Source organism: Paenibacillus sp. J31P190, from assembly GCF_059692075.1.
The window spans coordinates 288356-403698 of the sequence record NZ_JCAUAS010000001.1 but is presented as its reverse complement, the minus strand read 5'-3'; the positions used below and the strand labels follow the sequence as shown (position 1 = coordinate 403698).

The 115343-nt window shown below is 46.4% G+C and carries 99 protein-coding genes, 1 pseudogene and 1 riboswitch (2 of these 101 running past the window's edge); of the genes and pseudogenes, 77 read left to right on the top strand and 23 right to left on the bottom strand.

Annotated features, from left to right (window positions below):
• Together AC58U0_RS01735 and AC58U0_RS01730 are read right to left on the bottom strand one after the other, a co-directional pair.
• Window positions 1–348, bottom strand: partial view of a hypothetical protein gene (locus AC58U0_RS01735; RefSeq protein WP_497377304.1) — the 5' portion only. The gene continues 294 nt to the left of window position 1, outside the view; the window shows 348 of its 642 coding nt (coding positions 1–348); the start codon lies at window positions 346–348; the stop codon falls past the left edge of the window.
• A gap of 366 nt (window positions 349–714) precedes the next feature.
• A complete protein-coding gene (locus AC58U0_RS01730; protein WP_497377303.1) occupies window positions 715–1698 on the bottom strand; it encodes a bile acid:sodium symporter family protein in 984 nt (327 codons plus the stop codon).
• Window positions 1699–1970: 272 nt separating this feature from the next.
• On the opposite strand from AC58U0_RS01730, the gene AC58U0_RS01725 reads away from it, so the two are divergent.
• The 18 genes and pseudogenes from AC58U0_RS01725 to AC58U0_RS01640 all read left to right on the top strand — a co-directional run bounded on the left by AC58U0_RS01725 (window position 1971) and on the right by AC58U0_RS01640 (window position 22261).
• Window positions 1971–2624: a TetR/AcrR family transcriptional regulator gene (locus tag AC58U0_RS01725; RefSeq protein WP_497377302.1), complete on the top strand. Its 654-nt coding sequence runs from the start codon at window positions 1971–1973 to the stop codon at window positions 2622–2624.
• A 36-nt stretch (window positions 2625–2660) separates the two neighbouring features.
• On the top strand, window positions 2661–4436 hold the full coding sequence (locus AC58U0_RS01720) for a sensor histidine kinase (RefSeq protein ID WP_497377301.1): 1776 nt from the start codon (window positions 2661–2663) through the stop codon (window positions 4434–4436).
• Complete coding sequence (locus tag AC58U0_RS01715; RefSeq protein ID WP_497377299.1) at window positions 4408–6030, top strand: response regulator transcription factor; 1623 nt, start codon at window positions 4408–4410, stop codon at window positions 6028–6030. Before AC58U0_RS01720 ends, AC58U0_RS01715 begins: the two co-directional genes overlap by 29 nt.
• A 275-nt stretch (window positions 6031–6305) precedes the next feature.
• Window positions 6306–7175: an ABC transporter permease gene (locus AC58U0_RS01710; protein ID WP_497377674.1), complete on the top strand. Its 870-nt coding sequence runs from the start codon at window positions 6306–6308 to the stop codon at window positions 7173–7175.
• Window positions 7176–7191: 16 nt separating this feature from the next.
• Window positions 7192–8082 (top strand): carbohydrate ABC transporter permease, encoded by an 891-nt coding sequence (locus AC58U0_RS01705; protein ID WP_307438450.1) that lies wholly within the window; start codon window positions 7192–7194, stop codon window positions 8080–8082.
• Window positions 8083–8140: 58 nt separating this feature from the next.
• Window positions 8141–9679, top strand: a complete 1539-nt coding sequence (locus AC58U0_RS01700) for an ABC transporter substrate-binding protein (RefSeq protein ID WP_497377298.1) — start codon at window positions 8141–8143, stop codon at window positions 9677–9679.
• A gap of 21 nt (window positions 9680–9700) precedes the next feature.
• Entirely contained in the window at window positions 9701–11206 is a 1506-nt protein-coding gene (locus AC58U0_RS01695) for an MDR family MFS transporter (RefSeq protein WP_497377296.1), read from the top strand.
• Window positions 11203–12060 carry a sugar phosphate isomerase/epimerase family protein gene (locus AC58U0_RS01690; RefSeq protein ID WP_497377295.1) on the top strand — a complete coding sequence of 286 codons (858 nt, stop codon included), beginning with the start codon at window positions 11203–11205 and terminating at the stop codon, window positions 12058–12060. The genes AC58U0_RS01695 and AC58U0_RS01690 overlap by 4 nt, the downstream gene beginning before the upstream one ends.
• Window positions 12061–12101: 41 nt before the next feature.
• Window positions 12102–13202, top strand: coding sequence for a Gfo/Idh/MocA family protein (locus AC58U0_RS01685; RefSeq protein ID WP_497377293.1), 1101 nt, complete (start codon window positions 12102–12104; stop codon window positions 13200–13202).
• 108 nt (window positions 13203–13310) lie between these two features.
• Window positions 13311–13409: riboswitch (TPP riboswitch) on the top strand.
• A gap of 307 nt (window positions 13410–13716) precedes the next feature.
• Window positions 13717–14337 (top strand): thiamine phosphate synthase, encoded by a 621-nt coding sequence (locus AC58U0_RS01680; protein ID WP_497377292.1) that lies wholly within the window; start codon window positions 13717–13719, stop codon window positions 14335–14337.
• A complete protein-coding gene (thiO, locus tag AC58U0_RS01675; RefSeq protein WP_497377291.1) occupies window positions 14338–15744 on the top strand; it encodes a glycine oxidase ThiO in 1407 nt (468 codons plus the stop codon).
• Window positions 15728–15931, top strand: coding sequence for a sulfur carrier protein ThiS (gene thiS / locus AC58U0_RS01670; protein WP_497377290.1), 204 nt, complete (start codon window positions 15728–15730; stop codon window positions 15929–15931). Before thiO ends, thiS begins: the two co-directional genes overlap by 17 nt.
• 5 nt (window positions 15932–15936) lie before the next feature.
• Entirely contained in the window at window positions 15937–16704 is a 768-nt protein-coding gene (locus AC58U0_RS01665) for a thiazole synthase (protein WP_497377289.1), read from the top strand.
• Between the two features lie 161 nt (window positions 16705–16865).
• Window positions 16866–17654 (top strand): annotated as a pseudogene (thiD, locus tag AC58U0_RS01660) (bifunctional hydroxymethylpyrimidine kinase/phosphomethylpyrimidine kinase); the annotation flags it as partial.
• A 161-nt stretch (window positions 17655–17815) separates the two neighbouring features.
• A complete protein-coding gene (thiE, locus tag AC58U0_RS01655; RefSeq protein ID WP_497377288.1) occupies window positions 17816–18460 on the top strand; it encodes a thiamine phosphate synthase in 645 nt (214 codons plus the stop codon).
• 13 nt (window positions 18461–18473) lie between these two features.
• Window positions 18474–20258 (top strand): phosphomethylpyrimidine synthase ThiC, encoded by a 1785-nt coding sequence (gene thiC / locus AC58U0_RS01650; RefSeq protein WP_497377287.1) that lies wholly within the window; start codon window positions 18474–18476, stop codon window positions 20256–20258.
• A 278-nt stretch (window positions 20259–20536) separates the two neighbouring features.
• A complete protein-coding gene (locus AC58U0_RS01645; RefSeq protein WP_497377286.1) occupies window positions 20537–21142 on the top strand; it encodes an ArsR/SmtB family transcription factor in 606 nt (201 codons plus the stop codon).
• A gap of 3 nt (window positions 21143–21145) precedes the next feature.
• On the top strand, window positions 21146–22261 hold the full coding sequence (locus AC58U0_RS01640; protein WP_497377284.1) for an aminopeptidase: 1116 nt from the start codon (window positions 21146–21148) through the stop codon (window positions 22259–22261).
• Between the two features lie 640 nt (window positions 22262–22901).
• Here the strand turns inward: AC58U0_RS01640 and AC58U0_RS01635 are convergent.
• A complete protein-coding gene (locus AC58U0_RS01635; RefSeq protein WP_497377282.1) occupies window positions 22902–23753 on the bottom strand; it encodes a helix-turn-helix domain-containing protein in 852 nt (283 codons plus the stop codon).
• Between the two features lie 263 nt (window positions 23754–24016).
• Between AC58U0_RS01635 and AC58U0_RS01630 the strand changes: the two genes are divergently transcribed.
• From AC58U0_RS01630 to AC58U0_RS01620, 3 genes are all read left to right on the top strand, one after another.
• Window positions 24017–24868, top strand: a complete 852-nt coding sequence (locus AC58U0_RS01630) for a sugar phosphate isomerase/epimerase family protein (protein ID WP_497377281.1) — start codon at window positions 24017–24019, stop codon at window positions 24866–24868.
• A gap of 150 nt (window positions 24869–25018) precedes the next feature.
• On the top strand, window positions 25019–25693 hold the full coding sequence (locus tag AC58U0_RS01625) for a TVP38/TMEM64 family protein (RefSeq protein ID WP_497377279.1): 675 nt from the start codon (window positions 25019–25021) through the stop codon (window positions 25691–25693).
• A gap of 27 nt (window positions 25694–25720) precedes the next feature.
• Complete coding sequence (locus AC58U0_RS01620; RefSeq protein WP_497377277.1) at window positions 25721–26404, top strand: phosphatase PAP2 family protein; 684 nt, start codon at window positions 25721–25723, stop codon at window positions 26402–26404.
• Window positions 26405–27014: 610 nt separating this feature from the next.
• Here AC58U0_RS01620 and AC58U0_RS01615 read toward each other — a convergent pair.
• Entirely contained in the window at window positions 27015–29015 is a 2001-nt protein-coding gene (locus AC58U0_RS01615) for an alpha-amylase family protein (protein ID WP_497377275.1), read from the bottom strand.
• Window positions 29016–29154: 139 nt separating this feature from the next.
• Window positions 29155–30039: an AraC family transcriptional regulator gene (locus AC58U0_RS01610; RefSeq protein WP_497377273.1), complete on the bottom strand. Its 885-nt coding sequence runs from the start codon at window positions 30037–30039 to the stop codon at window positions 29155–29157.
• 466 nt (window positions 30040–30505) lie between these two features.
• Between AC58U0_RS01610 and AC58U0_RS01605 the strand changes: the two genes are divergently transcribed.
• The 12 genes from AC58U0_RS01605 to AC58U0_RS01550 all read left to right on the top strand — a co-directional run bounded on the left by AC58U0_RS01605 (window position 30506) and on the right by AC58U0_RS01550 (window position 48080).
• Window positions 30506–31813 carry an ABC transporter substrate-binding protein gene (locus AC58U0_RS01605; RefSeq protein WP_497377272.1) on the top strand — a complete coding sequence of 436 codons (1308 nt, stop codon included), beginning with the start codon at window positions 30506–30508 and terminating at the stop codon, window positions 31811–31813.
• An 87-nt stretch (window positions 31814–31900) separates the two neighbouring features.
• Window positions 31901–32785, top strand: coding sequence for a carbohydrate ABC transporter permease (locus tag AC58U0_RS01600; protein ID WP_497377270.1), 885 nt, complete (start codon window positions 31901–31903; stop codon window positions 32783–32785).
• 18 nt (window positions 32786–32803) lie between these two features.
• The gene (locus AC58U0_RS01595; RefSeq protein WP_497377269.1) at window positions 32804–33631 is read left to right on the top strand and encodes a carbohydrate ABC transporter permease; all 828 of its coding nucleotides are present in this window, start codon (window positions 32804–32806) and stop codon (window positions 33629–33631) included.
• Window positions 33632–33679: 48 nt separating this feature from the next.
• A complete protein-coding gene (locus AC58U0_RS01590) occupies window positions 33680–34699 on the top strand; it encodes a LacI family DNA-binding transcriptional regulator (protein ID WP_497377267.1) in 1020 nt (339 codons plus the stop codon).
• Window positions 34700–34769: 70 nt separating this feature from the next.
• Window positions 34770–35723 (top strand): carbohydrate kinase family protein, encoded by a 954-nt coding sequence (locus AC58U0_RS01585; RefSeq protein ID WP_497377265.1) that lies wholly within the window; start codon window positions 34770–34772, stop codon window positions 35721–35723.
• A 2-nt stretch (window positions 35724–35725) separates the two neighbouring features.
• Window positions 35726–37093 (top strand): family 4 glycosyl hydrolase, encoded by a 1368-nt coding sequence (locus tag AC58U0_RS01580; protein ID WP_497377264.1) that lies wholly within the window; start codon window positions 35726–35728, stop codon window positions 37091–37093.
• Entirely contained in the window at window positions 37093–38373 is a 1281-nt protein-coding gene (locus AC58U0_RS01575) for a glycoside hydrolase family 125 protein (protein ID WP_497377262.1), read from the top strand. Before AC58U0_RS01580 ends, AC58U0_RS01575 begins: the two co-directional genes overlap by 1 nt.
• Window positions 38374–38396: 23 nt before the next feature.
• Window positions 38397–41435 carry a glycoside hydrolase family 2 TIM barrel-domain containing protein gene (locus tag AC58U0_RS01570; protein WP_497377260.1) on the top strand — a complete coding sequence of 1013 codons (3039 nt, stop codon included), beginning with the start codon at window positions 38397–38399 and terminating at the stop codon, window positions 41433–41435.
• Between the two features lie 56 nt (window positions 41436–41491).
• A complete protein-coding gene (locus tag AC58U0_RS01565) occupies window positions 41492–42433 on the top strand; it encodes an aldo/keto reductase (RefSeq protein WP_497377258.1) in 942 nt (313 codons plus the stop codon).
• Entirely contained in the window at window positions 42430–43185 is a 756-nt protein-coding gene (locus AC58U0_RS01560; RefSeq protein ID WP_497377256.1) for a sugar phosphate isomerase/epimerase family protein, read from the top strand. The genes AC58U0_RS01565 and AC58U0_RS01560 overlap by 4 nt, the downstream gene beginning before the upstream one ends.
• A 24-nt stretch (window positions 43186–43209) precedes the next feature.
• Complete coding sequence (locus tag AC58U0_RS01555) at window positions 43210–46341, top strand: alpha-mannosidase (RefSeq protein WP_497377255.1); 3132 nt, start codon at window positions 43210–43212, stop codon at window positions 46339–46341.
• 710 nt (window positions 46342–47051) lie between these two features.
• Window positions 47052–48080, top strand: coding sequence for an LLM class flavin-dependent oxidoreductase (locus AC58U0_RS01550; protein ID WP_497377253.1), 1029 nt, complete (start codon window positions 47052–47054; stop codon window positions 48078–48080).
• 8 nt (window positions 48081–48088) lie between these two features.
• Here the strand turns inward: AC58U0_RS01550 and yxiS are convergent, their stop codons facing one another.
• Window positions 48089–48397, bottom strand: a complete 309-nt coding sequence (yxiS, locus tag AC58U0_RS01545; protein ID WP_497377251.1) for a protein YxiS — start codon at window positions 48395–48397, stop codon at window positions 48089–48091.
• Between the two features lie 76 nt (window positions 48398–48473).
• On the opposite strand from yxiS, the gene infC reads away from it, so the two are divergent.
• Window positions 48474–48959 (top strand): translation initiation factor IF-3, encoded by a 486-nt coding sequence (infC, locus tag AC58U0_RS01540; RefSeq protein WP_057304202.1) that lies wholly within the window; start codon window positions 48474–48476, stop codon window positions 48957–48959.
• Between the two features lie 108 nt (window positions 48960–49067).
• Here the strand turns inward: infC and AC58U0_RS01535 are convergent, their stop codons facing one another.
• Window positions 49068–49850, bottom strand: a complete 783-nt coding sequence (locus AC58U0_RS01535; protein ID WP_497377249.1) for a C39 family peptidase — start codon at window positions 49848–49850, stop codon at window positions 49068–49070.
• 266 nt (window positions 49851–50116) lie between these two features.
• Between AC58U0_RS01535 and AC58U0_RS01530 the strand changes: the two genes are divergently transcribed.
• Window positions 50117–50623 (top strand): hypothetical protein, encoded by a 507-nt coding sequence (locus AC58U0_RS01530; RefSeq protein ID WP_497377248.1) that lies wholly within the window; start codon window positions 50117–50119, stop codon window positions 50621–50623.
• Window positions 50620–51870, top strand: coding sequence for a M48 family metallopeptidase (locus tag AC58U0_RS01525; protein ID WP_497377246.1), 1251 nt, complete (start codon window positions 50620–50622; stop codon window positions 51868–51870). The genes AC58U0_RS01530 and AC58U0_RS01525 overlap by 4 nt, the downstream gene beginning before the upstream one ends.
• A gap of 538 nt (window positions 51871–52408) precedes the next feature.
• On the opposite strand, the gene AC58U0_RS01520 is transcribed toward AC58U0_RS01525, so the two are convergent.
• The 4 genes from AC58U0_RS01520 to AC58U0_RS01505 form a co-directional block, all read right to left on the bottom strand.
• Window positions 52409–53557 carry a conserved virulence factor C family protein gene (locus AC58U0_RS01520; protein WP_497377245.1) on the bottom strand — a complete coding sequence of 383 codons (1149 nt, stop codon included), beginning with the start codon at window positions 53555–53557 and terminating at the stop codon, window positions 52409–52411.
• 91 nt (window positions 53558–53648) lie between these two features.
• A complete protein-coding gene (locus AC58U0_RS01515) occupies window positions 53649–54236 on the bottom strand; it encodes a guanylate kinase (protein WP_057304207.1) in 588 nt (195 codons plus the stop codon).
• 157 nt (window positions 54237–54393) lie between these two features.
• A complete protein-coding gene (locus AC58U0_RS01510) occupies window positions 54394–56469 on the bottom strand; it encodes a DEAD/DEAH box helicase (RefSeq protein WP_497377243.1) in 2076 nt (691 codons plus the stop codon).
• A 237-nt stretch (window positions 56470–56706) separates the two neighbouring features.
• The gene (locus AC58U0_RS01505) at window positions 56707–57393 is read right to left on the bottom strand and encodes a YhcN/YlaJ family sporulation lipoprotein (protein ID WP_497377242.1); all 687 of its coding nucleotides are present in this window, start codon (window positions 57391–57393) and stop codon (window positions 56707–56709) included.
• 278 nt (window positions 57394–57671) lie between these two features.
• Between AC58U0_RS01505 and coxB the strand changes: the two genes are divergently transcribed.
• The 8 genes from coxB to AC58U0_RS01465 all read left to right on the top strand — a co-directional run bounded on the left by coxB (window position 57672) and on the right by AC58U0_RS01465 (window position 65233).
• Complete coding sequence (gene coxB, locus AC58U0_RS01500) at window positions 57672–58688, top strand: cytochrome c oxidase subunit II (protein ID WP_497377241.1); 1017 nt, start codon at window positions 57672–57674, stop codon at window positions 58686–58688.
• A gap of 27 nt (window positions 58689–58715) precedes the next feature.
• Window positions 58716–60587, top strand: coding sequence for a cytochrome c oxidase subunit I (gene ctaD / locus AC58U0_RS01495; RefSeq protein WP_171649499.1), 1872 nt, complete (start codon window positions 58716–58718; stop codon window positions 60585–60587).
• A complete protein-coding gene (locus AC58U0_RS01490; protein WP_497315648.1) occupies window positions 60584–61198 on the top strand; it encodes a cytochrome (ubi)quinol oxidase subunit III in 615 nt (204 codons plus the stop codon). The genes ctaD and AC58U0_RS01490 overlap by 4 nt, the downstream gene beginning before the upstream one ends.
• 1 nt (window position 61199) lies before the next feature.
• Window positions 61200–61517: a cytochrome C oxidase subunit IV family protein gene (locus tag AC58U0_RS01485; protein WP_497377239.1), complete on the top strand. Its 318-nt coding sequence runs from the start codon at window positions 61200–61202 to the stop codon at window positions 61515–61517.
• Window positions 61518–61592: 75 nt separating this feature from the next.
• Complete coding sequence (locus tag AC58U0_RS01480) at window positions 61593–62450, top strand: cytochrome c oxidase assembly protein (protein WP_497377238.1); 858 nt, start codon at window positions 61593–61595, stop codon at window positions 62448–62450.
• A gap of 15 nt (window positions 62451–62465) precedes the next feature.
• The gene (locus tag AC58U0_RS01475; RefSeq protein ID WP_029198483.1) at window positions 62466–62921 is read left to right on the top strand and encodes a DUF420 domain-containing protein; all 456 of its coding nucleotides are present in this window, start codon (window positions 62466–62468) and stop codon (window positions 62919–62921) included.
• 127 nt (window positions 62922–63048) lie between these two features.
• Entirely contained in the window at window positions 63049–63954 is a 906-nt protein-coding gene (locus AC58U0_RS01470) for an ABC transporter ATP-binding protein (RefSeq protein ID WP_497377237.1), read from the top strand.
• Window positions 63947–65233 carry an ABC transporter permease gene (locus AC58U0_RS01465; RefSeq protein ID WP_497377236.1) on the top strand — a complete coding sequence of 429 codons (1287 nt, stop codon included), beginning with the start codon at window positions 63947–63949 and terminating at the stop codon, window positions 65231–65233. The genes AC58U0_RS01470 and AC58U0_RS01465 overlap by 8 nt, the downstream gene beginning before the upstream one ends.
• A 96-nt stretch (window positions 65234–65329) precedes the next feature.
• Here the strand turns inward: AC58U0_RS01465 and AC58U0_RS01460 are convergent, their stop codons facing one another.
• Window positions 65330–67933, bottom strand: coding sequence for a PAS domain S-box protein (locus tag AC58U0_RS01460; RefSeq protein ID WP_497377234.1), 2604 nt, complete (start codon window positions 67931–67933; stop codon window positions 65330–65332).
• Window positions 67934–68108: 175 nt separating this feature from the next.
• Window positions 68109–68999: a LysR family transcriptional regulator gene (locus tag AC58U0_RS01455; RefSeq protein ID WP_497377232.1), complete on the bottom strand. Its 891-nt coding sequence runs from the start codon at window positions 68997–68999 to the stop codon at window positions 68109–68111.
• Window positions 69000–69173: 174 nt separating this feature from the next.
• Here AC58U0_RS01455 and AC58U0_RS01450 point away from each other — a divergent pair, with 174 nt between their 5' ends.
• Genes AC58U0_RS01450 through AC58U0_RS01430 form a run of 5 tightly spaced genes read left to right on the top strand, consistent with a single transcriptional unit; the run spans window position 69174 to window position 73966 of the window.
• Window positions 69174–70553, top strand: coding sequence for a GntP family permease (locus tag AC58U0_RS01450; RefSeq protein WP_057302477.1), 1380 nt, complete (start codon window positions 69174–69176; stop codon window positions 70551–70553).
• A 24-nt stretch (window positions 70554–70577) separates the two neighbouring features.
• Complete coding sequence (locus tag AC58U0_RS01445; protein ID WP_497377231.1) at window positions 70578–71363, top strand: 3-hydroxybutyrate dehydrogenase; 786 nt, start codon at window positions 70578–70580, stop codon at window positions 71361–71363.
• 41 nt (window positions 71364–71404) lie between these two features.
• Window positions 71405–72112 carry a CoA transferase subunit A gene (locus AC58U0_RS01440; RefSeq protein WP_060645863.1) on the top strand — a complete coding sequence of 236 codons (708 nt, stop codon included), beginning with the start codon at window positions 71405–71407 and terminating at the stop codon, window positions 72110–72112.
• Complete coding sequence (locus tag AC58U0_RS01435; protein WP_497377229.1) at window positions 72109–72789, top strand: 3-oxoacid CoA-transferase subunit B; 681 nt, start codon at window positions 72109–72111, stop codon at window positions 72787–72789. The genes AC58U0_RS01440 and AC58U0_RS01435 overlap by 4 nt, the downstream gene beginning before the upstream one ends.
• Window positions 72782–73966, top strand: a complete 1185-nt coding sequence (locus tag AC58U0_RS01430; protein WP_497377228.1) for an acetyl-CoA C-acetyltransferase — start codon at window positions 72782–72784, stop codon at window positions 73964–73966. The genes AC58U0_RS01435 and AC58U0_RS01430 overlap by 8 nt, the downstream gene beginning before the upstream one ends.
• 84 nt (window positions 73967–74050) lie before the next feature.
• On the opposite strand, the gene AC58U0_RS01425 is transcribed toward AC58U0_RS01430, so the two are convergent.
• The 7 genes from AC58U0_RS01425 to AC58U0_RS01395 all read right to left on the bottom strand — a co-directional run bounded on the left by AC58U0_RS01425 (window position 74051) and on the right by AC58U0_RS01395 (window position 80714).
• On the bottom strand, window positions 74051–74950 hold the full coding sequence (locus AC58U0_RS01425) for a fumarylacetoacetate hydrolase family protein (RefSeq protein ID WP_497377227.1): 900 nt from the start codon (window positions 74948–74950) through the stop codon (window positions 74051–74053).
• A gap of 132 nt (window positions 74951–75082) precedes the next feature.
• On the bottom strand, window positions 75083–75856 hold the full coding sequence (locus AC58U0_RS01420) for an SDR family NAD(P)-dependent oxidoreductase (RefSeq protein ID WP_497377226.1): 774 nt from the start codon (window positions 75854–75856) through the stop codon (window positions 75083–75085).
• Window positions 75857–75870: 14 nt separating this feature from the next.
• Window positions 75871–76620 (bottom strand): IclR family transcriptional regulator, encoded by a 750-nt coding sequence (locus AC58U0_RS01415; RefSeq protein ID WP_497377225.1) that lies wholly within the window; start codon window positions 76618–76620, stop codon window positions 75871–75873.
• A gap of 880 nt (window positions 76621–77500) precedes the next feature.
• On the bottom strand, window positions 77501–78181 hold the full coding sequence (locus tag AC58U0_RS01410) for a TIGR00266 family protein (protein WP_171648161.1): 681 nt from the start codon (window positions 78179–78181) through the stop codon (window positions 77501–77503).
• A 34-nt stretch (window positions 78182–78215) separates the two neighbouring features.
• Entirely contained in the window at window positions 78216–79415 is a 1200-nt protein-coding gene (locus AC58U0_RS01405) for an MFS transporter (RefSeq protein ID WP_497377224.1), read from the bottom strand.
• A 97-nt stretch (window positions 79416–79512) separates the two neighbouring features.
• Complete coding sequence (locus tag AC58U0_RS01400) at window positions 79513–79755, bottom strand: hypothetical protein (RefSeq protein ID WP_497377223.1); 243 nt, start codon at window positions 79753–79755, stop codon at window positions 79513–79515.
• An 80-nt stretch (window positions 79756–79835) separates the two neighbouring features.
• A complete protein-coding gene (locus AC58U0_RS01395) occupies window positions 79836–80714 on the bottom strand; it encodes a helix-turn-helix transcriptional regulator (RefSeq protein WP_497377222.1) in 879 nt (292 codons plus the stop codon).
• Window positions 80715–80869: 155 nt separating this feature from the next.
• Here AC58U0_RS01395 and AC58U0_RS01390 point away from each other — a divergent pair, with 155 nt between their 5' ends.
• The 4 genes from AC58U0_RS01390 to AC58U0_RS01375 all read left to right on the top strand — a co-directional run bounded on the left by AC58U0_RS01390 (window position 80870) and on the right by AC58U0_RS01375 (window position 83756).
• Window positions 80870–82264: an MATE family efflux transporter gene (locus AC58U0_RS01390; RefSeq protein ID WP_497377220.1), complete on the top strand. Its 1395-nt coding sequence runs from the start codon at window positions 80870–80872 to the stop codon at window positions 82262–82264.
• The gene (locus tag AC58U0_RS01385; RefSeq protein ID WP_497377219.1) at window positions 82257–82715 is read left to right on the top strand and encodes an ArsR/SmtB family transcription factor; all 459 of its coding nucleotides are present in this window, start codon (window positions 82257–82259) and stop codon (window positions 82713–82715) included. The genes AC58U0_RS01390 and AC58U0_RS01385 overlap by 8 nt, the downstream gene beginning before the upstream one ends.
• Window positions 82716–82829: 114 nt before the next feature.
• Window positions 82830–83285: an SRPBCC family protein gene (locus AC58U0_RS01380; RefSeq protein WP_497377217.1), complete on the top strand. Its 456-nt coding sequence runs from the start codon at window positions 82830–82832 to the stop codon at window positions 83283–83285.
• Window positions 83286–83321: 36 nt separating this feature from the next.
• Window positions 83322–83756, top strand: coding sequence for an SRPBCC family protein (locus AC58U0_RS01375; RefSeq protein WP_497377216.1), 435 nt, complete (start codon window positions 83322–83324; stop codon window positions 83754–83756).
• Window positions 83757–84143: 387 nt separating this feature from the next.
• On the opposite strand, the gene AC58U0_RS01370 is transcribed toward AC58U0_RS01375, so the two are convergent.
• Window positions 84144–85049 carry an ArsR/SmtB family transcription factor gene (locus AC58U0_RS01370; protein WP_497377214.1) on the bottom strand — a complete coding sequence of 302 codons (906 nt, stop codon included), beginning with the start codon at window positions 85047–85049 and terminating at the stop codon, window positions 84144–84146.
• A gap of 166 nt (window positions 85050–85215) precedes the next feature.
• On the opposite strand from AC58U0_RS01370, the gene arfA reads away from it, so the two are divergent.
• The 7 genes from arfA (at window position 85216) to helD (ending at window position 94562) form a co-directional block, all read left to right on the top strand.
• Window positions 85216–86727, top strand: a complete 1512-nt coding sequence (gene arfA / locus AC58U0_RS01365; protein WP_497377213.1) for an arabinosylfuranosidase ArfA — start codon at window positions 85216–85218, stop codon at window positions 86725–86727.
• Window positions 86728–86965: 238 nt separating this feature from the next.
• Complete coding sequence (locus AC58U0_RS01360) at window positions 86966–87280, top strand: c-type cytochrome (RefSeq protein WP_057302493.1); 315 nt, start codon at window positions 86966–86968, stop codon at window positions 87278–87280.
• A 97-nt stretch (window positions 87281–87377) separates the two neighbouring features.
• Complete coding sequence (locus AC58U0_RS01355) at window positions 87378–89396, top strand: LTA synthase family protein (protein WP_497377212.1); 2019 nt, start codon at window positions 87378–87380, stop codon at window positions 89394–89396.
• 274 nt (window positions 89397–89670) lie between these two features.
• Window positions 89671–90447: an ABC transporter permease gene (locus tag AC58U0_RS01350; protein WP_171689677.1), complete on the top strand. Its 777-nt coding sequence runs from the start codon at window positions 89671–89673 to the stop codon at window positions 90445–90447.
• Window positions 90444–91235, top strand: coding sequence for an ABC transporter permease (locus tag AC58U0_RS01345; protein ID WP_497377210.1), 792 nt, complete (start codon window positions 90444–90446; stop codon window positions 91233–91235). Before AC58U0_RS01350 ends, AC58U0_RS01345 begins: the two co-directional genes overlap by 4 nt.
• 36 nt (window positions 91236–91271) lie before the next feature.
• Complete coding sequence (locus tag AC58U0_RS01340; RefSeq protein ID WP_497377208.1) at window positions 91272–92243, top strand: ABC transporter ATP-binding protein; 972 nt, start codon at window positions 91272–91274, stop codon at window positions 92241–92243.
• Between the two features lie 21 nt (window positions 92244–92264).
• Window positions 92265–94562, top strand: coding sequence for an RNA polymerase recycling motor HelD (helD, locus tag AC58U0_RS01335; protein ID WP_497377207.1), 2298 nt, complete (start codon window positions 92265–92267; stop codon window positions 94560–94562).
• Window positions 94563–94808: 246 nt separating this feature from the next.
• Here the strand turns inward: helD and bluB are convergent, their stop codons facing one another.
• The gene (bluB, locus tag AC58U0_RS01330) at window positions 94809–95456 is read right to left on the bottom strand and encodes a 5,6-dimethylbenzimidazole synthase (protein WP_497377205.1); all 648 of its coding nucleotides are present in this window, start codon (window positions 95454–95456) and stop codon (window positions 94809–94811) included.
• Window positions 95457–95659: 203 nt separating this feature from the next.
• On the opposite strand from bluB, the gene AC58U0_RS01325 reads away from it, so the two are divergent.
• The 11 genes from AC58U0_RS01325 (at window position 95660) to AC58U0_RS01275 (ending at window position 107310) form a co-directional block, all read left to right on the top strand.
• Window positions 95660–96751, top strand: a complete 1092-nt coding sequence (locus AC58U0_RS01325) for a GerAB/ArcD/ProY family transporter (RefSeq protein ID WP_497377204.1) — start codon at window positions 95660–95662, stop codon at window positions 96749–96751.
• Window positions 96751–98202 carry a spore germination protein gene (locus AC58U0_RS01320; protein ID WP_497377203.1) on the top strand — a complete coding sequence of 484 codons (1452 nt, stop codon included), beginning with the start codon at window positions 96751–96753 and terminating at the stop codon, window positions 98200–98202. The genes AC58U0_RS01325 and AC58U0_RS01320 overlap by 1 nt, the downstream gene beginning before the upstream one ends.
• Window positions 98199–99362, top strand: a complete 1164-nt coding sequence (locus AC58U0_RS01315; protein ID WP_497377201.1) for a Ger(x)C family spore germination protein — start codon at window positions 98199–98201, stop codon at window positions 99360–99362. Before AC58U0_RS01320 ends, AC58U0_RS01315 begins: the two co-directional genes overlap by 4 nt.
• 201 nt (window positions 99363–99563) lie before the next feature.
• Window positions 99564–100496 (top strand): hypothetical protein, encoded by a 933-nt coding sequence (locus AC58U0_RS01310; protein ID WP_497377200.1) that lies wholly within the window; start codon window positions 99564–99566, stop codon window positions 100494–100496.
• A gap of 67 nt (window positions 100497–100563) precedes the next feature.
• Window positions 100564–101301: an ABC transporter ATP-binding protein gene (locus AC58U0_RS01305; RefSeq protein WP_497377198.1), complete on the top strand. Its 738-nt coding sequence runs from the start codon at window positions 100564–100566 to the stop codon at window positions 101299–101301.
• On the top strand, window positions 101294–102043 hold the full coding sequence (locus AC58U0_RS01300; protein WP_497377197.1) for a DUF2705 family protein: 750 nt from the start codon (window positions 101294–101296) through the stop codon (window positions 102041–102043). The genes AC58U0_RS01305 and AC58U0_RS01300 overlap by 8 nt, the downstream gene beginning before the upstream one ends.
• A 5-nt stretch (window positions 102044–102048) precedes the next feature.
• A complete protein-coding gene (locus AC58U0_RS01295) occupies window positions 102049–103524 on the top strand; it encodes a sensor histidine kinase (protein WP_497377196.1) in 1476 nt (491 codons plus the stop codon).
• Complete coding sequence (locus AC58U0_RS01290) at window positions 103521–104210, top strand: response regulator transcription factor (protein ID WP_497377195.1); 690 nt, start codon at window positions 103521–103523, stop codon at window positions 104208–104210. Before AC58U0_RS01295 ends, AC58U0_RS01290 begins: the two co-directional genes overlap by 4 nt.
• Window positions 104211–104871: 661 nt before the next feature.
• The gene (locus AC58U0_RS01285) at window positions 104872–105558 is read left to right on the top strand and encodes an MgtC/SapB family protein (RefSeq protein WP_497377194.1); all 687 of its coding nucleotides are present in this window, start codon (window positions 104872–104874) and stop codon (window positions 105556–105558) included.
• Window positions 105559–105748: 190 nt separating this feature from the next.
• Window positions 105749–106642: a TrmB family transcriptional regulator gene (locus AC58U0_RS01280; RefSeq protein WP_497377673.1), complete on the top strand. Its 894-nt coding sequence runs from the start codon at window positions 105749–105751 to the stop codon at window positions 106640–106642.
• Entirely contained in the window at window positions 106639–107310 is a 672-nt protein-coding gene (locus tag AC58U0_RS01275; protein WP_497377193.1) for an HD domain-containing protein, read from the top strand. The genes AC58U0_RS01280 and AC58U0_RS01275 overlap by 4 nt, the downstream gene beginning before the upstream one ends.
• 331 nt (window positions 107311–107641) lie before the next feature.
• On the opposite strand, the gene AC58U0_RS01270 is transcribed toward AC58U0_RS01275, so the two are convergent.
• Window positions 107642–108469: a DUF2935 domain-containing protein gene (locus AC58U0_RS01270; RefSeq protein ID WP_497377192.1), complete on the bottom strand. Its 828-nt coding sequence runs from the start codon at window positions 108467–108469 to the stop codon at window positions 107642–107644.
• 164 nt (window positions 108470–108633) lie between these two features.
• Here AC58U0_RS01270 and AC58U0_RS01265 point away from each other — a divergent pair, with 164 nt between their 5' ends.
• The 6 genes from AC58U0_RS01265 to AC58U0_RS01240 all read left to right on the top strand — a co-directional run.
• On the top strand, window positions 108634–109887 hold the full coding sequence (locus AC58U0_RS01265; protein ID WP_497377191.1) for a DUF445 domain-containing protein: 1254 nt from the start codon (window positions 108634–108636) through the stop codon (window positions 109885–109887).
• A 40-nt stretch (window positions 109888–109927) separates the two neighbouring features.
• Window positions 109928–110767 carry an ABC transporter ATP-binding protein gene (locus tag AC58U0_RS01260; RefSeq protein ID WP_057302509.1) on the top strand — a complete coding sequence of 280 codons (840 nt, stop codon included), beginning with the start codon at window positions 109928–109930 and terminating at the stop codon, window positions 110765–110767.
• On the top strand, window positions 110700–111464 hold the full coding sequence (locus AC58U0_RS01255; protein WP_060645840.1) for an ABC transporter permease: 765 nt from the start codon (window positions 110700–110702) through the stop codon (window positions 111462–111464). Before AC58U0_RS01260 ends, AC58U0_RS01255 begins: the two co-directional genes overlap by 68 nt.
• Before the next feature lie 16 nt (window positions 111465–111480).
• Entirely contained in the window at window positions 111481–112506 is a 1026-nt protein-coding gene (locus tag AC58U0_RS01250) for an ABC transporter substrate-binding protein (RefSeq protein ID WP_497377189.1), read from the top strand.
• A gap of 324 nt (window positions 112507–112830) precedes the next feature.
• Complete coding sequence (locus AC58U0_RS01245) at window positions 112831–113790, top strand: ABC transporter permease (RefSeq protein WP_307438608.1); 960 nt, start codon at window positions 112831–112833, stop codon at window positions 113788–113790.
• Window positions 113791–113874: 84 nt separating this feature from the next.
• Window positions 113875–115343, top strand: the 5' portion of a protein-coding gene (locus tag AC58U0_RS01240) for an extracellular solute-binding protein (RefSeq protein ID WP_497377187.1). Its footprint extends 262 nt past the window's final position; the window shows 1469 of its 1731 coding nt (coding positions 1–1469); the start codon lies at window positions 113875–113877; its stop codon lies off the right edge, out of view.

The window sequence follows — 115343 nt, the reverse complement described above, 5'->3', positions numbered from 1 at the left end:
TTCAAACAGCTTGGTCTTGTTTTCATCGCTAAGTTCAGCTTTTGTGACGATTTCTTGAGCAACAGGCAGCATGGCTTGAGCCTGTTCTTTCGTAATAGTAAGTCCATCTGTTTTGTCTAGCATGAGCAGGGTCTGAAACGTACTGAACATTTGTCTTTGCGCAGCATTCATGACAGGTCGGTCTTGAGCATTTTGCTTGCCGTCTGCCTGGGATTGTCCATTTTGTTGTTGCTGCTGCGGTTGTGCGGAGCTTGCTGCAGCTGGTTGTGAGGATGACGCATTCCCACAACCGCTTAATAATACGGGGATAAGGATGCATAAGCCCGCTATTTTTGTCATTTTCATCATGCTATGTATCACTCCTATCAATCATCTTCTTCACAATCGTACACGACAATTATGAAAAATCTGAGAAGAGAAGCTGAATGATACATAAAAGTTAGCTTAAAATTTGCTGATAAGGGCATCCAGCAAATGGATACCCTTAAGTTAAAAAAGCATGTAACACAAAGTGTACAACCGCGGAGGTACTATCTATGCAGGAGCTTGTTGGGGAGTGCAAGGCATGCGAAAAGCCAATTTTCTGCAATGATGGATTTATTACCGGCGTAGTGTTAGACGATAACACTTTAATATGCTTTGAGTGTTTCAAAGGAGAGAGCGAAATCAGCAGCTAGAAGAATAAAAAAAGAAGCTGCTCAGGCAGCTCCGCAACTAAACTTGTTTCACACTTTTGACGGTTAAGTTGGGAATATCACTCTTCAAAGCGTACCGCCTGTTCAGCAGATAGCCGAAAAGGGAGGCCAGAGATTGCTGGAACAGCATTCCTAGTACAACGGGGACAGCGACAGGAGGCGGGAAGTAGGCAACTGCGATTACCGCGCCAGCACTAATATTACGCATCCCGCTGTTAAACGTAAGTGCTACGACGACGTCTTGTTCCCATCGCATGAGCTTGGCGGCCAGCCACCCTAGGATGTAACCAAGTGAAGCTATGAATAGAACAAATCCGGCTAAACCTAGTAATTTAGCATTAAAATCACGCAAATAAGGGGCGATTACGGAGCTGTTGATAGCGACAACGATGCCCATGGTTATTTTCGAAAAAGGACCTAGACGTCCACTCCATTGTTCTTTAATTTTGCCGCGTGTCCATTGATTCATCAGCATGCCAAGGATAGAAGGTAGAACGATCATCAGGAATAGACCTTTCATCATACCGAAGGTATCCAAATGTATTTTGGTGCCAATTAACGCAGAAAGTGTGTAGGGAACGACAAAGGGTGAAAGAATGGTGTCCATGAGTATAATCGATAACGTGAGCACGATATTTCCGCGATAAATGGCTACCCAAACGAAGCTTGAAATGCCAGTAGGTATGGCTGCTGCTAAGATGAGGCCAGTTATAGTCATGGGCTCATGACTATATACGACATGCCCGAAACCCATCGCAATCAGCGGCATCGCTACATGTAGAATCAACAATGTAGTTATGAGCGGAAGAGGCTGAACGACCACTTTGACGAATTCTTTGAAGCTGGAGCTTATGCTGCCTGCGAAAGTCATAAAGGCAAACAACCAAGGGGATAAATAGGTGAATCCGGATAAATGACTGCCTAGTAAAACACCGATAAGAACGCTGACAGGTGTGATCAGCGGTAAGATTTTTTCTAATTGACGATTCAATTGAGACAGCATTTAGGTGTACATCCTTCCATTAAACCTCATAGGCAGCTTAGTCTCCCTATTATAAGAGTTGAAAGGGGTAGTGACTAGACCCTCATTGTTATGGATGGAAATTGGGCGAGCCTTTTTAGACCTCTGGAGAAATGGTTAAAAGGGTGCTTAGAAATAAATGAAAACGTTTGCAATGAATTTGGCTATTGGATATAATTGGCGTACAAGCAAGGTGTTTACACTGTGTAAATAGGTTGTTTTTACGGATAGCTTCTGTATCGAGGAGTGTTTGCATGACAAGCAGATGGGAACAGGAATTAGAGGAGCAAAGAAATAAACGGCGGCAGGAAATTATTCTAGCTGCTCAGGAGCTTTTTTTGGAAAAAGATTTGTCAGGTGTAACGATGAAAGACATCGGACATCAATTGGGGATCAGCCGTGTGACACTTTACAAATATTATAACTCGATTGATGAGCTGGCGTTTGAGGTTCAGATGAAGGTTTTAGACGAATTATTTAGATATGTTGATTCTCACATAATCGGTGAACGAGCCGAAGAGAAAATGCGGAATTTGTTATTAGCTTGGCAGAACTTTACCCAGACTAGACCTAGCCATTTGCGTTTTATTGGACTGTTTGATCACTATTACCGGGAAAAGTATCCAACCCGCGAATTGGAAGAGAAGTACAGAATATTCATCAAAAATGTCTTTCCATCGCCTGTTCAGCTTATTCAGGAAGGCATTCAAGATGGTTCGATCCGTCCTGATCTTGATCCAGCCAAATCTTCAGCTATGATTGCAAACACGATGATGAGCATGACGCAACGAATGGCATCAAGGGGGAATATCCTTCGTGAAGAACAAGAGATCGATCCAGGCGAAATGATGCAGCAGTTAATTGACATGATTATGGCCTATCTGAAACCCGAAGCGACTTCAATCTGATCAAGTAAGTATTCATGAGAGGGGAGGTTATTAGTCGTGCAATTTCGTACGTTGCCTCTGTTCAAGTCACTGCGTTTTAAGCTGATATTTGGTTTGCTTATTATTGTCATCCCCATCGTGGCTTTCATGATCTATAACAACTTGTACGCAATCAAAGTTGTTCGGAATCAAGTGGCCCAATCGAACAAAAATTTAATCAGCTTATATATGGGACAGATCGACCGTAATTTGGATGAGGTAGATAAGTATTTATTCAACTTCGCTGCGCAAGACACGGGACTGCTGGTACTTGATGTGCTGCGAGATCAAAATGCGGATCGGTACTCTTTTACGAAAATTCAAATAAATAATAAGTTATTAAAAGACCTCCCTAGTTATAAATCAATGGATATGTTCTTTGTTTACTCGGAGCCGAATCAAGATTTATTGACAGTTATGAGTGATCAAGTCACCTACACCAGACAGGAAGCTGTTGAAAATAGCATTAAGACCATTTTTCAAGACCAACGCGATGGTTCAAATCAGACAAGTCTGAGAGAATGGTTCATGCTAAAGCTCGGAGATCAATACTTTTTGACCCGTGTGATCAAATATGGGAATGTCTATATCGGGGCATGGACGGATGCGAGTAAATTAATGGTGCCGCTGAACCTGGTCGATTTGGGCAACAACGGCAGGGCACTGCTGGTTACGGACCAGTTCGAGACCATGTCTAACCAAGCTTTTGTACAAGAAAATCAAATTAATTTGAACGATGTTGGAACGGATTATAAACTCACTGGAAAAAATGAAAAATTCCTAGTCGTTGGCGAAAAATCCGCGAAAGGCCGTTTCAGATTAATCGCTGCCATACCAGACAGCATCATTCTGGAGAATCTTCCTTTTCTTCGCCGAATAGTATCGTTCATTTTGTTGGGATCACTTATTCTGCTGCCTTTCATTTTGTTTCTTTTAAGGAAAATCATCTTGGTTCCGATAAATAGGATCATGATGGCTATGAGGAGAATCGAAGACGGGAATTTGGACGTCCGTATAACCTACAGCCCTTCTGTCATTGAATTCGACAAGATGAACCAATCCTTCAATCGCATGATATCACAAATACAGGAATTGAAAATCAACGTTTTGGAAGAACAATTAAATCATCAGAAGGCCGAACTCAAACATTTGCAGCTTCAAATTAATCCGCACTTTTTTTTGAATTCGTTAAACATTATTTATAATTTGGCGCAGGTGAAAGACTTTGCACTGATTCAGGAAATGGTTCTATGTCTCGTAGAATATTTCCGCTTTATGTTTCGGAGCAACATGGCATTCGTCGCTTTAAGGGATGAGGTCCAGCATACTCTTAATTACTTTCGTATCCAGGAGATGCGGTTTCCCAAAAATTTGACTTATGATCTTTCCGTACCGGACAGCCTGATGGACGTAGTAGTTCCTCCGCTTGTTATTCAGACCTTTGTGGAAAATACAATCAAACACGCAGTTAGCATGGATAAACAGGTTCATATTGGTATAACCATCGAAGCCATAGAGGTTAATAGAATTTGTATACGGGTGCAGGATACCGGAAAAGGATTTCCTGAAGATGTTTTGGCTCGGCTGCAGATGGAAATGGATATCGGTAACGGAGAAGGTCATCATATCGGGATATGGAATGTGCAGCGCCGATTGCGCCTGCTGTATCAAGATCAAGCCCAGATCACGTTTTCAAATGGTGCTGGTCATGGCGCAGTGATTGAAATTCTTATCCCATTTCATGAGAAGGAAAGAGGAGAAGTCTATGCTTCAATTGCTGGTCGTGGACGATGAAATTCATGCCGTACGAGGGATAAAAGCGGGGGTAGAGTGGGACCAACTTGGATTTTCAAGGGTTCATGAAGCTTTTAACATACGGCAGGCGAAGGAAATCTTTTTAACCCAAAAAATTGATATTCTTCTTTGCGACATTGAAATGCCGGAAGGTGATGGATTTCAACTGTTATCCTGGGTCAAAGAACACTCTCCGGATACCGAGTCCCTCTTCTTAACCTGTCATGCTGATTTCGAATTCGCGCAAAAAGCGATTCAATTGGGAAGTCTGGATTATATGCTCAAACCTGTCCGCTTTCCGGAATTGGAGAAAGCCGTTCGCAAAGCGATCGAACAATTGGAAAAGAAAAGAGGATTGGTCCAATTTAATGAAACCTATAAGCACTACTATCAGTTATGGGAATCGTACCAACCGATGGTTGTTGAGCGCTTCTGGCAGGATTTAATCCATAGGTCGATCCCTTCGAATAAGGTTCAAATCAAAGAAATTATGGCGAAGCAAAGTATACCTTATAGTGATACAGCCTTATTTGTGCCGATATGGGTCAGTATACAGCGTTGGCATAAAAAGCTGACGCTTCGTGAAGAAAAAATAATGGAATACGCCTTGCGAAACTCATTGGAAGAATTGGCTGTACGGAAAGAGGCAAACGGCCAAATCGTTCAGGTCAAAAGCGGAGGGTTACTGGCCATCCTCTCGGTCGACCCGGGCAGCAAGATCGATAAAGTGAAGCTAAAGAGCGAATTACAGGGTTATATCGATGCTTGTAACCATTACTTTTTCTGTGATCTTTGTTGTTATATCGGTACTCCCGTATATACGGAGGGAATGCTCGAGATGTTCGAATCCTTAGTCACGTTGGAGTCCAACAATGTTACACAAACGAATAAAATCTTCTTCTTCTTGAGTGAACAACGATGCAGCTGCTACGATACATTTCCAGTCCCTAAAATGAACGGATGGGCGGAATTGCTCAAGTGTGGATGCAAAGGGAAGCTGCTGAAAGAAATCGATCAAAGTTTGGACGCAATGAAGCAAATGGAAAGACTCGATGCCAAATTGCTGCGCGGATTTTATGAGGACTTTCTCCAAATGATTCACCACGTATTGCATTATAAAGGCTTGAGGGCGCATCAGGTTTTTTCGGAAGAACTCCTGTCTATGCAAGCATCGTCCGTTTCCCGTTCCATAGCTGATCTTAGACAATGGATAAACACGATGATCGAAGAAGCTGCGGGTCGCATTCATTCTGTGGCTGAAAGCCAAACCGTTATTGAAAAAGCGAAACAATATATCGCTCAGCGCGTCAATGAAGATGTTTCGCGGGAGGATATCGCCAGCCATGTGAATATGAATCCAGACTACCTGACAAGAATCTTTAAGAAAGAAACCGGCTTAACGATTTCTGATTATGTTCTTCAGGAACGGGTAGAATTGGCCAAAGAGATGCTGGTAAAGACGGATCTTCCGATTGGAAGCATCGCCGCCTCGGTAGGCTATAATAATTTTTCCCATTTCTCAAAAATGTTCAAGAAAGCGACGGCCATTAATCCACAGGATTACCGCAAATTGTATGAAACTTACCAGACATAAGGTTCCTTAAACATGAGATCGTTCCCTTCTCGGGTTCGGTCTTTTTTGTTCATAAAGAAGTCGGAAATGCGATAACAGGAAGTCGGGAAACAGGTAGAGTGCAAAGTGGCAGTTATATATGATGAGAGTATAACGGATGAGGGGGGAACGATGTGGGGACAACGACAACAACTAGGGCAAATTCAGCGACCACAACAGCTGCTGGGATAACGGCAACGACATCAATAACCAGAAAAAAACTGAGAAAGCTATGGAGGTATGCCCCACTGTTTGTGATGGTCATACCCGAAATCATTTATCTAATCATCAACAACTATTTGCCGATGTTTGGCTTGGTTATCGCATTCAAAGACGTTAACTTTACGAAAGGAATTTGGGCCAGTGATTGGGTCGGATTAAAAAATTTCGAGTACCTGTTCAAAACCTCCGACGCCATGCTGATTACCCGAAATACGATTCTATATAATTCGGCTTTTATTATCATTAATTTGATCATCGCCGTCGGCGTAGCGATTTTGCTGAATGAAGTGAAGAAGAAATTATTTGCCCGGTTTTACCAAAGCGTCATTCTCATCCCCTATTTGATTTCGATGGTTATTGTCGGTTATTTGGTGCTTGCCATGCTAAGTGGAGAAACCGGTTACATTAATAAACAAGTCCTGCCTATGCTTGGAATGGATCCAATCTCATGGTATAGCGAAGCCAAATATTGGCCGTATATTTTGACCTTTGTGAACATTTGGAAGCATGTTGGATACTTATGTGTCATCTATTTAGCGGCGATTATCGGAATTGATCCTGAATATTACGAGGCTGCTAGGATCGACGGAGCGAGTAAATGGCAGCAAATTACGAATATTACCATACCACTAATCACTCCGGTTATTGTGATTATGACCTTACTGCAAATCGGCCGCATTTTTTACTCCGAATTTGGTTTGTTCTATCAAGTTCCGCTTGATACGGGGGCACTCTTTCCGACAACGAACGTCATCGATACATATGTCTATCGGGCTTTGTTGAGATTAGGCGACATCGGAATGTCTTCGGCAGCGGGCCTATATCAATCCGTTGTGGGATTCATTCTCGTACTCATCTCGAATTACGTGGTGAGCAAGCGAAACAGCGATAACGCTTTGTTTTAATAAGGAGGGAATCCCATTGAAAGTAAAAAGCCAACTGTACCAAGCGATCATTCATGTTTTCTTTATTGGCATTGTTTGTCTCTGTCTTCTTCCGTTTTTTCTGCTCGTGATTACTTCTTTTACCGATGAAATGACCATTGTATCAGAAGGGTATTCCTTCCTACCGAGTAAATTCAGCTTGGCGGCGTACGAATTTTTGTGGAATGATTCCTCCAACATATTTCGGGCATACGGTATTACCATTCTGGTAACTTTAGTTGGTACGTTTGTGGGGCTGTCCATTACTGCCCTATGTGCCTATCCATTATCTAGAAAGGATATGCTGATTCGCAAGCCGCTCTCGTTTATCGTGTTTTTCACACTGCTGTTTAATGGAGGCTTGGTCCCCACCTACCTGGTATATACACAAGTGTTCGATATGAAAAACACACTGTTGGCCTTAATCATTCCCGGTTTGTTATCCAACGGATTTTACGTGCTGATTATGCGAACCTTTTTCATGACTTCAATCCCAACCCCGGTTATTGAATCAGCATCGATTGACGGGGCGGGGGAATTTAAAATCTTTTTCCAGATCGTGCTTCCGCTCTCTCTTCCCATCCTGGCTACAGTTGGATTGATGCAAACAATCGGCTATTGGAACGACTGGTTCAACGGATTAATCTATGTGACCGACAGCAAGCTGTTCAGCTTGCAAAACTTGTTAAACCGGATTTTGTTAAACGCGCAATTTTTGTCAAGCAACGCGAGCAGCAGCACAACGGAACTTGCTGCAAGCAGTAACATTCCTATGGAATCGGTCCGGATGGCTATGGCGGTTATTGGGACTATTCCACTATTGATCGCATACCCTTTTTTCCAAAAATATTTCGTCAAAGGTCTCGTCATTGGAGCAGTCAAAGGCTAGGCTATACTCGGCATCAGCCGGTTAGCATAAATGGAAGTTAAAACAGGGAGGCTACGAAATGAGAGGGAATAGAAAAAGCGTCCAAACAGCGTTAGCGGGAATGATAGCCGTTTCTCTTCTATTGACGGCATGCAGCAGCGGTAGCGGTGGCTCTACGGCTACATCCGCACCAAGTGCGGCAGGAGAAACAGTAAAGGCGAAGTCGGACTTAAAACCTTATGAACTAACAGTGGCCTACTATAAAATTGGCAACAACAAGGATCTGCAAGAGGTCCAGGATGCCGTTAACAAACTGACCAAAGAGAAAATTAATGCAACGGTTAAATTTGTGCCAATTGACCCCGCTGCGTATCAGCAACAAGTCAATTTGATGCTTGCTAGCAATGAAAATTTGGACTTGCTAGTCACTTTGACAGCACTCGGCTACGGTACGCAAGCGGCAAAAGGACAGCTTGTTCCTTTAGAGGATCTGCTTAAGAAATATGGACAGGATATTGCCAAGGTCGTCACACCGGAGATTCAAAAAGCGACGATGGCCAGCGGTAAACTATATGGCATACCTAGTGTACGCGACTGGGCAGCCGACTACGGCATCCTGATGCGCAAAGATATTGTTGATAAATACAAGATTGATCTGAGCAAGATCAAAACCTTTGATGATTTGGATGCCGTATTCAAGGTCGTCAAGGATAACGAGCCGAATATGGCGGCTATTGTTCCGGAAGGCGGGGGTACGTCCTATATCGCGTCCATTGCACCTGGCTTTATGGACCCATTGAATGATGATAACGGAGTGCTGCCGGACCATGATAATAACCTGAAGGTAGTCAATTGGTTTGAATCGAAGCAATATTCTGATCTTTTGAAAATGGTCAGAAGATGGTATTTGGACGGATATATCCCGAAAGATATCGCTACAAACAAAATCCGCCCTGAAGACCTTGTGAAGGCCGGCAAAGCTTTTTCCTTTACAGTGCATATGAAGCCTGGCTATGAAACGAAGGAAGCCATCTTGACGGGCACACCGATGGTTGCAGCTCGCATTATCCCACCTGTCACTTCTACGTCGTCGATTGCAAACGTCATGTTCAGTATCGCCAAAAACTCGAAGGATCCGGAGAGAGCCATGATGTTCCTCAACTTGCTTTACTCCGACAAAGAGTTGATCAACTTGATCGACTATGGCATTGAAGGAAAGCACTACGTCAAGAAGGGTGACTTGATCGCCTTCCCGAATGGAATAGATACGCAGAATGCCACCTATAGCCCGAACCATGGATGGGAGTGGGGCAATCAATTCCTTTCCTACATCTGGGAAACAGATCCTGTTAGCCTTTGGAAAGATCAGGCTGATTTCAACAAATCGTCCAAAAAATCAAAAGCGCTCGGCTTCAGCTTCACAGTCGATCCAGTTAAAACGGAAGTGGCCGCCGTTCAAAGCGTGAAGGACCAGTTTAAATTAGGCTTGGAAACCGGTACGCTGGATCCGGATAAAAACTTGCCTGAATTTATTAGCAAAATGAAGGCTTCCGGCATGGACAAAATTATAGCTGAGAAGCAAAAGCAGCTTGATGAATGGGCGAAAACCAATAAGTAGTTTTTTGCGAGGAGCAGCTGCATGTCCCCTACAGAGATACAGGAGAGAAACATACCGTTTGTACCGGTAATGATCGCGATTTTTTTCGGGTCGGTCCTGGCGACACTTGGAATGAGTTCGATAAGTGTAGCGTTCCCCGTGTTGATGGGTCAATTTCATACCGATTTGACGACTATGCAGTGGACGATGACGGGCTACTTACTGGCAACCGGAGTGGTAGCGCCAGTCACCGGCTATCTTGGGGAAAAGATCAGCACCAAGTACCTTTATATCACTGCGCTTATTGGCTATACGCTGATTTCAGGACTTAGCGCTTTCGCATGGAATATTGAATCGTTAATTGCGTTTCGAATTGCACAGGGTATATTTGGCGGGATGATCTTGCCAGCTACGATGACGATCCTTTATCAGGTGATTCCCCGAACCAAGCAGGCGTTTGCGCTCAGCATGTGGACCTTGTCAACGATGCTTTCGCCCGCGTTCGGACCTCTACTCGCGGGATGGCTGATTGGAAAGTTCGATTGGAAATGGCTGTTCCTCATGGACATTCCGTTCGGCATAGCGGCAGTTGCAGTCGCTTGGCGGCTTGTTCCCTATTACAAACTGAATACACCGAAAACGTTTGATTTGCCCGGTTTGATCACCGTAATTCTGAGCAGCGGCTCCCTCCTGATCGCCTTCAGCGAAGCACATGCATGGGGATGGAGCTCGTGGAGAACGCTATCGCTGCTCGCTTTCGGCTTCCTGATGCTCGGGTGCTTCATTCGGAGAGAATTGACGGTCCCCGAGCCACTCTTGAATTTGAAGGTATTTGTCAATGTGAAATATACCGTTAGCCTAGCCGTGCTGGCCATTATTACACTCAACTTGTATTCAGGCGCCTATTTGATACCGGTGTTCCTGCAGAACGTTCAGGGGGCCTCCGCGCTGGAGGTCGGTTTGATCTTACTTCCGGCTACACTTGCGATGGCAGGTGTGATGCCGCTCGTCGGCAAGTTGTATATGAGAATAGCCCCGCAATGGCTGATCGTTTCCGGAATTCTATTGATTGCGGTTGGAACGTTAGCTATAGGCCATCTGGATGTGAACGTATCGCAATGGTACATCACTCTGTGGCTAACCATACGCTACATTGGGCTTTCACTAACGATCATGCCGCTTACCAATGTCGGTATGGAGGCCATCCCGCGCGAACTGTCCGGTCACGCTTCATCGGTGAATAACTGGATCCGCCAAGTCTTCGGTTCCTTCTCCATCGCGTTGTTTACTTCACTTATGGCATCGAGGTTGTCCGTACACAACCAAGCGCTTGGTCTAGATGGGGCTGCGGAAGCCCAACGAAAGTTGCTGAAGGCGGAAGCCTTCACGATGAGCTCCAATGACGTGTATATTGTGGCGACGTTGATCGTATTAGTTGGCCTTCCTCTCGTATGGACGCTGTTTAGAAGCAAGCCTTGGCAAGAAAGGCTCACGAACCATAAGCTTAGGCACATCCAAAATTTAACACAAAAGGAGCAGTTAAAATGAGCATTTCAATTGGCGTGAATTTATTTTCAGTCTTTCAAGCACTAAACAACGACTACTTTGGTACCCTTGAAAAGGTAGCTGCTGCAGGCTATACCAATGTGGAGTTAATCACCACCAATTTTATGACAGGCGTCCGATACAGTGATTCATTCCCTTTGCAAACCATCAAAAATAAGCTGGATGAACTAGGGCTTAAGCCCATAGCTGCCCATGAACGACTGGATCAAGATGCCCAGAATTGGGATCAGTTAATTAAAGAAAATGTTGAAATTGGTTGTAAAGCAATTGTATTGCCGTCTGCTTGGATCAAAAATCGTGAAGATACACTTAAAACCGCAGAACAATTGAATGCAATCGGAAAGAAATGCAAGGAAAACGGGTTGCAATTTTACTTTCATAATCACTTCCATGAATTCAAAAGATGGGGAGATACGACCTTATACGATATTTTAGTTGAAAATACGGACCCGTCCTATGTCAAATTTGAGTTGGATTTGGTCTGGGTTATGCGCGCAGGACTTGATCCGATGGCCATTCTTGAGAAACTAGGCAGCCGATGCGATATCGTCCATCAGAAAGATTTAAATAAAGATATCGTCATTCTAAACGTATTTGACGCGCTTCAGCCAGGTGATGAAGATTTGGATATGATGCAGCTATATCGCGGGAAGGGATACATACAAGCAGGTGACTTTGTGGATCTAGGAACAGGTTCAATCGATTTTAAATCCATCTACGACAAAATCAAAGAATTGGGCACTATCCAATATGCCTTTGTTGAAAATGAGGGTATAAGCGACGATAAATTTACAAGTATAGAGAATGATTTAAAAGTTTTGCAAAAGTATGTATAGAGCCGCTAAATGGCGAATTTGATCATAGGGAGTGTTCGATCATGTCATCTGCTAAATTAAAAATCGGAATTATAGGCTGCGGCGGTATTGCCAACCAAAAGCATATGCCTTCATTAGCGAAACTTACCCATCTAGGCGAAATGGTCGCTTTCTGTGATATCGTTGAAGAGCGGGCCGTGAAAGCTTCAAAGGAATTTGGGACGGAACAGGCGAAAGTTTATTTGGACTATAAGGAATTATTGCAAGATAAGTCTATCGACGTTATTCATGTGTTGACTCCCAATCTCCAACATTCCTTCATAACGGTAGCTGCGTTGGAGGCGGGCAAGCATGTCATGTGCGAAAAGCCGATGGCTATCAATTCTATTGAAGCTAAAAAGATGTTAGAGGCAAGCAAGAAGACAGGAAGAAAATTAACGATTGGTTACCAAAATAGGTTCCGAGACGATTCACAGGTATTGTACAAAGCATGCCGCCATGGTGAGTTCGGTGATATTTATATGGCCAAAGCCCATGCCCTTCGCAGACGCGGTGTTCCGACCTGGGGCGTTTTTACGGACAAAGAACAGCAAGGTGGCGGACCGTTGATCGATATTGGTACACACGCGCTGGATCTATCTCTCTGGTTCATGGACAACTACAAGCCAAAATCGGTGACAGGTTCGGTATTTCATAAATTAGGGGATAAGTTTGAAGGCAACCTGTTCGGTCCTTGGGATCCGGAAACCTATGAAGTAGAAGATTCTGCCTTCGGATTTATTAAAATGGAGAATGGTGCAACGATATTCCTTGAATGCGCATGGGCGCTGAATATAACAGATACCAGAGAAGCCATGACTACCCTGTGCGGAACAGAGGGTGGAGCGGAAATGAAAGGCAGTCCTGCTATGGGCAAAGGTGAGCTGGTGTTTAACAGCGCTAAGTTTGGAAAGCTAGTCGAAACAAAGGCAACAACAGGCGGAGGCATCGCTTATTTCGACGCAGGTGCCGAAGAGCCAGGTGTGAAAGAGGCCAGACAATGGCTGGAAAGCATTCTCAATGACACGGAGCCTCTTGTCAAACCTGAGCAAGCCTATGTTGTTACCCAGATTTTGGAGGCCATTTATGAGTCGGCAAAAACGGGGAAAACGATTGAATTTTGATGAATGCTGATAGATCTGTTGAATAGAAAAAGGAGTAAAAATTTTCAATAAAAATTTTTATTTCCAAGTGATGGATGACGTGCTATGATATTTAACAATTGCATACGAATGAATCCCTAGGGGCGCCGCAAGGCTGAGACAGAGCAATCTGAACCCTTTGAACCTGAACTGGGTCATACCAGCGGAGGAAAGTGGAACGATCATTGAGGCCATCTTTGTATGTTTATTAGGCGGCAACCTACAACCACTTTTCTTTGGAAAAGTGGTTTTTTTCGTACCTGAAATTAAGTTCTTTGGTGAAATTGTTTGTTTAACCCCATTCCATACCGTGTGTGGTACAGAAAGTAGCTGGGCCCTAAATTGCGATTCTATCTGGATTCCTGCACTTGTAGTGATGTTTTTCATCGCTAAAGTTGGTGTGAAGGGGAAATGTGTCTGCGTAACGATGAAAAACCTGCTTATAACCCGGAAGTTAAGCTGAATAAGTAGCGCAAGAAAGGAGTTGAGACTCTTCATGACTGGGTATGAACTTCATGTCATTTCCAATGGCAAGCTAGCGTGGACGGAGCTGGCGGCGATTGCAGCTGAGATTCACCCTTATGTTACGGCCATTCATATCCGTGAAAAGACGAAATCATTAGACGAGATCTTCCTAGGTGTACAGTTTCTGCTTGAAACAGGTGTTCCAGCGAAAAGCCTTTATATCAATGGTTTCCCGTCCATTGTCACGGCTGCAGCTTTAGGCGGATTACAGCTCCAAGGCAGCACCCCGCCGCTTTCAACCCTAAGAGAATTCTGTCAGGGAGTGCAGAGGATCGGCGTATCGATACATAGTGCGGAGGAAGCTAAGCAGCGAGAGCGGGAGGGGGCGGATTATGTGATGTTCGGTCATATTTTTCCTACGAATTCTAAGCTGGGCAGCCCACCTCGGGGGTTGGAGTCGCTCAGTGATGTAGCAGCCCAAGTAACAATTCCGATTATTGCGATCGGAGGTATGACTTATGAGCGGGTGAGGCCAGTTCTGGAAGCGGGAGCCTCCGGTATAGCTGTGATGAGTGGGATTTGGGAAGCGGAAGACCCGTTGGAAGCAGTGAAAGCTTACACCAGAGAGCTTGAGCGAAAGGAGGTGGGATAAATGAAACATATGAACGATGTGATCATCGTAGGCGGCGGAGTTATCGGCTCCTCGATTGCCTATAACTTGGCAAAGCGAGGCCAGTCCGTCCTGCTCCTCGAGCGCGGCAGACTTGGTAGGGAAGCCTCGGCGGCGGCGGCGGGCATGCTCGGAGCACAATCCGAGATGGAGGATACGGGACCGCTTTTCCAGTGGGCCCGGCAAAGCCGAGCGATGTTCCCCCAGCTGAGCGAGGAACTGAAAGCTCTCACGGGCATCGACATCGGTCTAGTCCGTGAAGGTCTGCTGAACGTGGCGCTCAGCGACGTTCAAGAGCAAGAGCTGCGCGCGAGGGAGAAGCTCCAACGCGCAGCGGGCGAGCAGGCGGAGTGGCTGAGCGCAGCTGCAGCCGCTAAGCTCGAGCCCGCCTTGAGCGGCGCGACGCGCGGAGCCTTATACCTGCCGGGCGATGGGCAGGTGGAGGCGCCGCTGCTAGCTGCGGCGTTCGCGCAGGCAGCCCGGGTACTGGGGGCGAAGGTGCAAGAATTCGCCCAGGTCCAAGGGCTGCTGACGGAGCGAGGCAGAGCCGTCGGTGTTATGACGAGCGAAGGTCCGCTCTACAGCGACCACGTCGTCGTGGCGGCAGGCACGTGGAGCGGACAGCTAATGGCAGGTATCGGCGTCGACCTGCCGGTGTATCCCGTCAAGGGCGAGTGCTTCTCTGTTCTTACGACGAAGCCGTTGCCCAGAAAGACCCTGTTCACGACAGGGTGTTACATCGTCCCGAAAGCCGGAGGACGATTGCTGGTCGGCGCGACCGTAGTACCGAACAGCTACGACCGCAAGGTGTCGTTGGCTGGGCTGGCTGAGCTGATGGATCGCGCGAGGCTGCTCATGCCCGCGCTAGGCGAAGCCGAGTGGGAGAAAGCTTGGTCGGGTCTGCGACCGCAGACGGCAGACGGGCTGCCGTACATCGGCGAAGTGCCGGTGTACGAGGGTTTATATGCCGCCTGCGGGCATTACCGCAATGGGATTTTGCTCAGTCCGATCACCGGTAAGGTGATCGCGGATTTCGTTTTGGGCGGGGGAGAGGAGAACTTTCAGCCGGAGCTTGAGCTAGGGTTTGAGATTGGATTTGAGAAAGGATCAGGATCAGAGATAAGGTCAGAGACAAGATCAGGGACAAGATCAGGGACAGGATCGGAGATAAGATCAGGGACAGGTACGGAGATAGGATCAGTGACAGGACCAGGGACAGGATCCGAGGCAGAATCAGAGACAGGAGCACAGACCTTTTCGGCTTTGCGATCGTTGCTCGATGCTTTTAGTCCTGATCTTTCTGGGCAAACGAAGCGGATGGGGCGGGGTGAAGGGAAACTATTGTCAGCCGCAGGAAAGGAGCTGCACAGCATTGAAGCTGCACATTAATGGGCAAAGCGTAGACATTGCAGATTCGATCCGAACCATTGAGGAGCTGCTCGCGCATTTTGATTTGAGTGAGAAAATGCTCGTCGTGGAACATAATGAAAACATTTTACAAAAAGAAGATCACGCGAAAGTTGAGCTTTCCGAAGGGCATAAAATCGAAATCGTTCATTTTGTTGGAGGAGGATAATTCTTATGTTAAAAATCGGTCCTTACGAGTTTCGTTCACGTCTATTGCTAGGCACGGGAAAGTTCCCCGATTTCAATATTCAAAAGCAGGCGGTTGAGGTTAGTGAATCTCAGATTTTGACGTTTGCGGTGCGACGTATGAATATTTTTGAAGCGAGTCAGCCTAATTTCTTGTCGATGCTGGATGTATCGAATTTCACTTTACTGCCGAATACAGCAGGCGCCAAAACAGCTGAAGAAGCTGTACGTATCGCAAGACTAGCGAAGGCTTCCGGACTATGCGACATGATCAAAGTCGAGGTTATTGGAGACGAGATGACGCTGCTGCCTGACCCGGTTGAAACGTTGAAAGCCTCGGAAATGCTGCTGGAGGAGGGCTTCATTGTGCTGCCGTACACATCAGATGATGTTCTTTTAGCCAAACGCTTGCAAGCCCTCGGAGTTCATGCCATTATGCCTGGCGCATCACCAATCGGAACAGGTCAAGGCATTATTAATCCGTTGAACCTGAGCTTCATTATTGAGCAAGCAACCGTACCTGTAATCGTCGATGCGGGCATTGGCGCTCCTTCGGACGCGGCGCTAGCTATGGAGATGGGAGCCGATGGTGTGCTGCTCAACACCGCTGTGTCGGGTGCCAAGGATCCAGTTAAAATGGCTTATGCCATGAAATTGGCGATTGAAGCCGGACGTACCGGCTTCGAAGCAGGGCGTATTCCGAAGAAGCGGTATGCATCGGCTAGCAGTCCGATGGAGGGCTTTAGTCGCGTTTAGTCGTATTCCGCGTTTATGGTGCTAGGAAAGCAATGAGCATATGCATATAGGCTTGGAAACGAGCTTACGTGCGTCATTGACTAAGATAGGCTCAGAAACCGAGCCTAAAGAAGCCGCTACTGTTGTGAAGCTGAGTTATTGTGTCTGAAAGGGGGAGTAGGATGTCTGTTTACAAAGCATTGACGATCGCGGGTTCGGATAGCGGAGGAGGTGCGGGGATTCAAGCAGATCTGAAGACGTTCCAAGAGTTGGGCGTTTATGGGATGTCGGTCATTACCGCGGTGACTGCGCAGAATACGCTGGGTGTTCAAGGAGTTTACCCAATGAGCGCTGAAGCGATCGAGCAGCAGTTGGCCTCTATTGGGGAGGATTTACCTCCCAATGCGCTCAAAACAGGGATGTTATTCAGTGGTGAAATTATACGAATCGTAGCGGCAGCGATACAAACCTATAAGTGGGATCGTATCGTGGTTGACCCCGTGATGATAGCTAAAGGCGGCGCCTCCTTACTTCAGCAAGAGGCTATTGATGCGATGATTCACTCGTTATTGCCGCTTGCCGATGTAGTTACACCGAACATACCTGAAGCTGAGGCGCTTAGCGGCTTGCAAATAACGGACAACGAGTCGCGTCAGCAGGCTGCGAAGCGGATTCATCTACACGGCTGCAAGAACGTGATGATTAAAGGCGGTCATGAAATGAATACAGAGCATGCAACTGATTTGTTGTATGACGGCAAGGCATTCACGGAGTTTTCGTCCAGGCGCTTGGTTACCAAGCATACACACGGCACAGGTTGCACGTTTGCTGCCGCGGTCACTTCGGGACTTGCGCAGGGCTTAACGACGAAAGAAGCCATCCAACTGGCAAAAAGATTCATCCAAGCTGCAATTGCGGAGCCATTACACATAGGCAGCGGTCATGGCCCCACGAACCATTGGGCATATCAACGTGGAGTTAGAGCGAGCAATGCACGCTCGGTGGCGAATGAGCTTGATAGCTCGTTAGCTAGCGGGCAGCTAAAGAGTGATAGGGCTGTGGATGCTGAAGCTAATGAGGCTAACTTAAATGACATTTTCGTCAACGAGGATGTTTTCACTCGAGGTGCACGATGAATAGCGAGCAGCTGCGCAAAGCGATGCGTCTGTATCTGGTCATGGGCAGTCCGAACTGTGGCGGGGCTGACCCGGCTGCTGTGCTAGAGGCCGCGATTGCCGGCGGCATCACGATGTTTCAGTTCCGCGAGAAGGGCGCCGGAGCCCTGCAGGGGGCGGCGAAGCTCGAGCTAGGCGCGCGGCTGCGCCGGCTGTGCGCGCAGCACGCGATCCCCTTCATCGTCAACGATGATGAAGGGCTCGCTCTAGAGCTTGCGGCCGATGGCATTCACATCGGCCAAGAAGACGCCCCAGCCGCCGCCGTGCGGCAGCGGCTGAAGAACATGATCGTGGGCGTCTCGGCTCACGATCTCGCAGAAGCCCAGGCGGCGCTCGCCGAAGGCGCCGACTATCTGGGCGTTGGCCCCCAATACGCCACGCGCACCAAGCTGGATGCGCGTGAGGTCCAGGGGCCTGCCGTCATCCGGCGGATTCGCGCAGGCGGCATCCGGCTGCCGCTCGTTGGCATCGGAGGCATCGATGCTGCGAATGCATCCCGCGTCATCCGCGCAGGGGCGGATGGCGTAGCTGTAGTCAGCGCGATTGCAAGCGCGCACTCCCCCCGTGAAGCAGCAGCTGAGCTGCTTAGAAACATCAAATAGAGGAGGAATTCGTATGACAACGACGAATAGTAGTTCCGTGAAAGACGTCCAAATTTCTACATTTCCAGGTAGCAAAAAGGTATATGTACAAGGCTCAAGACCAGATATTCAAGTGCCAATGAGGGAAATTTCTTTGGGAACCTCCACGAATATACACGGAGAGGAAGTAGCTAATGAGCCTGTGCAGGTGTATGACACAAGTGGTGTTTATACCGATACAGAACTGAAAACGAATATCCGTCAAGGTCTTCCCTCTAATCGTTTAACATGGATCAAAGAGCGCGGTGACGTTGAATCTTACGTTGGACGTGAAGTGAAGCCAGAAGATAATGGCCTTGCATCTCCTGATGCAAGAGGTGCCGCTGAAATATTCCCAGGCTTACATCGCAAACCGCTCCGAGCTAAGCAAGGTTGTAATGTGACACAGATGCATTATGCACGCCAAGGCATCGTGACACCGGAAATGGAGTACATTGCGATTCGAGAGAATCTCGATGCTGAATTCGTTCGTAAAGAGGTCGCTATTGGCCGCGCCATCATTCCTTCCAATATTAATCATCCCGAAAGCGAGCCGATGATCATCGGACGCAACTTCCTTGTGAAAATTAATGCCAATATCGGAAATTCCGCCGTCGCTTCTTCTATTGAGGAAGAGGTTGAGAAGATGACGTGGGCCACCCGTTGGGGCGCTGACACGATTATGGACTTATCCACGGGCAAAAACATACATACAACACGCGAATGGATCATCCGCAACTCCCCGGTTCCCGTTGGAACGGTGCCGCTATATCAAGCACTCGAAAAAGTGAACGGCAAAGCAGAGGACCTCACTTGGGAAGTGTACCGTGACACTCTGATTGAGCAAGCAGAACAGGGTGTTAGCTATTTCACGATCCATGCGGGCGTACTGCTTCGTTACATCCCTATGACAGCTAAGCGCGTAACGGGTATCGTCTCCCGCGGTGGATCCATCATGGCTGCATGGTGCCTAGCTCACCACCAAGAGAACTTTCTCTATACGCATTTTGAAGATATTTGCGAAATTATGAAAGCTTACGACGTCGCCTTCTCGCTTGGTGACGGACTACGCCCTGGTTCGATCGCGGACGCGAACGATGAAGCCCAATTCGCCGAACTGGAAACACTTGGCGAGCTGACGAAAATTGCTTGGAAGCACGACGTCCAAGTCATGGTTGAAGGACCAGGCCACGTGCCGATGCACCTGGTCAAAGAAAATATGGACCGTCAGCTGGAAGTTTGCCAAGAAGCGCCATTCTACACGCTTGGACCGCTGACGACCGACATTGCGCCAGGCTACGACCATATCACGTCTGCCATTGGAGCTGCGATGATCGGCTGGTTCGGCACGGCGATGCTGTGCTATGTGACGCCGAAGGAGCATCTCGGCCTGCCGAATAAAGAGGACGTACGCGTTGGGGTTATCACGTACAAGATCGCTGCGCACGCCGCCGATCTGGCTAAAGGCCATCCGGGAGCGCAAATTCGCGACAACGCGTTGTCGAAGGCGCGCTTCGAGTTCCGCTGGCGCGACCAGTTCAATCTCTCGCTTGATCCGGAACGTGCCATCGAGTACCACGATGAGACGCTGCCGGCCGAAGGCGCGAAGACGGCGCATTTCTGCTCCATGTGTGGACCGAAGTTTTGCAGTATGCGCATTACGCAGGATATAAGGCAGTACGCACACGCACAGGGGTTAGATGAAGAGTCCGCGCGAAACAGCGGCATGGAAGAGAAGTCCAAAGAATTCCGTGAAGCAGGAAGCCAAATTTATCGATAAATTGAGGGACGTTTCCACCATTAATGGGTGACAGAAACGTCCCTTTTTGCTACCATAGAGAAAAGCTTAACTTCGTTAATCCGTTAAAGCGTTGAAATGGTAAGAAATGAGGACATTCATGCTTGCCGAGACTGCAATTGACATGAAATCCTTTTCGCATTATGATACGGTTAAAAAGATTTGACCGTCGTTTAATTAATCTCATTAAGAGATTAAGAGTTGACCATGAGCGCATGTTTAAGGGCAAGATTGGTACAATAGAGGGAGGTCGAGTCCATATGAAGCTGCAACCGGTTTATATTATTGAAGAACTTGAGCAATTGAAAACGATAAGTGATCCACTTCGCGCTAAGGTGTTACTTTATCTAATAGAGAAAGCTTACACCGGTCAGCAATTGGCCAAACTGCTGGGAATGGCACGTGCGAAAGTGCATTATCATTTGAATGAGCTTGAGAAGCATGGCTTGATTTCGGTCGTTCGTACGGAACTGAAGAATGGTATTTTGCAAAAGTTTTATCGTGCAGTAGCCCGCGGCTTTGTCCCTAGTGAAAAACTGCTGCCATACGTCTCTGAGGTAGAGAATTACTATCGCGAGAGGACGCTTAGCGTACTTGGACGTGCCAGACGCAGAGCGATTAATGCCCCCGAAGAGGCGTTTCAAATTCCTTCTTCTGATCGTACACAATGGCCGATTATCATGACCCAGGTCGAAGTCAAAATGAGCAAAGAGAAATATGCAGAATGGCTGAGAAAGTTTCGCGCTCTTATTTTTGAGCTCGATGCGTCGCAGGAAGAAAATGGGGAGTGGTTCTATTTGACTACGGTCGGCTTTCAAACGAATGAGCCGTCTTTTGACCCTGTTGTAGAAGAAGAGGAGAGATAAAGTATGCTGGATCCAAGATTAACGAAACTCGCTGATGTGCTTGTGAATTATTCGGTTAAGGCGCAGCCTGGCGAAAATATTTTGATAGAAGCGTATGGCATTGATTCTGCTCTTGTCAAAGAGATCGTGAAAAAGGTTCACGCAGCTGGCGCGCACCCTTTCGTCAATGTAAGGGATCATGTGATTATGCGTCAGCTCATCATGAACGGTACTGAAGCTCAAATGCAAACATGGGCAGATGCCGATGCTTTCCAAATGAAACAAATGCAAGGCTACATAGGTGTACGCGGCGGAGCCAATATTTATGAACTGTCGGATATTCCGGCAGATCGGATGAAGCTGTACAATTCGATTTATTATCAACAGGTTCATTTTGATGTCCGCGTGAAGGATACGAGATGGGTCGTTCTTCGTTACCCGACATCCTCCATGGCGCAGCTTGCAAGCATGAGTACAGATGAGTTCGAGGAGTTCTACTTCAACGTATGTACGATGGATTATGGCAAAATGTCCAAAGCTATGGATGCTTTGAAAGAACTAATGGATCGCACGGATAAAGTGCGCCTCGTTGGTCCAGGCACGGATTTAACGTTCTCGATTAAAGGAATCGGCGGCGTTAAATGCGATGGGGAGCTCAACATCCCGGATGGCGAGGTTTACTCTGCACCCGTTCGTGAGTCGGTGAATGGTATCATTTCCTACAACACACCAACGCCTCATGACGGCTTCATTTTTGAGAATATCGTACTTGAATTCGAAAACGGTAAAATCATAAAAGCAACAGCTAACGATACAGATCGCATTAATGAAATTTTTGATATGGATGAAGGTGCGCGTTATGTAGGGGAGTTCGCGATTGGCGTGAATCCTTACATTCAAGAGCCGATGAAAGATACGCTTTTCGATGAGAAAATCGACGGCAGCTTCCACTTCACACCGGGAAATTGCTACGATGATGCCTACAACGGCAACAAATCCTCCCTGCACTGGGATATCGTGAATATCCAACGTCCGGAATATGGCGGCGGCGAAATTTGGTTTGACGATGTGCTGATTCGTAAGGACGGTATTTTCGTACTGCCTGAGCTTCTACAGCTGAATCCGGAAAACTTGAAGTAGGGTAGACAAGGCGTTGGGTAGTTAGGTGGCTGGCTTCTCGGAGTTGGAATGGCTTGGTTAATGGGCAGCTGGTTAGCGAAGTTTTAAGATTGCTTTGTAATGGGTTGTTGGAAGCTAGCTTTCAAGTGTTAAGATGCCCCGCACTATGGCTGCTAATTTACTAGGTATCTCCTCGAGTCAGTAGATGTATTTTGTGCAGCAAATTTGGCTCGAATGCTCCTAAATGCTTGATTTAACTGCAAAATGTGCAGCAAAATTCAGCGATCAGGCGGTCATTTGCTCAAAATCGGGAAATTAGATGCACTTTCTGCAGCAAGTCAACACGTATAGAGTGATTCCTCAGAAATTGATGCACTTTATGCAGTTACTTGGCATTGGCATTAGCGATCTCCTAATCACCGAAATTTCAACCTGTTCTGATTACTCCCTCCATAGTCCCAGCAAAAAAAGGTTGTCCTAAGTCACGAAGACTTGGGCAACCTTTTTCTGTTAAGCGACCTTTCCAATTTCTGTAAGTACCTTTATCAATTTCTGTTTGTCGATCTTTTCAATGGCACTTCTTCAATTGCTGTCTAGCAACCTTTTCAAATGCACCTTTTTCATTCGTTATCTAGCCGTCTGTTCAACCCGCAGTTCCCGATCAAACCCGCCGCTGCTGGGCCTGGTACTGCCGAGGAGGAAGGCCGACAGCCTTCTTAAACGTACGGATAAAGTTGGAGTAGTCGTTGAAGCCTGCTAGCTGGCACGTATCTGTGACGGTAGAGCCCTCGCGCAGCAGCTGTTTCGCTTTGGAGATGCGCTTGAACAAAATATGCTCATGAATGGTGCTGCCTGTGTGTTTTTTGAACAGCCTGCATAGGTAAGAACGATTCATGAATACGACGTGTTCCAGTACCTCGAGCGATAGATCTTGATCTAAATTTTCGTCAATATAGGTGAATAGAGAGGAGAGTTTGTCCGGAATCATGACCTGTTCCTCTTGTTTGCCTTGGTTTTGGAAAATTCGATTGATAAACACTAGCAGCTCGATAAAGGCTGAAACAAACAGGATTTCCGATCCTGGGAGCGCTTGAGGTCGCTTATGCATTTCCATACGCTCATAAAGCTTCATAATGTCATCAATTTGCTGAGGAGTCAGCCGCATCCGGTTTTGCTCACCAAATATCCGGTTATTGAAGCAATCGAGCAAGTTAAACTGCGGAGAATTAAACGTCTCCACCAGCCTAGGATTAAAATGGATCACGACGTTCTCATATCGCTGTTTTTTGGATTGGAAATTAGGTCTGTGCAATTCATTACTGTGCATGATCAGCAGATCCCCATACTGCAAAGGATAAACCTGTTTTTCGATGAAATAATGAACATCTCCAGTAAGGAAAAAATAAATTTCATATTGGTCTTGGTGTTGGTGAAAATCCAATGGAATCGGATCATGGGTCACGGCATGTCTGAAATTGATCATGCGATGTAGATTCTGGTAAAGTTCCTGCATGTGAGGCTCTCCTCTATTTAGCTGGAGTCAATATTAGCAAACTTTTGCCCAATTAATGCAATGAATACGTTTTTATTATACTGCAAAATAAAGAATAGATAAACAATCAACCTGCTCTGAAGTATATTCCGTCCGCATCGAGCTTTAGTTCGATCGGCGTCTAAACTTACCAAGTAAAGCGGTTATACATCACCGAATTGCTTCGATAAGAGTTTAGACAATACTTTGCGGGGGCCCCAAATGAAATTAGGAGGCATATTCAAATGAAATTATCCGTGTTTACTGTAGCGACACCTGACCTTACACCAGAAGAACTAGCAAAGGCGGCCATTGCTGCCGGGATTGAAGGCATTGAATGGCGTTTTAAAGATATTCCTGCTGACGCGGTAAATGAGAAGCCATCTTTCTGGAGAAATAATCTTTGTTCCATTGATCCGAATGGTTCGGATGAAGAATTGGAACGTTTCCGACTCGCTGCTGTTAACAATAACTTAGTGAACTTGAGTATCACCCCTTACTTAAACGCCTGTAATGTTGCAGAGACCGAGCATGTTTTCAAAACGGCTCAGAAAATAGGAGCTTCCTTCATTCGTGTTGGTGTTCCTGGCTATGATAAGAGCAAGAATTATAATGACTTGTATGCAACGGCTGTGGACTATTTACATCATGTGCAGGAATTTGCTCAGCAGTATGGCGTTAAAGCCTTAACTGAAATCCACCATAATACGATCACACCAAGTGCTGGATTGGCACATCGCTTGGTTGCCAACTTCAATTCAGATTACATTGGGGTTCTGCATGATGCAGGCAACATGGTGCATGAAGGATACGAGAATTTCCGCATGGGCCTTGAACTGCTCGGACCTTATCTAGCGCATGTTCATGTTAAAAATGCAAGATGGGTCCCAACAGGCGAAGAGCAAGATGGCATCAAGCTTTGGAAAAGCGAGTGGTCACCCTTAAGCGAAGGGATCGTCAATTGGAAGCAACTGCTGAATGACTTAAAAGCGGTCGGCTACGACGGTTACCTCGGCATTGAAGATTTCAGCGGTCAATATGGCTCGCAGGAGATGCTGAACAATTTTGCTTCGAAAGTGAAGCAATGGTTGGCATAAATAATCGTATGGTCTTAGGAGTCTCACTCGTCTTCAGCGGGTGGGGCTTTTTTTCAGTTCGTTTATCCTTGTTTGCATGCCCATGGTTGATATGTAGCCCATGCTTTGTGTAAGATGGAACTCAAGAATACAGGGTAAAGGAGGGGAGCCATGGCGCGCTCGAAATCGATCTGGTTACTATTGTTATGGTTTATAATCGCTGTCGCTGGTCTGCTCGTTTTGAAATGGACTGGTGTATGGGAGCGCTTGGATCTGGATTGGCTAACCGATTGGCTGCGTGACTTAGGTCCACTTGGTGGGCTGCTATATATTATTGTTTACACACTTCGTCCATTGGTGTTATTTCCGGCGACACCGTTGACCCTATATGGGGGCTATGTGTTTGGCGCTTTCTGGGGGACAATCTATGATATGATTGGGGCTGGCACCGGGGCGATGCTATCTTTCTATATAACGCGCAAATGGGGCCGCAGCAGCTTTCAGCGGATTTTGCGAAATAAGAAGCTGCAGTCTTTCGATCAAAAGGCCGAGGAAAAAGGTTTTATGGTCGTCCTGTATATGCGGCTAATGCCTTTCTTTCCTTTTGATGGCGTGAGTTATGGGGCAGGACTGTCCAAAATTCGCTTTTGGGACTATACGTGGGGAACGCTGATTGGAATAATTCCAGGCGCTGTTGTTTATAACGTTTTTGGCGCATCACTGCAAGATATTGGGTCGGGTAAGTTTTATGCCGCAGTGGGGATGTACATTGCTTTTGCGTTAATACCGCTGCTTCTGAAAAAGACACAGGCACTAAGGACACGCGACCGGGAAAATCGTACATAGAAGTTTAGTAGGGGGAGAACTTAAGTTATGCAGGGGAAATCGTTGTACAAAGATTTATTCTGGGGATTTGGAGCAGCCTGCGTGTTGTTAATAGGTTTCGTTCTATTGTCTCAAAGTTTGTCATCTAGCTGGTTAAAGGAATTTGATGAGAGTATTGGTAGTACTGTACGTTCAATGAGGAGTGACGCTGTAACACCGATTGCTTTATTTTTTACTACAATGGGAAAAGCGATAACAGAATTCATTGTATTCGTAGTTGTAGCCCTGATCCTACTGATCAAATTTAAGCACAAATGGGAGACTCTTGTACTGCTCATTGGTGTATTGACAGCGTGGGGGTTGAATCAACTGCTTAAAGCTCTATTTCAGCGTGACCGTCCTGTTGGAATGTGGTTAATAGAAGAAAATGGCTTCAGCTTTCCTAGTGGACATGCGATGGTGTCTAGCTTATTCTATGGATTGATCGGCTACTTATTGTGGGTCAATGTGCGTAGAATTTGGAAAGCTGCCTGGTTAATTCCGGTTGTTACTATCGTTGTGGTTGTATGTATCGGGTTAAGCCGCATTTATCTTGGCGTTCATTATCCAAGCGATGTACTGGCAGGGTTTGCCGCTGGCGGCGCCGGACTCATTGGATGTATCATGGCGATTCATCGTATAAGGACGAGAAAGATACGAAACATACATAGATCGGAACAGCTGCGAGGCTGAGTTTATAACATTAGTATTAAGTCTAGTTAGGTAAAATAGGAAAGGGGGGCTGTCCCAATAGTCAATTTATGATTTTGTGAGCCCCCACTTAGAATCAGATTCATATGTAAAAAGAACCTCCATCTCTCACTTTAGTAGTGTGGAATTGGAGGTTCTTTTGTTTGAATTTGGGACAGCCCCTTTTTTGGTGTTAGGGGGAAGGTGCAAACCCTATGGTAGCTTGCGATTTTGCTAGGCTAAGTCAGAAATGCATAAACATTCGGTCGAGACTATGTGTTCCTAGCGTTTTGCTCACTGGTTTTGGGAGAAATGGTTAGAAAGGCAAGTTGTTGTACAACGTACAACAATTTCCTTGATTTCTTTTTGAAATGCTAAGAATGTTGTATGCTGTACAACAATTTTGCCTTTTTAGGGGCTATAGAGCTAATTTTGGCTGGAATTTGTGTATTTTATGCAACAATTCGCGTGGAAACGCGGATTAGCTTGCCTATTGTTGTACAAAATACAACTTTACATAGATGAGCAGCGAATGTAAGTATTAGTCACAGCTTGCTTTGCATCAACCTTACATGCGCTCTCACTTTAGGAAGGTGAAGCCGTTTACTTTTGTTTAGGTTTCAAAAAGAACCATCTGGTGACCAGTTAGATTAACAGAAACAGAAGTATAACCATCATCGTCCGTCCTATGAGGTATCATCGTCATCTCAGGCAGCAGCATGACTTGTTTAACCTTCTCATCCAATTTGATCTGAACGGAGATATCCTTTAAAGTCAGCACATCTTCGATGACCTGGGTATCTCCCCGCAAGATAGGGACGGCATAGAGCAAATGCAGCACGTAATCAGTCCCATTGGATTGACGGGTCAAATTTACTTTCCCAGCCGAAGGCAGATCGGTTTTTACCGTTGGAGCCGAGATAAACTGTATGACACACGCAAGGAATAAATCCCTATACAGCTGCACGCCGTGCTTCCGATACAACCTAAATAGCGGTTGGGCGATATAGATGATATTGCCGTGTTTAATAACTGCCGGATAATCCGCTTCTTCTTTGGCCGGAGCGTGAAGATGCGAACAGAAATGCCCGTACCTCCGGTTGAAATAAGGCCTGTAGCTCTGGGCCAATACCTCAGCTCTATCGACCTGAACTTTATAACCCGATTCATAATTGAGAAAAGGGGATCTCACAAGCGAACCGGTTAGTTGATCAGTAACAAGGGTGTAATCCACATCCCACTCGGATTTCCCATTGAACTCCACGCCTAGATCCAAGGCAAATTCGGGGCGATCCGACCGAAGCCCGCTTTCTGCGCTCATAATCAGATTTCCGCCGCCAGCTATATAATCTTCAAGTTTGCGCTGTAAGGCATCAGATACTCGTATACAGTCGGGCAGTACGATAATTCGATAGACAGAGAAGTCCATGGAATCATCAATGATATCGAACAAATAGTGGCCCTCTTCAAGCATCATATAGGCACCCATATCGCTGGTTCGGCTATCTTCGGCATCCGTCAGTGCATTGGCTGAAAGGATGGCAATTTCGGCTATGCTGGTCGTATCCTTACACCATGGTTCTTTGGCCGCAATCCCATCGAAAGCTTCCCCAATAATCCGGTAAGTTTCTTCGTCCATTCGTCCATCGGGGTGAAGCTGATCCCCAATACAAATTCTTGCTCCGAAAGCTAACATTTGCTGGCATTCATACCTCAATGCGGCTGGATTTTTGAATCCGCCAAATTCTCCCCACGATTTGTGGAATTTCCCTGTCATTCCGAGATACTGGAAGTCTTGTTTGCGAATGTATCGAACCATGCTGGTGAAGTAATCATAACCCCATCCGCCTGTCGGCAGCGATTCGATGTCGTAATGCGAGTAGTAAGGGTAGTATTGTTTTTCACCCATTTTTTCCGTGCAGCAGTTATGATACAGTCTGGTTTCCTGATTAAGGGACCAGATTAATTCGGAAGTCTTCTGCAAGTAATTCAAGTACACTTTTTTGGCCAATTGCTTGCGGTGATCCGGGTTGTTTTCATCAAGACCCATTTCTTTCAGGCTGTCGCGGCAGTAAGAACATACGCAAGGATATTCTCCGACGATATCGTAAAAGATTCCAACTGGATTGAATCTCTCCATGACTTCCTTCGTGTAGTCCAGAAGATACTGTAAATACGGTGTATTCAAACACAGCATATGCCAACCGTCAAATCCGGTCGAACGAGGCGCTTCTGGATCTGCTGATTTCGGTGGACCGTAAGGGTCATCTCCTTCAGGGGCGATCGCCACCCAATCAGGGTGCTCGCGGGCAGAAAGCTCGTTAAATCCTACGGTAATATAGATCGGAGCCTCGATGTCATTTTTGCTGCAAGCATCTAACATGCGCGGCAATAAGTTCGTTTCCAAATGAGGGTGGAGCTTCCCGACTTTCGTGTCAAAATAACTCCAACCATGATGGCACATAGCGAAGACGTTGATGGTATCTACTTGAGCACTTTGCAAACAAGAGATGAATTGTTCTTCATCGAAATTTCTACCAACGCCGGTAATGTGCTCGGACGTATGAAAGTCCAGATGGACTTGGCGGTAACGAATAGATTTAAATGATTTCATAGATTCACATTCTTTCTAAGTGTATTGTTATTCCGTGTGAACCATCAATCTGGATGGAAACTCACATTTAGAATAACAAAAGCGCTATGAGCTGTCTTTGAAGGAATGTATTACATTTGTACAAAACTATCCTAATCTTTTAATATCCCTCCCTTAAACGTTTGCGATAAGCGGAGGGTGACTCACCAAAATTATGCGTAAATAATCTCGAAAAGTAGTGGATGGAACCAAAACCAAGGTCTGCCGTGATGTCAGTGATAGGCAGATTGGTCTCACGCAGAATCTTCTTGGCTCTCTCCAGCTTGCATTTAATGGCATAAGAGTGAGGGCTCATGCCTATTTCCTGGATAAATAGCTTATGCAAATAAGATGTGCTAATCCCAAGTTGCGAGGCCCATTGTTCTATGGAAATATTATGCTGAGGAAATTCCTTCATTTGCTTCATGATCGATTGCATTCTTCTGTCACTTTTAAGGGCAGGGTTTCGCCAAAGGTTCGCCATTTCTGAAACAAATTGCTCAAAGGCAGCCCTTCTGAAAAGTTTGGCATCTTGTTGTGTCTGCTCAATATTTTCGATGACATGAAGGTACAATTCCATCCATCTCATCTGCTTTGGAGCGTGCACTTTGGTAGGAATCGCAGGCATATCCTGAAATACGACGTTAGGTGAGCACTCGGAAGGATCACAGATCTGGTCTCCGAAATGAAACAAAGACATATCTCCCACTCGAGGTATCGTGTTGATCCAATCAAAGTAAACCGAAGCATGAACCATCGGATGCTGGTGATCCGCATGAAAAGAGTGAGACATGCCTGGTTGAATGTAAAATAGCTCTTCTCTGGCACAGGAATATACGGTTGTACCAATAGTTATTAATCCTTTGCCTTCATAGATGTATACGAACGAATGCACGAACGATTTACGCGGACCAATTCGCTCATTCGGACGAAACGGAAAATAATCGGCTCGATATATTTGCGGAACAATATCCGAAAGTTGTATCGTTTTAACTTCTATTTTCATATATTTTGTGTCACCTCGATCACCTTAATATTTGTATAATACAATACTTTATGAATGAATGAGATTCATAGAGTGAAAATTTTAACCCTTTGTAAATTTATGCCATTGTCAAAAGAAGATAATCGATTTATACTATGAACCAGAAGCACAGTAAACTTTCTGGTATCGATACCAGAAAACGCATTATTTATTCAGATACAATGAATTTGGATATTTAGCGCCAAATCTGGTATCGATACCAGATTGTTGTAATCTTACACAGGAAGGTGGTTAGCCCCTGCGAACAAATCATAACTGCCCATCATTCTGGAATCGATACCAGAAATAATTCTTAGAGAAATGTTTATGCTAATGGATAACGTGAAATAAGAGGGCGTCGTATGTGTTTGGGGAAAGCTGAAATGGGCCTTGAGTTACAAATGTCTAATATGATTATCAAATTTCATTTAATCGGAGGAACAAGACTATGAAAATTAAAGCATTGTCCAGTGTGCCACTAGCTCTTAGTTTGATTCTTGTCGTTTCTGCCTGTGGTGACCAAAATAATACGAGTACTTCGACGCAAAAACCAACTTCGACTAGTTCTAATCAAAATGAAAGCGCTTCTAACCAGAAAGTTTCGTTAACGATGTGGTATTGGAACGGTGCGATATCCGATTCAACGATTGAAGCCGCTAAGAAAAAATTCCCGAATATTGATTTGCAAGCACAGAAACTTCCGTCCGGGGGGGATTACGCAACCAAATTAAAAACAACAATCTCAGGCGGAGGAAGCGGGCCGGACATCGTAGCGATGGATAGCTGGGTTACTTCCATGCTGCCTTACAAAGAAAAATTCGTGAATTTATACGATCAAGGCGCTAAGGACATTCAACCCCAGTATTTGGATTGGAAATGGAAAATGGCCGCGTCAGCAGACAATAAATATTTGATCGGCTTGCCGATCGATGTCGCTCCTCTTGTTATGTACTACCGCAAAGATTTGTTTGAGAAAGCGGGAGTGCCGAGCACGCCGGAAGCTATTAAGAGCCAAGTGAAGACGTGGGGCGATTATTTCAATCTTCAGCAGAAAGTGAAAGACGCAACAGGATCACAATTACTATCCATTGTGGATGTTTTCAGAAACATCATCGGCCAAAATAGCCAAGGCTATTTTACGGAAGATGGGAAATATATTGGAGATCAAGCACATATCAAAGGTGCTTGGGATATGGCTGTGAAAGCCTACCAATCGGGGTTAACGTATCCAAATGTTAGTGATGCTGAGAAAAATGCCGCAACGAACAACAGCAAAGTTTCTTCTTTCATCGGGGCGTCTTGGGCTGTTGGTGATTTGATAGGCGCAGCTCCTGACACGAAGGGGAAATGGCAGATTGCCTACCCGCCTGGTGGTGTGGGTAATCAAGGAGGATCATTCTTCGGATTGTTGAAATCGACGAAAAATCCGAAAGAAGCTTATGAAGTTATTAAATTCCTTACGAGCCCTGACAATCTGGTTGCTGGATATAAGGAATTTGGTAACTATCCGTCTACGCCGGAAGTTTACACGAAACCCGATATGGTCAATAAAAATGAGTTCTTCGCAAACCAAGATCTGAGTCCGATATTCGCCGACGCGGCAAAAGATGTAAAAATCGCACCTGTCGATGCAAGAGACGATATGGTTGGTACTTCTTTGACCGATGAAATTGGTTTAATTGACACGCAGAAGAAAGACCCAGAAAAGGCTTGGAAAGATGCGCAGGAAAAAATTAAAAGGCAGCTTTCACGCTAAGCCGTATTTGGTAAGAAAATGAATGAAATAATGGATGTAGGTGAGGAAGCAGGCTTCCTCGCCGCATCCAATTAGCGGAGGAATAGCATGGGAGGTCTTTTTAAAGAAATTTATAAGAGCAGAACACTGTATCTATTTATTTCTCCATTTTATCTTTTGTTCCTGATCTTTTCGGTATTTCCCATTTTGTTCTCGATGTACTTAGCCGTACATAAATGGGATGGGATTGGGGAAATGAAATATGTTGGATTCAAGAATTTTGATTATATGCTCCATGATCCGACTTTTTGGAAGGTGTTAGTCAACAATATCGCACTTTGGATATTGGGGAACGCCCCGCAGCTTCTGTGCGCATTAGTTGTCGCCTATATCATCAATTTATCCATCGTAAGATTCAAAGGTTTTTATAGAATTGCCTATTTTCTTCCGAATGTAACAGCTATGGTGGCTGTCGTCATTATCTTTCAGTCCTTGTTCGGCAACGAGTACGGGCTAATTAACTATTTGATGGAAAAAATCGGCCTTCATAAGATCGCATGGTTAAATTCTGAATTTGGAGCCAGAGTCGTTATTGCAGCCATGATTTCATGGAGATATATGGGGTATAACGCCGTCATCTATTTATCGGGCTTGCAAAGGATTCCCAAAGATCTATACGAAGCAGCTGAGCTGGACGGCGCTACCTTATTTCAAACTTTCACCAAAATTACGATACCTATGCTCAGACCTATCATCTTGTTCTCAGTGATGATGTCAACAATCGGCGGGTTTCAAATTTTCACGGAACCTCAAGTATTAGCTGGAAATCAACCGCCATACCCGGGTACCGATACGATCGTTCTCTATATGTTCCGGGAAGGTTTTAATTATCAGAATTATGGTTATGCAGCTGCGGTATCATGGGTGTTATTCATCATCATCGGCTTATTATCCGTCCTCAATTGGAAGTTTTTCAACAGATCGGATGATTGATAAAAAGGAGAATACAAGATGACTGTTGAAGTGTTGACCAAAAAGATAATCGTAAATACGATTTTGATGATCGGTGTCGCGATCTCTATATTTCCATTTTACTGGCTTATCGTCATGTCCACGAATGAGACGAGTGCGATGTTTGCCTTTCCTCCGAAGTTAACGTTCGGAACTAATTTTATGAATAACTTTCATCATGTATTGGAGAAAAGCAATTTTGTTCGTGCATTCTTCAACACGGTTTTCATTGCATTGATTAGCTGCACGCTTCAACTGTTTTTCAATTCATTGACTGGATTTGCGTTTGCTAAGTTTAAGTTCCCAGGTTCTAAATTGCTGTTTTTTGCCATGATGGCCACGATGATGATTCCTGCGCAAATGCTGCTTGTTCCGCAATTCATTATCATTAAGGAGTTCGGGTGGCTGGGAAGCTATAAAGCCTTGATTATCCCGGGCATGGCAAGTGCATTCGGAATTTTCTGGATCAGGCAATATGCGCTAGCGATTCATGATGATTTGCTTGAGGCAGCGAGAATCGATGGCTGTAATAAGTTTGGACTTTATTGGCATGTTGCTTTGCCGATTCTTAGACCTGCGCTTGCCTTTCTCGCTATTACGACGTTTATGGGTGTATGGGAAGATTACTTGTGGCCTTTGATCGTATTGACGGACACATCCAAATTCACACTAATGTTGGCCTTACAGCAATTAAAATCGGCTCATACAGCAGACTATTCCATGGTCATGACTGGAGCTCTTATGGCTACCCTTCCATTGATTGTCTTCTTCCTCATTGTGAGCAGACAATTCATCGCTGGGATCACAGAGGGTGCAGTTAAAAGCTAAGGTATTCGTTGGAAGAGAACTAGTTTTAGAGAAGGTAGGGTGACAAGGTTGGCTCCGAAGATTAAGGATGTCGCCAAACAAGCGGGCGTTTCCGTGACTACGGTTTCGCGGGTGCTTAATGGAGAGAAGTATGTAAAGGACGATCTAAAAGCTAGAGTGAAGAGAGCTATTGACGAGCTCGGCTACGCGCCTAGTCATATCGCAAGGAGTCTGGTACGGAAAAAGACAAACCTCATCGGTGTCATTGTCCCAGACCTTACGTCAAGCTTTTACTCCACCATTCTAAGCAGTATTGAAGAGACAGCGAGTCTTAATGAGTACAATCTTCTGGTGTGTAACATTATTGAGGATACCGATAAAGAGTTCAAATATTTAAATGTATTTAATGAAATGCGTGTAGACGGCATTATCATTATGCATGAAAAATTGAATGATGAAATCCGGGCATTTTTGAATAAGCTGGATATTCCAATTATTTTCTCAAGTGTAAGGCCATCGGATCAAGCGTTCCTTTCTGTGATCATTGATGATTACGCGGCAGCCTTCGACGCAACCAATTATTTGATAGAGCTTGGACATCAACGAATTGGGTTTATTGGCGGCGACATGAGGGACGTGACCTCCGGCCAAAATCGCTACATCGGTTACCGCGGTGCTCTATCTGAGCGAAACATCCCAATCGTAGATGAATTCATTCGGTTCGGTGATTATAAAATACAAAGCGGATACAATCTCATGAAAGAGATTCTGGCTTGCGATACCCATCCAACCGCTATATTTGCAGTGAGTGATGATATGGCTGTAGGGGCTATGAATTGCGTTCATGACCATCAGTTGAAAGTTCCGGACGACATTTCGATCATTGGATTCGATGGAAGCCAACTGACGGAGTTGGTTCGTCCACAGTTATCCTCGATGGAGCAGCCTATTCAGGATATGGGGAAAGTTACGGTGGAAACGCTGCTTGCTTTGATTACAGGGGATGCGGAAACGCCGAAGGAAGATATCATTTTGAAACACAAGCTAGTTGTCCGTAATAGCTGTGTTCCTTATCAGGAAGACAAATAAGCATAGAAACATAGATATAGAGAAGCGTAAAAGCATAAATATTTATCTGGATTGAGAGAGGGAGAGTATATTGAAAAAATTTGATGCGGTGGTCATCGGTGACGCCAATATAGATCTCGTTGTGGCAGGACTTAATCAAATTCCTCAGCCTGGTCAGGAGATTTTCGTTGATAATATGACGATGCATGTTGGCGGGGGAGCGGCTTTGTTCGCGATTTCACTCGCTAAGCTCGGGCTTCATGTAGCTTTTAACGGTGTTCTGGGAGATGATGGCAACGGCCATTATGTTCGAGAGCAATTCGGCCAATATGGTATCGATACCAGCTTGATTGCAACGAGTAAAACGAGTAACACCGGTATCACGATCGCGATTAATCCCGAGACGGATCGGTCTTTTATCACTTATGGGGGATCCAATATGGAGCTTCAAATAAGGGATTTGGACTTGTCGCAAATCGCTCAAGGGAAACATGTCCACGTGACCGGATATAGAGGAAGACGCAACCACGAAGAATTCATAGCGATGGCCAAAGCATTGAAGGAGATGGGGCTAACCCTTTCTTGCGATGTAGGCTGGGATGATTCCGGCGAATGGTTTAAGGGCGTTTTCGATTTAATGGCTTATTTTGATGTATTTCTAATGAACGAAACGGAAGCTTTTCATTACACAGGCTTCGATCATATAGAAGAAAGCTTACGCTTTATGGCGAGCTATTCCAATCATATTGTAGTTAAACTCGGTCCAAAAGGGGCCGTAGCCATGAAGGAAGGCCGGATCACGTACCACTCGGCATTTCCAGCCGAGACTGTAGATACAACTGGCGCAGGGGACTCCTTTAACGCTGGTTATGTCTATGGACATTTGACAGGTCAAAATGTGGAAACATGCTTGCAGTACGGAAATGTTTGCGGAGCACTATCTGTCGGCGCTCACGGCGGCAGCACGGGTACACCGGACAAGGATGGGCTTGAGGCCTTTATCCTTCAATTCGGAGATCACATCAAAGAACGTATGGAGGCGTAATTATGAAATTGACCTTAATTGGAGGCGGCGGGGTTCGTGCCGTGTTATTTACTAAAAGCTTAACGTTAAAAGCCGAAGATGCCGGGATTACTAAGCTTGTTCTTCATGATACGGATGCGGAGCAGCTTACTGTTATTTCGAAATTATGCCAGATCGTAATCGATCGCAGCGGAATCAATCTTCAGTTGGAGACGACGACAGATAGCCGCGAAGCGATTAAGGGTGCGGACTATATTGTAACTACGGTACGTGTAGGTAAGGAATGGTCACGGTATATTGATGAGCAGATCGCTCTAAAGCATGGCGTGATAGGTCAAGAAACGACGGGACCAGCAGGCTTCTCGATGGCGATTCGGACGATTCCAGTTCTCATGGAATATTGCGAGATTGCTAAGGAGCTTGCGCCTCAGGCCTGGATCTTTAACTTCTCGAACCCGTCTGGACTCGTTACGGAAGCATTGCGAAATGCGGGATATGACCGGGTGATCGGAATCTGCGATTCGCCAAGCCATACGAAGCTGCGAATGGCGGAAGCGCTAGAGATCGATCCGAAGGAGCTTGAGGTTGAATTTTTCGGACTTAATCATTTGTCATGGATGACCAAAGTGATGTACCAAGGCAAAGACATTATGGCGGAGCTTAAGAATGATCCTGATTTTACAAGCCGGGTGGATGAATTCAAAATGTTCGACACCGATTTGCTGAAATCACTTCCTTTTCTGCCAAATGAATATTTGTACTATTATTACCACCGCGAAAAGGCCTTCGCCAATATCGTTAAATCAGGAATGACGCGCGGCCAGATGATCGCAGAGAATAATAAGGAAATGCTGGATATCTTACGTAAGATGGACATTGAAAGCAACCCGGACGAAGCCATTCAAACCTATTTGTACTATACGCAAAAAAGGGAAGCTTCTTATATGGCGATTGAAACCAACTCGGAGTCGAAGCCTGTTTTACCGACAGATAAGCTTGAGCTGCCTAACTCACTTGGCTATGCAGGTGTCATGCTGGATTTTGTGGAGTCGTTGCAAACGGGGGAGACCAATAACATCGTTCTATCTGTACCGAATGAAGGCAGTATTGAAGGATTCGCAGATGATGACGTGGTTGAAATTTCTTGCATAATCACGAAAGACGGGGCGAAGCCGGTTAAGATCGGTTCCGTGCCGGAGGAAATGAGCCTGCTGATGAAAAATGTGAAGCTGTTTGAGCGTCTGACCGTTGAGGCTGTCAAACATAAATCGCGTGATCTTGCCATTCAGGCACTCACTGTTCATCCGCTTGTTAATTCCTATTCCATTGCTAAGCTGCTTGTCGATGATTATTTGGAAGCCTATAAGGATATTCTGGGGGATTGGAAATAATGACCTTGCCTAATTCTGTCACTTCCTTGCTTGAAGAAGCGGAGATTAAGCTTGCTGGGCATCCGAAGCTGCTCGCCATGTTCAAGAACTGCTATCCGAATACACTTGAAACGACGACCAAAATAATGAGCGACAATACCGCATTTGTATTCACCGGGGATATCCCGGCGATGTGGTTAAGAGATTCCAGTGCGCAGGTGAGGCATTATCTACCGCTTACGGCCGGAGACAAAGAACTGCAGGAGATAGTGGCTGGTCTGATTCGCAGGCAAATCGCTTATATTGATATCGATCCTTATGCGAATGCGTTTAATGAGGAAGCGAACGATAACCGGTACGATCAGGATCTGACCGAGCTGAATCCGTGGATTTGGGAACGCAAATACGAAATCGATTCGCTCTGTTACCCGATCCAACTGTCTTATTTATTTTGGAAGGAGACCGGACGGACGGATATGTTCGATGATTCCTTCCGGTCAGCTGTTCGCACCATCATTTCACTATGGAAAACAGAACAAAGACATACCGAACAATCTCCCTACCGGTTCGCCCGTATTGATTGTCCGCCAAGTGATACACTTCGTAATAATCGGATGGGAATGCCCGTAAATTATACAGGGATGACTTGGTCCGGATTTCGGCCAAGCGATGATGCTTGTACGTTCGGTTATTTGATTCCCGCCAATATGTTTGCGGTAGTGGTACTCCGATACATCGAGGAAATTGCTCAGCTTGTATGGGACGATCAGGAGTGCGTACAGCTTGCGGCGGAGCTTCGAGAAGAGATAGACTTTGGCATTCAAACCTACGGCACTTATCTTCATCCCAAGTACGGGAAGATCTATGCCTATGAAACAGACGGATTCGGCAATTACAACCTGATGGATGACGCTAATGTTCCCAGTTTGCTGTCGATTCCTTATTTGGGTTACACGACCTCTAACGATCCAGTCTATCAGAATACGCGTAGATTTGTGCTAAGCAGTGATAACCCATACCACTTTGAGGGGAAATATGCCAAAGGGATTGGAAGCCCGCATACGCCAAAAGGGTATATCTGGCCGATTAGTCTGGCGATGCAGGCTCTTACCTCAGAAGATGAAACCGAAGTAAGAGAGCTTCTGGAGATGCTGCTGCGGACGGATGCGGATACGGGGTACATGCATGAAGGGTTCGATCCGAATTCCCCGACCGATTATACGCGCCCATGGTTTGCTTGGGCCAACAGTTTATTCGGCGAGTTGATCCACCGTCTGATGATAAAAGGTTACTTTAATTAAAAGATGTCTTTACGAAGGAGAGAGTGGTCACTTTGATTCACATCAATCGATATTGGGAAGACTTAAGCGTTTTGCAGGTGAATAGGGAGACTCCTAGGGCCCATTACATCCCTTATGCAGATGAGGGATCGGCGAAATCCGGAAAACGCACTCGTTCCCCTTTTTATCAGACATTGAACGGAAGTTGGAAGTTCCAATATCATCGCAGTGTTAGGGATGTAGAAGAAGCTTTCTACGAGGAATCGACCAATGTCAGCGCTTGGGATGAATTAATCCTTCCCTCTTGCTGGCAGGTGAATGGCTATGATCAGCTTCAATACACCAATATCAACTATCCTTTTCCTTGCGATCCTCCTTATGTACCGGATAACAATCCAGCCGGACTGTATGTGAGAGAGTTCAACGTTTCGGGTCACTGGGACAAAAAGGACAAATATATCGTCTTTGAAGGGGTTAATTCGTGCTTTTACCTATGGGTAAATGGCCAGTTCGCCGGTTACAGCCAAGGCAGCCGGGTACCTGCGGAATTCAACGTATCTTCCTTGCTCCGCCAAGGGAAAAACCGTATTGCCGTGATGGTGTTGAAATGGTGCGACGGTTCTTATCTGGAAGACCAAGATGCGTGGCGGTATACCGGAATCTTCCGGGATGTGTATTTGCTTGCGCGCGATGCTGTCCATGTCCGAGATGTGTTCAATAAACAAACGTTCGAAGACGGTTTCCGGAAGGCAACTCTTCTGACAGAGCTGCAGACGACGGGTTCTCTTACAGTCAGAGCTGAATTGAAAGACGCACAAGGTAACATAGTGGGTACGGACGAGGCTGCTGTCGACGGAAAAGGCACGCTCCGCTTCGAGGTGACGAATCCGGTCTTGTGGAATGCCGAGAAACCGAATCTGTACCAACTCTATGTTCACTGTGGTAATGAGGTGCTTCAATTTCCAGTCGGATTCAGACAAATTACAATTGCGGACGGCGTTTTCCAGATCAATGGACAGGCGGTCAAGCTAAAAGGCGTCAATCGCCACGATTCTCATCCTGAGCTCGGACAGACGATTCCGCTGAATCATATGATCAAAGACCTCGTTCTAATGAAGAAGCATAATATCAACACGATCCGTACTTCGCATTATCCGAACGATTCCCGATTTATGGATCTGTGCGACGAGTACGGTTTCTATGTTATTGATGAAGCTGACTTGGAATGCCATGGAATGGGGACGGCCAGCGAGGAATGGGATGATGCGAATATCCATCTGCTTTCTCAGAAACCTGAATGGAAAGCCTCGTTTCTAGATCGGGCTATTCGTATGGTAGAACGAGATAAAAATCATCCATCCATCGTGATGTGGTCCATGGGCAACGAGTCTGGTTACGATGTTAACCATATCGCGATGGCTGAATGGACCAAATCTCGTGATGCGTCCATCCCGGTTCATTATGAAGGTGCTGCTTCGAGTCAAGCTAATCCCGACGTGGAGAGTCTCGATATGGTAAGCCGGATGTATGCTTCGGTGCAAGAAATTGAAGCGTATGCCCAGGATGAGAAACAGAAGAAGCCGCTGTTCCTATGCGAGTATAGCCATGCAATGGGGAACGGTCCAGGCGATTTGAAGGACTACTGGGATGCCATTTACAAATATCCGAAGCTCATGGGCGGCTGCGTGTGGGAATGGTGCGATCATGGCATCAAGACGGAGACGAAAGATGGTACGCCTTTCTTTGCTTATGGAGGAGATTTTGGAGATAAGCCTAACGACGGGAATTTCTGTATCGATGGTCTGATTACGCCGGACCGGAAACCGCATACGGGGTTGCTGGAGCTTAAGAAGGTGATCGCGCCTATTCGCATCGAAGCACAAGATTTGCGAAAAGGTACGATCAAAGTGACGAACCTTTACGACTTCATCCATTTATCTCATTTGGGATTTCATTGGAAGGTAGAAATGGACGGACAGATAGTGGAGCAGGGACAGCTGGGGTCTATTGAAGCCGCACCGCATGGTCATCAAATGGTGACAATACCTTATGATTTGCCAGAATCATCAACCGGAACCTATATGCTGACCTTATCCTGTTGGTTGAAGGAACAGACGGGTTGGGCGGAAGCCGGCTACGAAATCACATTTGAACAGTTTGTATTACCTGTGCAGCAGGTGAAAGAATCAGGCGATAGCCAGTGGCAGATTCCTCCTCTTCAAGCTTATCAGGAGGGAGATATCCTGACGATCGAAGGCTTTGATTTCTGTCATTCCTTTGACTTGTACAACGGAACGATACAGAAGATTTCCAAGCAGGGAGTGAATATGCTCCAGGCTCCAGCTCGGCTTAATATTTGGCGCGCTCCAACAGATAATGACATGCATGTAAAGGAAAGATGGTTAAATGCAGGTTATGACCGCGTAGCAATGAAAACGTACCGTTGTGAATGGACGAAAATAGATGAGACATCTGTTGAAATCAAGAGCGATTTCTCCCTCGGCGGAGATAGTCGGTTTACAGTCCTTCATGGAGCAGCGATATGGAGAATAGATGGAACTGGAGAGATTTCAGTCAAGCTGCAAGTAAAAGTTGGAGAAAAGCAGGTCTATCTCCCGCGTTTTGGCCTTCAGCTTACGATGCCTCACGGTATGGAGGAAGTGGAATACTTAGGCTTCGGACCGCATGAGAGCTATATCGACAAGCGTCAAAGTGTGAAAAGAGGCAGATACCTGATGACCGTTGATGAGATGTTTGAAGATTACATCATGCCTCAGGAAAATGGGTCCAGGTATGGAACAGAGTGGGCTATTGTTTCTAATGAGCAAGGGATGGGGATCAAGTTTTCCTCCCCAGAGGATTTCTCCTTCAATGTAGCCCATTTTACACCAGAGGATTTGGCAAGAGCGACTCATAACTACGAGCTAACGAAAAGGAAGGAAACGATCGTCCATCTGGATTACAAGATGAGCGGGGTTGGATCCAATTCTTGTGGACCGCAGCTTCTTGAGCCGTATCGTCTTGACGAAAAAGAATTCACGTTTGAACTCCGTTTGATGCCGGTGTTTAAAGAGGACGAATAGAACGGCAACCGTACTCACTTTGATTGGTCGGTCAAATGTTTGAAGGAGGATTCAGGATGAGATATATGTATATCAAGGGCGTAGACAAACCCATTTCCCGGTTGTTCATGGGAACTGGAGATTTAAGAAAATTGGAAGAGCCAGAACGGATGATGCTGGATGCTTACATTCGCGCTGGCGGCAATGCCTTCGATACTGCTCATCAATATCGGGGAAAAGAACTGGTTCTTGGCCAATGGCTTGCGGAGCAGAAGAACCGGGAAAAAGTGGTCATTCTAACGAAGGGCGCTCATCATGATGACGGCAGTCCGGGTCCACGGGTAAATCCGGAAGCGATCCGCAAGGATTTAACGGAGAGTCTGGAAAGGCTAGGAACAGAGTATGTCGATCTATATGCGCTGCACCGGGATGATCCGGACGTAGCGGTCGGACCGATCATTGAAGAGCTGAATGTGCACCTTGAGGCCAAGCGAATTCGGGCTATTGGAGCATCTAACTGGTCGCATAAGCGAATCCAGGAAGCGAACGAGTACGCGGCTGCCCATAAACTCATAGGTTTTTCATTCAGCAGCCCGAATCTTAGTCTTGCTAAGCCTAATGAACCCCGCTGGGAGGGCTGCGTTTCGGCTGATGAGGAAACTTGCGATTGGCATTCGGTCAATCAGCTGCCATTATTGGCATGGTCCGCCCAGGCTGGTGGATTTTTCTCAGGCAATTTCACACCAGACAATCGTGCGGATGAGGAAATGGTGCGCGTGTACTATAGCGAAAATAACTGGGAACGTTATCGTCGTGCCGCGAAGCTGGCGGAAGAGAAACAAGTTACACCGATTCAAATTGCCTTATCATACGTTCTTAATCAGTCATTCCCGACATGTGCAATCATTGGGCCTCGAAACCCCGAGGAACTGGATTCCTCCATACAAGCTATGAATCTGCCCTTAACTGAGCAAGAGGTCGAATGGTTGGATTTGAAAAGGGAGGAGATTGCGGAATGATCAAACATAAATTGGCTGCGCAATTATATACCTTGAGAAACGAATTGAAAAAAGATTTCCCAAGTGTGCTGAGAGATCTCAAAAAGATGGGATGGGCGGCCGTCCAAATCGATGGATTACATGGAAACCCGGCGAAAGATATTGCTGCGGTAATGAAGGAAATCGGCTTGCAAACGGCTGGAATGCATGTCGGTTTGGAGCGATTGAAGAACGATATGGACGCCGTGTTGGAGGAGGCTCGCCTTTTCGATACGAAGGATCTGATCTGCCACTCACTACCCGATGGGCTGCAAAATCCAGAAGGGTATGCTAGTGTGCGTCGCGATTTGCAGCAGGCAGCTTCCAAAGTCAGTGGCATGGGATACCGCGTAGGTTATCATAACCACGATTTTGAATTTCATACGACAATGGATGGGAAATTTGCTTTGGAATATTTGCTTGAAGATCCGGCTATTTATGCGGAGATTGACACCTACTGGGTAAAAAAAGCGGATCAAGATCCGCTATCCTTTATCCAAAATTATGCTTTTCGTATGCCCATCCTCCATTTGAAGGATATTACTGCAGACGAAAGAAAATATTTCGCTGAAATCGGGACTGGAATGATTGATTTCGCACCTATCCTGAAGTGGGGATTGCAAAATGGGGTAAAATGGTTCGCTGTTGAGCAAGATTATTGCCCGGGAAACCCGATGGATAGTTTGGCGTTAAGTTATGCCAATTTGCTCAAGCTAGAGAAATTGATTCATTGAAATCGATAGGAGGAGAGACTCGATATGTTTTTTACAGAATCGAAGCTGGAAGCGAGACTGCGTGAATTAAGCGAAACCCGGTATCGCGACGCGGTACCTTTGGATCGATTTTCAGCTACGGAAGACGAGGATGGAACGATTGGAGCAAGGCCGCCAGTCGCGCAGCCAACGTTTGAACTGAAGACGGGTGAGACTTGGAAAGGGCGCGACCGCTACGTGTGGCTATCGCGCACGATTGATATTCCAAAGGAATGGGCAGACAAAACCATTTTGGGGCGCTTCGATTTCGGTGAAACGGGCGGGGGCAACAATGATGGCTTCGAATCCTTATTATATTGGAACGGTTCCCCTTTTCAGGGCGTCGATTCGAACCATCAAGAAGTATTTTTGCCAGAAGAAGCGGCAGGAACGAAGGGGCGAATGGATATCCGCCTGTGGTCAGGACTCGAAGGAGGCGGGAAACCGCGCGAGAAGAAGCATACGGTGAATCGTGCTGAAATCTGCTGGCTGGATGAGCGGGTTGACGATTTCTACTACACAGGACGCGCAGTACTGGAAACAATCCGCAGTTTGGATGCTAACCATCCTGAACGTACTCAGTTAGTTAAAGCACTCGATCGTTCCTTAAAGCTAGTTGATTGGTCGAATCCACTCTCGGACGCTTACTATGAATCCGTTTATAGTTCCCGGGAACTGCTGCTTGAGGAATTAAATCAAATGGAGAAGCATCATCCAGTTACGGTTACTGCTATTGGGCATACCCATATTGATGTGGCTTGGTTGTGGAGACTTAAGCATACTCGGGAGAAATGTGCACGCTCATTCTCAACCGTGCTGCGTCTAATGGAACGATTCCCTGACTATGTATTTTTGCAGACGCAGCCTCAATTGTACGCCTATATCAAGCAAGATTATCCAGACATTTACGAGCAAATTCTTGAACGTGTACGTGAGGGACGCTGGGAAGTTGGCGGAGGCATGTGGCTGGAAGCGGATTGCAACCTAACCTCTGGGGAATCGCTGGTGAGACAATTTTTGCACGGGACCCGATTTATTCGTGAAGAATTCGGAGTAGAAAGCACTTATTTATGGCTTCCTGATGTATTCGGGTACAGCTGGGCGCTGCCACAAATTTTGCGGAAATCCGGTTTCGATACGTTCATGACGACCAAAATCAGCTGGAACCAGTTTAATCGCATGCCGCACGATACCTTCAAATGGCGGGGAATAGATGGCACCGAAGTTTTGACGCATTTCATTACCACACCTGGCGATTGGGAAGAAGCTAACTCGTTCTTCTATACGTACAACGGCATGGTAACGCCAATGACGGTCAAAGGTACTTGGGACGCCTACCGAGATAAGGAAGTGAATCAAGAACTTCTGCTTTCCTATGGTTATGGGGATGGCGGCGGCGGTGTCAATCGAGAGATGCTGGAGATGCGCCGTCGTTTGGAAGACATGCCTGGCCTGCCACAAGTGAAAACAGGGCGCGCAGACGAATACTTTGAGCGGTTACACGAAACTGTACAGGCAACAGACCGTTACGTTCATACTTGGGACGGTGAGCTGTATCTCGAATATCACCGCGGGACTTATACAAGCCAAGCCTACATCAAACGGATGAATCGTAAGCTGGAGCTTCTATATCGTGAAACGGAATATGTCAGCGCTTTGGCTGCCTTGTTGAAATCCGATTGGAGCGTTTATCCACAGGAGATGCTTAACAAGGGTTGGACCATCATATTGCGTAATCAGTTCCATGATATTATTCCAGGTTCTTCGATTACAGAGGTCTACGAGGACAGTCGTGAGGAATATGCGGAAGCTATGTATATAGGGACATCCGCATGGAATGAAGCTGCAGCGCGAATTGGAACCCAACAGGAAAAAGGTGCGGTCACGGTTCTGAACAGCGCTACATGGGAGCGCAGCGATCTTGTTGTCATTCCTGGGGAAAAAGCTGCGATTGGCAGCGTTTGGACAGATCGGGAAGGCCGCCAATTGAAATCGCAATACACGGATGGCCGTTGGCTTGTCGACATGCCTCAGGTTCCGTCTTTAGGTATGACGACGATTCACTTTAATGATAAATCTCAAACAAATGCTGCTGAGGAGATGCCTTTCCAACTGGAAGGACGCTCGTTAAAAACGCCTCATTATGAAATCGAATGGAACGAATCCGGTCAATTGGTTCGCGTATTCGACCTAGATAATCGCCGGAACGTGCTTGCCGCAAGCTCACGAGGCAACGTTCTGCAGGTGTTTGAAGATAAGCCGATTGATTTCGACGCTTGGGATATCGATATTTTCTACCAAGAAAAAATGCGCGAAATCACCGATCTGGTATCAGTTGAGCTCGTTGAAGAGGGACCCTTAGCAGCAACCGTTGCATTCAAATGGAACTTTGCGAAGTCTACGATTTCACAGTCGATGACTGTTTATGCAGGCAGCCGACGCATTGATTTCCGCACCGATATCGACTGGCAGGAACGTCAGCAGCTGTTGAAGGTTGCATTCCCGGTAGACGTGCGTTCTACGGAGGCTACTTACGATATCCAGTTCGGGAACGTCAAACGTCCAACGCATTGGAATACAAGCTGGGATTGGGCGCGTTTTGAATCTGTCGGGCACCAATGGGCGGACTTGTCTGAACGTGGATACGGCGTAAGCTTACTGAATGATTGTAAGTACGGCTACGACATTAAGGATAACGTCATGCGCTTATCGCTAATTAAATCCGCGATTCATCCCGATCCTACAGCTGATCTCGGGGAACATTCCTTTGTGTATGCTCTTCTCCCGCATGCAGGGGATTGGTATGCAGGCGGTACGGTACAGGAAGCATGGTCGCTTAATAATCCGTTGACGAGTTACGATGGCGTTTCAACGAAAGGCGCGCTTTCGCTGTTCGAATTCTCTGCTCCAAACGTGATGGCGGATGCGATCAAAAAAGCAGAGGACGGAGAGAGACTGGTGCTGCGGATCCATGAGTTTGCAGGAGTCCGAACACATGTGGATATTAAGAGTGATTTTAAAATTCGATCGCTGCAGGAATGTGATTTGATGGAGCGTCCTATCGGAGATGTTGAGGCTTCCAATATTGAGCTTAAGCCTTATGAGATTAAAACATTTCTTGTTAGTCTTGAAGTTTAATTGTGAAGTCTAAATTCACACATACGCTTCAAAACAATGGACCTAGCGGTTTTCTGCTAGGTTCTTCGTTTACCTCCTATGATAGCATGGTTGGCTGTGGATATTGCTTCGACATGCGGAGCTTTTGGCATAAAATGGTGTAGTTTCGAGACTGTCGATTTATTCAGGTAAGCCCTCCTAATAACTGGTATTTACTCCCCTTCAGGGCTATCGTGGTTACCCAATGTTGTAATATCTACAACAATTCACACGCCCAAAGGCTATTTAGCAGATAGAAGTTGTAGTTTGTACAACAATTCGAACCCATTTGCTCCGAAATGGCCTGAATCGGACCAAATTGTTGTACATGATGCAACATCAAAGGGAGAGAGCCAGGATTTGGGCAGCAATTGTTGCACTTTCTACAACATCATTCAACTGCGAATGGGGAATCATTCATCCAACAGCCTCATGTGAGTCTATATGACGATGGATTCTGATTTTCTAGCACTCAATTAAAGATAAAAGTGTGTTGAAAAATTACTGTTTGGAAAAAAAGGACCTGCATAAAATTTTCCCGTAACCATACACTTTTAGTAAGTAAGAGGAAATGATTAATCAAAATTTAACAATTCGGGACAACGCCACTAGGGGTTTGTCCTTTTTCTTTTGTTGGTCGGACGTTGTATAATCAAGATCATCGGCAGATGACTCAGAAAGAAGGGATGACAATGCTGAAGCTTAGTATTCTTGATCAGTCACCGGTATCATCCGGGTTTACGCATAGCGAGGCGTTACAGCAAACAATTGGGTTGGCCCAGGTGGCCGACCGTTTAGGCTACACCCGATTCTGGGTGTCGGAGCATCACAACTCGGCTGGCCTTGCGGGCTCCTCGCCAGAGGTGCTTCTCTCCACGCTGGCTGCCCGCACTAACCGTATTCGGCTAGGCTCCGGCGGCGTGCTGCTGCCCCATTACAGCCCCTACAAGGTCGCTGAGAATTTCCGTATGCTCGAGGCGCTCTATCCGGGGCGCATCGACCTTGGCATCGGGCGTGCGCCCGGAGGCACGCCGCATACGGCCAAAGCGCTGCGAGGCATCAGCGCTGATATGTTTGAAGGACTTGAGCGGTTCCCAGCGCAAGTCACGGATCTACTCGGGTTCCTCGCCGACTCGGTGGAACCCGGGCATGTGTTCGAGGGCATCCGCGCCACCCCTTTGGTGGACTCGATGCCCCAGGTGTGGCTGCTCGGCTCCACCGGGCAGAGCGGGGTGTATGCCTCGCAAGCAGGCGCAGCGTTCTGCTTCGCGCACTTCATCAACGGAGCGGGAGGACAGCATGCGGTGCGCAGCTACCGCAGCTCGTTCCGACCGTCCGCGCTGAATGTCGTACCGCAGGCGACGGTGTGCATCTATGTGCTGTGCGCTGAGACGCAGGCGGAGGCCGAGGGGCTTGCGGCTTCGATTGATTTGCGCATCCTGCAAACGGAAAAGGGCGAATTCACAGGAGTGAAATCGCCCGAAGAAGCGGCTGACTATGTGTACTCAGACTGGGACCTTACAAGGGTAAGGGACAATCGATCCCGTATGATTATTGGTGATCCGAACCAAGTAAGGGAGCAACTACTCAACCTAGCCGAAAGCTACCAAGTCGATGAAGTGATGGTCGTGACCGGCGGCTACCGCTTTGAAACGAGGTTGCAGACGATTGAATTATTGGCAGAAGCTTTTAAACTTGAGATGAGGCAGCATGCTTTTTAAGGAAACGATTAACGGTTCTGACTCGGCCGCTTATCGATTTCTTGTGTGACGATGAAGGCTAGCTCCTCGTTGCCGAATAGAGATAGTACGCCTAGTACCGTGTCATCAGGGACTTCACCGGCTTCTTCTTTGGGTACCGTTAAATCAAGGGCTTGCTGCAGAGCTTCGTTATTAGGTTGGTCTGGGTATGCGCTATGATAAAGCGCAGCAGGATCCAAATCATGGTTGATACACCATTGTGCAAAAACGAGGATCATCATATGCTCTTCACGTTTGTAATTCTCGATCATTTGCTCTTCTAATTGTTTATTATTCATAATTGGTTAGACATCTCCTTAAACAACCTCTTCCTGTTGATGGGTTCATTATAGCGAAAGATTAGGTGTAATCACAATGATTAAGAATGAGAAAATTAAAGCATCCGAGGTCCATGTTACGGGACTACTTGGCGAAGATCTGGGCGTTATGTCCACGAAGGAAGCACTGCTGCTAGCGAAGCAGCTGAAAGTGGATTTAATCTGCACCTCGCTCATGAGCAGTCCACCTCCCTGTAAGCTCATTGGCGCTGGGCAAGCGAAGCAGGAAGCTCTGCAGGAAAAGCAGCAAGCCCGCAAACGGGAGCAAGCACCGAAAGTCAAGGAGCTCCGCTTAACGCCTCACATCGAAGATCATGACCTAGAGACGAAGAGGCTGCAAGCAGAGCGCATTCTTCAGGGCGGTGACGCTGTGCTGCTGGTCGTGAAGATTTCAGGCAAAGAAGGCGCGAAGGCCAAAGAATTGCTTGAGACGCTAACTAAAGATTTGAGTTCACATGGACGTAAGCACACAGGCATACAGCTTAGCGGTAAGCAAGCGGCTGTGCAATTGGATCCCTTATAAAAAAAGCATGGACTACTCGGGATAGACCGAGCAGTTCATGCTTTTTTACCATATAAGCAGGTTTCTCAAGGCGGACTATGTATAAATGCCACACAAAGCAAGAAAGGCCTATTGTGAGTTAACTGTAATCGCTTGAGACCCCATCTGCTCCCAGACTGTTTTGAAATCAGATATTGCATAGGATTCCTGTTTTCCGGTCATAGGATCGTTCATATAGGCATAATCATCGTCCCAGCCTGTTAAGAGTAAGGCATGCTCAGGTTGATACCACTCGACTAGCTGTCCCTCTTCATCCTGCCATTCCATCTCCAGATAAGGTGTATCCATATGTTCGGTTGCCCAGATCATGGCTGGTTTTCCTTGGACAATAGTCGTGAGCAAGTCTTCAAAGGCTATGCCTGACAAATCCTTAACTCGACCGGGTAACCATTGATCCAGCATGTCCGCGATTGGCTTATGATAAATACCATAACCTACCTCATAAGGGTTACCTACAAATACATCTTTGGGATTACTGCCAATAAATGCTCCGTCGTCATTCACATAGGGCAATTCGCCTAATGGAAGTGCAGCAGCGACTTCCTCTTTGGATACTGGGACTCCAGCCCAGTTTAGCAGCATCGTGGCAACGACGGCTTCACATCCGTTCGGCAGCTCGGGCAGCTGTGATAGGGCAGGAATATTTTGCAATTGAAAATGATCCTTCTTATTGGGTTGGCTGGATGGTGCAGGAGTAGGTATTGAAACTGATATTGGTTGTTCTGTACCAGCTACATGTGGTTTAGTGACGGATATTGGTAAACCCTGCTCCATGGCAGGAGATGTAGGCATAGCGATTGCCAAACAAAAGATGCCGAATAACACTAAAAAACAACAAGTTACTTTCTTCATTTCCCACGTCCTATCTGGGTTATCTTCTCATTACAACATGGGAAAATGGAAAAATCAAATAAAGGGACCGACGATCTATTTCTGCAAATTGAAAATGATCAAACCAATGCACATACAATGTTAACTCTGCCGCATAGTCTAGGAGAGCGGATTATTGACAAGGGTATTAATCAAAAGATGCTTGGCGTACGGGCTCGTGAGGTATAAGCTCATAGAATAGGGTAAAATGGGAGCAACGACTCGTTCATTGGATATAGGGGAGACATATGAATAAACACGAGGATCAGAAAAAGGCGATGGAACAAACCGCAATTGATATCTTTCTGGATTTATATAATGTGAATAATGAAGTTCCCCTGCGTATGGTTCAGCAGCAAGAGAAGCCGGACGCGCTGCTTGAGGATGCCAGAAATAATCGAGTAGGGTTAGAAGTCACCCATCTGTTCTACGATACCGAGGAAGCACGGCTTATGCTGTCGCGTTCCGAGCTGACTAAGCCTAGTGCCGAAGGAATAGATACGTTTATTCAGGTCATTAATGATCGCATTCAAAGCAAGGAACATAAATTAAAAGATTACTCACAGGATTATCCCTGCATGCTGCTTATTCGCAATCTATCCCTTTTGTTTGGGATGTCCGATATACTTGGCCGGAAGCGTAATCTGGTACTACCTCATGGCCATTTCACCCAGGTTTGGCTCCTGTCTAGAGATTTTACACCAGACTGGTTATTAATTAACTTGAACGAAGTTGGTCGCGGAGGTATCAAATGAAGCGTTTCTACATAGGACTTGTCGCAGCTTTTGGTGTATATGCGTTAGCCTTGATCGTATACTTCTTAAAAGGGGACTTGTTCCACATCCCATATGCACTAATTGGAACCATTGCAGACCCGCATACGTTCATGACGACACAAGAAATTACGAAGGCTGAGTCCTTGTCACGCATACGGTCGCTAGCTTATTTCCTGAGCTCTCCATTGCAAATGGGGGTCTTGCTGGCTCTGCTCGGTGCTGCGGTAAGGTTTCGCCGTTTGGCCGAAAAGTTATTCCGAGCTTCCTTTTTGCAGATGGTTACTTTCGTACTCTTCTTTACCTTGCTTATGGACGTGCTCTTCCTGCCGATTGATTATTTTCTGTTCAAAATCGATCAGGCTTATGGGTTATCGACGGAGACACTAGTCCTGTTCTGGAGTGATCATGGGAAAGATTTCCTCATTGACGTCTTGGGTACGATCGTTGTCGTATGGATTTTCAGAGGGGTGCTAAAATGGCGTCCTGACCGTTGGTGGCTCTGGTTCTGGCTGGTATCTATTCCGCTTATTTTGTTCGTCACTTTCATTCAGCCCGTTGTGCTGGATCCGCTGTATCACGATTTTCAACCGCTTCAAAATCAAGAGCTAAAGGCACAAATTCTCCAGCTTGCTGCGCAATCACAGATCCCTGCGGATCAAGTATATGAAGTCAATATGTCTGAGCGGACTCATACAATTAATGCCTATGTGAATGGCATTGGAGGGAACGCGCGCATCGTTCTTTGGGATACGATACTGAAGAAGCTGCAGCCTGATGAGATTTTGACCGTGATGGCTCACGAAATGGGACATTACGCCGAGCGGCATATCTATTTAGGGATTGCCTACGGGATCGTACTGAGTTTTATCGGTTTCTGGCTTGCCTTTCATGCATATCGTTTGTTTATTCGGCGCTGGGGTTCAATTTGGGGAATACGAGGGGAAAACGATTTAGCGGCTCTGCCGATCTTGCTGCTTATTGTGACCATCATGAGTTTCGCCTCGGCGCCAGCGCAAAATGCGTTTTCGAGAATCATCGAGCATCGTGCCGATGCCTATGCTATGAAAATGACCGGAGACGGCAGCGCCGCGATCCGCGCCTTTCAACACATTGCCAAAGAAAATCTTAGCCCCGTCACACAACCGAAGCTGGTCCAGTGGTTCCGCGGCTCGCATCCAACGATTTTGGAGCGGATTTTGTATTTTGAGCAGTTTGAAGCTAAATAAGCTCAGTTTTGTCTTTTTCTCCTTTCTTATATGAAAAAAAGCACGGAAGGCAGCCAGAATTTCTGGATACAGCTCCCGTGCTTTTTTTCGTGAATTCTTTAAATTTGCTCTTTACCTGCTGATCTTCCTACTCTTGTTTGGGTATGTGAAATTTTGTGGATATGCACAACATTCGATAAGTAACCAGTTTTCCTAGTGTTTAGTGTACTGGGTTGACCACCGCCATGCGGCGGCGCTATAAACGCGTGTCCAGGATTCGCGCACTATATTGAAGAAATAAGAATTAGAAAGGGAAGTTGTACGGCGTACAACAATTTCCTTGATTTCTTCATGGCAAGCTAAGAATGTTGTATTTACTACACCAATTAAGCTGTCTAATAGGCTATTTAGCTGCTTTTGGCTGGAATTATTGTATTTTTTACAATATTCTTGTGAAAAACGCCTATTATCCTGCCTGAAGTTGTATAAAGTACAACTTTTACACGGACAAGCGTATTTTTCAGCATTAGTGGGGGGGGGGGACTATTACTACCGAACACTATTCGTTTCTACGTGTCATTTGCTGCCATACGGAGCCTTCGGCGGCGTGCCCGCCTTCGATGCGCTCGAGTGCGATTTTCACCTGCATGCGCACCTCGAATTCAGGATCGTCGACTGCTTCGTGCAGGGCACTCAGCACGGTGTTGTCTCCGACTTCGTACAAGAAGCGCGCCGCGCGCCAGCGGACTAGCTTGTTGCGGTCTTTGAGCGCCTTCGCCATGGCCGGTATGGCGGCAGGGTCTCCGATGTCGGACAGCGTATCGCCTGCGGTCCGCCGAACGGAAGGTGTATCGTCCTCTAGGGCACGATACAGGAAGGGCAGTACCTCGGGTTCCTTGATATCCCCGAGGTAAACCGTCGCCAGTCGCCGAATCGACGTGTTCTCGTCCTGCAGGGCATGGACGAGAAGCGGCAGCGTCGTTAGCGACGGCTGGATCTTCTGAAGCGCGGCGTAGCGCAGCTTCCAGTCGCTGTGGCGCAGCTGCGCACTTGCTGCGCTAGCATCTTGAACCTCCGCGGATTCCTCCGCGAGGGCTGTTTCTGAAGTCTCCCGCATCGCAAGGGAGACCAAGCTTTCGACGCGGGCGTCGTCGTAAGAAGCGTCCAGCTCCTGGACGACTTCGCCCGCGATGTCCCCGAGCTCGCCGTAGCGTACGCCGAGCTCCTCGAGCTTCCGCTCCTTAATCAGGTTCGGCGATGCCGTACCTGCGCGAACGGCCGCCTCAGTGAAACGCTGCGGCATTCCTACGCGCACTTCCTCGGTACCAGCGCGTACCCTCACCTGGAGCGGGATGCCACGAAACATCTGCACGAGGACTTGTGCCTCACCGAATGCGGCTTCAGCCGTGGGCTGCTGTTCCGGAGGCAGGCCTCCGTCGGCAGATGGCTGCGCTTCGCCAAAAATCTCACGGGCTCTGGCCAGAATAAACTGCCAGTCCCCCTTAGAGGTACGGTCTACGGCAATAAAGTCCGCTGCGTGGAACACGCTAATCACGCCTTGGACAGCTAACAATTGCCCAATGTTATCAGGTGCTTGCTTGCTGTTTTCTTTTGTATAGGTTTTTCGCACACCAGTAGGAAGAGACTCATCCATATTGAGCTTCATCGAATTCGGGCTAGGTGTAGGTTCAATAGATATAATTTTCAAGTGGACAACTCCTTTTAAAAGGCATTGCAGCCGCATGTGAAAAGACCCGGACGAAGTTCCGTCCAGGCCTGTTATAGGCAGTTACTGCCGTTTAATCTAGATCAACTAAATTGCGATTTAAGTACTGATCCAACGTTTTCGTTAAATCAAACACCGTATGCGCTAAATCAACATTTTCAAACACATGATCACATTGGTCACGGAAAGCTAATTCATCTTCGTAATAAGAGAGATACTTCGAAATGACTTCTTCTGAGTCTCCGCTTTCTTTCATCCGTTGTTCAAGTTTATCCCGTCCGGCATGAATGAAGATAAGGACTACGTGATCTCCGTAAATCTTTTTGAGGGTTTCGGCGCCAAAGCGGTTCAAAATTAAATAAATGCTTCCGCTAAGCTCAAACATGTGTTCAATATCTGCACTTTTGATGCCATACAAATGGTCATTAACTGTACTAACCTCAATGAATTCACCGGCAGCTTGCGCTTTGACAAACTCGGCAGGAGAGATAAAGTGATAATCTTGACCATCTTCTTCGGTAGCTTTCGGAGGTCTGGTGGTGTAAGAGATGACCTGCTTCATGCCGAGCGTAGAGCCTGACATTTCCGCGACCGTCTTACGACCAGCACCGTGAGGACCGGTGAATACAAAAATCATTTCCTTGTCCTTTAATGCGTACATGGAACATACCTCCTTAATGGGAATTGTGGGGGGTAAATCCTACGTGCGTGCAACGGTATGAAACGATTTTTGATGAGTAGGATCACTTGCAGCCGTATTTATATTTTACAACGTTCGGGTTATTCGGTAAAGCCTTGCGTAGAAAGCGCTTTTTTTCCTAGCGCTTTCCGCCGCGGCCGCCACCGCGCGGTGCACTGCCGCGGGATCCGCTCGATTGCCCGCCGCGAGGCGAGCTGGATCTGTCGCCACGCGGCGCTCCGCCGCGTGCTCCGAAGCTATCACCGCGAGGTGCGCTGCCGCGTGCTCCACGCTCGGCACTGTCGCCGCGTCCGCGTGCCTGGCTGCTGCGTTCGCCGCCAGCTTGCCCGCCGCGAGGCGCGCTTGGTCTGTCGCCACGTGGCGCTCCGCCACGTGCTCCAAAACCTTCACCGCGTGGCGCTCCGCCACGTGCTCCAAAGCCTTCGCCACGCGGCGCTCCGCCGCGAGCCCCAAAGCCCTCACCGCGCGGTGCCGCTGCACCGCGAGCTCCGCGCTCCGCACTGTCGCCACGGCCTTTGCCGCCGCGAATCGTGCGTGACGCACTTGCAGCGTCGTCACGTCCCGTGCCGGCATACTTGTTATATGGCGAGTAAGACTTATCGCCATGAGGAGCAGAACGTCTGCGCTCCGTACCTTCAGAACGAGGCGCTCGTTCAGCTGCGTCTCCGCCACTCCATGATTTAGTGACGCGTGCTTTAGCAGCATTCATGTTGTCACCGCGACCTGTTCCTGCATTCGTTGCTGCTGGGCGTTCTTTATTCTCAGCGCGCCCCCATGTATTCGGATTGCGTTCCGAATTGACCTTCGCAGGACGTGGGCCAGTACGTGCACTTCCAGGTGCTGCCGAGCGAGAACCGAATTTATCGCCTCTAGAGGATGAACTTTTCGTTCCGTACTGAATGTTGTCTCGACCGCCACGGCTAGCTTCGCGAGCACCGGATCTTCCGCTGCGTCCGCTGCGCTGTTCCGTTGCGCCGTTTCTTTCATTACGGCCCCCGCGTGATTGACCGCCGCTGCTTCTGCGTGCGGAACCTCTGCCATCCGTGTCAACATACTCCTCAGAGTTGGAACGAACACGTCTTTGCTGTTGTTCCGGACTTCTCAAAGACATCCGAATCCCTTTTTCGATTAATTCAATGGTAGGCATATCTCGCTGCGTAGCAAAAGTCACAGCCACACCCGATTCCCCAGCACGGCCCGTTCGGCCAATACGGTGAATGTAGCTTTCTGCATCTTGCGGGACATCATAATTGAAAATATGGGTGACCCCTTCAACATCTAAGCCGCGAGCCGCGATATCCGTTGCAACCAAAAGTTCGATTCGCCCGTCTCTGAAGCGCTTCATGACTTGTTCGCGCTTCGCTTGTGACAAATCACCGTGAAGCTCATCCGACATTAAGCCGATTTCCTGCAAAACCTCATTGAGCGCAATAGCCTTTGCTTTCGTACGACAGAAAATCATAGCTAAATATGGCTTATATTCTTTAATCGCTGCTATCAAAGCATCTTGTTTGTCTCGATCTGTCGTTGGAACCAGGACTTGTTTAATTTCAGTTAAAGTGACTTGCTTACTTTGAATTTTAATTTCCTTAGCTTCTTTCATATAAGCTTTGGATAGGTTGACGACCTGCTCAGGCATCGTTGCAGAGAAGAGAAGCGTTTGACGATATGGAGATGTTTGGGCAATGATATCCTTCACTTCATGAAGGAAACCCATGTGCAGCATTTGATCGGCTTCATCTAATACAAGTATTTTCAATTTATAGAAGTTGATAGAACCGCGGCGAAGGTGATCGAGCAATCTTCCCGGTGTTCCTACTACTATATGTATGTTACCTTGTAGCTTTCTAAGCTGCTTTTCTACATCTTGCCCGCCATATGCGGCCAGAACCTTTGCTCCTGTAACAGGGACAAGGTTTTTCAGCTCGTTGCTAATTTGAATAGCTAATTCACGTGTCGGTGTCAATATAAGTGCTTGGACATCTGGGCTTTCTACATCTATTGTTTCTAATATAGGAAGTACAAAGGCAAGGGTTTTACCAGTACCAGTTTGTGCTTGTGCGATAACATCTGTACCTTTTAATAAAACAGGAATCGCTTCTTTTTGAATGGGTGTCGGTTCTACGACTCCTCCAGATTGTAATACGTGAACAAGACTTTCTCTAATTCCTAATGAGGCAAATCCGTTTGACATGGTAAATTGGCCAGCTCCCTTTTTCTTGCTTAATATAGGGATCTTTGGTCATAACCAAAGTCTCTCCTATTTTAAGGGACTTTGGTCTATAACCAAAGTCTCTCCTTGTTAAAGACGATTCCCTCATTGTACAGGAATGCCGGACAAATGAAAACAGGAGCCGACCAACAAGCAGTAATTACTTCTTTATATAGAAGGAATTTTCGTAAATTCATGTAGTTTGCTTTTACTTCTACATTAGTGTTCAGGTAATACTTGCGCTGTACCGAAAATGCGAGTAACCGTTTGATTGAAATCCGTTAATAAAGGCATCAGAGAATGGCCCTTCCAACTTTCTTGGGCGTAGTTGTTCATTTTATTAAGGAAATCACGGTTTGCAGAAATATAGACATCCATGATATTAGGCTGCAGTGTTCGAATTTTCTCGGCGATCGCTTGTTTGAATCGATGAGAAAGCATATCGTGGTGCACGGCAGTTTCATAACTATTGAAGCCATTGTTTAAATCATTGGAAGGCATGGTGTCATTGAATGGCGCGTGATCGTTATAAAAGCCTTTTGCAGTGCCCTGGTTATTCGTCTCTCTGGTGTAACCCTTGGTACCTATCGCACTGCTGTCAATCATAAGAGCGACGTAGGCATTCTGATCCGTAGTCATCACGATGGCTGTATTTACCCCATTCATAGCATGTAATTGATTGGATAGAAATTGGCTGTATTCAAGCTTTGAATTGTTGTGCGTAACTGGACCATAGAGCTGTTGGGTTTGATAAGCTCTTTCGGTTTCCTCTGTTTTTTCGACAGGGGCGCCAAAATTCGTGTGATCGGGACTCTTCCCATATTCTCTTCCATTCTCTGCACAACCGGATAATGTCAGCAGGAGGAATAACATTCCACTAATTGGAAAACCTAACTTCCTGAGCATCAAAAGAGACCTCCCATATACGTTGTAATGTTTATAGGATGGGATGTTTCTGCGCTTTTATTCGTGTTCACAAATAAAGGCTTTTATGCATAAAGAGGCGGATGTATGGAAATAACCATGGAGGGAAAATATATCGCTACAGAGCGGTTTAAGAACAATTTGTGAACTTCCCTCCAGCGATTGACAAAAACTTTTCACGAATTTATAGTTAATAAAGTGAATTGACATGGGCATGGCCTTCGTGGTAAAAATATTGTTTTAAAAGTGGGGTTGATACAATGAGTCGATTGAAAAAGTTATGGCGTCTGGTGCCCCTTCTAGCGGCAATGACGTTCTTGCTAACCGGGTGTGGAGACCCAACCTTGTCTGCTTTAGTGCCAAAAGGTCCTGTGGCAACCGAGCAGCTTAATTTAATGAAATTAAGTCTCTTTATCATGGTTTTTGTCGTAATTGTCGTATTTGCAATTTATGTGTATGTGTTAATTCGCTTTCGTAAGCGTGAAGGTGATAATAGCGTACCTAAGCAAGTTGAAGGTAGCCACGTGCTTGAGATTATCTGGACAGTCGTTCCGATTCTCCTTCTGTTAGTACTTGCGGTACCAACAGTGTCCTACACATTTAAGCATTCAACGAATTACAATAAGGACAAAGCTGCGGTTCATGTCAAAGTAACTGCGCATCAATTCTGGTGGCAGTTTGAATATCCCGATTTAGGCATCGCTACAGCTCAAGAGCTTGTCGTTCCTAAGGATAAAATTATTGCATTCGATCTTGTTTCAGCTGACGTCTCTCATGCCTTCTGGGTACCATCCCTTGGTGGTAAAGTGGATACAAATCCAGGTATCCATAATACGCTTTATCTTCAAGCTGACGAAATCGCAACCTTCCAAGGAAGATGTACAGAGCTTTGCGGAGCCTCTCATGCCTTGATGAACTTTACCGTTCAAGCGAAGTCAGAAGCCGATTTCAATGCTTGGGTAGCAAAAATGAAAGCGCCTGTTACTGTGCCGGCAACTGCGCAAAAAGGCGAAGAGCTTTTTAAAGAAAATTGCATGTCTTGTCACGCTGTTAATGCGAACGGTCCTGGTGTTGCTCCTAACCTCAAAGGTTTTGCAGATCGTAATACGCTTGCTGGTATTCTGGAACACACTCCTGAGAAGATGGCGCTGTGGATACATAATCCGCAAGAACAAAAACCAGGCAACAAAATGCCGGCTTTTGGTAAAGAAGCAGGCGGCAAGCTTGATGACGCTCAAATTAAAGATATTGTTCAGTACTTACAGACTTTGAAATAAACTTCTCAGGTAAAGGAGGTTAATACGTTGGCTCACTCTCATCCAGTAAAAAAATACAGCGGTTTGATGGATTGGCTCACTACAGTCGATCACAAGAAAATCGGTATCCTGTACTTAATAGCGGGCGGCTTCTTCTTCCTAGTAGGAGGACTTGAAGCCATCTTGATCCGGATTCAACTTGCTTATCCCGATCAACACATTTTTATCGGCGATTCATTTAACCAATTAACGACGATGCACGGAACAACGATGATTTTCTTTGCGGCTATGCCGGTTATCTTCGCATTCATGAATGCCATCGTTCCTCTACAAATTGGTGCAAGGGACGTTGCGTTCCCTTTTGTTAACTCACTTGGTCTCTGGTTGTTCATCGCAGGTGGCGTACTGATGAACACTAGTTGGTTCTTAGGCGGGGCACCTGATGGCGGTTGGACGGGGTATGCACCATTGTCCTCGATAACAGACAGTGCTTTGGGACAAACAATAGAAAACAACCTGCAAGGTATGGACTTCTACGTAATTGGATTACAAATTGCCGGTATTGGTACACTAATCGGGGGGATTAACTTCCTTGTTACCATTATCAACATGCGTGCACCAGGTCTTACGTATATGCGTATGCCAATGTTCACATGGTCTGCTTTCATTACTTCCGGTTTGATCGTGCTTGCCTTCCCGGCATTTACGGTTGCCCTTGTTGAACTTATGTTTGACCGTGTCTTCGGCGGTGCATTCTTCGATGCAGCCAGAGGCGGTAACAACGTACTATGGGAGCATTTATTCTGGATTTTCGGGCATCCCGAAGTTTACATCTTGATTCTTCCTGCTTTCGGTATCATTTCTGAGATCGTTTCAACTTTCTCGAAGAAACGTCTTTTCGGATACAGCTCCATGGTATTTGCAACAGTTTTGATTGGTTTCCTAGGTTTCATGGTTTGGGTTCACCATATGTTTACAGCTGGTTTAGGTCCAGTGGCCAATTCCATCTTCGCGATTGCTACTATGGCTATTGCAGTTCCAACTGGCGTGAAGATCTTTAACTGGTTATTCACACTTTGGGGCGGGCAAATTCGCTTCACAACAGCGAATATTTTCGCAACAGCTTTTATCCCAACATTCGTAATGGGTGGAACAACGGGGGTTATGCTTGCGATTCCAGCAGCAGACTTCCAGTATCATGATACGTATTTCGTTGTCGCACACTTTCACTACGTTATCGTTGGTGGTCTAGTGCTTGGTTTGTTCGCGGGTCTTTACTACTGGTGGCCAAAAATGTTTGGACGTATGTTAAACGAAGGAATGGGTAAACTGCATTTCTGGTTGTTCTTCATTGGCTTCCATTTAACATTCTTCCCTCAGCATTTCTTGGGACTTATGGGAATGCCGCGTCGTGTCTTTACGTACCAACCCGGACATGATCTCGAAGTAGGTAACTTGGTTTCAACCGTAGGGGCATTCTTGATGGGTATCGGTACATTAGTATTCATAATCAACATTATTACAACTGCAAGAAAACCAATTACGGCTCCCGCAGATCCTTGGGACGGTCGTACATTGGAGTGGGCGATTCCTTCTCCTGCACCTGAATATAACTTCAAACAAACGCCGCTTGTTCGCGGATTAGATGCACTTTGGAAAGAAAAAATGGCTGGTAATAAAGAGATGACTCCGGCAGAACCTGTAGGTTCGATTCATATGCCTTCAGCATCCATTTTACCGCTTGTTATGTCCGTTGGTTTGTTCATTGCAGGATTTGGTTTTATGTACAAAAACCATTATTTAGCTGCCGCGGGTATGATTGTTACATTTATTGCAATGTTCTTGCGTTCCGTATATGACGATCATGGTTGGCATATTGAAAAGGAAGAGCTTGAAGATGACAAGGGGGTAAAGGCATGAGTACTCATCATACGGGCGCACTGCCTGCTAATCCGGAAACGGCTACCCTCGAAGGGAAAAATAAAGTTCTCGGATTTTGGTTGTTCCTCGGTGCCGAGGTTGTGTTGTTCGGTTGTTTATTCGCAACCTACATCGCGCTTCGGAACTCTGTTCCAGACGGTCCTACAGCGGATGAACTTTTCAAGCTCAAAACAGTAGGCTGGTCTACGTTCATCCTCTTAACAAGTAGCTTAACGAGTGTATTCGCGATCATGGCGATGCACAAACAGAAGCTAGGACAATTGTTGTTTTGGCTTGCAATTACTGTATTGTTTGGTCTTTCGTTCTTGGGAATGGAGATTTACGAGTTCGTTGAATATGTGCACGAAGGTCACAAGTTCACAACAAGTGCTTTCTCAACCTCGTTCTATACCTTAGTCGGGTTCCATGGAGCTCACGTAGCGTTTGGTGTTTGCTGGATTACACTGTTGATTTTGCAAGGATTCAAAAAAGGTCTTACGGTTGTTACAGCTCCTAAGTTTTATGTAGCAGCTTTGTATTGGCACTTTATTGACTTAGTCTGGGTGTTTATCTTCACAGTCGTTTATCTGATGGGGAAGGTGGGTCACTAAGATGAGCAGCAATTCTCATGATACACACGCACCTAGCAAACGAGTTAAGCATGAATCACCACTGAACCACTACTTGTCATACATTATCTCGATTCTTCTCACAATGTTGGCATTCGCAGTTGTTCTTTACGGAGACTTAGATCGTTCCTTTATTTTAATCTTCATCGTAACTTTGGCGCTTGTGCAAGCTGTAATCCAGCTTTTGTTCTGGATGCATGCCAAAGAAAGAGGACATTTATTCCCGCTCATTTTCATCGGGGCAGGAGCGTTTGTAGCTCTAACTGGAGTTATTACAGCGGTATATTGGATGTGGTGGTAAGAAAGCAGGAAGAGGCAACTTTGTCTAGACAAAGTGCCTCCTCTTTTTTTAGTTGAAAGGAGATAGAGATTAGCTATGAGCCAAATTGGTGGATTTTTCGATTTGTGGAGTCCTGTTATTCTGTTGGTGGTCGTCGTTTTCGGATATGTCTATAGTCGATTTGTCGCTAAGGGGAATGGGAATTTCGCAGATGCCGAGCCAGTTACGGGTAAGCAGAAGCTATATTTCTATACGGGGCTTGCCCTATTCTACATTGGACAAGGGAGTCCGATTAACTACATCGGTCATCATTACTTGTTTAGTGTGCATATGCTGCAGCAAACCATTCTTTATTTAATTGTTCCTATATTTATATGGCTAGGTACGCCTGCTTGGGTGCTCCGTCTTTTTATGCAAAATCGAGTCTTCCGCGGCATATTTTCATTTTTTACACGTCCGCTGATCGCGCTGTTTTTGTTCAACATGCTCTTCTCCATCTATCACATGCCTTTTATTATGGACGGTTTGATGAAGAATGATGTGTTGCTTTTAAGTTATCATACGGTGCTTCTGATTACTGCGTTCATGATGTGGTTCCCTGTATTTTGTCCACTTCCGGAGCTGAATAGCCTGAATGACCTGAAGAAATTGGCCTATATTTTTGGCAATGGTATGTTGTTGACACCTGCCTGCGCGCTTATCATATTTGCTGATTCGATCATTTATGATATGTATTCGAACGTTACTGTGCCTTTCACTCATTTGTCTCCGCTCGATGATCAACAGCTCGGCGGTGTTCTTATGAAAATCGTCCAAGAAGTCGTATATGGAACTACACTTGCCTATATTTTCTTCCGATGGTACCGTAGAGAGCGTAAGGAAGATGACGATATGGATCTTCTTGAGACACAAGAGAGCTTGAATAACCAGGGCGGGAATTGGAATCGCGCTTAGAAAGGATTTATAGAGATGCACATTTTACCAACTATTTCTACGATGTTTATCGTTATCAGTGCTATATTTGTTGGTTTCGGCTGGTATCATATTGTAAGAGGGAATCGGGAAACGCATCAAAAGCTGATGGTTCTAGGAGCAATCTTCGCACTGGCGTTTTTCATCATCTACATGTCCCGTACCTTGTTTGAAGGAAACACGGCATTTGGCGGGCCTGAGAGTCTCAAGCTGCCGTATCATTTATTCTTGTTCTTCCATATTACGCTGGCAACGGTGGGTGGAGTGTTGGGTCTAATCACATTATGGTTTGCATACAAAAACAAATTTCTAAAACATAAAAAAATCGGACGAGTCGCCGCGATTGTATGGCTTCTTACGGCGCCTACAGGTGTCTTGGTATATGTTCTGCTATATTTGATGTATCCAGGTGGGACGACAAAGCCAGTGATTGATGCGATTTTTGGCTTGTAAAGAGAAGCTGAATGTGTGAGTTGTGCTCACAACATTCGGCTTTTTTTGTTTCCGTTTTTTTCCATATATTGTGGTAAACTAATTCATGAACAAATAAACACGTTATCTAAGGAAGGATGGTTAAAAGGTGACATATCCTTTGATCGTTGATCATGTTACGAAGCAATACGGGGAGAAGACTGCAGTGAATGACATCCAGCTTCGTGTTAAGCAGGGCGAGATATATGGGTTGCTTGGGGCTAATGGAGCTGGGAAGACAACGACGATGCGGATGGTATTAGGTCTCATTTATCCGGATCATGGAAGCATAAAGTGGAAGGGGCAAGGTTATCGGGAAGAGTTGAGGCAGCTAATGGGCTATTTGCCTGAAGAACGAGGTCTGTATCCGAAGGTCAAAGTTAGCGAGCAGATCATCTATTTAGCGGAGCTGCGCGGTCTTTCCCGTAAACAAGCTGATGCAAGTTTGAAGCTGTGGCTGGAGCGATTTGACGTCCCTGAATACTACAACAAGAAGGTGGAGGAGCTCTCCAAGGGAAACCAGCAGAAGATCCAATTCATCGCTGCGGTCATACATAACCCGGAAATACTAATTCTGGATGAAGCCTTTAGTGGACTCGACCCGGTGAATGTGGAGCTGCTGAAAACAACAGTGAAAAGCTTACGCGACGAGGGAAAAACGATTCTCTTTTCCAGCCATCGCATGGATCATGTGGAGGAGCTGTGCGAGCATATCTGCATTCTGCATCGTTCCAATACGCTTGTGCAAGGCAGTTTGAAGGATATTAAAGCAACGTTCCCTAAGGAGAGAATCATACTCGAGACCGAGAATCCGATTGAAGGTTTGGAGAGGCTACAAGGCGTTACTGGAGTAGAAAAGCATCTGACCGGGTATGAGATACGCATTAATGATGCTGCGGCGTCGCAGCATATTCTCAGATATGCCATGGGGCAGTCAAACGTATATCGGTTTCAGTTGATGGAGCCAACGTTAAATGAAATCTTTATTCAGAAGGTGGGGAGTGCCCATGAATAGGATCATGACCGTTATTCAATTCACTTTCATGACCCGTTTTCGATCCAAATCGTTTCGTGTGATGAGTGTGATTCTGATTTTGCTATTATCCATTATGATTCATTTGCCTGCACTCATTGATAAGCTTTCCTCTCATGAAGCGACGAAGATTGGTGTCTTTGCAGGCAAACAAACGGAGTTTGCTGCTAAGCTAGCGAACTTTTATAATAATCAGCCCAATCCGGATATTGTCATTATTCCACTTCGGGATGCGGGCAGTGCTGCAGCGAATGAAGCTTTAGGTAAGCTGCAGATCGCTGATAAGAAGATCAAGGGATATTTGGAATTTACAGATGCCGTTATAGCCGGTTTTCCGAAAATAGTGTATAAATCCGAAGGCACGATGGAATTTTCGTTAAAAGGCAAGCTTCAGACCGCTCTTCAGCTTATTAAAACTGACACGGCCTTACAAGGAGCAGGTCTCGCGGCCGAACAAAAGGCTAATATTCAAGCGCCAGTTTCCATAGAAACTGTGCAAATCTCAACGAATGACAAGGCTGCGTCTGGCAAAACGGAATCGCAAATGGTGATGTCCTACGCGCTTGTATACGTGATGCTGTTCATGCTTTACATGGGTGTTATCGGCTTTGGGAACATGGTCGCGATGGAAATCACAGCAGAGAAGAGCTCCCGAGTAATGGAGCTTCTTATCACCAGTGTGTCCCCGCTTAAGCAGATGTTTGGCAAAATCATCGGGATTTGTCTACTCGCTTTATCGCAAATAGCGCTGATAATTGTGGTGGGTGGAATCAATTTAAGCTTATCTGGCAGCAGCAAACTAATTTCGGAGCTGCACCTTAACTGGTCCGATTTACAAATATCACTTATCGTATATTTCTTAATATTCTACCTGTTAGGGTTCTTCATCTATGCAACGGTTTTTGCGGCTGTAGGTTCACTTGTGAGCCGTACAGAGGAGGTGGGGCAAGCGATCATGCCGGTAACCCTGCTCATCGTGGCAGCCTTCATGATTGCCATGTTTGGACTGAATAACCCGAATGCCGGATTCGTTGTTACGATGTCATTCATACCGTTCTTCTCGCCACTTATTATGTTCCTGCGCATAGGTATGAGTAGTCCGCCTATTTGGCAAATATGGCTCTCCATCGTCATTCAATTGGCATCTATCGGTGCTATGGCTTGGCTTGCTGCTAAGATCTATCGCACAGGGGTGTTAATGTACGGCAAACGTCCTTCGTGGCGAGAGCTGCGGAAGGCGATGCGGGCTTATAAGGTGTAGAGGGATCTCTCCTACAGTCGCCCAAGTATGAAAAGAGATCAACCGGAATGATCTAGTTGATCTCATCATACGACGGAGTCAAGCTAATGTGACGCTTTAATGCGCAGTAGGAAGACTTATCTCTATCGTTGTCCCTTTATTTTCTTCACTGAACACGGCGATTTCCCCATTGTGATTTTCTATAATCCTTTTACTGACCATGAAGCCTAGTCCGGTTCCCTTTTCTTTTGTTGTGTAGAAGGGCTCTCCTAACTTAGAAAGAATGTATGCAGGAATCCCGCACCCTTGATCAATAAAGCGAAGCATGATATGATTTGGATTTTCATTATTACTTTTTAATTGAATAACGATTATTCCGCCTTTTGGCATAGCTTCGATAGCGTTTTTAATAAAGTTAATGCACACTTGTTTCAGTTGATTTTCATCACACAGAATAAGGGGAATCTCCGGATCAAACTCCGTGATGATTTGAACATTGTTGATAATGGCTTGCGTATCTAATAGGGTGGTCACTTGTGCTAGGAGCTTCCGAATGTCTTTACGTTCCGTTTGAAAGATTTGGGGCTTTGCAAGAATTAATAGTTCACTTAGAATCATTTCAATTCGTTCGATTTCGGAGGCCATGATGTCCAGATACATTTTTTTCTCGACGATGCCAGATTTCATGAGCTGAACGAATCCTTTAATTGCAGTGATAGGATTGCGAATTTCATGAGCAATTCCTGCCGCTAATTGACCTGCAATGGATAATTTTTCTGACCTAATCAACAGCTCTTCCGCTTGCTTTTTGTCAGTGATATCCCTTAGGATCATAGCCCAACCAATAATATGTCCATTCTCACCCCGCATAGCGAAGCTCGAAATCATAACTGTAAGAATAACGCCATCTTTTCTTTTTCTAATGGTTTCGTGTCCTTCGAAGGCTTCAATCGATTTAATTCTTGCCAAATTATGAATGGCCTCTGGTTTGAGTTCAATGGGTATGTTGGGTAAATCAAGTAGATGGAGTCCAACAATTTCTGACTCTGTCCATCCATATGTTTTTTCAAAGGCATGATTGATTCGCGCTACTTTTTCTTCTAAATTAAGGATAAGAATCGGATCCACATTTCGATCAATAAAGGATTCAAGCTGGTCTTTCGCTGCATTCAGTTCTTGCTCCGCACGTTTTCTTTCACTAATATCTCTTCCCACAGCTAATACTTTAACAATTTCCCTGTCTTCATTACGTATGATTTTTGCCGTTGTTTCAAACCAGACATAGTGTCCTTGTTTATGACGAACTCGGCTAGTAAAAGTATCTACATCTGATTTTTGCAGAATATTTTCATCGATAAAGGAAGCAACATCATCCGGGTGCCAGAAGTCGATTGCGACTTTGCCCACATATTCATCAGGCTCATAACCAAGTAAAGTCTTAATGGCAGGGGAAGCATAACGAACTACGCCATCAGGCGTTGCAAACGTAATAATATCCTGCGCATTCTCTGAAATGAGTTGGTATAAATTTTGACTTTCTTCTAATCTTATCCACAATTCTTTCCGGTATGTGATATCACTAGCAAGTCCATAGACACCAATAACTTGCTGATTGACAAAGATCGGAACATTAGTCACATCGAAGGTCGTATGTCTCCCTGTCTTATTTATACCTGACGCCTCGTATCGTTGTGCAAAACCTTTGGTCGCTTGAATGAAATGATGCTCTACCTGTTCATAATCTGTAGGATCTACGACCGAACGAAAATTTATCGGTTTCTCTATCATTTCCTGTTTCGTATAACCCATCAGTTCTTCAAAAGATTGATTAATAGAGGTGTAGTTACCCTCCAAATCCATCGAATAAATTAAATCCGGATGATAGTCGAAAAGGGATTTATAACGCTGTTCGTTGTCCTGTAAGTTGCGCTCTTTCTTGATTCGTTCGGTAATATCTCTGGAAACGACAATAATTTCTTTCGTCTCACCAGTTTCGGAATCGAGAAGGGAGGTGCTGGTTGACTCGGTCCATATATAACTCCCATCCTTTTTTCGTATCCGAACGATCCTATTAGATTGCTTGTCTGTTTGAAGGATAGCTATATGATCTTGAATGGCCACTTGAATATCCTCAGGATGAAGAAATTCATAACCTGCTTTCCCGATCATTTCTTCAGGTGTATACCCAAGAACTTTATAACAAGAAGGAGAGGCGTAGAGATAGGTTCCGTCAGGGTTGTGCATAGTAATGAAATCAAAAGCGTGTTCCACAACGGATCGATAGCGTTGCTCTCTTTCTATTAAAAGGCGCTTTTTCTCCTGTATTTCGTTATAAGCGATCTTTTGATCGGTGATATTGATAACCTGAGAAATGAAAAAGAGGGGTTCTCCAGCTTTATTTTTCACTAAGGAGACCGTTATTTGTACCCATACAATCTCGCCCTCTTGCTTAATCAGACGTTTTTCCATTTGATATGATTCTCTCATACCGGCTATTAATTGGTCCCTAAGCGCAAGATCAAGGTCTAAATCAAGGGGATGTGTCATTTCCTGAACGGTCTTAAGGAGTAATTCTTCCTCAGACAAGCCTAAGATCGAGCAGACAGTTGAATTTGCTTTGAGTACGTTCCCATTAATGGCTACGAGAACGATACCAATTGGAGCATATTGAAAGGCCTGAAAAAATAAGGTTTGATGCTCTAGCTGTTGCTCATTCAGCATTTCGCAACCCTCCCGTGATAACTCGATGTAAGAATTGTTCTATGGAAGAGATCTTTTCTCCTTCTCGTTTTTCAAAACAAATATCGAGTTGCTCTTTTTTCGGATTCGATGATACACTAAGACGCGAAATCAGATTAAACGGGGGAGCGACTCATGCAGGCTATGCGAACGTACGTCAATTCTCTGTCTCTGACAACTCTTGACTAAACGAAATAAACTCACGCATCGCGTAAGAGACGTAATGATCCTTAGGCCAAATAATGACTAAATTCCAGGGAATAGATGGCTCTGTTAAAGGCAGCGTAAGTACTTCGGGACAAGTGATTTTACTGCAAATCGTCTCGGGTATGATAGAAATGCCTGCATTCGAAGCCACCATTTCAGCCAATAGGTCCCATTGTGAGCTTTCGTAGACAACGGAAGGATCGAATCCAACGGATCGACAGGCATGAATGACATGGTTTCGAACGGCATAGCCGCTAGGAAACAGGATAAAGGGTTCATTTCTAAGCTGCAAAAGAGATACGCTGGATTGTTCAGCTAGCGGATGGGAACGATGGATGATGAGCGCTAATTTTTGAAAGAGGAAAGGCAAGGTTTCAAAGTTAGACGTGTCTACTGGGCCAACCACCACACCGAGATCAAGCTTTCGGTTTTGCACAAGGCTTTCTACATTCTTAGCGCCTTCTTCGACAAGTTGGAAATGGATATTCGGATGTTTAATTTGGAACTTTGCGATTACTCTTGTAAAGAAAACGGAACCAACTACCGGGGGTAACCCTATGGTGATGGTTCCTTTTTTAAGGTTGGAGACATCATCTAATAAGTGTTGAAGATCTTGGACAGCCTGAACGATAACTTGAATCTGTTGAACGGCGATCTCTCCAGAGTCCGTCAATTGAACATATTTACCTGAACGATCAAATAAAGAAACGCCTAGTTCTTCTTCTATATTTTTCACCATTTTACTCAGTGTGGGTTGTGTGAGGTGAAGGGCTTCGGCCGCTTTGGTAAAATTCATGTGTTTTGCAATTTCAAGCAGATAAGTTAACTGGCGTAAATCCAAAGGATCATCCCTCCCCGACCTATAACATTTTTTCATGATTGTCATTCCAAATATGAATTTTACCTCTTGCGAATCTGCATGTAAACTGAAATTAATCCAAATGTAATGTAAACAGTTCATTCATACCAAACAAGTTGGAAGCGCTTTACAAATGATGATAAAGGAGAGCAAAACATGTTTATTGAGATTGTAGCGATTGTGTTATCCTTAGGCCTGCTGATGTTTTTTGCTTACAGAGGCTATCCTGTCATCGTGTTTGCACCTATTTTCACCTTGCTGGCTGTATTGATATCGGGAATCGCTTTAATGCCGAGCTATACAGAAGTGTATATGGTGAACGCAGCAAATTATGTGAAAAACTTTTTCCCGATTTTCCTATTGGGAGCTGTGTTCGGTAAAGTGATGGAATTGAACGGTGCGGCATCCTCCATTGCGCAATCGCTAGTGAAGGCATTGGGCTCCAAAAGGGCGATGCTTTCCGTTGTTCTTGCTTGCGGTATCTTAACGTACGGCGGTGTTTCTTTATTTGTGGTAGCGTTTGCAGTGTACCCTTTCGCTGTTTCGATCTTCCGAGAAGCGAATATTCCAAAGAGATTGATTCCCGGTACGATTGCTTTGGGAGCGTTTACGTTTACGATGGATGCGCTGCCAGGAACACCTCAAATTCAGAATATTATTCCTACAACTTATTTCGGAACGGATTCTTATGCGGCTCCAATCCTTGGTATTATCGGCGGTCTTATCGTATTTGGCTTAGGGCTGTTCTGGTTGGAACGCAGACGCAAACAAGCGGAAGCTGCTGGTGAAGGCTATGGTTTAGGACATAAGAACGAGCCTGAAGGGCTAGACAATCAGAAATATCCAAATCTCTGGGTGTCAATCATCCCATTGGTGCTGGTCCTGCTATTTAACTATTTGCTGAGCAGAGGTTTCTTAACGGTAAACAACTGGTATTCAGCTGAGCTTTTGAAAACGTTTAATATTGCCAACGTGAAAACGGTATCGTCCTCATGGGCATTGATCGTGGCCTTGCTCATCGGTATTCTGTCTGCGATCTGTATTAACGCGCGCGTTGTTCAAAGTAAATTGGCAGCGGGTTTGACGGCTGCAGCTATGGGAGCGCTGCTCGCTATTTTTAACACAGCATCTGAGGTAGGCTTCGGTAATGTTGTCAAAACCCTCCCAGGATTCAAAGCTATTCAAGGTTGGATTCTAGGCTTAAGTTCTCATCCGCTTATCTCGGAAGCCATTTCTGTCAATATATTGGCCGGTGTTACGGGCTCCGCATCAGGTGGGCTGTCCATCGCCTTGGAAGTCATGGGTAAGCAATATTTGGCCGCAGCAACTACAGCAGGGATTAGCCCGGAATTGCTGCACCGAATTGCTTCGATGGCATCAGGCGGTATGGATACGCTCCCTCATAATGGTGCAGTCATCACACTCCTTGCCATTACAGGACTCACACATCGACAATCGTATAAGGATATTTTCGCAATTACGGTTATCAAAACAGTAACGGTTCTCGTGCTCGCGATCATTTTATCGATTTTTTAACAGTTCAAGATGGAGGTATGCGCAATGACTAGGTTCTTGGAAAATAGAGTCGCTTTGATAACAGGGGCTGCAAGCGGTATTGGTCTTGAAATCGCTCGCACTTATGCACGGGAAGGGGCCAAAGTGGTCATTTCCGACATAAATGGTGAGCAAGCGAATCTGGCAGCGCAGCAGTTGCAGCAAGAAGGCTTTGAAGCCATAGGAGTCAAATGCGATGTAACACAGGAGCCGCAATTTGTAGAAGCTATTGAAACCGCGGTTCAAACCTATAAACGGCTGGACATTCTCGTCAATAACGCAGGACTGCAGCATGTTGCACCTATTGAGGATTTCCCTGTAGAAAAGTTTGAATTCATGCTGAAGGTGATGCTGACAGGTGCTTTTATCGGAATTAAACATGCTTTCCCAATCATGAAGGAACAAGGCTTTGGTCGGATCATTAATATGGCTTCGATCAACGGAGTGATTGGATTTGCAGGCAAAGCTGCCTATAACAGCGCAAAGCACGGGTTGATTGGCTTGACGAAGGTAGCAGCACTGGAAGGTGCTGCTCATGGCATTACGGTGAACGCGCTGTGTCCGGGATATGTAGATACACCTCTTGTTAGAGGACAGCTGCAGGACTTGGCGAAAACGCGCAATGTTCCTTTGGAAAGTGTCCTTGAAGAAGTTATTTACCCTTTGGTTCCACAAAGACGCCTTTTAGCGGTAGAGGAAATTGCTGACTATGCGATGTTAATTGCAAGCGATAAATTACGAGGGGTTACGGGAGCTTCACTATTAATCGACGGCGGTTACACGGCCCAGTAGAGATAGATCAACCTAGGGATAGGAATAGGAGATGGATCATCATGAATAAAATATGTTCTTCCATAGAGGAAGCTATAGCGGATATTCGTGACGGAGCCACGTTGATTGTTGGCGGTTTCGGGCTTTGCGGGATTCCAGAGAATTTAATTGCAGCGCTTAAAGCGCAAGGGACCAAAGATTTATGCGTAGTTAGCAATAACTGCGGTGTTGATGATTGCGGCCTTGGACAGCTGCTGGCTAACAAACAAATCAAGAAAATGATTTCCTCCTACGTGGGAGAAAACAAAACATTTGAGCAGCAGTTCTTAAGCGGGGAGCTCGAAGTGGAGCTGGTCCCTCAAGGAACGCTTGCCGAACGAATTCGTGCTGGCGGAGCCGGTATTCCAGGGTTTTATACAGCTTCGGGCGTAGGCACTTTAGTTGCAGAAGGCAAAGAGCACAAAACTTTTGAAGGACGCACCTATTTGTTGGAAAAAGGGATTGTTGGTGATTTTGCCTTGGTCAAAGCTTGGAAAGCAGACCCGATGGGCAATCTAGTTTTCCGTAAAACCTCGCGCAACTTTAATCCGCTGGCAGCAGCAGCAGGGAAAGTGACGATCGTTGAGGTGGAAGAAATTGTGCCGGTAGGTGAGCTGAACCCAGACGATATTCATACGCCAGGTATTTATGTGCAGCGGATTGTGAAGGGTGCGTCCTATGAAAAACGGATTGAGCGTCTCACCGTTCGAAGTAAGGAGGTATCGGTATGAAAAACGACCGTTTAACGATCATTAAGTGTGCCGTTGAGGAAATTAAAGAGGGTATGTATGTCAATTTAGGCATTGGCCTGCCTACGCTAGTCGCCAATTATATTCCTCCGGAAATGACGGTTATGCTGCAATCGGAAAATGGGCTTCTGGGCATCGGTGCCTACCCCTACGTAGGAGAAGAAGATCCGGATTTAATTAATGCAGGCAAAGAAACGGTAACCGCTGTAGCGGGCGCTTCTTTTTTTGACAGCGCAGAATCGTTCGCTATGATCCGAGGCGGTCATATTGACTTGGCCATTCTGGGCGGTATGGAGGTAGCGGAGAATGGCGACCTTGCCAACTGGATGATTCCAGGAAAAATGGTAAAAGGGATGGGCGGCGCGATGGATTTGGTCAACGGCGCCAAACGGATCATTGTCATCATGGAACATGTGAATAAAGCAGGTGAGTCAAAGGTTAAAAAGGCATGCACCTTGCCATTGACAGGTAAAGGCGTAGTGAATCGTCTGATCACGGATTTAGCCGTTTTTGATTTTACAGCTGAGGGCATGTTGTTATCGGGCATACAGCCAGGTGTAACGATGGATGAGGTTCTCGCCAACACAGAGGCGCGTTTTACCATTAGTCCTCTTCTTCAAAATGAACCTCAGATAAGCAAAGGAGATCGTTATGAGTAGAGACGTCGTCATCGTTAGCGCAGTTCGTACAGCCGTTGGCAGCTTTCAGGGAGCATTGGCGGACATATCCGCTCCGCAGCTGGGCAGTACGGTTATCCAAGAGGCTCTGAAGAGAGCTAATCTGGCTGACAGCCAAGTAGACGAAGTCATCATGGGTAACGTGCTTCAGGCTGGACTGGGACAAAACCCAGCCCGTCAAGCTTGGCTGAAGGCGGGGTATTCGCAATTCGTTCCAGCGATGACGATTAACAAGGTGTGCGGTTCGGGCCTGAAGTCCGTCATGCTGGCGGCACAGTCTATCAGCCTCGGAGATGCGGATATCGTGGTGGCAGGCGGTATGGAAAATATGACGCAGGCGCCCTATCTGCTGCCTGGGGCTCGTTCGGGCCTGCGGCTTGGTGACAGCGCCATGGTCGATTCGATGATTCGGGATGGACTATGGTGCGCGATGTGCGATATCCATATGGGCATCACAGCTGAGAATATAGCGGAGCATCATCGCGTTACACGTGCAGAGCAGGATGAGTTTGCGGCGTGGAGCCAGCTGAAAGCGGAACAGGCGATTGCATCCGGCAGATTCAAGGATGAGATCGTGCCTGTTGCCATCCCGCAAAGAAAAGGCGATCCAGTGTTATTCGCGCAGGATGAGTTTCCTCGTGCGGGTACAACAGCTGAAGAGCTGGGCAAGCTCCGTCCTGCTTTCAAAAAAGAGGGAACGGTTACGGCTGGCAACGCTTCTGGCATTAATGATGGAGCCGCTGCGCTGGTTGTTATGGCTGCGGATAAGGCTAAGGAGCTTGGGCTTAAGCCCTTGGCTCGGATCAAAGGCTATGCGAACGCAGCTTTAGATCCATCTATGATGGGCATGGGACCCGTTGATGCGGTTCGTAAGCTCATTAGCAAATCAGGCGTTTCCTTAGATAACGTGGATTTGTTTGAACTGAATGAAGCCTTTGCTTCGCAGTCTTTGGCCGTCGGCCGTGAGCTGGGCATTCCACGGGAGAAATTAAATGTCAATGGAGGATCGATTGCCATTGGACACCCGATTGGTGCAAGCGGAGCCCGCATTCTGGTTACGCTGCTGCATGAGCTGGAGAAAAGAGATGGCAAGCTGGGGATAGCTGCTTTATGTATTGGCGGCGGGCAAGGCGTAGCGGTGTTGGTCGAGCGCGGATAAAAGGAGAAAAAGAGCAAGCCGCTGCGGCTTGCTCTTTGCTGTATAGTGGAGCTTTTGGATTCCGATTAAAAAAACGAAGGCTAGTTACTCACTAACCATGCGATTAGTCAGACTACCTAATTTCTCTATAGAAATCGTCACGACATCACCGTCTTTTAAGTATACGCGTTTATCAACTGGATCGCCGAGCACAACACCTTCCGGTGTACCCGTTAGAATGATGTCCCCTGGATATAACGTCATATGCTGAGAAATATAGCTGACAATTTCATCACAGTGGAAAATCATATCCGCCGTGTTCGAGTTTTGACGCACTTTGCCGTTGACCGTGGTGCTGATCTTGAGGTCATTCGGATTACCGACTTCATCGGCGGTCACAAGATAAGGACCGAGTGGGCTGAAGTCATCACACGATTTGCCCAGTAGCCATTGCGGTGTCCGCATTTGCAAATCACGCGCAGAAAGGTCATTCACGCAGCAGTATCCGTACACGTGCTCCAAGGCTTCTTCCTTGGGCACATATTTGGCCTGCTTACCAATAACGATCACTAGCTCAGCTTCATAATCGACTTCCTTAGTTACACGAGGCAGTGCAATGTCATGCCCGTGTCCGGTAAGCGTATTACTAAATTTGTTGAAAAGAATCGGGTATTGCGGGATAGCGGCATTCGTTTCTTCGGCATGCTTGCGATAGTTCAGACCAACGCAAATGATTTTGTTAGGATGCGTAACGCAAGGGCCGTAATTCAGAGTCTCTTCGCTCAGCAGCAAGGACGCACGATCTTCGCGCTCAAGTACAAGATTAACAAGGTTAAGTAATGCATCGTTAGCTGATGCCCCGCCATTAATGGCTTCATGAACAGTGGTAGGGACTGTGAATGCTGGCGACAGCTGTTTGACAGCTTGAACGACATCCAGCACGCCAAACTCGGTTTGGACGCCAAGGTTGAACGTATCATTTTTCTTAAAAGTAAGCAGTTTCATTAGAAAAACCTCCTGTATGAATGGATGAATGAGTAATGATTGAGTGATTGAGTGATTGAGTGATTGAATGATTGAATGATTGAATGAGTAAATGAGTAAATAAATGAATAATGCAGAATAGGGGCTGACTACTTAAGCGTTCTTGCCGAAAGTCACGCCTCCGTCAATATATAACGGTGAACCCATCATGAATTTGGAGTCGTCTGAAGCGAGAAACAATGCCGCTTGTGCGACATCTTCCGGGCGACCCAATTCGTTGCTTAGCTGTCTAGTTTTTAATGAGGCGATGGCGGCTTCTGGGTCGTCATAGGAGGTGCGGAGATAATTTTCTACGAATGGTGTTAAAATGGTTCCCGGCAGCAGCGCATTCACCCGGATGCCATAGGCGGCATAATCCACCTGCATGGATTTGGTCAATGCAAGGACAGCGCCTTTGGTTGCTGCGTAAGACGCCCGGCGGGCCAGACCTATTTCAGCGATACAGGAAGACATGTTAATAATAGAACCGGATTTGCGTGCCATCATATGTGGCACCACATACTTAGAAGGTAAGAATACACCTTTGACATTAACGCTCATGATGCGGTCCCAGGCGTCAGGTTCTAGCTCATGAAGCGCGCCTACACCGCTAATTCCGGCATTGTTGAAAAGCACGTCAATACGTCCATGTGTCTGTATGATTTGCTCAACCATCTGACTGACGGACTCTGCTTGGGTAACGTCCGCTTGTATGTACGCAGCGGCTCCGCCAGCCTCAATAATTTCATCCGCCGTCTCCTGTCCTTTGACGACGTCGAGATCGTTCACGATGACTTGCGCACCTTCTTGTCCAAATAAGAGAGCGGTGCTTTTGCCGATTCCTGATCCTGCACCTGTGATGAGAATGACTTTGTCTTGTAATCGCATGTGAATTCTCCTTTTTATTCGGATAGTTTATGAGCGAGCTTGCAAATTTCTTCTATACAGGACTGCTTTTTCTGCTCCCATTGAGGCAGCATCATGGAGCAGCTGACAGCGGCGATGACTTGGCCTTGGGCATTACGGATCGGAGCCGCCGCGCAGCTAAAACCAAGTACGGCTTCCTCCAGATCAAGCGCATAACCTTGTTGTCGGATTTGCTCTAAACTTTGCTTTAATACTTGTAAAGAGGTAATGGAATTAACCGTTAAATGTGGAAATGGTTCTTGGTCAGAAGGATAAAGCAAACTAATTTCCTCATCGCTCAGATCTGCGAGCATAGCTTTACCGAGTGCGGTGGCATGAGCAGGTAATCGCATGCCTGGTTCGGAGGCTAGTCTAACAGGCGTAAGCGCTTCCTCTTTGGCGGTATAGAGAACTTCCTTGCCATCTAATTTGGCAAGTTGGAAAGATTCACCCAGCTTCAGCTTCGATAGGGCTGCTTCCTTATGGAAGGACTCATTCAAGTCTCGCTGCTGCATGAAGGCATGGCCGAAACGAGACAATTCTCTTCCTAACCGGTAGGTTTCTCCGGTCTCCTTTTCGATCCATCCCAAGTTCTCCATGGTTAATAACAACGAGTACATCGAACTCTTGTTAATGGCGAGCGTTCGAGACAAGTCGATGAGCTTCAATTCACCGGGATGCAGAGAGATTTCTTTGAGGATCAGGTGTGCGCGTTCGATAGCCGGAACGCGGTATTTATCATCCAAGTAAGGGCCTCCTTGTTCGTAAAGCGATCGTTCAAATACATTGCGTTTCTGTTTTGTGGTTTTGTATATAAAACTAAGTTTATATGATAGAACCATTTTATCATATCATCGTCAAAAAAACGAGAACCCCCCGTGAGGAATTCTCGTTTTTTTTCTGTTGATCCTGGATGTGCGCTGCAGCGCCGCAAGGCGGTGGTCAACTTGCATCGGCTCAACCTATATGCGCGTCGTCCTTATAGGACGACGGAGTTGTTTATCCATGGCCGAAAAGATTAGGACAATAATCCAACTAGCTTCGCCGTTAATCCTTCGTGGAAAGTGGAGAATAGGTTACCTGCACATACATGTTGTACAACGTACAACAATTTCCTTTATTTCTTCCCGCTAAACTGGAGATGTTGTATTTGGTACAACAATTTAGCGGGGTTTCATGCTATACGGTTACTTTTAGGCAGAATTGTTGTATGTTCTGCAACATTTGGGCGAGTTGGCACGGTTTTGCTTGTGTAAAGTTGTAGAAAATACAACATTTGCAAGTGTAGAATCCAAAAGAAGCTCTAAGAGAAAGCTCCAAAGAAAGCTCAAAAAGAAGCACTTAAAGAAAGTTCCAAAGAAAGCTCAAAAAGAAGCACTTAAAGAAAGTTCCAAAGAAAGCTCAAAAAGAAGCTCCGAAGTAGTTTTGTGAACAAATTTATACTATCGATGAAGTTACTCCATCTAATTTAGCTCGCAAGTTACTCTAAACACGGGGGCGGATACCATTGCACCTATCTGCTGCCCCGAATGAACTGCTTGGATGCCATAACATTTATCTAGCTGAACTGCTGGATACCATAGCACTTATCTACCACCTAGATTGACTGTTCGGGTTTCATTGCACCTATCTGCCACCCGGAATGAACTGCTTAATCCACCCGCCGAAACCCTGCGGGTTCCTCGTTTGAATAAGCACGACACCTTCGCCGCGGAATCGGCAGACAACGCCCTCGCCGCTCGTCAAACTGGATAACCAGCCTTTGGCCGCTTTTTCAATCGTATACTGCGTATAATCCGGCCAAGCGACGAGATGCCCGTTATCGATGATCACTTCTTGCCCTGGAGCTAGATTAATGGCATGAATAGCACCGTAGGAGGAAAGGAAGACGGTGCCTTTTCCGCTAATTTCAACAATGAAAAAGCCCTCGCCTGACATAAAGCCGCTCATCAGGTTTTGCATTTTCGTATTTACCTGAATGCCGGATGTTCCAGCAAGAAAGCCATCTTTTTGCACATACAGCTTGTAGGATCCGTCTAGCTCAACGGCTTCAATGTCGCCAATGACAGTAGGTGCCAGTAAAACCTCGCCCGATCCTCTGGTTGGAGTTAGTTCTTGGAAGAAGAATTTCTCGCCGCTCAGCATTCGGCCTAAACCGCGCATGAGACCGCCCTCTACGGTTCCCTTGAGTTCGATATTGGGTGACATAGAGACCATGGCTCCAGCTTCCGCCTTGATGTTCTCGCCTGCTTCAAGCTCTACCTTCAACATAGGAAATGCGCCTTTGTATAGAATTTCGTGTTTCATAGTGATCCTCCAATTTTATAAGTAGTGGTAAGTGTTAAGCTGGTTTCGAATGGGGATGATGTTCTAAACTGCGATTCGTATAGACGAATCCAGCACAGAGCAGTAAAATGCCCATCGTGACATAGAAGACGGATGTGAAACCATACGCTGCCGCAAGATGGCTGCCAATTAAGGGGCCAATCAGATTGCCTAGGAACAGCGATGAGGTATTAAAGCCGTAAGCGGTCCCTTGAATCTGAGTAGGCGCTAGCTTCATGACCAACGCGTTCAGAGAGGGAATCATGCCGCCGATGAACAGCCCGAGCAGGAACCTGCCGACTAGGAGCATAGTGATGCTAGTGGCAAAAGCCTGCGGGATGAAGGCAAGTGCCGCCATTGATAAGGCGATAACAAGCGTTTTGCGCTGACCGATTCGGTCGCCGAGTCTCCCTAAGGATGGGGCGCCGAACAAGTTAGCGATGCCGGTAATCGCAACGATTAGACCAGCGAACAGCTCCAAGTGGCTGCCCGAATATAAGGTCTTCGCGTACACTGTCACAATCGGCTCGATGCTCATCATGCCGATCTGTGTGATCAGGGAAGCAGCGAAGACTGGGAGCAAAGGCCGAAACAGCCGCCAATCGGTGCGCTGTCGTTCTTTTTTCTTAGAGGGAGGCTTACGCTCCTCTTTAATGAAAATCATGACGATAATGCTCGCGCAGAGCATGAGCCCTCCAGTGAAGAAAAACACATGGCTGTAACCGAAGAAACCTGCCAGCAAGCCTCCAAGCAAAGGGCCGATGAGCGATCCGGCGATAGCTCCCGTTTGTAAGGTGCCGAGCGACTTGCCCGAATGCTCCGGCGGTGTAACGGAAGCTTGAAGAGACACCGCCATAGAGATGAAGCCGGAGAAGATACCGTTGAGCAGCCGCAGAGACAGCAGCTGCCAAGGTGATGTGACGATGCCCATGAGTGCTGTCACAATCGCCATTCCGAACCCGGCGCGAAGCAGCATGATTTTACGTCCGCGACGATCCGCGATAGCGCCCCAGAGCGGTTGTGTGAGAAACGATGTGATGAACTGTGCAGCGACAATCCAGCCTGTCCAACGTACAATTTCGCTAAGATCTTGAACCCCAAGTTCTCCGATATATAGCGGTAGGAAAGGAAGAACAAGATTCATGCCGCACATAACGGAGAAATTAGCACCCCATAGAATCCATAGTGACTTTTTCCAATGTAAGGGGGAGGGCATGGTCGAAGGCTCCTTATCATTTTTTTCCAGTATAACATAAAAAGAGCTATCCCCAAGCGGTCACGGCCGCAAGGAGGATAGCTGCTGGGGAGAAGGTTTATTGATTCATATTCGACATCATTGCGCCGAAGAAGAGGACAAAGAAAATAAAATAGAGACCGAGTCCGATGAGAGCCCAGATTAAGCTTGCTTTGGCATAATTAGATTTCGAAGGGTTTTCTCCCTTACTGAATGCCCACACGAATAGCATCACAATATTCACAAGTGGAATGGCAAGGAGCAGGATTGTAATCATCCAATCTTTTACACTTAGGACAGGTGCATGTTGCTGATCTTCCATATCAAGTCAACTCCCTCTAAGTTATATAAGTTAACTGTATTGTGAAGTTAGCCTATATATGCCTTCGAGTTGTTCGTTCATTATCCCCGTGAGAACTGCTGCCTGTACTTGCGAGGAGAGATACCTTCCATTCTGGTGAAGCAGGTGGCAAAATAGGCAGGCTGTTCAAAACCCACCTCTTCTGCGACATGCGCGACGGGAAGATCGGTTTGAAGCAGCAGCAGCTTAGCCTGCTGGATCCTTAATCTAAGCAGATATTCCGTAGGGGAGCAGCCATACTCTTTTTGCATGCAGCGTGCAATGTAAACAGGGTGGAAGTTGACATGATCGCCGAGCTCTTTGGCTGAAACAGGCGCTTTGTAATGCTGCCTTAAATAGGCCGCCGCTTTTTCCGCGCAAGCCTTGGAAGGTGAAGGTTGATCGTTGTCCGTGGAAGCGGAAAGCTGGCGCAATAGCTCATGAAAAAGCTGCTGCTGCGCAAAACGGACACTGCTCTGATGAGCGCTTGGCTGCAGCTGCTGAAGCTGTTCGAACAGGTCATAGGTTTTTTCTGGCTGCACAAGTGTTGTATATTGGGGGATCCGAATCGTAAAGGGCTCTACAGCAAATGGCTCAATTGGGGTTTGTGTTGGGTCTTCCAGAGGTATAGGTTGGACTGTATGGTCTACCATAGCCCATGGTCCTCCTGCGTGGAAATGCATCCAATAAGTACCCGTCAGTTCGGAACAGACTTGTGTAGCGAAATGATAGCTGTCCGGCCTTAGAATAACGGCTTGTCCAGCTGCAACCTCGAACCTAGCATCTCCCTCGCCTATATAGAAGCAGCCCGATGTGGTGATTAGTAAATCAAATACTTGGATATTGCGTCTGCTCGGATGTTTGCTGCCTTTGGATATCGTGCTGAAACCGCTTGTAATGTAGTGCGGCAGCGGAGGGACAGTCATTTCGATAAAAGCCATCGGAGTCACCTTTTCATCTCTTGAATGGAGGTTGGAATTTTGAAACTTTAAGTTGCAATACTCATACTTGGTGTCAACTATAGCATCTATAATTTGAGCAGACAACAAAGTTTCATTTATACAAAAAGAGAGATAATAATCGGATGGTGAAAAACATGGTCAAAGAGAAAAATAAGTTTACACTGTGGCTTCTAGCTTGGCCTATTTTCGTCGAATTGCTGCTGCAATTGCTTTTGGGTGCCGTCGACACCTTAATGGTGAGCCGTGTATCGGATGATGCGGTGGCGGTGGTCGGTTTATCGAACCAACTGTTCCAAGCGATGATGATCTTATTTATGACGGTTGCGAGTGGCGCAGGGATTTTGATTGCTCAGAAATTAGGAGCCAAGCAGAATGAATCTGCACGGACCGTTGCGATTATGGCTGTAACTGTCAGCGCAGTGATAGGCAGTATACTGAGTGTGATTCTTTATATGGAGGCTCGCCCTCTAGCTAATCTCTTCCACTTGGAGGAGCGGCTGCTTCCTCTGGCTGAAACCTATATCTCCATTGTGGGGAGCGGTATGGTTTTAACGGCTTTGACGGCTGCTCTCAGCACCGTGATTCGGAATACAGGGAACACCAAGGGGCCGATGATAACGGCGATTGGTATGAATGTTATACACATCGTGTTTAACTACGGATTTATATATGGAGAGCTCGGATTTCCTCAACTGGGTTTAACAGGTGTGGCCATTTCGACACTTGTGAGCAGGCTGCTAGCGACGTGTTTGCTGCTGTTTATGTTCGTTTCTGCGTTCGAGCGGAGGATGGAGTGGAGGGATCTAATCGTATTCAATCGAAAGCTGTTTGGCAACATTTTGAAAATAGGTTGGCCGCTCGGCGTGAACATGTCTTCCTGGGTATTGACGCAGTTGACCATTTACACATTCCTAGCCACAATGGGAGCCAAGGAATTGGCGGCAAGAACGTATATGAACACGCTCGAGTCGATTTGTTTTATGTTAGGCTATTCCATTGCCTTAGCGGTTCAAATTCAGATTGCCCATCTGTATGGAGCCGGAAAAATCAAAGAAGCTTATAAGAGCGGTTATCGAGGAACATGGATTGGACTCGGTTTGGTTGGATTCAACAGCATCATTCTCTTTCTCATCGGCAAAAGCTTTCTCGGCTTCTTCACCTCAGACGCGGATATTATCAAGCTGGGACTCTCATGTCTGGTGCTGACACTTATCCTGCAGCCAGGGAGAATGCTCAATATGGGCTTCGGTAATGCGCTAAGCGCGGTAGGCGATACCCGTTACAATATGATTATCTCTCTGTTTTCGATGTGGGGAGTGGCCGCAGGCCTTTCTTATGTCTTGGGTTTGCACATGGGCTGGGGACTTGCGGGTATTTATGTTGCCATGATTTGCGACGAATATTTGCGCGGCATTCTCGTCGTCATCCGTTGGCGCCAGCAGAAGTATTTGCGACGGGCGGAGGCGCGGGATAAGAGCGGTGCTGCTTCAGGTAGCAGTGAGGCTGCAGGTATGGGCATGCATGCGTAGGTTAGTTGGGCGAACAACACAATTTGAAAGGCACGGGATTGCTCTTCCGTGTCTTTTTGTGTTTCGAGAATGGAACGAACAGGCGGAATACACCAATAAGCCAAATTTGACATGCAGACAAAAGGTTGCATATAATGATGGCATGGATAAAGTATTTAAAGCTCTTGCTGATTCAAGTCGAAGACAACTCCTTGACGAGCTCTTCCAGAAAAATGGTCAGACCTTAAATGAACTATGCGAACATCTTGAGATGACGCGCCAATCCGTAACTAAACACCTGCTTATATTGGAGGAAGCGAATCTTATTCTTATTGTTTGGCAAGGCCGAAATAAAATTCATTACCTAAATGTGGAGCCCATCGGAGAGATTTATGACCGCTGGATCAGCAAATATGATCGTGATCGTATCGAAGCATTGCGTGAGCTTAAAAAGCAGCTAGAAGCGGAGTGACTCTGAGAAAGCTCAAAGATTCCCTCTAGCGGAGAGACTTTGAGAAAGCTCAAAGATCCCTGAATCGGAGAGACTTTGAACAAGCTCAAAGATCCCTATATATGGAGGGTTAAAATGACTGATGCAGCATTTGTTTATGTAACTTACATCAAGACGACGCCGGAAAAGCTTTGGGAAGCTTTGACAAGCAGCGATTTTACCGAAAAATACTTCTTCGGAAGCAAAATTCAATCGGACTGGCAAGAAGGCTCTAACGTCACCTATTCGCGGAATGGACAAGTCACCGATCATGGAATCATACTAAAGTGCGAGCCGCATCGTTTACTTTCTTTTACATGGAACATGGTAGGAGATAAAACCACTCGTAAGCAGCCGTCGCAGGTTACCTTTGAGTTGAAACCGCTGGATTCGACAGTCAAACTAATACTTAGGCATGAAAATCTGGCATCTGCGGACATCGTGGATAGAGAAGATACCTTTGAGGGATTAAATAATGGATGGCCAGCTATTCTGAGCAACTTAAAAAGTTTACTTGAAACAGGGAACACTTTGCCACCCATTTCTCTTTAACCAATCACAGTTACATCGAAAGAGAGTTGATTTAGGATGAACAACCTAACGAAATTTAAAATAGTTAAGCCCGTTAATGAAGTATTTGAAGCTCTTATTGATCCTGTGAAAATGTCTAACTATTGGTTTTCTTCGGGTTCTGGAAGATTGGAGCAAGGCAAGACAATTACTTGGAGATATGATGAATACGATGCACAAGTGGATATTAAAGTATTGGAAATTGAGTTAAATAAGAAAATTGTTTTCCAGTGGGGTGCAACCGATGATGGACATGTTGTTACGATTACGTTGAAAGAGTTAGATAATTCGAGCACCGTTATTGAAGTTAACGAAGAGGGTTTTAATGAAAATGATGAGGATCTTATCCGTCAATTGATAGATAATAAAGAAGGTTGGGTTTATATGTTGAGCTGCTTAAAGGGGTATTTGGAATTTGGTGTGAATCGATTAAGAGCAGCAATTGTGAGATGACTGTCAAAAGATGGTCTGATGAAGGTCAAAAAAGAAGCACATCAAGTTCAAAAGAGCCTATGGGCTCTTTTTCACTAGTCCCGATTGCAATAGTAAGCCACCCGACTCTAGTTAGCGGAACGTCGATTCGTTATTTTAGGAAATCTGAGCTAAAAACCGAATAAGAGGAGCGTCGGTGCTCTATTTGTTCATATGAACGACCCGGAGGCAAAAAAACGCGAAATAACGCATCGTCGTTCCTCTTCCTCATGCTATCAGGTGTTTTTTATCCAAATAGAGCATCGACGTTCCCTCGGGGCAAATACTTAACATAGTTAAGTAAGGGTAGCGAGACATTATCCCAAAAAGCGGCTTGGGACAGCCTCTTATTCAAATACGGTTAGTCTCCTACCTGCGGTAGGTGCGAAACAGAATATCACGGTTGTAGTTGCCAAACCCTTCACCATACAAGGTCAAACCGCCGACATGCGCGGCATGGCTAGGCACCTCGAGCCGCAGTGTCCACTCGTTGCGGGACATGGGGATATCCTTGATCGAGACAGCCGATAGCTGTTGTCCGTCAAGAAACGTTCCCTGTTCAGTGACCCGAATGATCTTCAACCAACCATATTGGTTGATTGAATCCGGCCACCAGGCAGGGGTGAGCTGGCCGCGGCCTTGTCCCGAATCACCGGGACTCGTCCAATAGCCAAGCAGCATATCATTGACGTAAAAATGAATGTCGGATGGCCAGTTCGCTTCAATTCCTGGTGCTTCGGAGCCAATTTCTAGCGAAATTTCGATTTCTTCAAGCAGTTGACCGGGCAGCACATAGTTCGGAATGCGATACTCCACGAAGCCGCTGCCGAACCAAAGAATCTTCGCATGCATCCGCTCCGGCTCGAAGAAGAAGCGCGGATCATCATATTGACCAATCACATGATCAGCCGTAGCCAGACCGCAGGTTGGATGTACATCGAAGCGTGTGTAGTGGCCAACCGGAATCGCCACTTCATCGAACGCTCGCTGCTGCTCGATTGGCTGCGGAAGCCGCATTTCAATGTGAGAGACGGCCAATTTGCACATTTTGTGCGTGCCGCCTTGCTTGCGAACTAAATCTGTCTGAATAAGTCCTCCAGCCTCGAGCTTTTTTACATGCATAGTTACAATGGCGCTGCTTAATCCGAGCATATGGGCTAATTCCTTGACATTCATCTCTTTCTCAGCAAGCAGCTCCAGTATCTTAAGCCGCACATCACTTGCCAGCGCTTCATACAAAGGCAGCCATTTGCGGTCTGTTGTCGTTTGGATCATTGGAACAATCTCCTCATAAGTAGACTAGTTAATGAAAATGTGAATTCAACAGAAAGCAGATAAAAAGCTTGAAATCATCTTCTGATTATTGTTTAATATAGTCAATAGCATTATAAATATATTAATCGATTCATATTTTTATTAATTATACTACGAGGTGAAAGCGATGTCTATGAAAGCGAGTATGATTATTGACAAAGATTTTAAAATCGGAGAAGTAGATTCTCGTATTTATGGCTCATTTATTGAACATTTGGGACGCGCTGTCTATGGCGGAATTTACGAACCTGGACATCCGCAAGCGGATGAGCAAGGCTTTCGAGCAGACGTACTAGAGCTGGTAAAAGGGTTGGATGTTCCGATTGTTCGTTATCCGGGTGGTAATTTTGTATCCGGTTACAACTGGGAGGATGGCATTGGACCGTTAGAAGGACGTAAGAAGAGACTTGATTTGGCATGGCGCACCATTGAACCTAACCTAGTTGGATTGAATGAATTCATGGACTGGTGCCGCAAAGCCAATACAGAAGCCATGATGGCCGTTAATCTGGGGACTCGCGGTCCTGATGAGGCAAGAGATATCATTGAATATTCCAATATCAAAGGCGGTACCTACTGGAGTGATTTACGGATCACGCATGGTTACAAGGCACCCCATAACATCAAAACCTGGTGTCTAGGCAACGAAATGGACGGCCCTTGGCAAACAGGCAGCAAAACTGCCGCGGAATACGGACGCGCAGCCTGTGAAACGGCCAAAGTCATGAAATGGGTCGACCCGTCGATCGAGCTTGTTGCGTGTGGCAGTTCCAGTCTGAATATGCCGACTTTCCCTGATTGGGAAGCGACAGTACTTGAGCATACGTATGATCATGTTGATTATATTTCCCTGCATCAATATTATGGCAATCGTGATAAGGATTCAGCCAATTTCCTCGCACAATCTATGGGCATGGATCGGTTTATCCATACAGTGATCTCGACGGCAGATTATATTCAGGCCAAAAAGCGCGGTAAGAAGAAAATCAACTTATCCTTCGACGAATGGAATGTGTGGTATCACTCTAACGATGCGGATCGCAAAATAGAGCCTTGGTCCATCGCGCCGCCACAGCTCGAAGACATTTACAACCATGAAGATGCCTTGTTAGTTGGCTGTATGCTTATCTCTATGTTGAAGCGTGCGGATCGTGTGAAGATGGCTTGTTTGGCACAACTCGTTAACGTCATCGCACCGATCATGACCGCGAATGGGGGAGCAGCGTGGAAACAAACAATCTACTATCCTTACTTGCACGCCAGTGTGTTTGGACGAGGGACTGTTCTTGTGCCGCTGATCAAATCACCGAAATACGACGCGAAGGATTTTACAGATGTGCCTTACTTAGAGGCTGTAGCCGTTCATAACGAAGACAAGTCCGAAGTGACGATCTTTGCAGTTAACCGTCATCTGGAGGAAGCACTTCCTTTGGAGCTGGATCTGCGCAGTTTTGGTGAATGCAGAGTTATCGAGCATATCGTTCTGGAGAACGATGATCTGAAAGCCTCGAATACCATTGATGCTCAGGATCGGGTGAAGCCTCACACAGGAGGTAATGCGGCCATATCGTCAAACAGCCAGATTCAAGCGATACTTGGCAAAGCATCGTGGAACGTCATTCGGTTGAAACTAGCTTAAAGAGACGAAAAATGACATTGCAAACATAAATAAGACATGGTCTGGGCTAACGCTCCAGCCATGTCTTTTATTTCATCCAGCCCGCATAATCAATTTGCGTAATGATTTCCAAATGTTAGAACCGATAAATAGCCTCATTAAGCAACATAATAACGGTGAATAGCGCTGCTCCTTTATTTTACAATCTATGCTCTGGTATGATGAGAGAAATATAACAGATTGAAGGAGTTTCGCGCGTATGAAATTAAAGCTGTTTGGTGTAATTGTTCTGGCCCTCGGTTTATCGGCCTGTGGAAATAAACAAAATGAAGCGCAGTCGGCGGCGGTAAAAGTGGATGTTCCTAAGATTTATCAAAATTTCTGCATCTCATGTCATGGTAATCAATTACAAGGCGGACAAGGCCCTAATATCCAAAAAGTTGGAGAACGTTTAGATGAAGCGGAGATCATAAAGCGCATTCAAAAGGGTGGTGGCGGAATGCCGCCGTTCCAAGTGGCACTGAAAGAGGAAGAATTGAAGGCGTTGGCATCATGGCTGGCCGGGCTCAAATAATGGATTTATTTGGTAAAACTAAGGTTCCTTTAAGGTTAGCTACATAATTTCTTCACAATTGGTGTTTATAATAGGGGCAAGAGGAGAGTGATGCAATATGCACTTGAATTTGAAGCCCCGGAACCATCTTCCTAAAAAGATGAGACCAAACCGTCTGGGAGCGACGATTTCGCTTTTATTATTTATGATTTGCTTACCCATACTGTCTGTAGCTGGAATGGAACTTCTTGAACGCGGTTCTTTGCATGAAACGGCCCAATGGATAACATCTAACCAGTCACTTTTTCTATTAAATGTAGGGCTAACCTTCTGTTTATTAGCGTTCATTTATGCGGTTGTAGGATCATTAGCTATTTCCGGATCCATCGCAACCTTGTTGCTTGGCCTTATGGCACTGATTTCTTATATGAAGGTGAAAATGATCGGGGAGCCCTTCTTCCCGTGGGATATTTTGCTGAATAAAGAAAGTATGGATATTGCTTCGCTCGTAACAGGGAAAGCCGCGCTTCTCCGAATCGGAGCTGTGGTCATCGCGGTCATCTTTGTCTTTTTATTGAAATGGATACTCCCGCGCGTATCTTTTTCTATTATCAGTCGAATTGGTTTAGGGCTGTTCGCGCTCTATGCCTTATATGCATTTGCAATCAAAACACCGTTAGCTGGCAAAATTCTTGACCATTTGGGTGTAAACGAAATTGTGTGGAATCAGAAAGAGAACTATGCGAATAATGGACTAGCCCTAGCTTTCACCCTCAATGTCAAAAATTCGATCGTTCAAAAGCCAGAAACGTATAGTGATCAAAGTATTGCGACCGTTGCAGCTAATCTCCAAGAGGTAGGCATGCAAAAAGCAGGAATGAAAAAGTCTGTAGATACTAATTCTCTAAATGGGAAGAAGCCGAACGTGATTTTCATTATGAGTGAGGCTTTCTGGGATCCGACTTTGTTAACGAATGTGAAATTCAGTGAAGATCCGGTACCCACCCTCCACCGCTTGCAGAAGGAGTCGACATCCGGATACCTGCTGTCCCCCCAATTCGGTGGCGGTACCAGCAATGTAGAATTCGAAGTGTTAACGGGGAACTCGATGAGCTTCCTGCCAGGAGGCTCCATTCCGTATCAACAATATATTACGAAACCTGTACCGAGCTTGGCGAGTTATTTTGCCGATCAGGGCTACAAAAGTATGGGAATTCACTCCTACGAAGGATGGTTTTGGAATCGTAATTCGGTGTATAAGGAGTTAGGCTTCCAAAGCTTTAAGAGCAGTGAACATTTCGTGAATCCGGAAATGAAGGGTTATTTTATCTCGGACGCTGAAGTGTCTAGGAGCATTATAGATGAAGTAGATAAAACCGAGGATCCTATGTTTATGTACACAGTAACCATGGAAAATCATGGACCTTATGATGAACCTCGGTACGGAGAAAATCAGTTCAAAGCGCAAGGTGACTTAACGCCAGAAGCAAAATCAATTCTTGAGACCTACGCGCAGGGTGCACACGATGCGGATCAAAGCTTGCAAATGCTAATCGATCACTTCAAAGAATCGGATGAACCGACGATGATCGTATTCTATGGGGACCATTTGCCGATGCTGGGATTAGATTATCAAGTATATAAAGAAGCAGGCTTCATCCAAAGCAGTAACGCGAATGATTGGTCGTTGGAAGAAGTGAAGAAGATGCACAGCATTCCGCTTGTGACTTGGTCGAACTTCGATATGCCGAAGCAGGACATTCCACTGCTTAGTGATTCTTTCCTTGGTGCCCACGTGCTGGATATGCTGCATATGGAAAAACCGGCCAATTTCAAGTTGAATGCCGAATTGGCGGCGCAAGTGCCAGGATTACTGAGTAATCTTGTTGTTGATGAGAACCAAGAACTTCATGCTGAAGTCCCCGAATCATCGAAAGTACTCCTTGATGACTACAGGAATGTGCAGTACGATTTACTATTCGGGAAACAGTACTTGGCTGAACATATCGATCATGACTATTTGACCAAAACCATTCAGGATAGCTATAACGCTGAATTTGGTGAAGGAAATGTTCCTCCGCAAGCTGAGGGAGCGAGCAGTAATTCCCCGCCGGCTAAGCCGGTGAGCTCGCAGTAAGAGAAGTCCCTGTTTTGTTGCTTTGAGCGACGAGACGGGGACTTTTTCGTTATTGGTGGTGTTGGGGAAAAAGCGAGCCAAAGAGCAATGGAGAGAGAAAAGCATGTGAGGTGAGCTGGAAGGATATTTTTCATTGTTACACGGCGGCACCATCTGCGATAAAAAATAATCATTGCCATGGCTAGGGTAATTTTGGTAATATAAACATCCGTCTCTACGCGGCGGCTGCAAAAAAGCTAGTTGATAAGGATCAAAACAGCTCAGGAGGTGTTTTATGCTTTTCGCGGTTTTGGCGCGCAAGGCGTATGCGAGGAATTTGCAGTATCGCGGTTCGCATCTGCTGCACAATGCAGTGAGTGCGGTGTTTGGCTTCATTTATGCTAGCATCTGGACCGGTCTAGGGAGTGACTCGTCACTCGGCGAGTACGGGGCGAAAGGGATTGTAGGTTATATTGCTTTTAACCAAGCGATCCTTTGGATTACGCAGTTCACAACGAATGGACTCGGGCTCGAGCAATCGGTGCGCACCGGGCAAATTGCGGTCGATCTCATGCGGCCGGTACACTTATTCTATCAGGCGATGAGCCGGGAATGGGGCCAGGTATACTATCAGTTTCTTTATAAATTTATCCCGATTTATGCCCTCTACTACTTCATTTTCTCCTTACAGCTTCCACATCACGCTTCGGTTTATGGCTGGACAGCGATTGCGCTCGTCTTGGCGGCATATATCTCTATTTGTACGAATTATTTGATAGGCGTTGCAGCTTTGTGGACCACTGAGTCACGTTGGTTTTATTGGGTCAATTATTCCTTCAGTACGCTGCTCTCCGGCTTTTTCATTCCTCTAGAATGGTTGCCAGGTTGGCTCCGCACGATTAGCTTTTACACTCCATATCCTTATCTCCTCTATTACCCAACTCGTATCTACATGCAGCTCGAACAAGGAACTGTTGTGCTCGGCGCTCTTGCTTGGGGCATCGGGTTTACTTGCGTCTGTCTGGCGGTTACGCAGGGGGTACGCAGAAAGCTGGAGGTGCAGGGCGGATGATGTCAGTGAGACTCTATATGCTGCTGATCAAGGCGAGCTTGCGAAGCCGAATGCAGTATAAGTTTAATTTCTTTTTTTCGACCGTGATGGCTTCCTTTGTGCATATCTCAGAATTTCTGATGGTGGCGCTTGTGATGATGCGTTTTGGCAATATCAAAGGCTGGACCCTGTATGAGGTGTGCTATCTGTATGGGGTCATGATGATATCCAAAGCGATTTATCGCACGCTGGCTTCCGATGTGCATCATCTAGAGAAATATCTCGTTTCCGGTGATCTGGATGCGCTTCTCACACGGCCTGTTCCCGTGCTGCTGGCTCTGATGACACAAAACGCTCGTCTCTTATTTGCTGAGGTAGGGCAGGGCATCATCTTACTTTTTATTGCTATGAAAGCCTTAATGGCTAATGGGCAAATCGGATGGTCAGCCATACCTTTAACGGTGTTAATTATCATAACGGGTGCCATTATTTTATTCGCCATTGGCTTAGCAACTGCGGCTGCCGGCTTCTGGTTGACACGGATCGAATCCTTGCAAAATATGACCGAAGACGCTTCCCAAACCGCGGCGCGCTATCCGCTTTCCTTGTATCCAAAGTGGCTGCAGGGTGCGCTATTGGTGCTCGTTCCGGTAGGCTTCGTCAATTACATACCCACTTTATATTTGCTGAGACATCAAGGCGGCATTTGGATGCTCCTAGGAACCATTGCTGTTTCATTCGCTGCGCTCTGGCTGGCTATGCGCTTCTGGAAGCTAGGACTATCTCGCTATCACAGCACAGGAAGTTAATCGAGGGTTTCATACAAGGAGGGATCATAAGAAAACATGATAACCGTAACGAATTTGCGCAAAACCTTTCAAACTCCGCTAGTCAAAGAAGGCAAGTTCTCAGGTATTCGAACTTTGTTTTCGAGAGCCTATAAAGAGAAGGAAGCGGTACGCGATGTAAGCTTCGAGATTGAATCTGGCGAGTTCGTCGGGTATATTGGACCTAATGGAGCGGGAAAGTCGACGACGATCAAAATGCTCACCGGCATTCTTCACCCAACCTCCGGCGAGGTGTTGATTCACGGCTATAGTCCTCAGAAGCATCGAAGACGAGTCGTAAGGCAGCTTGGCGTTGTATTCGGTCAGCGCAGTCAGCTTTGGTGGGATCTGCCGGTGAAGGATTCTTATGAGATCCTTACGGCGATGTATCGGGTGGAGGAAAGCACAGCCCGCCGCAGATTAGGCGAATTGACTGAACTTCTTGAACTGAAAGAGCTGATGGAAACGCCTGTCCGGAAGCTGTCCCTTGGACAGCGGATGCGAGCAGATTTGGCGGCTTCGATGCTGCATGATCCGGATATTTTGTTTCTGGATGAGCCGACCATCGGGTTGGATGTTGTCGCAAAGCGGAACATTCGCGGCTTTCTTCAGACCTTAAATCGGGATTTCGGTAAGACGATTCTGCTGACTACGCATGATATGGATGATATCGAGCAATTGTGTAAACGAGTCATCGTGATCAATCATGGGCAAATTGGCTATGACGGGTCGATCGATGAGCTGCGGGATCGTATTGGCTTACCCACGATGATGAAGGTCACTTATCGAGGTGAAATCCAAGTTCCTGGGAGCTGGGAACTTCCGTTTCGCGTGGTGGAGCAAGAAGCGAATAGCCTTACAATCGCTTGCAACCGCCAGGAGCTGAAAGCGATGGAAGTACTGCGTATCGTCAGCAGCTGGGGCGATATGGACGATGTGCACATGGAAGAGCCTGAGTTTGAAGAGGTGATTCATGGTGTATATAAATAGATAGAAATGGAGTGAGACCGTATGCCTATAGAGAACGAAGAACGGGAGAGGGAGACGCAGCGCGTTGCCTCTGTACGAGCTAATATACAGCAGCGAATTGAAGAACTGCGCCAAACGGTGGATGAGCGCCGATCGGAAGCGACAGCGATTGGCCGCAGCTTCTGGGATGATATCTCGGTCAATGCAGATAATGCGGATGATTTGATTGAGACGGCAGCGAGTATGGCCCAGCAGGAGCATGTGCTGCAGGGTCAAGAACGCAGCTATCGATTGGCGCAAGATGCGCTGCGTAAGCTGCAGCGTGTTGTCGATGCGCCATATTTCAGCCGCATTGATTTCAAGGAGAACGGGGAGCAAGAGCGCGAGAAGATTTACATCGGATTGACATCTTTTATTGATGCCAAGACGGATGAAATTCTTATCTACGACTGGCGTGCGCCCATAGCCAGCTTGTTCTATGACTATCCGCCGGGCCCAGCGACGTATCAGACACCTGAGATGGATGTCAGCGGCGAGCTGATGCTCAAGCGGCAGTACATCATCAAAGCCGGCGTGCTGCAGGACGTGTTCGATACGGGGATCTCCATCGGTGACGAGATGCTTCAGCAGATGCTGAGCCGCAGCGCCGACGAGAAGATGCACAGCATCGTTACGACGATCCAGCGCGAGCAGAACCAGATCATCCGCGATGATCGGCACAAGGTGCTCGTCGTGCAGGGGGCAGCCGGCAGCGGCAAAACCTCCGTTGCGCTGCAGCGCATCGCGTATCTGCTCTACAAATATCGGACGACGCTAAGCGCCGACAACATGATTTTGTTCTCGCCGAACTCACTGTTCAGCGACTACGTCTCTCACGTACTGCCGGAGCTAGGCGAAGCTACTATGCAGCAGACGACATTCCAAGACTATTTAACACATAAATTAAGCGACACCGGTCTGACGCTGGAAGATCCCTACGATCAATTGGAGTTCATCCTTACGGGGACGGATCAAGACCCCTCCTACGCAGCGAGGCTGCAAAGTATTCATTATAAAACGTCCGCTGCTTTCCTCAATGTCATTGAGGCTTACGGAGAGAAGCTGAAAAGCGGCGGGATTCGTTTCCAAGATTTATCAGTAGGTAAGAAAGTATTGATTACTGCCGCTGAGCTTAGCGAACGATTTTACAGCAAATCCTCGATTCTTGCTCTAGGTGAACGGATGGAACAATTATCGGAGTGGATGCTGGAGAAGCTGGATGAGTTTCAAGCCGATGTCCAGAAGAGGTTTTATCGTAAAATGGTGCGGGAGCCGAAATATTTGGGCACCGAGCCAGAAATGAAAAAGATGAGCAAGGTCAAAGCGCATAAAGCGATTGCTCCACTTAAGGAGAAGGCGCGCAAGCTCGCTTATGTGGACGTGCTTGGAATGTACCAAGATCTTTATACAAATAGTGAACTGCATCAAGAGCTTATGCACCATTCGGAGCAGCATCTACCCGCAGCTTGGGATACGATCAGCACGTTCACGGCCGATGCGCTTGCTAGGGGAATGCTGCATTACGAAGATGCGACACCACTTGTCTATTTGAAGGGCCTTGTTGAGGGGCAACTGCGCGTAGGGACCATTCGGTATTGTCTCGTGGATGAGGCGCAGGATTACTCGCCGTTTCACTATGCGTACTTGAAGAAGCTGTTCCCACGTGCTCGGTTCACCCTGCTCGGGGACTGGAATCAAGGGATCTTCACGCATGCGAACGCGAGCAGTACGGAAGGCGAGGGGCAAACCAGCGAGTACAGCTCCATTAGCGAGCTGATGAAGGAAGACGAGACGGAGACCATCCGCCTCGTCAAGAGCTACCGCTCGACGCGCGAAATCGTCGATTTCGCTAGTCGCGTGCTGCCAGGCGGCGAGCCGATCGAGCCGTTCAGCCGCAGCGGCGAGGCGCCGCGTGTTCTGCGCGCGGCGGACGATGGCCGCCTCAGCCGCCTTGTGGCTGAGGCGGCACTAGCTAGGCGCGACGGCGGCGCAAGCTCCGTCGCGATCATTTGCAAGACCGAGCGCGAGACTCGCCGCGCGCACGCCAGCCTGAAGCCGCTGCTGCCGGGGCTCGCGCGGATCACCAAAGAGACGCTGCACTATGAGGCAGGCGTCATGATCCTGCCGGCGTACCTTGCCAAAGGGCTCGAGTTCGACGCCGTTATTCTCTACGATGCCGGGGCGGCTGTCTACGCGGAGGCGAAGGAACGCAAGCTGTTTTACACCGCTTGCACCCGTGCCCTTCATCACCTAGACGTGTTCTATCTAGGTGAATTAACACCTTTTCTCCTGAACAAATAGACATACGTCCATACCTATCTGCCCTGCCCGACATAGGATATCTCGAGCAACAACAAAGAAAAGGTTCTTGCAGGCAGAAGGGAGGAATAACCATGTCAGGCGTTGGATATTCTAGCACAGCTATCGTATTGGTACTGTACATTCTGTTGGTCATCATTCTTGCAACATTCTATTAGAAATAGGATGCACAAAGCCGCCCTCCGATTGATTGGAGGGCGGTTTTCTCGTTTTAAACCTCATGACAGGTCAACTTTTTGAATGTCCCCAAGTCTCGCTGAATATCAGATTGTTCAGACTCCTGCGCTTTTCCCAATTGGCTGTCTCCAAAATGGGCTTCTCTGGATAATTTTCTGTGAATCCAATGGATAGCAATGCTACTGGATCAATATGAGGAGGTATCCCAAGGATATCTCGCACATCATTTTTCTTATAGAAGCTTACCCAGCCCATAGCTAATCCCTCTGCACATGCTGCTAGCCACATGTTTTGAATCGCGCATGCAACGGACATGATATCGGTTTCTGGTATCGAATTTCTTCCTAGCACATGAGAACCGCCGCGTGTTGGGTCACAAGTAACACAAATCGTGATTGGGGCTTGTTTGATGCCTTCGATCTTGAGATTTAGAAATTCGTCTTGGCGTGTATCTTCATAATGAATGGCCAAAGCTCGTCTCTCTTTATCTGCTGCCCAAGCCAAACGCTCTTTCACTTTATCTGTAGAAATGATTATAAAATTCCAGGGTTGCATAAATCCAACGGAAGGACCATGGTGCGCTGCATTTAGCAATTTCATTATTGTTTCTTCTGGGATAGGATCCGATAAAAATGTTCGCACATCCCGTCTTGTATAAATGCTCTTGTACAAGCCGTCCTTTTCTTCTTCCGTAAACATACCTTCACCTCACCCCTTTACAAGCTCACGTACGATGTAATTATTTATTAAATTTACACCCTCTCTTCTCTTTTTGCAATCGATGGAAGACCTAATTTCGATAGGTGTCTAAATCTAATTTGTCGCACCGCATAAATCCACTTGAATTGGAAATCTTAACTTATAAAAAGTTTCCACCTAATACCAATGTGGGAGATTAGCTTATGTCCGGAACCAAGAAAATTACCGCGCTTCAATTATATTTTGTCTTAATCCTCTCCATTGGCATTACGAACCATGTCTTATTAATTCCGGTGCTGCTGCATTTTGGTAAACGTGATTCCTGGTTAGGCGCAGCTGTCGCCCTGTTTCCTATGCTCCTATGGGTATGTCTGCTTTATATCGTTATTAAACGCACGAAACAGCAGAATATGATGGAGTGGATCAAACGGAAATTTGGGAAAATGGTCGTTTTTCCATTCAAACTAGGTCTCATTATCATTTGTTTTGCGCATTCGATTATAACCATAAAAGAAATGGTGACATGGACACATGTGACCTATTTACCTCGAACACCGCCTTTCATGATTGCTCTTCTGTTTATATTCTTTTGCTTTTTCGCGGCAAGATCAGGGGTGCGAGCGATTGCAATTTCCTCAGGCATTCTACTGCCGGTTGTCGTTTTACTTGGGTATTTTGTGATGGGAGCTAATTTCCAATATAAAAACTACAGCCTTCTTACACCTTTATTTACACACGGTTATGGACCTACACTTACATCCATCATGTTAACTTGTGGCGCCTCCTTCGAACTGCTAGCTATCGTATTCCTCCAGCATCATGTAGGTACGCGCATTCGGCTCTCAGCTTTATTCATTTTTGCAGCATGTGTGATTGGACTTACTATAGGACCGTTAACGGGTTCCATTGCCATATTTGGACCCTTTGAAGCCGCGGATTTAAGGTATCCGGCATTTGAACAATGGCGTATGGTTACTTTGGGGAAATATATTACCCACTTGGATTTCTTGGCTATTTTCCAATGGATATCAGGGGCTTGTGTCCGGACGTCGATGTTCATGTTTCTTAGTGTGGATGTTATTGGTATTCAAAAGAAGCGCACAAGGACCCTAGTCCTGTTAGGGATTAGCCTGCTGTTCCTAGCGGCGAGCTTGTACCCAGTTACAGACAATCAGATGGTGTATCTGATTCAAAATAGATTTTATCCCATCATGTTTGGGGTAGGTTTAAGCTTGCTTCTTGTCTTGCTTGTGATGTCTATCCTGCCGGGGAAAAGAAAGGAGAAGAATGCCTAATGAATGAGCAGGATTTACGGGATTTGTTTGCGTTGTCTGACGATGTTATCGTGAAATCTTACCGATTATCGGATGCTCATCCGAAGGGGCGAGTGCTGCTCATGTACTGCGAGGGTATGGCCAATATGGATCATATTGAGAATCTCGTATTGCCTAAACTTGAAGGTCAATTCAAAAACGAAGTCGATGCTAACGCCTCTAAACTAGATGTGAATACGATGCTTCAATTGATTGAAATTACGGGTTCTAACGCCATAGAGTCGATGACGGTTTCATTGTATGCAGGATCGCTGATCTTATTTTTCGAAGAGACGCAATTGCTGTATGCACTGGATATTTCTGCACCACCCAACCGTTCACCGGAGGAATCGAGTACAGAGACATCCATCAAAGGTCCAAGAGATGCCTTTACCGAGAGTGTCGTTACGAATATCGCGCTCGTTCGCAAACGCTTGCTGACGCGCAGTCTTTGCATTGAAAAAATGCAAATCGGAACGAGAAGTAACACCTCGGTAGCTCTCCTTTATATAGACGATGTAATAAATGCTAATATCCTCCAGGAAGCAAAGCAGCGGCTTCAAGCTATTAACGTTGATGCCCTGATTAGCAGCTCGCAATTAGAAGAAGAGATGTCAGGGAGGAAATACCCATTCTTTCCCCTTTTGGATTATGCGGGTAGACCTGATTATGTAGCTGATAGCTTGCTGCGCGGACGGTTCGCGGTCATAGTGGATGGTTCCCCCATGGTTCTTATTGCGCCAGCGAATTTGATGTATATATTGAAATCCCCCGAAGATGTGCACTCCCCGTACTATTATGTCGCATTCGAACGTGTTTTGCGGATAGGCGGGTTGATCGTTTCAGCCTTATTGCCTGGTTTTTGGATTTCACTATCCGCCTTTAATCTGGATCAAATCCCGTATCCATTAGTAGCCACTATCGCTACATCCAGGTTAGGATTACCCTTGTCAGGTCCGATGGATTTTATTATCATGCTGCTGCTTTTCGAATTGTTCCGTGAAGCGGGAGCGCGGCTGCCCAAGGTGGTAGGACAAACCGTTACTGTTGTCGGTGGGCTAATTGTTGGGGACGCCGCGATACGCGCGGGAATCACGAGCCCTACAACATTAGTAGTGACCTCCATTTCGACGATATCGATGTACACCCTAGTGAACCAATCGCTAGCGGGAACGATTACCGTGCTCCGGATCATGATTTTGATGATATCCACAATTTTCGGTATTTTCGGATTTATGGTATCCCTCATGGGGCTCGTTTTATATTTATCAACATTAGAATCATTCGGTGTGCCTTACTTATCACCCTTATCGCCGCCTCAGTTCAGAGATATCATCCCTGCCGTATTGGCCAAGCCGTGGAATAAAATGAAGCGAAGACCGAAAGCATTAAATACGAAGGATGACACACGCCAGGGCGGGGAGTCCTCATGATAACGAAAAGGTTAGGACGACTGGTCATCGGAATGCTGCTTCTGGTTAGTCAGACAGGCTGTTGGGATATAAAGACGATCCAAGATACGAATTACATTACTGCGATAGGCTTCGATTATCAAAAAGGGCGCTATGTGGTTTATTTTCAAATGTTGGATTTCTCTAGCGTGGCTAAACAGGAAGGCGGTAAAGGAGGGCACCCCCCTGCGATTTGGGTCGGACAAGAGGAAGGGGAAACGGTTAATGCAGCTTTCGAAAGTTTGTACAAAACCTTGCAGCAGCGAGCCTTTTGGGGGCATGTGGGTGCTTATGTTTTTACAAGAGAGGCCCTAAAGGAAGGTGTGGGTAAATTTACGGACAGTTCAGTACGCTATGGGGAAACAAGGTTTACCCCATGGGTTTATAGTACAGATGAGTCGATAGAGACGATTTTTTCGGTTATCCCTTTCTTCAATGTCTCCCCTTTGGCCTCTATTCTTATGCAGCCTGAAGAAAATTACCATCAACGAGCTTATATTCGTCCGCTCAAATTGTACAGGTTTGCTGCTCTATCTAGAGAACCTGGGTACACGGTGATGATGCCCACTTTGGCTATTCGTAAGGATGTGTGGGTTAAAAATGAAAAACCAGATCCTAAATTAGAAGTAAGCGGAGTCTATGCGATAGCGAAAAAAAATCATGTGGAATGGCTATCAGAGGATCAGTTCAAAGGAGCGCGCTGGTTAGAAAACAGTACCGTCCGTACGCCTATGGTCGTTTATATAAATGGGAAGGCAAAACAATCTGTTATTATCCAGAAGCCTAAAGCCCGCATTACGCCGCGAATGAAGGGAGATCAACCCCTATTCGATATTCATATTGAAGCCAAGGCGGTCGTTGCCGAATTGTTAGAGAACATTGATGAAGATACGCTGCAAAAACAGATCGCCAAACAAATCGCTGAGGAAATCGAGCAAACCTGCAAGGTGGGAAAAAGCCATGATACGGATATCTATCAGCTCGAGTATGTATTATATAAGCAAGAATTTCCGGAGTGGTCTAAGCTTACAACGAACGGAGAGAAACCGCTGGAAAATTATGAATTAGGGGATATAAAAGTAGATATCCACCTATCCCATTCCGGGATGCTTAAGATGAGAGAAAAAGAGCAGCAGTACTAGCTATTGACCCATATTTGAAGCCTTCATCTCCGCAAATTCTGCGGATTTGGAGGTTTTTTTAATAAAGTTTTAAGAATTGTTTTAGGCAAGGTTAATAGGTGATTTAGAGGCAGTTAATGCAGAGGGGATAAGATGAATACATGGAAGCGAGGAACGCATCCAAATTAGATAAAGCGTATGAATACGCGGAGGAAATAAGATATGAATAAGAAGTTAGCGATGTTGGGATTAGGCGTTGCGGTAGGCAGCATGATGCTAGTGACCTCGGTATATGCAGGTGTGGGAGACGCTCCCGGATATGAGACATTTAAATCAGCATTCAAACAAACAGCAGCGGTGAAGAATGTAACTCGCCAGGTGAATGTGTCCTTACAAGACAATGGATCTTCATTACTCAATGTGAAATCAACGATTAAGAGCACTGGCGTCGATCACGCTGGCAGCGCTGTAGTCACAGTGAAAAGCGGAACGGATGAGCAAACCATTCACTTCTACAGCCAAGATGGGAAGCAGATTGTAAAAACAGAGGATTCCGAGGTGTATAAAGTGCTGGAAGGTGAAGGTATGCCAGGCAAGTTCAAAGGGCATGACCAAGCAAACCAAACGCCTGACCCGCAAGTGATTAGCGAAGTAGAAAATGTGGTCGATGCATTGGTTGGTAACCTGAAAAACTATGTAACCATGAGTGAAGCACCTGGTAACGTGAAGGACATTCATTTCAAACTATCCGGAAGTCAGATTTCGCCTGTTGTGAACACAATTGGCTCGCTGGTTATTAAACACGGCACTGTAGAGAACAATCACCGTCCAATTCCGGCTAAAGCGGATACTCTTGGTGTAGATGTAACGACACTCAAAAACAGCCTGCCTCAGCTTGTAACGGACATCAAAATGGATGAAGTCGAAGTGAACGCAAGCGTGGATGCGGATAACCACATTACGAATCAAACGGCACAAATTCATATTTCCGGTAAAGATGCTCAGGGTGCAGCGCATGATGTGGTCTTGAGTGTGGATATGACACTATCTAGCCTGAACTCGACAACACCGGACACGATTGATTTGAACGGAAAACAAGTGGAAAATGTGAAGTTTGATGAGAATTCCCACAAAAACTGGGGAGAGAAGCATTAATAGAAAAGACAGGAGGAGGATTCAACGATCGTTGACCTCCTCATTCATCCTGAAAGGCGGCCCGTTCATGAAACCCGTTGTAGAAATTAAGAACCTCACGAAAATATACAAAAATTCGCGCGGCATCCATCAAGTAAATATGACGGTGCAGCAAGGCGATATCTATGGTTTCTTCGGTCCCAATGGCGCCGGTAAAACATCGGTCATGAAGATCATGACGGGTTTAACAAGGGCGCAGCAAGGCGAAGTAAAGCTGTTCGGCCATGATGTGTCTACGCAGTATGAGCAGGCGATGGCGAAGGTTGGCGTGCTGATTGAAACAGCGGAAGCTTACACCTATATGAGCGGCAAGCGGAATCTGGAGCTAGCGGCGCGCTTTTATCCTGGGGTCGGCAAGCAGCGAGTGGACGAAGTACTGGAAATCGTCGGTCTCACCCCTTTTCAGCACGAAAAGGTTGCGGGCTACTCACTGGGCATGAAGCAGCGGCTCGGACTAGCGGCAGCGATGCTGTCGAAGCCTGAATTACTTATTCTCGATGAGCCGACCAATGGGCTCGATATTGAAGGGATGGTTCATATTCGGGAAATCATCATGCACTTAGCGCGTGAAGAGCGAATAACTTTCCTCATCTCCAGCCATCTCATTCATGAAATGGAGCTAATGTGCAATCGCATGGGCATCATTCATCAAGGACGGCTTGTTCGCGAGGGACTCGTTTCTGAATTAGCAAAAGGCAGCGCGACGCTGGAAGAAGCGTACTTGCGCGAAATTAATGAAGTTCGGAGGCTCGCTGCCCATGCATAGCTTAACCGCCAACGTCTGGAACGAAACGATCAAACTCGCATCGAAGAAGAAAACTATTTTCTTCCTTGCTGTTACGCTGCTTCTTCCGGTTATTGCAGGCTTACTGCTTGCACGCTTTCAAAGCGGCATCGGCATTGGAGCCATTGCATCGGGGGATTTCCCTATCGTCATGCTCGGTTTGTTCACGAGTATATTCCTGCCTTTGTTCGTGTTCATGGGAGCCGCGGATGTATTCGCTGGTGAGATGGGTGAACGCACGATGAAGAATACGCTCACTCGGCCCATCACTCGGTTTAAGGTTTTCGCATCCAAGCAAATTGCGCTGGGTGTGTACATTGTGCTTTATTTACTCGCGGCCTTGCTGGCTTCGATTGTATCTTCCTTATTTTTCCAATACTTTGGAGGCGTAAGTACAGTATTTACTTGGTTCCTAGCATATGGCTCGGCTTTTGTTCCTCTGCTTGTGCTTAGTATTGCAGCCGTGCTTCTCGCGCAGTTTTTCTCTAGCAGCAGCTCCGCTTTGACAGTGAGCATTCTTCTTTATTTGGCGTTTAAAGTAGCTGCTTTTTTCATTCCGCAAATTGCAACCTACTCGCCAACAGCTTACACAGATTGGTATATGCTCTGGATTGGCAGCTCGATGGCCATTGGCAAGATGAGCAGCATCTTTATGTTTTTGATGGCGTGTAGTATATTGTTTTTTACAGCAGGATATTATTTGTTTGACAAAAAGGAGATTTGATTCGGATGTCGATTCGTTTACGGCTGGTACTTTCCTATATAGCCATGCTGCTTGTACCGCTTGTGCTCTCCGTGCTAGCCGTGATCTTAATCAGCGTCGCAACGTTTGGGAATCTGAAGTCTGTTTTTCAGGTTGATTTCTCCCAAGGCAATCCGATTAAACGTGTTGTTGATCAAGAACTCGAAAATGTCGCTTATATGAAAGCGAAGACGGATACGGAACCGGATGCTTTTCTGGATCCCGCATTCGTGAAGGATCTAGAGGCCAAATTCCATAAAATTAATATGGGCATCATCATCCGGAAGGACAAAGAGATTACGTACGTTTCACCGTATATTAAGCAGGGTGAGGCTGAGAATACCTCCAAGCTGCCTTCATTTGGCACATCATCTGGTCAATTTCAGCGTAATCAAGGTTCCCTGTGGATAACTAGGCAGCAGGATTTTTTATTTTCAGATAGTAGTAAAGGCTCTATATTCGTTTTTCTAGACGGAGGCCCCTTTCAAAAGTATCTTCACCAATTTTCCAAATCCGTTATTGTTACTTTTATTCTCATTCTCGTGTTGACGAATGGTGTTCTGACTTACTTCGTTTCTCGCAGTATTATTAGACCTCTAAGAGCGCTCAAACGTGCAGCGGAGGAGATCAAGGAAGGTAATCTCGACTTTGAGATTGTCCCGCATTCCGATGATGAAATTGGTGAGCTTAGTACGGCATTTGAAGAAATGCGTCGTAAGCTCAAGAAGTCCGTGGAGGTTCAGCTTCAATACGAAGAGAACCGCAAGGAGCTTATTTCGAATATTTCCCACGATCTCAAGACGCCGGTTACGGCGATTAAGGGATATGTCGAGGGGATTATGGACGGTGTGTCGAATTCACCAGACAAGCTGGATCGGTACATTCGAACAATCTATAACAAAGCAGCCGATATGGACCGGCTCATTGATGAATTATTTCTGTTCTCCAAGCTGGATTTGGGCAAAGTGCCATTTCAATTCGAGAAGGTAGATCTCGGACAATACGTGCTGGATTGCGCGCAGGAGCTGCAGTTCGATATGGAGAAAAAAGGGGTTCATTTCGCGCTCACCGAGCTGCCGAAGTCACCGCTGTATGTAACGGCAGACCGTGACAAGCTCAGACGTGTCCTGCTGAACATTATCGAAAATTCGATAAAATATAGTGAAGAAGGCAAGTGCCACATTACCTTAACGTTGAGAGAGATAGACGGCAATGCCGTCATTCAAATAAAAGATAGAGGTCAAGGCATATCGGAGGAGTCGCTTCCTCATATTTTTGATCGGTTTTACCGGGCAGATCCTTCACGTAACACGGCTACCGGAGGAAGCGGGCTTGGACTGGCGATAGCCAAACAAATTATGGAAGAGCACGGCGGGAGAATCAGCGCATCCAGTATCATTGGGCGGGGAACGACCGTATACATGGCATTACCGCTTAGTCAGCAGGGGGAGAGCGAAGAATGAGTCGAATCTTAATTATTGAAGACGAGCAAAGTATTGCCGAGCTGGAGCGGGATTATTTGGAGATCAGCGGCTATGAGGTCGATATCGAAAATAGCGGGGACAAGGGGCTCCAGCGAGCCCTTTCTACGGATTATGATCTCATTATTCTCGACCTTATGCTGCCGAAGGTGGATGGCTTCGAAATCTGCCGGCGCATTCGCAGTGAGAAGGACATTCCCATCGTGATGGTTTCCGCTAAAAAGGAAGACATCGATAAAATTCGCGGCCTCGGCCTTGGCGCTGACGATTACATGATCAAGCCTTTCAGCCCCAGCGAGCTGGTGGCCAGAGTGAAAGCCCATTTAGCACGCTACGAACGGCTGATGGGGCGGCGCGAAACGCGGAATGATGAAGTCCGCATTCGCGGTTTGATGATTGATAAAACAGCGCGCCGTGTTTTTGTCAACGAGAGAGAAGTCATCTTCACGACGAAAGAATTCGATCTGCTCACCCATCTCGCGATGAATCCGAATCGGGTGTACAGCAAAGAGCAGCTTTTTGACCTGCTATGGGGTATGGATGCCATGGGGGAAATCGCGACAGTGACGGTACATATTCGCAAGCTGCGCGAGAAAATCGAGCAAGACCCGTCCAACCCGCAATACATCGAGACGATCTGGGGAGCGGGATATCGGTTTCGGATTTAATGGGGAAGGGTCGTCCCAAACCAACCTGGTCTGACGGCCACCATTCATTTTCGTATAAAAGTCTATATGGAAAATTCAGTCCCTACATTTCGCAGTCTGACTGCTGCTTCCATTGGAGTTAATCCAGTGGAAATAGTGATTTGGCGCCTTAAAAGTCAGTTCAATTGGAGTTATTCCAATAGAACTACGAATTTCGAAGCCTGAGAGTCGATTCCATTGGAAAAATCCAATGGAAGTAAGGATTTCGTTTGGAATACCGATTCGAATGTCCCAAAAACCTTGAGGGGCTGTCCACAAGTAGATTTATCTACTTAATGGGACAGCCTCTTTTTGTTACACTTGTCGAAAGCGCGTAATTCGTGCTTATTCGTCTGAGCTCCTTTACTTAGACCCGCCGAAAGCGTGGAAACGGGCTTCTCAGCCTCCATATTTCGGCGTCGCCACGGTATAGGCTGGAGATAGGCGCGGAAACCGCGCTTACCTTTGGTTGACGCCAGCCGAAAGCACGGAAACCGACTTCTCGGGCTCTATATTCCGACGTCGCCAGCCGAAAGCGCGTTTTCCACGGCTATCTCGGTCATTGTAATTAACAAATGGTCATTTACTCCAAAGTAATGTTAAGATATTGTAAAGCTTACTTAATAAAGAGGAGTCAACAACTATGATACTTTCCGTGGATTGGCACATTTTAATGAAATTAGGGATATCAGCTATATTTGGTCTCATTATTGGTCTGGAACGGGAAATCAGGAATAAGCCGCTCGGACTCAAGACTTCTTTAGTCATTTGCTTAAGCAGCTGCTTGCTGACGATCGTATCCATCGAATCGGCCAATAAATATGCCGTTATGGGATTGCACGTGATGGACCCCATGCGTCTAGCTGCGCAAGTCGTTAGCGGAATCGGTTTTCTTGGGGCTGGGGTCATCCTTCGCAAACACAATGATGTCATTATCGGATTAACGACGGCTGCAATGATCTGGGGGGCGGCCGGACTTGGGATTGCGGTGGGGGCAGGCTTTTTTGTAGAAGCGTTTTTTGGACTCCTGCTTATCATGATTAGCGTTGTAGTTTTGCCTTATTATATTAAGAAAATGGGCCCAAGACCCCTTATCATGAAGGATCTGCGCGTGAGGCTCGTCGTCTCCCATGACGGCAACTTAACTACGATTATCAAAGCGATCATTGCCAAAGGTTACAAGATGAAAAGCGTACATATTAAAGAGCTGAACCAGGAGCAGCAAGAGCTGAATTTCATCGTGTTTATAGATAGGAAATATGCTTCGGAAGTGTATGATGAGTTGAAAAGTATGGATTATATTGAGATTGCAGAAGTTGAGACTTTGTAGGATTCTAGTAGAAAAAGGATCGGATTATGCTTTTGACGCAATCCGGTCCTTTTTATAAGCTGCGCATAGTATCTGATGAAGCTGCGAATCTTGCACCGAGTTCAGCTAATGTACTGGATAGGAAGCAGAAGTCTACAACTTGAAGTGAAAAATCATGTTACAATATTGATCAAGAATTCATAACGGGTTGATGAAAAGGGGAGCTGGCATGGAGGATGTTCATCTGCATTTAAAAAATCTCGGCTTCACGGACCTTGAAGCCAAGTGCCTGCACGTGCTCGCCGAAAGCGGCACGCAGACCGGCTACGAAATCGCCAAGCAGCTTGGCGTTTCGCGCTCGAACGTCTACTCCGCGCTGCAGAAGCTCGCGGAGAAGGGGGCTGTGCTCACCAGTCACGGTGAGCACACGCATTATCAGAGCGTGCCGATCGAAGAGATCGGCGAGCGGATTGAAGCGGAGCTGCAAGCCTCGATCCGCTATGTGAAAGCGCATATGCCGAAGCAGGATGCGCATCGCTCGGAGTACTTCAGCTTGGAGGGAGACGTTAAGGTCATAGAGCGTATACGAACTGAGCTGAAAAAGGCGAAGGAAGAGGCGCTCTGTGAGCTATGGTCAGAAGAAGCGCTGCTGCTGAAGGAAGCTCTTCGACTAGTGCCAGCGCAAGGCGTGCGATTGCTGGTTTCGACGATTGGCGAAGCGGAGCTGCCGAACGGGGTTCATCAATTCCAGCATGGACGCGAGGAGGGTTGGCAGAAGCGTAATGGGCGGAAATTTACACTGCTGATCGACCGCAAGCTGGCAATTGTCGGTACACGAGGCGGCGATGAGCCGGCTCTGGCGATGATAACAGAGCATCCAGCGATGGTGGAGCTGCTGCTGAACAATTTCTTACGTGATATGGTGATCCACGAGCTGCAGCAGGATATGGGCGCTAAGCTGGAAGATAAATATGGCAAGAACTTCAAGAAAATTATTCAGAAGTACACCGAGGTGAAGGGGATGGACCTGCAACCGACGGGAGCTTTGGAGGGCAAGTCTAGTGAAGGAAAGTCTGCCGAAGGAAAAAGGAGAAAGAAGAAATGAAGCAGCATGACGGGGAACAAACGAAGACAGAGGGAATTCTGCTCGCAGCAGAAGCGCTCGTGAAGGAGAAGCTGGAGCGCGATAGCAGCGGCCACGACTGGTGGCACATCTATCGCGTCGTGCAGACGACGAAGCGCATCGCTGCCCAGGAGGGGGCTGACGGCTTCGTCTGCGAGCTTGCGGCGCTGCTTCACGACGTCGTCGACGAGAAGCTGAACGCCGATCCAGCCGCTGCGCAGCGCGAGCTTGCGGCGTGGCTCGCTGCTAGCGGCACGCCAGCGGAGCAAGTGCAGCACGTGCTGGAGATCATCAGCACGATGTCGTTCAAGGGCGGCGAGCGTCCGCCAATGCGCACGCTGGAAGGTCAGGTCGTGCAGGATGCCGACCGGTTGGATGCGATAGGCGCGGTAGGCATCTCGCGCGTATTCGCTTATTCGGGCTGGAAAGGCCGCCCGATTCACGATCCTACCGTCATGGCGCGTGAACATATGACGGAGGCCGAGTATCGCGCGGGGAAAGATACCGCGATTAATCACTTCTACGAGAAGCTCCTGAAATTGAAGGAGCTAATGAACACAACCTACGCCCGGCAGCTGGCCGAGGAGCGGCACCGCTTCATGGAGCAGTACCTCGAACAGTTTTACGCGGAGTGGGAAGGCGAGAGATAGCAAACAAAAAAGAGCCAATGATGGCTCTTTTTTTGGTGAGATAGGCTGATCTTTTCACGGTTGCAGATAAGATTGTTGTACAGCATACAACATATTTTGGGATTTCAGGTTCCAAATGAAAACTGTTGTACGCTGTACAACAATTTGTTCTAATTTGTTTCAAAAATGCCCGATTTGAAGGGAATTGCTGCACGTTATACAACACTGGAGTGGATATCCTCACCTTCAGGGACAAATTGTTGTATAAGTGCAACTTCGCTTCACTTTCGGTTATAAAGGTTTGATTGGGCTGGGGAGAATTGAGCTGTAAGATCGTTCCCCCTACCAGTCATCATTCAAAAGACGGCTTCGTCAGCGGACAATCCGGCAGCCCCAAAATCTCCCCATTATACTCCGACAACTTGCGGAGGAAATAGCACGATTCGGGTAAATGATGCTCAAGGAACCGTAGTGTCAACCGGCTGAGCAGTTCGGTTTCCTTGTAATCCCGAATGACACCCTCGACGACATGGTAAAAACGGATGACGGTTTCGGCCACCTGCCGCGCGAACTTTTGCTGGATAGGGAAATTAGGCGCTGTGAACCGGAGGAAGCCGCGGATTTCAGTGTTTTTGACGATGTGGGCGCTGAATTGTTGAGCGAATAGCTGTGTGGTTTTGATTAGCTCCATTTCTGTTGGGTCCAAATGATTGGCAAGAAGTACAGCGTGACCGAGCTGATCCTCAAGCCACATTTCCACCAGCGTAACGAGCGGAAGGGGCTCATAAGGGACTCCATTCATCCAATAATGCAGAATGCGTATATACTCTCCGTTTTCCAAAAGGGTCCCATTGAAATAGACGGGAGTTAAGGAGACAACGATTTTATTTTGAATGCGCAGATGCTGCAAATAACCCTCGAATTGATAATATCCTTGAACAACAGGGTAAATATCTTTAGAGAGCTGAATCATCGTTTCCGAAGAGACAGGCAGTGCTGGGTCTGTTTTCAAAATGCGGTTCCGCAGTTCTGTAAAAGCACCGATGTAACGCTTGGCTATCGTGATCCATTGTACCTCTTCATTCGCGAGCGCTTCATCCACAAAGATGGCATGATCCTGTAAAATTTCGACCCAGAATAAATGCTCCTGCCATGGTGTTATTGTCTCATTTAGGCTCATGGAAAATTTCCTCCTATAACTAAACTTTACGCCAGGTACATTCATTTGTTAGTATCAACGAAGTGTATTCAACAAAAAAAGGTTCGAGAACGGTTTTCGTCGCATTTTGTGATAAAATAGAAGGAATGAGTAATTAACTTCGAGCAGAAAGAGATGTTATGACAATGAAAAGAGAAGCAAAGTATATAGCGACGGTTTCCTTAGGAGTTATGGGAGCAGGCTTTCTGGCCACGCTGCCCACACCGGTATCTTCAACCCTATGGGGAACCTTTTTGCAAGGTGGTTTTGAGGCTGGCGTTGTAGGCGGCTTGGCTGACTGGTTTGCGGTTAGCGCCCTGTTCCGTCACCCTCTTGGCATTCCGATTCCGCATACGGCCCTATTGCCGAAGAATCGTGAGAAGATTACGAAAGCGCTTGTCTCGACGGTTGAAAATGAACTGCTTTCCAAAGAAACCATCCGTGTTCGTTTGCAGCAAATTCGTTTCCTGGAACGTGGACTTGAGCTGGCGGAGAGCCATCTGGACAATGCGGCGCTTCACAAAGGTCTCTCGACACTTGCCAAACAAGCTTTAAACGCGATTGATCTGGACAAATTGACGCCGCTTTTAGCGGAGGAAATTCATAAAGCACTCCAAGACGTGGATACGAGTCGACTCGTTAGCACGATTGTAGACAGCATAGTTGATGGCGGTTATGACGGCAAAACCTTTGATTTTGTTATCGATAAAGTGGAAGCATGGGCCGTTAAGGCGGATACGCGCGATCAGCTGGGCGCTATGGCACTCAAAGCGTTCGAGGGTTTGCAATCGAATGGCTTCATGGCATTTGCCGTTAATGCGTTCATCGGCATGGTGAATGAAGAGAAGATCGGAGGCATTATCCAGAACTTCGTTCTTTCCTATATCGAGCAAATGCGAACGAAGAATCATCCGCGCAGGGAAGCGGTTCTTACCTTTATTCGGAATGAGCTGAACAAGCTTGAGCGGAATCCAAAGGTTTTGGCTGAGCTAGAAGGTTTGAAAGCGAAGCTGCCGGGCCTATTTGATCTTGATGAGAAATTATCGGGGCTGTTAGAGCGGTTAAAGGCGAAGGCAGAGGATTTCGTGGATCAGCCCGATTTTGTGCCTCAGCATGTGGTTCCGGTGGTTCGTAAAATGCTGGTTTCGGTGAAAGAAAACGAGGATATGCTGCTTCGCGGCGAGAGCTGGATTCAAGAGCAAATCGCTGCTTATTTGGAGCAAAATCACAGCAAAATCGGTCTACTCGTTAAAGAAAACCTGGATAAGCTGACGAACGAAAAGCTGACTCAGTTGATGGAAGATAAGCTCGGCAATGATTTGCAGTGGATCCGTGTCAACGGTGCGATATGCGGATTCATCATAGGACTTGGCTTGGCAGGGTTAAAAATGCTGTTTTAGGTGAAAAACGACGGGACATGCCCGAGTGGAGGTAGGCATTTTGATCGAGATTAAAGGCGTTAGCAAGACGTTTGTTCAGCGATTAGGCGGCAGCTATCAGGCGCTGGATAATATCACTTTAACGATTGAAAAGGGGGAGTTCGTCTCCCTGCTGGGCCCGTCCGGATGCGGGAAATCGACCGTGCTGAATTTGGTCGCAGGCTTCGATACGCAGAGTGATGGCGTTATTCAGGTGAATGGGAAAAAGGTGACCGGCGCTGGAGCGGACCGAGTCGTCGTGTTCCAGGAACATGGTCTATTCCCATGGTTGACGGTGCTGGACAATGTAGCCTTCGGTCTCAAGCAGAAGGGTATTGGAAAAAAAGAGCGTTACGAGTTGGCGATGGAACAGATCAAAGCTGTGCATCTTAGCCGTTTTACAGATCGTTATCCGCATGAGCTTTCGGGCGGGATGAAGCAGCGGGCCGCAATTGCCCGTGCGCTTGCCATGGACCCAGAGATTTTGCTGATGGACGAGCCGTTCGCCGCTTTGGATGAGCAAACACGCCTTATTTTGCATAAAGAACTGGAAGAAATCTGGATGCGTACGCGCAAAACGATCCTCTTCATTACCCATAACATTCGTGAAGCCGTAATCCTCTCGGATCGTGTATTCGTGATGTCCACGCGCCCCGGGACCATTAAGAAGGAGTTCGCCGTGAAAGCGGCGAGACCTCGGGATAGCGCAGACACTGTTCTCCATCATGTGGAGAATTCGATCATGGACGCGCTGGCAGACGAGCTGGAGAAAGTGGTAAGGGAGGAGACTGGCGATGAGTACAGCATCAAGAAGAACGATTTTTCTGGTACTGCTTCTGATAGCTTGGGAGGCGGGATTTAGAATATTCGGATGGGGATGGAAGTTCCCTTCGCCGACCCAAACCTTGCAAGCCTTCTATGACGGACTGGTGCATGGCGAACTGCTCCAAGCGACATTTGCGAGTATGGCGAGGTTGTTGGTTTCCTTTGCTTTGTCTTTGCTGATTGGTACAACCCTTGGGTTCCTATTCGCACGTTACCGAATGCTGGATGATACACTTGGATTTCTGGTGGTTTCTTTGCAGACCATTCCGAGTATTGCTTGGCTGCCTTTTGCTATTATTTGGTTCGGTCTTAACGAATCTTCGGTTATTTTCATTACGACACTCGGAGCAACTTGGACGATGGCCTTGGCCAGCCGCACCGGTATCAAAAACATCCCGCCTATTTATTTGCGCGCCGCGCAGACGATGGGGACGGGCAATGGGTTTAATCTATTCGTGCAGGTCATGATCCCTGCCGCGTTCCCGCATTTGATCAATGGTGTTCGCACGGCTTGGGCTTTCGCTTGGCGCGCGCTGGTTGCCGGTGAGCTTATTGCCAAAGGCGCTGGGCTAGGCCAGCTATTACAGGACGGAAGAAATCTTGGCGATACATCACTGATGCTGTGTATTGTCATTATTATCGCGGTACTGGGCACGGTTTCTGATCACTTCTGCTTTAAGAAACTCGAAGATAAAGTGCTAGAGCGCTACGGCCTCGCTGGCTCGAAGTCTTGAGTAGGGAGTGGGTCGGATGAGGAAACAGGCATGGGTGCTGATGCTGCTTTTGGTCGCTGTTTTAGTGCTGAGTGCATGCGGGGAGAAGTTGACTTCTTCTGGCAAGGCTCAGGTTGTTAGGGTCGGAGTGTTTAAAAATGTAACGCACGCTGCGGCCTACATCGCGCTAGAAAAAGGTTATTTCGCCCGGGAATGGGGCAATGAAGTTAAGATTGAGGTCACAGCCTTTGATAACGGCTCTGACCTATCAATTGCTATGGCGACAGGGGATATCGATGTCGGATTCGTTGGTCCTGGACCCGCGACAACCTTCTTTTTGAAAAGCAAGAACTATCGGGTCGTCTCCGGTTCAAATAACGGCGGCGCAGTATTAGTTGCGCGTAATGGCTCTGGAATTAATACCGTTAAAGATTTAGTAGATAAAACGATCGCGATTCCGTCAAAAGGAAACACGAACGAAATCTCGCTGCGCATGCTGCTGCAGCAAGAGGGTGTGAGCTTGGGCAGAGGTGCCGAAAGCGCGCACCTCATCGTGCGCTCCCCGTCGGATGCGCTGATCTCCTTCCGCCAGAAGGAGATCGATGCGACGCTCGTCCCCGAGCCATGGGGGACACAGATCGAGAAGGCCGGACTTGGCAAAGTCGTCGTCGATTGGAAAGCGATCCCGCCGAACAACGGCGATTATCCGACGGTCATCATGGTCGCGAGCGACAAGTTCATTGCGCATCATCGGGATATGGTGAAGGGTGCGATCAAGGCGAATAGGGATGGCATCGCGTTCATCCAGAACAGTCCGGAGCAAGCCTATGATCTCATCAACAACCAACTGAAAAAGTATAGCGGTAAAGGGATGGACAAGGGCCTAATCAAAGCCTCGCTGAGCCGTTTGAAACTCACCACTGACGTTGACGTCAAGGTGATGGAGGAGATGGCGAAGGTATCCATCGATGCTCGCTATATTAAGGGCATTAATAAAGAGGAGCTGGACCTTAGTAAATTCGTCGATTTGTCGATGCTCGAAGAAGTAAAGAATGGGAAATAATAAGAAGAGCCTGATTCATCCTAGTGCGGATGAATCAGGCTCTTCTTTTCTTTACGCGCTGCACGAATAAGCGCGTTTTCCGCGCTTTTTTGTTTTTTTTGCTGCATGACGATCCTGTTGTAATTTACAGAAAATTAAGAATATTAAATGAAATTTTGTATTGTCAAATGAAGATTATGGATTTATACTAAAAGCAGAAGTATATGGTAGCGATTTCAGAAAACGCTTACCATACGATTATTCAACAGAATTTTCTTTATTCATGTGCATTATGGAATCGATACCAGAAAAGTTTGCAGAAACCCTTAGGAAGGTGGTCATAACATGGAAACGAATCTACCGCAAGCTAGAGTTGGCGCTGCGGTGAAGAAGAAAAATGCTGATCTGGGGAAAAGAATACTACAGCATAAGCACTTATATCTCATGCTCCTTCCCTGTATTGTATTTTTCGTTATTTTTTCGTATATCCCGATGGGTGGACTCATGCTAGCCTTTAAGAATTACCAGTTTAACAAGGGAATCCTTGGTAGTCCTTGGGTGGGGTTGACGTATTTCAAAGCTTTTTTTAACGACTATCAAAGTGGCAAGTTGATTAAAAACACACTTATTATCAGCAGTATCAAAGTATTTCTGGGGCTGCCTTTTCCAATTCTGCTTGCGCTGATGTTCAATGAGGTCAGAAGCCGAAGATTTCGCGGAATCACACAGAGCATATCCTATTTGCCGCATTTTCTTTCCTGGGTTATCGTCATTGGTCTTATGCAGCGGGTACTTGCTCCCGAGACGGGGCTGCTGAACGAGGCAATTCGATTCTTCGGTGGAGACGGAAGTACATTCTTCATGATGGAGAGCAAGTACTTTTATCCACTCATGTTTGGAAGCCATATTTGGCAAAGCATAGGCTGGGATTCCATCATTTATTTGGCCGCTATTGCCAGTATTAATCCTGAGCTGCATGAAGCCGCTAAGATTGATGGCGCTAATAAATGGCATGAAATCTGGCACGTTACCTTGCCGGGCATACGGTTAACGATTTCGATCCTGTTTATTTTGTCGCTGGGCAGCATTCTGCAGGCGGGATTTGATCAAATTTATCTCATGAGAACACCTGGGAATATGGAGTTAGCCGATATTCTTGACACCTATATCATTCGTGTAGGCCTTCAAAATGGACAATACGGCTATGCGACTGCTGTTGGTTTAATGCAGGGTGTTATTGGACTGATTCTTGTTGTAACGGCTAATCGAGCTTCCAAAAAGTTTTTTGACGAATCAATATGGTAACGTTACCATGATTTCCGCTTTTCAACTGTTGAAGGACGCCTTCGGGTGTTATTCATAAAAATTGAAAGATAAGGGGAGTATTGTATGAGCAAAAAATGGGTCAAATGGGTTACCATGCCTTTGGCAGCAAGTTTGCTGCTTGCCGGTTGTGAAAGTTCCACTCAACCAGCAGGTGGAGGGGACAATGCTAGTTCAACACCGTCAACCACAGCCAGCAGCGGCAAGCCCGCAACTTGGATTGCAGACCGAACCATCAAGGGGCTTCTGTTTATTGACAGCGATGATATAACGAAAGACATCAATCCGGAGATTGCCAAGAAGCTGAAGGAAATGACAGGGATTACGTTGCAAATGGAAGGTGTAAACTCGGAGCATGCGATTGACGGCCTGATTGCAGGGCTTGCTTCCAACGATTTGCCTGACTTCATCGTTTATTATCTCAATAACAGTGGACGCAAAGAAATGCCAGTCATTCTGAAAGCTGCCAAAGAAAACATGTTCACTGACCTGACTCCTCTTATTAAAGGCACCAAGATATACAGCAAATATCTGGATGATAAATATTTGCCGCTTGATACGAAGAACGGCGTTATGTTCCGACCGGAATTTAACGGCTCCAGTTACTTTGTCCATATGAACGTTCAAAGAGAGGGCGGCTACGAAGAGCGCAAGTATGTCGGAGGTCCTTTCATACGCAAAGATATTGCCGAAGCGTTAAAGGTTGATCCTAGAACGATTAAAACAACGGATCAAGTGTATGAATTGGCTCAGAAGATCAAAGACGGCAATTTCAAAGATAAAAACGGCAAAGCGATTATCCCGCTCGGGCCTAGATACTGGGGCAATAGCAATCACGAGAATGGCCCACTGTTCAATGATTTGACCTGGGGAGCGATTGACCAAGGCTTCGAAAAGAACAAAGAAGGTAAAATTGTTCACGAAAGCAAGACGGAATATCCGATGAAGCGTATTGAGTTCGTTCAGAAGCTTTTGAAGGAAAAAATAATGGCTCCAGATTATTACGCGATGCAGGAAAATAAAGCGACGGAAGGAGCTATTAACGGTTCATTTGGTATCATTGGCGATATGCATAGCTATCTGGACTTCAATAAAGATATGAGTTATCTTCCGCTTGGACCTATTAATTCTATAGATGGAAGCTACCGGATGTCGGTTGACTATAAGAGCGGGTACATGGCCTGGTCGATTCCGAAAACAACGAAAAATCCGCAGGATGTCGTCAAATTCGCCGATTTCCTGGCCAGTCGTGAAGGCAAACTGCTCTGGCAGTACGGTCTAGAGGGAAGAGACTTTACGCTGGATGCTAAAGGCAATCCGTTGGTTAAGAAAGAAGTGTTGGAGCTTCGTAACAAAGATCCGAAAGCGGCCAAGGAGCTTGGCTTTGAAGGAGTAGGGAATGGCTGGGGAAGCTATCTCGGCAGTACGGATATCAACAGGCTGGGCGATTTCGGCGAAATGCAGTATGGTGATGCGGTTTCACCGGAAGCCAATGCGACACCGCTGAAAGTTGCCGAGTACTGGGGCTATGATGA

Excerpts from the sequence above, each read along its gene's own strand:
- AC58U0_RS01730 (WP_497377303.1), bottom strand. The coding sequence starts at position 1,698 with ATGCTGTCTCAATTGAATCGTCAATTAGAAAAAATCTTACCGCTGATC.
- AC58U0_RS01725 (WP_497377302.1), top strand. The coding sequence starts at position 1,971 with ATGACAAGCAGATGGGAACAGGAATTAGAGGAGCAAAGAAATAAACGG.
- AC58U0_RS01715 (WP_497377299.1), top strand. The coding sequence starts at position 4,408 with ATGCTTCAATTGCTGGTCGTGGACGATGAAATTCATGCCGTACGAGGG.
- AC58U0_RS01710 (WP_497377674.1), top strand. The coding sequence starts at position 6,306 with ATGGTCATACCCGAAATCATTTATCTAATCATCAACAACTATTTGCCG.
- AC58U0_RS01700 (WP_497377298.1), top strand. The coding sequence starts at position 8,141 with ATGAGAGGGAATAGAAAAAGCGTCCAAACAGCGTTAGCGGGAATGATA.
- AC58U0_RS01695 (WP_497377296.1), top strand. The coding sequence starts at position 9,701 with ATGTCCCCTACAGAGATACAGGAGAGAAACATACCGTTTGTACCGGTA.
- AC58U0_RS01690 (WP_497377295.1), top strand. The coding sequence starts at position 11,203 with ATGAGCATTTCAATTGGCGTGAATTTATTTTCAGTCTTTCAAGCACTA.
- AC58U0_RS01685 (WP_497377293.1), top strand. The coding sequence starts at position 12,102 with ATGTCATCTGCTAAATTAAAAATCGGAATTATAGGCTGCGGCGGTATT.
- AC58U0_RS01680 (WP_497377292.1), top strand. The coding sequence starts at position 13,717 with ATGACTGGGTATGAACTTCATGTCATTTCCAATGGCAAGCTAGCGTGG.
- thiO (WP_497377291.1), top strand. The coding sequence starts at position 14,338 with ATGAAACATATGAACGATGTGATCATCGTAGGCGGCGGAGTTATCGGC.
- AC58U0_RS01665 (WP_497377289.1), top strand. The coding sequence starts at position 15,937 with ATGTTAAAAATCGGTCCTTACGAGTTTCGTTCACGTCTATTGCTAGGC.
- thiE (WP_497377288.1), top strand. The coding sequence starts at position 17,816 with ATGAATAGCGAGCAGCTGCGCAAAGCGATGCGTCTGTATCTGGTCATG.
- thiC (WP_497377287.1), top strand. The coding sequence starts at position 18,474 with ATGACAACGACGAATAGTAGTTCCGTGAAAGACGTCCAAATTTCTACA.
- AC58U0_RS01645 (WP_497377286.1), top strand. The coding sequence starts at position 20,537 with ATGAAGCTGCAACCGGTTTATATTATTGAAGAACTTGAGCAATTGAAA.
- AC58U0_RS01640 (WP_497377284.1), top strand. The coding sequence starts at position 21,146 with ATGCTGGATCCAAGATTAACGAAACTCGCTGATGTGCTTGTGAATTAT.
- AC58U0_RS01635 (WP_497377282.1), bottom strand. The coding sequence starts at position 23,753 with ATGCAGGAACTTTACCAGAATCTACATCGCATGATCAATTTCAGACAT.
- AC58U0_RS01630 (WP_497377281.1), top strand. The coding sequence starts at position 24,017 with ATGAAATTATCCGTGTTTACTGTAGCGACACCTGACCTTACACCAGAA.
- AC58U0_RS01625 (WP_497377279.1), top strand. The coding sequence starts at position 25,019 with ATGGCGCGCTCGAAATCGATCTGGTTACTATTGTTATGGTTTATAATC.
- AC58U0_RS01620 (WP_497377277.1), top strand. The coding sequence starts at position 25,721 with ATGCAGGGGAAATCGTTGTACAAAGATTTATTCTGGGGATTTGGAGCA.
- AC58U0_RS01615 (WP_497377275.1), bottom strand. The coding sequence starts at position 29,015 with ATGAAATCATTTAAATCTATTCGTTACCGCCAAGTCCATCTGGACTTT.
- AC58U0_RS01610 (WP_497377273.1), bottom strand. The coding sequence starts at position 30,039 with ATGAAAATAGAAGTTAAAACGATACAACTTTCGGATATTGTTCCGCAA.
- AC58U0_RS01605 (WP_497377272.1), top strand. The coding sequence starts at position 30,506 with ATGAAAATTAAAGCATTGTCCAGTGTGCCACTAGCTCTTAGTTTGATT.
- AC58U0_RS01600 (WP_497377270.1), top strand. The coding sequence starts at position 31,901 with ATGGGAGGTCTTTTTAAAGAAATTTATAAGAGCAGAACACTGTATCTA.
- AC58U0_RS01595 (WP_497377269.1), top strand. The coding sequence starts at position 32,804 with ATGACTGTTGAAGTGTTGACCAAAAAGATAATCGTAAATACGATTTTG.
- AC58U0_RS01580 (WP_497377264.1), top strand. The coding sequence starts at position 35,726 with ATGAAATTGACCTTAATTGGAGGCGGCGGGGTTCGTGCCGTGTTATTT.
- AC58U0_RS01575 (WP_497377262.1), top strand. The coding sequence starts at position 37,093 with ATGACCTTGCCTAATTCTGTCACTTCCTTGCTTGAAGAAGCGGAGATT.
- AC58U0_RS01565 (WP_497377258.1), top strand. The coding sequence starts at position 41,492 with ATGAGATATATGTATATCAAGGGCGTAGACAAACCCATTTCCCGGTTG.
- AC58U0_RS01560 (WP_497377256.1), top strand. The coding sequence starts at position 42,430 with ATGATCAAACATAAATTGGCTGCGCAATTATATACCTTGAGAAACGAA.
- AC58U0_RS01555 (WP_497377255.1), top strand. The coding sequence starts at position 43,210 with ATGTTTTTTACAGAATCGAAGCTGGAAGCGAGACTGCGTGAATTAAGC.
- AC58U0_RS01550 (WP_497377253.1), top strand. The coding sequence starts at position 47,052 with ATGCTGAAGCTTAGTATTCTTGATCAGTCACCGGTATCATCCGGGTTT.
- yxiS (WP_497377251.1), bottom strand. The coding sequence starts at position 48,397 with ATGAATAATAAACAATTAGAAGAGCAAATGATCGAGAATTACAAACGT.
- infC (WP_057304202.1), top strand. The coding sequence starts at position 48,474 with ATGATTAAGAATGAGAAAATTAAAGCATCCGAGGTCCATGTTACGGGA.
- AC58U0_RS01535 (WP_497377249.1), bottom strand. The coding sequence starts at position 49,850 with ATGAAGAAAGTAACTTGTTGTTTTTTAGTGTTATTCGGCATCTTTTGT.
- AC58U0_RS01530 (WP_497377248.1), top strand. The coding sequence starts at position 50,117 with ATGAATAAACACGAGGATCAGAAAAAGGCGATGGAACAAACCGCAATT.
- AC58U0_RS01525 (WP_497377246.1), top strand. The coding sequence starts at position 50,620 with ATGAAGCGTTTCTACATAGGACTTGTCGCAGCTTTTGGTGTATATGCG.
- AC58U0_RS01515 (WP_057304207.1), bottom strand. The coding sequence starts at position 54,236 with ATGTACGCATTAAAGGACAAGGAAATGATTTTTGTATTCACCGGTCCT.
- AC58U0_RS01510 (WP_497377243.1), bottom strand. The coding sequence starts at position 56,469 with ATGTCAAACGGATTTGCCTCATTAGGAATTAGAGAAAGTCTTGTTCAC.
- AC58U0_RS01505 (WP_497377242.1), bottom strand. The coding sequence starts at position 57,393 with ATGCTCAGGAAGTTAGGTTTTCCAATTAGTGGAATGTTATTCCTCCTG.
- coxB (WP_497377241.1), top strand. The coding sequence starts at position 57,672 with ATGAGTCGATTGAAAAAGTTATGGCGTCTGGTGCCCCTTCTAGCGGCA.
- AC58U0_RS01490 (WP_497315648.1), top strand. The coding sequence starts at position 60,584 with ATGAGTACTCATCATACGGGCGCACTGCCTGCTAATCCGGAAACGGCT.
- AC58U0_RS01485 (WP_497377239.1), top strand. The coding sequence starts at position 61,200 with ATGAGCAGCAATTCTCATGATACACACGCACCTAGCAAACGAGTTAAG.
- AC58U0_RS01480 (WP_497377238.1), top strand. The coding sequence starts at position 61,593 with ATGAGCCAAATTGGTGGATTTTTCGATTTGTGGAGTCCTGTTATTCTG.
- AC58U0_RS01475 (WP_029198483.1), top strand. The coding sequence starts at position 62,466 with ATGCACATTTTACCAACTATTTCTACGATGTTTATCGTTATCAGTGCT.
- AC58U0_RS01465 (WP_497377236.1), top strand. The coding sequence starts at position 63,947 with ATGAATAGGATCATGACCGTTATTCAATTCACTTTCATGACCCGTTTT.
- AC58U0_RS01460 (WP_497377234.1), bottom strand. The coding sequence starts at position 67,933 with ATGCTGAATGAGCAACAGCTAGAGCATCAAACCTTATTTTTTCAGGCC.
- AC58U0_RS01450 (WP_057302477.1), top strand. The coding sequence starts at position 69,174 with ATGTTTATTGAGATTGTAGCGATTGTGTTATCCTTAGGCCTGCTGATG.
- AC58U0_RS01445 (WP_497377231.1), top strand. The coding sequence starts at position 70,578 with ATGACTAGGTTCTTGGAAAATAGAGTCGCTTTGATAACAGGGGCTGCA.
- AC58U0_RS01440 (WP_060645863.1), top strand. The coding sequence starts at position 71,405 with ATGAATAAAATATGTTCTTCCATAGAGGAAGCTATAGCGGATATTCGT.
- AC58U0_RS01435 (WP_497377229.1), top strand. The coding sequence starts at position 72,109 with ATGAAAAACGACCGTTTAACGATCATTAAGTGTGCCGTTGAGGAAATT.
- AC58U0_RS01430 (WP_497377228.1), top strand. The coding sequence starts at position 72,782 with ATGAGTAGAGACGTCGTCATCGTTAGCGCAGTTCGTACAGCCGTTGGC.
- AC58U0_RS01425 (WP_497377227.1), bottom strand. The coding sequence starts at position 74,950 with ATGAAACTGCTTACTTTTAAGAAAAATGATACGTTCAACCTTGGCGTC.
- AC58U0_RS01420 (WP_497377226.1), bottom strand. The coding sequence starts at position 75,856 with ATGCGATTACAAGACAAAGTCATTCTCATCACAGGTGCAGGATCAGGA.
- AC58U0_RS01410 (WP_171648161.1), bottom strand. The coding sequence starts at position 78,181 with ATGAAACACGAAATTCTATACAAAGGCGCATTTCCTATGTTGAAGGTA.
- AC58U0_RS01405 (WP_497377224.1), bottom strand. The coding sequence starts at position 79,415 with ATGCCCTCCCCCTTACATTGGAAAAAGTCACTATGGATTCTATGGGGT.
- AC58U0_RS01400 (WP_497377223.1), bottom strand. The coding sequence starts at position 79,755 with ATGGAAGATCAGCAACATGCACCTGTCCTAAGTGTAAAAGATTGGATG.
- AC58U0_RS01395 (WP_497377222.1), bottom strand. The coding sequence starts at position 80,714 with ATGGCTTTTATCGAAATGACTGTCCCTCCGCTGCCGCACTACATTACA.
- AC58U0_RS01390 (WP_497377220.1), top strand. The coding sequence starts at position 80,870 with ATGGTCAAAGAGAAAAATAAGTTTACACTGTGGCTTCTAGCTTGGCCT.
- AC58U0_RS01385 (WP_497377219.1), top strand. The coding sequence starts at position 82,257 with ATGCGTAGGTTAGTTGGGCGAACAACACAATTTGAAAGGCACGGGATT.
- AC58U0_RS01380 (WP_497377217.1), top strand. The coding sequence starts at position 82,830 with ATGACTGATGCAGCATTTGTTTATGTAACTTACATCAAGACGACGCCG.
- AC58U0_RS01375 (WP_497377216.1), top strand. The coding sequence starts at position 83,322 with ATGAACAACCTAACGAAATTTAAAATAGTTAAGCCCGTTAATGAAGTA.
- AC58U0_RS01370 (WP_497377214.1), bottom strand. The coding sequence starts at position 85,049 with ATGATCCAAACGACAACAGACCGCAAATGGCTGCCTTTGTATGAAGCG.
- arfA (WP_497377213.1), top strand. The coding sequence starts at position 85,216 with ATGTCTATGAAAGCGAGTATGATTATTGACAAAGATTTTAAAATCGGA.
- AC58U0_RS01360 (WP_057302493.1), top strand. The coding sequence starts at position 86,966 with ATGAAATTAAAGCTGTTTGGTGTAATTGTTCTGGCCCTCGGTTTATCG.
- AC58U0_RS01355 (WP_497377212.1), top strand. The coding sequence starts at position 87,378 with ATGCACTTGAATTTGAAGCCCCGGAACCATCTTCCTAAAAAGATGAGA.
- AC58U0_RS01350 (WP_171689677.1), top strand. The coding sequence starts at position 89,671 with ATGCTTTTCGCGGTTTTGGCGCGCAAGGCGTATGCGAGGAATTTGCAG.
- AC58U0_RS01345 (WP_497377210.1), top strand. The coding sequence starts at position 90,444 with ATGATGTCAGTGAGACTCTATATGCTGCTGATCAAGGCGAGCTTGCGA.
- AC58U0_RS01340 (WP_497377208.1), top strand. The coding sequence starts at position 91,272 with ATGATAACCGTAACGAATTTGCGCAAAACCTTTCAAACTCCGCTAGTC.
- helD (WP_497377207.1), top strand. The coding sequence starts at position 92,265 with ATGCCTATAGAGAACGAAGAACGGGAGAGGGAGACGCAGCGCGTTGCC.
- bluB (WP_497377205.1), bottom strand. The coding sequence starts at position 95,456 with ATGTTTACGGAAGAAGAAAAGGACGGCTTGTACAAGAGCATTTATACA.
- AC58U0_RS01325 (WP_497377204.1), top strand. The coding sequence starts at position 95,660 with ATGTCCGGAACCAAGAAAATTACCGCGCTTCAATTATATTTTGTCTTA.
- AC58U0_RS01320 (WP_497377203.1), top strand. The coding sequence starts at position 96,751 with ATGAATGAGCAGGATTTACGGGATTTGTTTGCGTTGTCTGACGATGTT.
- AC58U0_RS01315 (WP_497377201.1), top strand. The coding sequence starts at position 98,199 with ATGATAACGAAAAGGTTAGGACGACTGGTCATCGGAATGCTGCTTCTG.
- AC58U0_RS01310 (WP_497377200.1), top strand. The coding sequence starts at position 99,564 with ATGAATAAGAAGTTAGCGATGTTGGGATTAGGCGTTGCGGTAGGCAGC.
- AC58U0_RS01305 (WP_497377198.1), top strand. The coding sequence starts at position 100,564 with ATGAAACCCGTTGTAGAAATTAAGAACCTCACGAAAATATACAAAAAT.
- AC58U0_RS01300 (WP_497377197.1), top strand. The coding sequence starts at position 101,294 with ATGCATAGCTTAACCGCCAACGTCTGGAACGAAACGATCAAACTCGCA.
- AC58U0_RS01295 (WP_497377196.1), top strand. The coding sequence starts at position 102,049 with ATGTCGATTCGTTTACGGCTGGTACTTTCCTATATAGCCATGCTGCTT.
- AC58U0_RS01290 (WP_497377195.1), top strand. The coding sequence starts at position 103,521 with ATGAGTCGAATCTTAATTATTGAAGACGAGCAAAGTATTGCCGAGCTG.
- AC58U0_RS01285 (WP_497377194.1), top strand. The coding sequence starts at position 104,872 with ATGATACTTTCCGTGGATTGGCACATTTTAATGAAATTAGGGATATCA.
- AC58U0_RS01280 (WP_497377673.1), top strand. The coding sequence starts at position 105,749 with ATGAAAAGGGGAGCTGGCATGGAGGATGTTCATCTGCATTTAAAAAAT.
- AC58U0_RS01275 (WP_497377193.1), top strand. The coding sequence starts at position 106,639 with ATGAAGCAGCATGACGGGGAACAAACGAAGACAGAGGGAATTCTGCTC.
- AC58U0_RS01270 (WP_497377192.1), bottom strand. The coding sequence starts at position 108,469 with ATGAGCCTAAATGAGACAATAACACCATGGCAGGAGCATTTATTCTGG.
- AC58U0_RS01265 (WP_497377191.1), top strand. The coding sequence starts at position 108,634 with ATGAAAAGAGAAGCAAAGTATATAGCGACGGTTTCCTTAGGAGTTATG.
- AC58U0_RS01255 (WP_060645840.1), top strand. The coding sequence starts at position 110,700 with ATGAGTACAGCATCAAGAAGAACGATTTTTCTGGTACTGCTTCTGATA.
- AC58U0_RS01250 (WP_497377189.1), top strand. The coding sequence starts at position 111,481 with ATGAGGAAACAGGCATGGGTGCTGATGCTGCTTTTGGTCGCTGTTTTA.
- AC58U0_RS01245 (WP_307438608.1), top strand. The coding sequence starts at position 112,831 with ATGGAAACGAATCTACCGCAAGCTAGAGTTGGCGCTGCGGTGAAGAAG.